Annotated in this window: 80 protein-coding genes, 2 tRNA genes and 4 pseudogenes; 45 read left to right on the top strand and 41 right to left on the bottom strand. The window is 40.0% G+C overall.

Annotated features, from left to right (window positions below):
- Positions 1 to 12: 12 nt before the first annotated feature.
- From G399_RS0115600 to G399_RS0115570, 4 genes are all read right to left on the bottom strand, one after another.
- Positions 13 to 228: a hypothetical protein gene (locus G399_RS0115600; protein ID WP_026843796.1), complete on the bottom strand. Its 216-nt coding sequence runs from the start codon at positions 226 to 228 to the stop codon at positions 13 to 15.
- Between the two features lie 886 nt (positions 229 to 1,114).
- The gene (locus G399_RS0115590) at positions 1,115 to 1,342 is read right to left on the bottom strand and encodes a hypothetical protein (RefSeq protein WP_148277472.1); all 228 of its coding nucleotides are present in this window, start codon (positions 1,340 to 1,342) and stop codon (positions 1,115 to 1,117) included.
- A gap of 978 nt (positions 1,343 to 2,320) precedes the next feature.
- Entirely contained in the window at positions 2,321 to 2,623 is a 303-nt protein-coding gene (locus G399_RS0115575; protein ID WP_006014438.1) for a hypothetical protein, read from the bottom strand.
- Positions 2,624 to 2,691: 68 nt separating this feature from the next.
- Positions 2,692 to 3,246 carry a hypothetical protein gene (locus G399_RS0115570; protein WP_006014435.1) on the bottom strand — a complete coding sequence of 185 codons (555 nt, stop codon included), beginning with the start codon at positions 3,244 to 3,246 and terminating at the stop codon, positions 2,692 to 2,694.
- 566 nt (positions 3,247 to 3,812) lie between these two features.
- Between G399_RS0115570 and G399_RS20850 the strand changes: the two genes are divergently transcribed.
- On the top strand, positions 3,813 to 4,103 hold the full coding sequence (locus tag G399_RS20850; RefSeq protein ID WP_342340264.1) for a GNAT family N-acetyltransferase: 291 nt from the start codon (positions 3,813 to 3,815) through the stop codon (positions 4,101 to 4,103).
- Positions 4,104 to 4,325: 222 nt separating this feature from the next.
- On the opposite strand, the gene G399_RS0115560 is transcribed toward G399_RS20850, so the two are convergent.
- From G399_RS0115560 to G399_RS0115525, 7 genes are all read right to left on the bottom strand, one after another.
- Positions 4,326 to 5,288 carry a hypothetical protein gene (locus G399_RS0115560; protein ID WP_006014426.1) on the bottom strand — a complete coding sequence of 321 codons (963 nt, stop codon included), beginning with the start codon at positions 5,286 to 5,288 and terminating at the stop codon, positions 4,326 to 4,328.
- A gap of 543 nt (positions 5,289 to 5,831) precedes the next feature.
- On the bottom strand, positions 5,832 to 6,692 hold the full coding sequence (locus tag G399_RS0115555; RefSeq protein WP_006014423.1) for a hypothetical protein: 861 nt from the start codon (positions 6,690 to 6,692) through the stop codon (positions 5,832 to 5,834).
- 64 nt (positions 6,693 to 6,756) lie between these two features.
- Positions 6,757 to 7,014 (bottom strand): hypothetical protein, encoded by a 258-nt coding sequence (locus tag G399_RS0115550; protein WP_026843795.1) that lies wholly within the window; start codon positions 7,012 to 7,014, stop codon positions 6,757 to 6,759.
- On the bottom strand, positions 7,011 to 7,373 hold the full coding sequence (locus tag G399_RS0115545) for a hypothetical protein (protein WP_006014420.1): 363 nt from the start codon (positions 7,371 to 7,373) through the stop codon (positions 7,011 to 7,013). Before G399_RS0115545 ends, G399_RS0115550 begins: the two co-directional genes overlap by 4 nt.
- Complete coding sequence (locus tag G399_RS0115540; protein ID WP_006014417.1) at positions 7,370 to 7,834, bottom strand: hypothetical protein; 465 nt, start codon at positions 7,832 to 7,834, stop codon at positions 7,370 to 7,372. Before G399_RS0115540 ends, G399_RS0115545 begins: the two co-directional genes overlap by 4 nt.
- Positions 7,831 to 8,097, bottom strand: a complete 267-nt coding sequence (locus G399_RS0115535; RefSeq protein ID WP_026843794.1) for a hypothetical protein — start codon at positions 8,095 to 8,097, stop codon at positions 7,831 to 7,833. The genes G399_RS0115540 and G399_RS0115535 overlap by 4 nt, the downstream gene beginning before the upstream one ends.
- A 1,548-nt stretch (positions 8,098 to 9,645) precedes the next feature.
- Entirely contained in the window at positions 9,646 to 9,876 is a 231-nt protein-coding gene (locus G399_RS0115525) for a DUF2188 domain-containing protein (RefSeq protein WP_006014395.1), read from the bottom strand.
- Between the two features lie 572 nt (positions 9,877 to 10,448).
- On the opposite strand from G399_RS0115525, the gene G399_RS0115520 reads away from it, so the two are divergent.
- Both G399_RS0115520 and G399_RS0115515 read left to right on the top strand, forming a co-directional pair.
- Positions 10,449 to 11,117 carry a hypothetical protein gene (locus tag G399_RS0115520; RefSeq protein WP_006014390.1) on the top strand — a complete coding sequence of 223 codons (669 nt, stop codon included), beginning with the start codon at positions 10,449 to 10,451 and terminating at the stop codon, positions 11,115 to 11,117.
- A 39-nt stretch (positions 11,118 to 11,156) separates the two neighbouring features.
- Entirely contained in the window at positions 11,157 to 12,440 is a 1,284-nt protein-coding gene (locus G399_RS0115515) for a metallophosphoesterase (RefSeq protein WP_006014388.1), read from the top strand.
- A gap of 21 nt (positions 12,441 to 12,461) precedes the next feature.
- On the opposite strand, the gene G399_RS20845 is transcribed toward G399_RS0115515, so the two are convergent.
- The 3 genes and pseudogenes from G399_RS20845 to G399_RS23075 form a co-directional block, all read right to left on the bottom strand.
- The gene (locus G399_RS20845; protein WP_226989013.1) at positions 12,462 to 12,803 is read right to left on the bottom strand and encodes a hypothetical protein; all 342 of its coding nucleotides are present in this window, start codon (positions 12,801 to 12,803) and stop codon (positions 12,462 to 12,464) included.
- A 147-nt stretch (positions 12,804 to 12,950) separates the two neighbouring features.
- Entirely contained in the window at positions 12,951 to 13,124 is a 174-nt protein-coding gene (locus G399_RS22385) for a hypothetical protein (protein ID WP_006014382.1), read from the bottom strand.
- A gap of 249 nt (positions 13,125 to 13,373) precedes the next feature.
- A pseudogene (locus G399_RS23075) lies at positions 13,374 to 13,455 on the bottom strand (transposase); the annotation flags it as partial.
- Positions 13,456 to 13,782: 327 nt separating this feature from the next.
- Between G399_RS23075 and G399_RS0115490 the strand changes: the two are divergent.
- On the top strand, positions 13,783 to 14,676 hold the full coding sequence (locus G399_RS0115490; protein ID WP_006014377.1) for a hypothetical protein: 894 nt from the start codon (positions 13,783 to 13,785) through the stop codon (positions 14,674 to 14,676).
- Positions 14,677 to 14,743: 67 nt separating this feature from the next.
- A protein-coding gene (locus G399_RS0115480; protein ID WP_085949260.1) for an IS3 family transposase occupies positions 14,744 to 15,891 on the top strand; the annotation gives its coding sequence in 2 pieces (ribosomal slippage) (positions 14,744 to 14,981 and positions 14,981 to 15,891; 1,149 coding nt in all).
- A 1,162-nt stretch (positions 15,892 to 17,053) separates the two neighbouring features.
- Here the strand turns inward: G399_RS0115480 and G399_RS0115470 are convergent.
- The 3 genes and pseudogenes from G399_RS0115470 to G399_RS20835 form a co-directional block, all read right to left on the bottom strand.
- Positions 17,054 to 17,266: a hypothetical protein gene (locus tag G399_RS0115470; protein WP_006014370.1), complete on the bottom strand. Its 213-nt coding sequence runs from the start codon at positions 17,264 to 17,266 to the stop codon at positions 17,054 to 17,056.
- A 650-nt stretch (positions 17,267 to 17,916) separates the two neighbouring features.
- Positions 17,917 to 18,471 carry a S16 family serine protease gene (locus tag G399_RS0115460; protein WP_006014365.1) on the bottom strand — a complete coding sequence of 185 codons (555 nt, stop codon included), beginning with the start codon at positions 18,469 to 18,471 and terminating at the stop codon, positions 17,917 to 17,919.
- 23 nt (positions 18,472 to 18,494) lie between these two features.
- Positions 18,495 to 19,142: pseudogene (locus G399_RS20835) on the bottom strand (WYL domain-containing protein); the annotation flags it as partial.
- A gap of 277 nt (positions 19,143 to 19,419) precedes the next feature.
- Here G399_RS20835 and G399_RS21770 point away from each other — a divergent pair.
- The 5 genes and pseudogenes from G399_RS21770 (at position 19,420) to parS (ending at position 23,160) form a co-directional block, all read left to right on the top strand.
- On the top strand, positions 19,420 to 19,593 hold the full coding sequence (locus G399_RS21770) for a helix-turn-helix transcriptional regulator (protein WP_006014359.1): 174 nt from the start codon (positions 19,420 to 19,422) through the stop codon (positions 19,591 to 19,593).
- 187 nt (positions 19,594 to 19,780) lie between these two features.
- On the top strand, positions 19,781 to 20,062 hold the full coding sequence (locus G399_RS0115445) for a hypothetical protein (RefSeq protein ID WP_006014356.1): 282 nt from the start codon (positions 19,781 to 19,783) through the stop codon (positions 20,060 to 20,062).
- Positions 20,063 to 20,107: 45 nt separating this feature from the next.
- Positions 20,108 to 20,923, top strand: a pseudogene (mobF, locus tag G399_RS0115440) (MobF family relaxase); the annotation flags it as partial.
- Positions 20,924 to 20,941: 18 nt separating this feature from the next.
- Positions 20,942 to 22,585 carry an AAA family ATPase gene (locus G399_RS0115435; RefSeq protein WP_342340263.1) on the top strand — a complete coding sequence of 548 codons (1,644 nt, stop codon included), beginning with the start codon at positions 20,942 to 20,944 and terminating at the stop codon, positions 22,583 to 22,585.
- Between the two features lie 179 nt (positions 22,586 to 22,764).
- Positions 22,765 to 23,160, top strand: a complete 396-nt coding sequence (gene parS / locus G399_RS0115430; RefSeq protein ID WP_006014352.1) for a type II RES/Xre toxin-antitoxin system antitoxin — start codon at positions 22,765 to 22,767, stop codon at positions 23,158 to 23,160.
- A 693-nt stretch (positions 23,161 to 23,853) separates the two neighbouring features.
- Here parS and nth read toward each other — a convergent pair.
- The 9 genes from nth to G399_RS0115385 all read right to left on the bottom strand — a co-directional run bounded on the left by nth (position 23,854) and on the right by G399_RS0115385 (position 30,403).
- Positions 23,854 to 24,519 (bottom strand): endonuclease III, encoded by a 666-nt coding sequence (nth, locus tag G399_RS0115425; protein WP_006014350.1) that lies wholly within the window; start codon positions 24,517 to 24,519, stop codon positions 23,854 to 23,856.
- A 9-nt stretch (positions 24,520 to 24,528) separates the two neighbouring features.
- Complete coding sequence (locus tag G399_RS0115420; protein ID WP_006014348.1) at positions 24,529 to 25,230, bottom strand: electron transport complex subunit E; 702 nt, start codon at positions 25,228 to 25,230, stop codon at positions 24,529 to 24,531.
- Positions 25,223 to 25,954: an electron transport complex subunit RsxG gene (rsxG, locus tag G399_RS20830; protein WP_006014346.1), complete on the bottom strand. Its 732-nt coding sequence runs from the start codon at positions 25,952 to 25,954 to the stop codon at positions 25,223 to 25,225. The genes G399_RS0115420 and rsxG overlap by 8 nt, the downstream gene beginning before the upstream one ends.
- A 2-nt stretch (positions 25,955 to 25,956) precedes the next feature.
- Positions 25,957 to 27,030 (bottom strand): electron transport complex subunit RsxD, encoded by a 1,074-nt coding sequence (rsxD, locus tag G399_RS0115410; RefSeq protein WP_026843788.1) that lies wholly within the window; start codon positions 27,028 to 27,030, stop codon positions 25,957 to 25,959.
- Positions 27,027 to 28,820 carry an electron transport complex subunit RsxC gene (gene rsxC, locus G399_RS20825; RefSeq protein ID WP_006014341.1) on the bottom strand — a complete coding sequence of 598 codons (1,794 nt, stop codon included), beginning with the start codon at positions 28,818 to 28,820 and terminating at the stop codon, positions 27,027 to 27,029. Before rsxC ends, rsxD begins: the two co-directional genes overlap by 4 nt.
- Before the next feature lie 4 nt (positions 28,821 to 28,824).
- On the bottom strand, positions 28,825 to 29,397 hold the full coding sequence (gene rsxB, locus G399_RS0115400) for an electron transport complex subunit RsxB (protein ID WP_006014339.1): 573 nt from the start codon (positions 29,395 to 29,397) through the stop codon (positions 28,825 to 28,827).
- On the bottom strand, positions 29,394 to 29,972 hold the full coding sequence (rsxA, locus tag G399_RS0115395; RefSeq protein WP_026843787.1) for an electron transport complex subunit RsxA: 579 nt from the start codon (positions 29,970 to 29,972) through the stop codon (positions 29,394 to 29,396). The genes rsxB and rsxA overlap by 4 nt, the downstream gene beginning before the upstream one ends.
- A gap of 254 nt (positions 29,973 to 30,226) precedes the next feature.
- Positions 30,227 to 30,302 (bottom strand) — tRNA-Asn (locus G399_RS0115390).
- Between the two features lie 25 nt (positions 30,303 to 30,327).
- Positions 30,328 to 30,403 (bottom strand) — tRNA-Asn (locus G399_RS0115385).
- 679 nt (positions 30,404 to 31,082) lie between these two features.
- On the opposite strand from G399_RS0115385, the gene G399_RS22085 reads away from it, so the two are divergent.
- From G399_RS22085 to G399_RS0115365, 4 genes are all read left to right on the top strand, one after another.
- Positions 31,083 to 31,244 carry a hypothetical protein gene (locus G399_RS22085; RefSeq protein ID WP_006014333.1) on the top strand — a complete coding sequence of 54 codons (162 nt, stop codon included), beginning with the start codon at positions 31,083 to 31,085 and terminating at the stop codon, positions 31,242 to 31,244.
- Positions 31,245 to 31,267: 23 nt separating this feature from the next.
- Positions 31,268 to 32,626, top strand: coding sequence for an MATE family efflux transporter (locus tag G399_RS0115375; RefSeq protein WP_051288618.1), 1,359 nt, complete (start codon positions 31,268 to 31,270; stop codon positions 32,624 to 32,626).
- Positions 32,623 to 34,638, top strand: coding sequence for an excinuclease ABC subunit UvrB (gene uvrB / locus G399_RS0115370; protein ID WP_006014329.1), 2,016 nt, complete (start codon positions 32,623 to 32,625; stop codon positions 34,636 to 34,638). The genes G399_RS0115375 and uvrB overlap by 4 nt, the downstream gene beginning before the upstream one ends.
- 529 nt (positions 34,639 to 35,167) lie before the next feature.
- A complete protein-coding gene (locus G399_RS0115365) occupies positions 35,168 to 36,097 on the top strand; it encodes a LysR family transcriptional regulator (protein ID WP_006014327.1) in 930 nt (309 codons plus the stop codon).
- Between the two features lie 74 nt (positions 36,098 to 36,171).
- Here G399_RS0115365 and queC read toward each other — a convergent pair whose 3' ends face one another.
- Positions 36,172 to 36,831 carry a 7-cyano-7-deazaguanine synthase QueC gene (gene queC, locus G399_RS0115360; RefSeq protein WP_006014325.1) on the bottom strand — a complete coding sequence of 220 codons (660 nt, stop codon included), beginning with the start codon at positions 36,829 to 36,831 and terminating at the stop codon, positions 36,172 to 36,174.
- A gap of 89 nt (positions 36,832 to 36,920) precedes the next feature.
- Between queC and queE the strand changes: the two genes are divergently transcribed.
- Both queE and G399_RS0115345 read left to right on the top strand, forming a co-directional pair.
- Complete coding sequence (gene queE / locus G399_RS0115355; RefSeq protein ID WP_006014323.1) at positions 36,921 to 37,595, top strand: 7-carboxy-7-deazaguanine synthase QueE; 675 nt, start codon at positions 36,921 to 36,923, stop codon at positions 37,593 to 37,595.
- Positions 37,596 to 37,743: 148 nt separating this feature from the next.
- Positions 37,744 to 38,679: a hypothetical protein gene (locus G399_RS0115345; RefSeq protein WP_006014320.1), complete on the top strand. Its 936-nt coding sequence runs from the start codon at positions 37,744 to 37,746 to the stop codon at positions 38,677 to 38,679.
- A 37-nt stretch (positions 38,680 to 38,716) separates the two neighbouring features.
- Here G399_RS0115345 and asnB read toward each other — a convergent pair whose 3' ends face one another.
- The gene (gene asnB / locus G399_RS0115340) at positions 38,717 to 40,393 is read right to left on the bottom strand and encodes an asparagine synthase B (protein ID WP_006014317.1); all 1,677 of its coding nucleotides are present in this window, start codon (positions 40,391 to 40,393) and stop codon (positions 38,717 to 38,719) included.
- Between the two features lie 443 nt (positions 40,394 to 40,836).
- Positions 40,837 to 42,519, bottom strand: coding sequence for a M28 family metallopeptidase (locus G399_RS0115335; RefSeq protein WP_006014312.1), 1,683 nt, complete (start codon positions 42,517 to 42,519; stop codon positions 40,837 to 40,839).
- Positions 42,520 to 42,651: 132 nt separating this feature from the next.
- Between G399_RS0115335 and G399_RS0115330 the strand changes: the two genes are divergently transcribed.
- Positions 42,652 to 43,533 (top strand): DUF3025 domain-containing protein, encoded by an 882-nt coding sequence (locus G399_RS0115330; protein ID WP_006014309.1) that lies wholly within the window; start codon positions 42,652 to 42,654, stop codon positions 43,531 to 43,533.
- An 81-nt stretch (positions 43,534 to 43,614) separates the two neighbouring features.
- Here G399_RS0115330 and G399_RS0115325 read toward each other — a convergent pair whose 3' ends face one another.
- Complete coding sequence (locus tag G399_RS0115325; RefSeq protein WP_006014306.1) at positions 43,615 to 44,346, bottom strand: Yip1 family protein; 732 nt, start codon at positions 44,344 to 44,346, stop codon at positions 43,615 to 43,617.
- A gap of 218 nt (positions 44,347 to 44,564) precedes the next feature.
- On the opposite strand from G399_RS0115325, the gene G399_RS0115320 reads away from it, so the two are divergent.
- The 13 genes from G399_RS0115320 (at position 44,565) to G399_RS0115255 (ending at position 57,521) form a co-directional block, all read left to right on the top strand.
- Positions 44,565 to 45,362, top strand: coding sequence for an ABC transporter ATP-binding protein (locus G399_RS0115320; protein WP_006014303.1), 798 nt, complete (start codon positions 44,565 to 44,567; stop codon positions 45,360 to 45,362).
- Between the two features lie 11 nt (positions 45,363 to 45,373).
- A complete protein-coding gene (locus tag G399_RS0115315; protein WP_006014302.1) occupies positions 45,374 to 46,579 on the top strand; it encodes an ABC transporter permease in 1,206 nt (401 codons plus the stop codon).
- 410 nt (positions 46,580 to 46,989) lie between these two features.
- Positions 46,990 to 48,903, top strand: coding sequence for a DNA repair helicase YoaA (gene yoaA / locus G399_RS0115310; protein ID WP_006014300.1), 1,914 nt, complete (start codon positions 46,990 to 46,992; stop codon positions 48,901 to 48,903).
- A complete protein-coding gene (gene tsaB, locus G399_RS0115305) occupies positions 48,903 to 49,601 on the top strand; it encodes a tRNA (adenosine(37)-N6)-threonylcarbamoyltransferase complex dimerization subunit type 1 TsaB (protein WP_006014298.1) in 699 nt (232 codons plus the stop codon). The genes yoaA and tsaB overlap by 1 nt, the downstream gene beginning before the upstream one ends.
- A 59-nt stretch (positions 49,602 to 49,660) precedes the next feature.
- Positions 49,661 to 49,990 carry a hypothetical protein gene (locus tag G399_RS0115300; RefSeq protein ID WP_006014296.1) on the top strand — a complete coding sequence of 110 codons (330 nt, stop codon included), beginning with the start codon at positions 49,661 to 49,663 and terminating at the stop codon, positions 49,988 to 49,990.
- A gap of 272 nt (positions 49,991 to 50,262) precedes the next feature.
- A complete protein-coding gene (locus tag G399_RS0115295) occupies positions 50,263 to 50,925 on the top strand; it encodes a Slp family lipoprotein (protein ID WP_006014294.1) in 663 nt (220 codons plus the stop codon).
- Positions 50,926 to 51,034: 109 nt separating this feature from the next.
- Complete coding sequence (locus G399_RS0115285) at positions 51,035 to 51,886, top strand: alpha/beta fold hydrolase (RefSeq protein ID WP_006014292.1); 852 nt, start codon at positions 51,035 to 51,037, stop codon at positions 51,884 to 51,886.
- Between the two features lie 235 nt (positions 51,887 to 52,121).
- Complete coding sequence (gene fadD, locus G399_RS0115280) at positions 52,122 to 53,774, top strand: long-chain-fatty-acid--CoA ligase FadD (protein ID WP_006014290.1); 1,653 nt, start codon at positions 52,122 to 52,124, stop codon at positions 53,772 to 53,774.
- On the top strand, positions 53,775 to 54,941 hold the full coding sequence (gene rnd / locus G399_RS0115275; protein WP_006014288.1) for a ribonuclease D: 1,167 nt from the start codon (positions 53,775 to 53,777) through the stop codon (positions 54,939 to 54,941). It abuts the gene before it with no gap.
- Entirely contained in the window at positions 54,922 to 55,218 is a 297-nt protein-coding gene (locus tag G399_RS0115270) for a YcgL domain-containing protein (protein ID WP_026843785.1), read from the top strand. The genes rnd and G399_RS0115270 overlap by 20 nt, the downstream gene beginning before the upstream one ends.
- Before the next feature lie 11 nt (positions 55,219 to 55,229).
- The gene (locus G399_RS0115265; protein WP_006014283.1) at positions 55,230 to 56,288 is read left to right on the top strand and encodes a lytic murein transglycosylase; all 1,059 of its coding nucleotides are present in this window, start codon (positions 55,230 to 55,232) and stop codon (positions 56,286 to 56,288) included.
- 1 nt (position 56,289) lies between these two features.
- Positions 56,290 to 56,985: a fumarylacetoacetate hydrolase family protein gene (locus G399_RS0115260; protein ID WP_006014280.1), complete on the top strand. Its 696-nt coding sequence runs from the start codon at positions 56,290 to 56,292 to the stop codon at positions 56,983 to 56,985.
- A complete protein-coding gene (locus G399_RS0115255; RefSeq protein WP_006014277.1) occupies positions 56,982 to 57,521 on the top strand; it encodes a YcgN family cysteine cluster protein in 540 nt (179 codons plus the stop codon). The genes G399_RS0115260 and G399_RS0115255 overlap by 4 nt, the downstream gene beginning before the upstream one ends.
- On the opposite strand, the gene dsbB is transcribed toward G399_RS0115255, so the two are convergent.
- The 6 genes and pseudogenes from dsbB to G399_RS0115225 form a co-directional block, all read right to left on the bottom strand.
- Positions 57,518 to 58,060: a disulfide bond formation protein DsbB gene (gene dsbB, locus G399_RS20820; protein ID WP_006014274.1), complete on the bottom strand. Its 543-nt coding sequence runs from the start codon at positions 58,058 to 58,060 to the stop codon at positions 57,518 to 57,520. The two genes, G399_RS0115255 and dsbB, sit on opposite strands and share 4 nt — an antisense overlap.
- A 59-nt stretch (positions 58,061 to 58,119) precedes the next feature.
- Positions 58,120 to 58,401, bottom strand: a pseudogene (locus G399_RS21765) (sodium/proton antiporter); the annotation flags it as partial.
- Complete coding sequence (locus G399_RS23010) at positions 58,389 to 58,508, bottom strand: hypothetical protein (RefSeq protein ID WP_158409441.1); 120 nt, start codon at positions 58,506 to 58,508, stop codon at positions 58,389 to 58,391. The gene G399_RS23010 and the pseudogene G399_RS21765, both read right to left, overlap by 13 nt.
- A 309-nt stretch (positions 58,509 to 58,817) precedes the next feature.
- On the bottom strand, positions 58,818 to 59,024 hold the full coding sequence (locus G399_RS0115235) for a cold-shock protein (RefSeq protein WP_006014265.1): 207 nt from the start codon (positions 59,022 to 59,024) through the stop codon (positions 58,818 to 58,820).
- A gap of 144 nt (positions 59,025 to 59,168) precedes the next feature.
- Positions 59,169 to 59,492, bottom strand: coding sequence for a hypothetical protein (locus tag G399_RS0115230; protein ID WP_006014262.1), 324 nt, complete (start codon positions 59,490 to 59,492; stop codon positions 59,169 to 59,171).
- Positions 59,493 to 59,733: 241 nt separating this feature from the next.
- Positions 59,734 to 60,195 carry a hypothetical protein gene (locus G399_RS0115225; protein WP_006014260.1) on the bottom strand — a complete coding sequence of 154 codons (462 nt, stop codon included), beginning with the start codon at positions 60,193 to 60,195 and terminating at the stop codon, positions 59,734 to 59,736.
- 380 nt (positions 60,196 to 60,575) lie between these two features.
- On the opposite strand from G399_RS0115225, the gene G399_RS22795 reads away from it, so the two are divergent.
- The 3 genes from G399_RS22795 (at position 60,576) to G399_RS0115210 (ending at position 64,225) form a co-directional block, all read left to right on the top strand.
- Positions 60,576 to 61,133, top strand: coding sequence for a prepilin-type N-terminal cleavage/methylation domain-containing protein (locus tag G399_RS22795; protein ID WP_006014257.1), 558 nt, complete (start codon positions 60,576 to 60,578; stop codon positions 61,131 to 61,133).
- 183 nt (positions 61,134 to 61,316) lie between these two features.
- Complete coding sequence (gene fadR / locus G399_RS0115215; RefSeq protein ID WP_006014254.1) at positions 61,317 to 62,027, top strand: fatty acid metabolism transcriptional regulator FadR; 711 nt, start codon at positions 61,317 to 61,319, stop codon at positions 62,025 to 62,027.
- 164 nt (positions 62,028 to 62,191) lie between these two features.
- Positions 62,192 to 64,225 carry an NADPH-dependent 2,4-dienoyl-CoA reductase gene (locus G399_RS0115210; protein WP_006014252.1) on the top strand — a complete coding sequence of 678 codons (2,034 nt, stop codon included), beginning with the start codon at positions 62,192 to 62,194 and terminating at the stop codon, positions 64,223 to 64,225.
- Positions 64,226 to 64,382: 157 nt separating this feature from the next.
- Here G399_RS0115210 and G399_RS0115205 read toward each other — a convergent pair whose 3' ends face one another.
- Together G399_RS0115205 and G399_RS0115200 are read right to left on the bottom strand one after the other, a co-directional pair.
- Positions 64,383 to 65,564, bottom strand: a complete 1,182-nt coding sequence (locus G399_RS0115205) for a retropepsin-like aspartic protease (protein ID WP_006014250.1) — start codon at positions 65,562 to 65,564, stop codon at positions 64,383 to 64,385.
- Between the two features lie 36 nt (positions 65,565 to 65,600).
- The gene (locus tag G399_RS0115200; protein ID WP_034897419.1) at positions 65,601 to 66,044 is read right to left on the bottom strand and encodes an acyl-CoA thioesterase; all 444 of its coding nucleotides are present in this window, start codon (positions 66,042 to 66,044) and stop codon (positions 65,601 to 65,603) included.
- A 168-nt stretch (positions 66,045 to 66,212) separates the two neighbouring features.
- Here G399_RS0115200 and G399_RS0115195 point away from each other — a divergent pair, with 168 nt between their 5' ends.
- The 6 genes from G399_RS0115195 (at position 66,213) to G399_RS21340 (ending at position 70,645) form a co-directional block, all read left to right on the top strand.
- On the top strand, positions 66,213 to 66,800 hold the full coding sequence (locus tag G399_RS0115195) for an elongation factor P hydroxylase (RefSeq protein WP_006014246.1): 588 nt from the start codon (positions 66,213 to 66,215) through the stop codon (positions 66,798 to 66,800).
- On the top strand, positions 66,794 to 67,930 hold the full coding sequence (locus G399_RS0115190) for an ATP-NAD kinase family protein (protein WP_006014244.1): 1,137 nt from the start codon (positions 66,794 to 66,796) through the stop codon (positions 67,928 to 67,930). Before G399_RS0115195 ends, G399_RS0115190 begins: the two co-directional genes overlap by 7 nt.
- Before the next feature lie 159 nt (positions 67,931 to 68,089).
- Entirely contained in the window at positions 68,090 to 68,383 is a 294-nt protein-coding gene (locus tag G399_RS0115185; protein WP_006014242.1) for a YfcL family protein, read from the top strand.
- 96 nt (positions 68,384 to 68,479) lie between these two features.
- The gene (locus tag G399_RS0115180) at positions 68,480 to 69,121 is read left to right on the top strand and encodes a FlgO family outer membrane protein (protein WP_006014239.1); all 642 of its coding nucleotides are present in this window, start codon (positions 68,480 to 68,482) and stop codon (positions 69,119 to 69,121) included.
- Positions 69,118 to 69,867 (top strand): FlgO family outer membrane protein, encoded by a 750-nt coding sequence (locus G399_RS0115175; protein ID WP_006014236.1) that lies wholly within the window; start codon positions 69,118 to 69,120, stop codon positions 69,865 to 69,867. Before G399_RS0115180 ends, G399_RS0115175 begins: the two co-directional genes overlap by 4 nt.
- Before the next feature lies 1 nt (position 69,868).
- Positions 69,869 to 70,645: a FlgO family outer membrane protein gene (locus G399_RS21340; RefSeq protein ID WP_006014233.1), complete on the top strand. Its 777-nt coding sequence runs from the start codon at positions 69,869 to 69,871 to the stop codon at positions 70,643 to 70,645.
- Here G399_RS21340 and mnmC read toward each other — a convergent pair.
- Positions 70,628 to 72,772, bottom strand: coding sequence for a bifunctional tRNA (5-methylaminomethyl-2-thiouridine)(34)-methyltransferase MnmC2/FAD-dependent 5-carboxymethylaminomethyl-2-thiouridine(34) oxidoreductase MnmC1 (gene mnmC, locus G399_RS0115165; RefSeq protein WP_006014231.1), 2,145 nt, complete (start codon positions 72,770 to 72,772; stop codon positions 70,628 to 70,630). The two genes, G399_RS21340 and mnmC, sit on opposite strands and share 18 nt — an antisense overlap.
- A gap of 524 nt (positions 72,773 to 73,296) precedes the next feature.
- On the opposite strand from mnmC, the gene fabB reads away from it, so the two are divergent.
- From fabB to G399_RS22610, 6 genes are all read left to right on the top strand, one after another.
- Positions 73,297 to 74,511 carry a beta-ketoacyl-ACP synthase I gene (gene fabB, locus G399_RS0115160; RefSeq protein WP_006014229.1) on the top strand — a complete coding sequence of 405 codons (1,215 nt, stop codon included), beginning with the start codon at positions 73,297 to 73,299 and terminating at the stop codon, positions 74,509 to 74,511.
- 155 nt (positions 74,512 to 74,666) lie between these two features.
- A complete protein-coding gene (locus G399_RS0115155; RefSeq protein WP_006010519.1) occupies positions 74,667 to 75,815 on the top strand; it encodes a 4-phosphoerythronate dehydrogenase in 1,149 nt (382 codons plus the stop codon).
- A gap of 48 nt (positions 75,816 to 75,863) precedes the next feature.
- Positions 75,864 to 76,880, top strand: coding sequence for an aspartate-semialdehyde dehydrogenase (locus G399_RS0115150; protein ID WP_006010517.1), 1,017 nt, complete (start codon positions 75,864 to 75,866; stop codon positions 76,878 to 76,880).
- Between the two features lie 155 nt (positions 76,881 to 77,035).
- A complete protein-coding gene (locus tag G399_RS0115145) occupies positions 77,036 to 80,341 on the top strand; it encodes a FimV/HubP family polar landmark protein (protein WP_006010515.1) in 3,306 nt (1,101 codons plus the stop codon).
- A gap of 415 nt (positions 80,342 to 80,756) precedes the next feature.
- The gene (locus tag G399_RS22615; RefSeq protein WP_226988942.1) at positions 80,757 to 81,290 is read left to right on the top strand and encodes a hypothetical protein; all 534 of its coding nucleotides are present in this window, start codon (positions 80,757 to 80,759) and stop codon (positions 81,288 to 81,290) included.
- Between the two features lie 102 nt (positions 81,291 to 81,392).
- On the top strand, positions 81,393 to 81,545 hold the full coding sequence (locus G399_RS22610; RefSeq protein ID WP_226988941.1) for a hypothetical protein: 153 nt from the start codon (positions 81,393 to 81,395) through the stop codon (positions 81,543 to 81,545).
- Positions 81,546 to 81,837: 292 nt separating this feature from the next.
- On the opposite strand, the gene G399_RS0115135 is transcribed toward G399_RS22610, so the two are convergent.
- Positions 81,838 to 82,194 (bottom strand): outer membrane protein assembly factor BamE, encoded by a 357-nt coding sequence (locus G399_RS0115135; RefSeq protein WP_006010512.1) that lies wholly within the window; start codon positions 82,192 to 82,194, stop codon positions 81,838 to 81,840.
- A 110-nt stretch (positions 82,195 to 82,304) separates the two neighbouring features.
- On the bottom strand, positions 82,305 to 83,978 hold the full coding sequence (recN, locus tag G399_RS0115130; protein WP_006010510.1) for a DNA repair protein RecN: 1,674 nt from the start codon (positions 83,976 to 83,978) through the stop codon (positions 82,305 to 82,307).
- Between the last annotated feature and the right edge of the window lie 45 nt (positions 83,979 to 84,023).

Below are 84,023 nucleotides of genomic sequence, written 5' to 3'. Positions count from 1 at the left end.
GCACCACGCGCTCTAAATAAATTCTCTGGTGCAACCCGCACCACGCGTCCTAATTTCATTCTGTGGTGCCACTTGCACCAAGCGTTCTAAAATCAGTCTCTGGTGCGACTCGCACCAAGCAATAATAAATTCACCGTCAGGTGCAACTTGCATCACGCGTTCTAAAATCAGTCTCTGGTGCCACTTGCACCAAGCAATAATAAATTCACCGTCAGGTGCAACTTGCACCAAGCGTCCTAAAATCAGTCTCTGGTGCGACTTGTACCACGCAATCTAAACGTTTTCTCTGTTGTGGCTTGATCAACCTAATCTTAATCCAGTCTTTGGTGCAACTTGCACCTATTTAGGCGTTAATCCGAATGACTGCTACCAAAACTAATTCATATTATTTTTCTGCAATGGCCAATATACGTGCCCGAATTAACTCTAGCATTATCACCACGTCGTCGCGACCCATGGCAAAGCCGTCCTCGTTAGATGTCTTTCTGTCGCTACTTAACACCATCATAAGCGTAGCTGTTGATTTGCATTCAAATTTGACGTACTCCAATTAATAATTTGCAGGTTTCATTGATCCGCATGAAAAAGCTAAAAATATAGATAGAACAGCAATTTGTGTACTATTCCTGTAGTTCAATATTCGATGCAAATAATGGGTCATTTCAAAGTACAAATTAACATACCTTTTAACAATGAAAGACATGAACCAAAGGTTTGACGTTAGTATATATAATTTTCATCAAGTATATCTTGTTACCTGTGCGGATTAAAAAATGTTTTACAAATTGATTTTATAGTTCCCGTTATATTGTTCTTCATCGTAATAATGTTGAAGCTTTTTAACTTCTTTAATACTGTTGGAAAGACGAAATAAATACTTATCTGTCGGATTTATCCCTAATTTTCTTTCGAAACGATGACTAAGAATTAAAAAACCATCAAACAAATCGATTCTACCATTGCGATTTATACTCGGCTCTAAATGTAATCTGTCGAGAAATTGATATGACGTGGTCAACGTAATTCGTACACACCAGTTAAGCAACTTTTTGTAATACAGTCATATTTTGTTAGAGGGCGTTAAAACGCCTTACGAGTAACTTTCTAGTTCTTTTCATTTTGGATATTTTATCAACATAATAACCTCACCTAAACGTTCTGCTATCTTCTCGTATCTCAATATTTCAGAATCTACAAAATCTATAACAGTTTCTCCATCAGTTAAAAAATTCACATTAATTCGAATGGACTTATCTACTAGTATTTTCCTTTGAATTTCTTGATCCAAATATTTATTAAACAAAGAGTAAAAAGCCAAACCGTGCTCAAATGAGTGCTTCATAATATGAACCTCTTCACCATAAACACTACAAATCATATCGTAAGCGCCAGATGAACCTACGTCTTTATTTTTTCATTCCCGCTGGTGTATAATTTTTCATCGTATTCAACGGTAAGCGTCGTTAGAACCACAACAACGCTGGTGTATGAACTTTCTGCACACGAAAAAACTTTTCAATCATATACTTACACTGCACACAATGAGGGATTAGCGATTACTGTAGGAGTGCTAGCTGGAATCGTTATTTTTGGTATGATCTTGAAATATTTCGGTAAAAAAAGAGCCTGAACTACACCAGATAAAATAATCATTCTCAGTCATCTAACGGCTATTTCTTATACAGGCTGGCATGTGCAGCTATCGCGCTTCGTTTTATCACTTTTGAAAGGTAGTCCTTTTTTAACTAACCACGCCTGTTTAACTGAAGATTCGGCTGCTTCGAGATTTTCATCAAAAACCCATCAGTTCGTCGTCAAAATCAGGTTCTTCTAACTCAATTTTGAACGCAACGCATTTACCCTCTGAAAGTGCTTTATCTAGTTCGACTTTGGTCTGGCAATAGTAAACGTTTTTGCTGCATTCGCCACAGTACCTTACACCACCTTCATTCGTTAACTCTAGCACTTGCCATTTGAGAGGGCATCGAAATTTAAGCGTACAGTTTTTTTACTGCATCTTTATTTTGCATATTTAGGTCTGCTTGTTGTTTGTAATTATCATTTAAAAGAAGTAGATTGACTCGTCGACTGGTCACAAGACGGTTTCTGCGTGTCAAAGAGGCAAATTTTTTACCTCCGCTTTCAGCCAAGAAAGTGCCAAAAGGGGTCAGTGCGGCTTACTTCAATTGAACTGATTTTTGTCGTCATTCTTGCTCGCAGCTGAAAGGGCAAGTATCGACCTATTGCGGTCATTAGCAAAGATCAAAATAATGGGAGTATTTTCCAAGAATTCAAATTATAAAAGTAGATGTGAGTTTAGCTAAATGTGATTTAGCTCTTTAAGCATCTGTTTATAAACTATTGTTGCTGAAGTTCTAACATGTTGATGATCGTTTCCCTGAATTGACGTGTCCACTGTAATTAAAATGGGAAACCCACTTTCACAATGCTCTATAGGATTAAAACCTGCATACATCAGCCCAACTAAGCCCTTATTTTCATTATTGCCACTAGTAGACGCAACCCAATGGTCAACACGCTCAAAATATCCAGCATCGATTAGTTTGTGAGCGATCTTTCTGGCTTGGTCTTCAGACTCAAAACAAGAAGGAGCAACGATCATTAGATTGTTACTTTGGCATGATAAAAGAAATATTGAGAATACTGAGATAATATAAAGCTTTTTGTATTTCATTTAGCTAAAACATCGAGTTGAGTATAAGTGGGAATTGGGTCAAACCAACCGCAAGCTTCTATTCGCTGGTTTCTTGTTGTTTCACTATCTCGCGCTACTATATTTCCTTCAACCAAATCAAAACCATACTTTTCAGCATCGCAACCGACGCCAACTGCGAAGTAATTGTATGTCCAAACCAAAAAATGTAAACCTTGCTCATGACCCAACTGATGAGCCCTTTTAGCTAACTGGAACGCTAGTAAATGATTTTCACTGCTGGTGCTAATTAACTTTTCATTAGAATCATAAGTCAGATTAGTATGTTGGAGAACAATCAAAGCTCGTATATAATCGGTTGCGGTCCTAAGCTCCCCATTGGCAATAATTTCAAATACGTTAAACCTTCTTTTTCGCTCTTCTGAAGCCGAAGGAAATATCTGTTTAGCACTTGCCAACTCTCTTGCGGCTTGGTCTTGAGCATATAATGATGCTAATTCTGAATTGTCTTTTGAAAATGAACTATTGCTAAGAATTAGCAACAGTAAAATAGTAAGGCCTTTCAAAAACATTTAGACTCCGAATCCAATTTTTCAACATTAAACCAGTGATGTTGTGAACTATTTATTATTAAATAGGCGTGGTGATTTTGCACACAATCTTATAGTGTTTGCAATACATATCCCTAAGAGCCGTCGACTAGGGCTCTTTGTGCTCGCAACGGTTATTGGCATATATAACCTAAGTATTGCGCAAGAAGTCATGATTCAGCGCTGTTTTAAAAAACTATAATGCCGAAATTTTTGTGGTTATCAAATTAGCACAAACGACCTATTGCTGACCTTTGAGAGTTCGCCTTTTCTGCACAAAATAGTGTAAATTATCATCAGAAAAAAATAAAACTACTATGGGCTGGTTATTAGGAGGGGTAAAAAATGAAAATGAGCCGTTACTGTAATAAAGTCTTTTTAAGAACTTATGCGGAGGTTTAATGAGTATTTCATTTAAGCGCTCTATTGATCTTCAGAAAGCCGCGCAATTTACTTTTGATAATATGTACCAGTATTATCAGCGTTTAGCTCCTGACCGGGATCTGGCAAAAGTGTTATAGCCTACCGAAGATCTAGAAAATTACGACATATTATATAATCATGAAGCCGTCGGTGTGCTTCGGCTTCAATTTGAAAGCAAGTATTGTTACTTAAGAGGCCTTCAAGTTGTGCCAACTTTGCAAAATAAAGGTATTGGAAAAGCTGCTTTAAATGAGGCGAAGCGCCGAACATTAAATGCTAATTTGACCACGCTAACGTTGAGGGTTTTAAAAATAAGTCCTGCACTAACATTATATGAACGCAATGGTTTTGTTATACAAGGTGAAGATGAACGTTTTTTTAATATGGCCGCAGAACTATCACAATCAGTACGTTAAGGGCGGTGAATCCTTAGATCTAACGGTACTTTGCACAAGTGCTACGGTACTGTGCCAAAAAGGGGCAATTTGTCTACATATGCTGCAAAAGGGTTCACGTCAATTTCGACCTAAGTGGGCATTAGAGATTTGGAATTACTAGGCTATATTCGGTGAAACCCCAATGCTTAATCTTGCATTGATACCTTAATTCATATCGTAAGATATTCTGTTTATGCACGTTTAAAAGACGCTTGATAGCCAGTGCATAACATTAAGTAAAAATTGCTCGTTTTGTTCTGCGCCAACAGACCTTAAGCCATGCTTCTCCCCCGTTTTTACATCCAGTTGTGAAGAAAACATCATTCCCTCAGAAAATACAGCAACACGGCCTTTTCCGAATTTCAAGACTGCTCCTTGGCTCCATCCTTCAATTGGTATTCTTGTAGTAGATGAATTAACTTGAAATGGAATTGCTGGTTCCGTAGAAAAAATCCCTTGTCTAATTGTCAGTAAAGACTCTGCTTCATCTGGAGCCTTGAATGCTGAACCACCAAACGTTTTGACTTGAGTTATTCGGCTAGACAATGAAGCGTTCTTCTGAGTGTTTGGAATAGACAAAGCGACAGGCACTTCATTAGACGAATTGTTTCCACGATTAGTAATAGGATGATCGGCAGAAAGAGTGGCATCTACAATGCGAAACGTATAGCGACCGACGTGCCCATTACTGAATTCGAAACCAAAAGCGAATGCCAGATTTTCAACAACTTTCGGAAACGGCGTGTGGTCAGCGATTAACAAAAGCGAACCTCCATCAGTAACCCACTGTTTTACGCTTGCAACCTCATCATCATTCAGTGCACTCCCAAAGGGTGGTTGCCAATCTCTTCTGCTGTGATCGAGAGCATTGGCAATAACTAAAATATCTATATTTTTCAGTATGTCTAGCGTGAAACGTTTTGTATTCGATTTTACCGTAAAACCATTGCTCGAAAGAACTTGTTCAAATGGCTTATATCTACCACTGATAGTTAAGAAATTATTATGCGCTTCATCAACCAAGACCACTGTGCTGTTATCCGAGGAGAAATGCTTAACGGTATTCTGAGGCTTAAAATCTGGATCAGCTTGTTGAGAACTATCAGTACATGAAACAATTATTAGACTGAAAAATACCAAGATAAGTTTAGTTAGTAGTTTCATCTACAATTCCTTTTATGTAAATGAGGCAATCCAATGTTGCCAGCGCAATGATGCCATTTAAGTTTCATAGTTTAACATGAAAGGAATTTTAGATATCTGAAACTAGCACAAGCAATTTTAGAAGAGAATAGGTCGAAATATGGCGTTAAGTTAAGTCACAAAATATAATAATCAAATTTTTGCTAATGTCCGCAAAGTCGGATCACCTGCCATTAGGATACCAACCGAGAAAATCAAAAGTTCAACCATTTACAGATTACTTGAACGGCCGGTTATCTTTCATACCCTCCTGATAAGTATTGTCCTAACCGCTCACCGTTTTACGTTTCATAATCACTCAGAACACTAGATACGTGTCAGTCGCCAATGTGCCAAAAATGGTCATTAGCGTAGATCTTGTTTTGCGCCCTTTTTGGCATAAAGCGGCCGTTACACTTTTATTTTTTCGATAGATATAAGCTATTTAATGGAGTGTTGAAGGCAGTACTTGAAAAATGGTTAATGTCGCTCAGCAAATAGCTCCTTAACACTCCTGCTTGATATTTATTGCGACTTTCCGTATTTAAGTTTCTGCATGATATCTGTTGGTGAAGGAACATAGTCTGTGGTGTCAGGGTTTAATGTACCGCTTTCCACTGAATGGCAAAGTTTGCCCAAATCCATGAGATTTAGTTCAATTCCATCAAAGTAGCTATTAATCAAATCTAACGATTCTTGCGCAGCATTATTTTGAAATTCCTTCGTCAGCCCCGTCGATTGCTGAAGAGATTTAAATATTAATTTTACGTGGTTTACCAAACCTGAATCTACTACGCCCTGAGCAAACATTCCTGCAACAGCAAAACGCCTCGCGTAACCGTATGCCATCATCACCTCTGGAGGTAACTCAGGCTTATCTTCAACAAATTTTCCTAAGTCATTATTTATTTGAACGAACTGTCCATATTCAGATTGGTCAACTTTTTGAACAGATGTTTTAAGTACAAATTGTGCGCCGGGTTTATCCGCTTTTGAGAATCGACCAAAGCCGAAGGACTGCATGATATGGTCAGCAATTTTTGTGCGCAATTTCACCATTGAGTCGGTATCATCTTGAAGATGCATACAGATCATCAACATCATTTGTTGCGGGCCATCCGCGCCATCAACTGCTTCAAAACTTCGAGACATAGCACCAATGTACTCACTTTCTTCAATGCCGCTTTGATTAACAAAAGCAATAGCTGATTCATTTCCTTGTCGGGCGGCATCAAGCTCCTCTAATACAAACTGGTATGCAACTTCTGTGTCAGATATCCTAGTAATGATTTGCTTTGCGAAGCCTAATGACGCAGCTTCCAGTCCATCTCTTTGTATTGCGAGTTTTACTAAATTTTTTTCTTTCTTTTTGAATATGCCAAACACTGTCTATCCTTGAGTAAATTAAAGTTTATAAAGCCAGAGGACTAAATTTTTTAGCAAATATGGATCATAAAAAGTCACGGTCAAGTAGTTCATAAGATGCTTCGCTAGCTAGCATCTCAACTTCACTTCGGCAGCTCCACCGTTGATATGTAATGCTAGTAACGATGCCATCGTCACATACTTCGCGCTGGTTTCTAAAGCGACAGATAACGTGGACCCTGTCATCGCTTAAAATGTCTAATCGGTCACATCTCATTGGATATGACGTGCCATTTTCGGTTAGCTTTACGAAAGCAATTCTGCGTATTGGAGCTTTTTTCATTTATTTACCTTTGGATTATCAGTAAGAAATAACAGTTCAAGTGTTGGAGTGTCACAAAGTGAGCAATCGTTAAGCAATTGCAGCGCGTCTGTTTTTGTTATTTCCCGATGATTTAATTTGTCAATTGCCTCATCTGTTAGCTGTTTTATTTCATCATTGGTTAGTGTTAACACATACTCAAAGAGGCGTTTAGACAGAGCCGCTTTAAAAGCGTGCTTCGGTTGGAAATCGCCAATTTTGAAAGCATTAAGAAGATGACCATATTTGGGTTGTAAACGAACGGATACTGTCGAAATCTTTGGCTTTCCTGCGTCGTCGAAACTGTCTAATGTTTTCTGAATGACATTGCTGATATTCATTTTTTGTTTACCTCCTCAAATGCTTTCTTCCACGGTGAACCCTCTCTAATCCAACTTGGTTCTACTAGATGTTCCCTGTAAAAACATAGGTGGGCTACTAGCCACGTCATTTCCTGATAGTCATGCTCAACACCTGACTCACTCAACTGTTCATCTACATGAAGTGAGATATCGCACTGGCTTTCTTTGTCAAGAGAATAGTATGTCTCTGTAAGTTCTAATTCGATGAATTTGCTTAAAACTGCATTTCTAGAGCACGATTGTTTAGCTGCAATAATATCCACAAGGATTAGGTCAGAATTTGAAAAATCCATATTGAAAGTAATCGGTTTTGGCTTTTTAACTTTGTTGTTCGGCTTTATGTTTGGTGCAAAAAAAGCATGCATTTCATCACAATCACCATTTTCCTTTATCCAGTTTTTCCTATTTTCAGGGTCACTCAGATTTTGACATTCACTCATTTCTGGCCTCTTTTATAAGAATCTAAATCAAAGCAGGTTATCTGTGTATTTCTATCTTCTACCAAAACAGCGCCTCCTTTCACATGAAGCGACTGAAGTGACTGGTTAAGAGCTTCAAGCTCTTTCAACGCCTTCTGTATAGCTTTTTTATTTAAAATTATTCGCTCTCCTTGTTTTATGCCAAACTGTTTTACTATCTTTAACATGTTTTCAGTAATGCCTCGCTGGGACATACGTTTTTGGATGTGTCGAGTTTTACTCATAAAGGCCTCTATTTGAATTTATAAAGTATTCAAATATACACTATAATATGAATAATGCAATATTCATATTAAATATATAAATATTAATTCTTGCCTGCAAAGTGCATGTCTGTGCTTCAGTCAAATCCGGGTTTGGAAATCCATAAATTTATAACATTAATATATGAATCTGAAGCACTGCAACATTGCTTATTGTGCTTATTGTGCTTAGTGTCGCCAGAAGAGTTTACAAGTGAAACTAAACGCTATTATTAGCAGCAGGGCAGGAGTTCTAGTATATGGCCGAAATAGATTGGAAAAAACAAACTAGATTTGGAAAAACGAATAATCACGAGTCTGAAAAATAATTCCACCAAAGAAAAGGTCTCTAACTGACTTTTACTTACGATTGAAGTAAGTAGAGGATATGACGAGTTAACACTATACACTTCCCGTCGTCACAGCTGTCTCTAAAGGTGGTTTTGAGAAAATTATGAGTGTTAATTCTTATGTTGTTAGTCCTTTAGTGCAGAAACCTTGGGGGTCGCTCGCAAACGCTAATACGGCGATATTGTCTATTTCTTAGTATTGTGTAGTGTTTGTCTATGCCCCAAAATCGAAGTCGCGTTAGACAATAAAGTCTTTATTATTCTTTTCGCAGAGGGATTCGTGGCAACGGTACTCGCGTTACTTATTCTGATCTTGGATATGTTTTGCCTAAGTGCGTTAGTATTTTTGAATAAACACGGTGTCTGTAATACAGGCTATTATTGTCAAATCATGCTTTTGGCATTTTTCACATTAGACAATATCGATATTGAAGACACGTTTCAGGCGCTGCCCTCATGACATGCTTTCATCGTAATTTAGAGTGCTAATGCCTACAATCCGGTTGATAGGGGCTGTAAGCAAAAAAAGCTAACGACGGCAATGTCCGTTGATCGCTCGCAAGACCCAGTCGCCTCCCTCATCAATATCTTTTGTTGATGAAGTGAAATTAAAGGTAGAGGTGATAGGCAGCCAATAGCTGTCATTCAAATCCAAAAAAATCTGTCTATTTATATGATAATAATTGAAAAATGCAACATAACAATGCTTTGAGCTTCATCTTAGATACGTTTATTTTCCATTTATTTTTTATTTTTTATTTTCTATTGTTTTTTAATTCAGTGGTTTAATAACATTTTACGTGAAAGCAATGGTCTCCGATAAGCAAGCTTACATTATCGCTATTATTGCGATGCTATTCACACCTTTAGTAATACTCTTACCAGATTCGTTATCACCTAAATATACAATGGTACAAATCCTATATTTGTTTGGGTTTAACTTAGGTAAGCTATTAGGACGCGCAAGAGATGAAATTAATCCGAACCAGCTTTTTGCTCAGGTGTGCATATTTTTTTTATTAACGGCTTGTTATATTTCTGTCCCATATGGTTATGTATCTCAATCTTTTTCTTTATGTAACGCTCAATAAAAGAAACGAGCACTGAATTGCACACTACCATCGAAATCCTAATCAATAAAATCCCCAATCTTTTTGACGAAGTTCAAGAAGGTTTGACTTTAGAGTTGATATGAATTCCCATCAGAGTTCACAATTAAAATTTTTAAAAAGGACTTTCTGTTTACTTCAATACTATTTTCCATCGCGTAAGCTTTAGCAGCATCTATCGCTTCCTGTTCAGTGTCAAATACATCACTAACCTTATCTGAAGTCGATTCGAAATCATAAGAATCTAAAAGTGCCACATGGTATTTAAAATTTTGATGCTGCGTCTTTTTCTTTTTCGACATTTATAACCCCCAGTCAAAATCCTTGTAAGCAATAATTAGAACGCAATTACAATACATCAGCAATTGCAATCTATGTAATAACGTGTCAGCACAGTCAGGTTTTAAGTGAGAGGATGTTTCACCGTTACCTGCGCACAACACGCAACCTAAAGATCCGATATAACGAGCATCACTTGGGTATTTATTTGATGTTGATGGTATTAATATGCTCGGATGGTGTTGAGGTCATTATGCATTGTCTTGTGAATTTTAGAATATCAGCTAACTCAATGAGCATACTTATTGAGGAGCAGCTAGCGTCTTAACTATGGATCTAAAGAAGGTCATTTCCCTTCATTATTTCAGGCCGTATGTGTAAGCCAATAAAAACATAATTGAGATTTAAGGTGTCACCAATATGATGACATCATTGACTAATAGTTACTTTATGGTATTATGCTTGGGTCATAAAGACATTCGCCGGATTAAGTAACAACTTGCAGGGCGAAACATAAGTATCTGCTAAAGCGTTGATGTCTGTTTTGCTCCACACAGCAATCTTCGTGTGTTTCCCTTGGGGCAGGAACATAATAATGAATGTATTACAAACACTGGTTTCTCAACAACTCATTACAAAAAAATTAAGTAAACATCAGTTAGCGTCGATAATTGGTTACACCAATATCAGTAAAGGATTGCGAGTGATTGATCACTTCATAACTACGTTAACTGAGTCAAATGACATCCGATCAAAGTTACAACAGGCATTGGATATACCAAGCAAGGACTACAAAGCTGCCATTGAACAAGTAGAGGTCGACATTGAAAAACTTGCCCAACAAGCCTTCACTCCTTCTATTCAAGTAATTTTAAGTGGAAGACCTAGTCCTGTATTTGCGGCTATTTTCTTTATAAAAGTTGATATTCCTGAAGGCATAGAATCATTGCAATTCACGAATGAAATTAATTGTGTGTTTGATTGTTATATACAAAACCAAAACGCCCATTTTTCAGGAACTAGTTACTATACAGATAGCGGCGATGACTATTTATCCTTTGTTGAAGCCTTAGAAAAAGCAGAATTATTCAATAAACCAATCCCTTGGAGTTTTGGTAATGGTTTTCGGTATTTTCGAAAATACAAAGATACGTTAACGTTTGACCGCAGAGGCAATCTAATCAATCGTGCGGGACAGTATCAAAAATCTGTCTCTACATTAAATGTTAACGGAAAATCAATACCCTCAAGTTTTTTCAAATAAATTCCCCAAATTAAATTATTAAGAAAAAAAGGTATGAATATGACAAATAAATTTTTCAATGTTAAGACGGAAAAAGGCACTCGTATCACTCTTTCAACCGATGCTAAATTCGGTGACTATGAAGTGCTATATCAGAAATGGGCGTGGGGAGGCATCGACGCCGAAAGTCTTATATTTGTAACAAAGGATATTGCTCACATTAGTGAAAATGAATTAACAGAGGACGTTAAAAATTCCCCATTAGTCAAAGACAAGAGTAAGTCACTGACATATAAACAAGGTGATGAGTTCACCTTTGTCAATTTCAATTTTGAAGTATGTAACCACGAAGTTTCTTTTAAGAAACAAGATTATGAGCCTCGAGAGAAAACGTTAGCACAAGAAATGGCTTTTCGGAACTTTGATATTTTCGGCGATATTCATGGACATTCATGCGCCTTAATCGAATTATTAGACAAGCTAGGCTATAAGGTAAACGACGAAGGTTTTTATAAGCATCCATTTCGCATGGCAATTTTTGTAGGAGACTTTATTGATAGAGGGCCCCGGCAAAAAGCGGTGATTGATATCGTAAAGCCAATGGTTGAAAATGGCGCTGCACTGGCAGTTATGGGCAATCATGAATTTAATGCTATCTCATATCATACATTGCATCCTGCTACTGGCGAGCCCTTAAGAAGTCATAGTGACAATCATAAAAAGCAACATCAGGCATTTCTCGATGAGTTTACGAATGACGTAGAACTAAAGGAGACAATTGATTGGTTCAAAACCCTCCCTTTATTTCTTGAATTATCTAGTATTCGGGTTATCCATGCTTGCTGGAATGACAAAGCAATAGCCTCGATTCAAAGTAAACTCGATAGTCGTAACCGCCTTGATGACGCCTTTCTAATAGCGGCAAATGAAAAAGGTTCAGTGGAGTTTGAAGCCGTTGAAACCTTACTTAAAGGACTCGAGTTAAGGTTACCTGCTGGCTATTCGTTTAAAGACAGTTATGGCCAACCACGCCATGATATTCGCATTAAATGGTGGCAAACTGAGGACCGTTCGTATCGTGAGTTGGCGATTGTCCCCAAATCTAACAAAAGTGACATGCCTATTGATGTTGCTCCTATTGATGATTTAGGTGACTTTCAATACAGTGATAATTCGAAACTTGTATTTTTTGGCCATTATTGGTTTCAAGGGCAGCCAAAAAGGCTGAAGCGTAACGTAGCATGTTTAGATTACAGTGTGGCAAAAAATGGGGCTTTAACAGCATATCGTTGGTCTGGGAGCGATTTGGAAATTCACGATAGATGTTTTATACAAGTGAACTAAGAAATCATAATTGATAGCGTGTTATATTTTTTGTGCTATGTAGCTAGTGATATCAAATTTTTCACCACCATTCGAGAAAAAAGAATCAAGTGCATATGCTATTTTTTCTAGTGGTGCGCTTTCATAACCAAAGGTTTGGATTTCACTTATGTAACGTTCAATAAACGCAACGGCTCCTAACTGAGCCCATTGAGCTACATGAACCAATTCATGAAAATGTAAACGCAACCCTGAGGCAATTTGAGGTAGTAAATAGTAAGTGTTCTTGTATGTAATACCGTCAACATCCATATCGATAAAATCCCCCAGACCCCTTTTACGCAGTTCAGGAAAGTTTGGCTGTGGGATTTTATTTACAACCACAAAATATGCATTACTTAAGAACTCTCGCGAATAAAAACCTTCAAACTCATTAACAAACTTAGAGCAACAGACTCTTTGTTATTAATATTCTGCGTTTGTTTGGTCAACCCATTGCTCAATTTGATTCAACATTTAGAGACTCCATATCTAGCTAGATGACCATATAACAGTATTAACGCCATCATGTGCGCTGTGGTGAGACGATTTTAGTATAGCTCGTTCAACAACTTTATCACTTGCAACTTTTTGAACAAAATCTATAAACTTAATCTCGTCTAACTGTCCATATTCACCCTCGGTGCTCGCAGGTAAGGTTTGCAAAGTAAACACCTTCTGCCCTTGTGATGGTCACAGTGCAATATGATAGCTCACAGGTGGCCCTTGCAACGCGAGCAAACTATCTTCATCATCTACAGGCAGGTTCAGATAACTGTTTTCCATGTCGCGCTGCACCAAACCAAATTTTTCTAAATATCGGGCAATTGGTGTGCGCTAGTTCGACCATATCGCCGTGAGATTGCGCTTTGATGCGAGTGAAAGTGGTACCACCCCATGAGTTTTCGTTAATAGCACCTTCTAAAAACAGCATTTGGAAGTGGATGTTTAGATTCAACGCGCTGCCAAAGCGTTGAATAAGAGTCACCGCCCCAGTATTTACTTGTTTATTTGAAACCCCTGCTCGATTTACAATGTGTGTGGATATGGCATGGTAAACAATGGCCATGCCCTTGTTCAATTCACTAGAATATCTAGCCAACAGTGATCTCAAGGGCGAGGGTTGAATAGGCGCTTACTGCGCAAGTAAGCAGAGCTATTATTAAGCGACAATTAACGTGGACGGTCAAGTTGATTGACGCGCTACAGTTATTAATGAATCATGATGGTTATATTGGTCGTGAACGTTTTTTAGCCATTGCGTTGAATATCGCTGACTAAAGAGCATTCGTTGCCAACTTAAACTGGCCAAGGAAGTTGAAGAATGAAACCACTAATTAATGTTTTACTCACTCTTATTTTGATCGGCGGCTGTGCTAAAGAGCCAACGATGTATGAGAAATGTATGGCTGTAGAAACTATTCAAACTGAGAATATGTCCATTGTGCAATTTACCTTATTTGCTCAAAATAATGGCTATCCATATTATACACCCGCCATTGCATCGGCACTTCAATCGTATATTGAAAGCTATGAAAAAAATGAAGTGGACTACATGGAAAAACAGGTTGAGCTTTATCAAAATCTGCCAGAAATCGCTGCTTATTTAACTGAAGCCGGTGAACTCAAAAATACCGAACCTTATGCTTCTCATGCTAAAGTTAGAGATGCCTTTTTAGCAAATAAAATTAATCACGATGCATATAAAATAAATGAACACTACGATTGCATGGATGCATGCGCAGAAATTAAAAATAAAATTACCTCACTGATTAATAAAGTCAATATTGGCTTCAAGGAAGCTGATGATAAATTACCTAGCGGAGGATATTTGGAACTTTATAATTCATTAACTGACTCAATAGAGACTTTTTTACTTGAGCACCCCTTCTATGTTTGGAAAGAAATAGGCTCAGATGAGCTCAAGGAACGCCTAGGTATCTTAACTATGCATAAGCATGAAGTTGATTCAGATACATCAGGCACTGAACTTGAGGGTTATTCCTATCTATACGCCATTATGCTAACTGAGAGACTACCTATGAAAAATCAGGCTGAGCCATTTCCATGGCAAGAGCTCCGTTCAGAAATGAAAACCGCACTGGATACGGGGTTATTCCGGTCTTACTTGCAGAACAAATTGTCAGCACTGGTGACTGCGCCCAATCCTCAAAAAATTGGGAAAGTCATATGTAATACTCATGGGCTTTACGAATAATAGTGAACTTCCCAGATTTCACTAGACACTTTTAACAGTTACAATGTAACTTACAGTTGAGGTGTTTATGAGCAAAGGCAAAAGATATACTGAAGAGTTTAAGATTGAAGCGATCAAGCAGGTTACTGATCGTGGATATTCGGTTAATGAAGTCGCTGAGCGACTCGGAATAGCGACCAAATCATTGTACAACTGGCGTAGCCAATTAAGCGGCAAGAAAGCCATTCGTACATCACCTGATAACTCGGTTCGGATAGCGAAGTTAGAGGCTGAATTAAAACGTGTTACGGAGGAAAGAGACATATTAAAAAAGGCCGCAAGGTACTTTGCAAGCAACCCAGAGTAAAGTACGCCTTTATTCGCGAAAACCAACAAACGTTTTCTGTGTCAGCAATGTGCCGAGTGCTTAAAATTAATCGCAGCGGGTTTTATGTATGGCAGAAAAACCCGTTGAGTAATCGCGCTATAGAAGACAATCGTTTACTTGAGCGCATTCATGAATTGTATGAAGCCAGTGGTGGAACTTACGGTAGCCTTTGGATACACCAAGATTTACGTGAAGCTGGCGAAGTGTGCAGTGTTAATCGTGCCGCCAAAATTATGCGGCGAAACAACTTGATAGCGCAAATAGGGTACAAACGAAAATATGTCAATGGCAGTAAGCTTTCAAGTGTTGCGGATAATTTTTTAGATCGTGACTTTGCCTCCGATGCACCCAATGTTGCGCGGGTAAGCGACATCACGTATATCCGCACTTATAAGGTTTTTTTGTATTTGGCAATCGTTATCGATTTATACTCTCGCCGAGTTGTCGGTTGGTCAATGAACAAAAATATGGATAAAAGATTGGTGATCAACGCATTAATGATGGCTGTTTATCAGCGTTGGCCCACCCAATCAGTGCTAGTTCACACTGATCAAGGTAGTCAATATGGCAGTGCCGACTACTTGGCATTTTTGAATGAGCATAATCTTGTTCCCTCAATGAGCAGACGTGTTAACTGTCATGATAATGCGGTAGCCGAGAGCTTTTTTGGGACACTTAAAAAGCGCGTGTTAAGAAACAAGATATTTTCAACGAGAGACGAAGCGAAGACTGAGATATTTAATTTTATCGAAATGTTTTACAATCCCAAAAAGCGTTATTCGCATACAGGTGGCGTATCACCTGCTAAATTTGAAGCGACGTACTTTTTGGAAACAGAGACTGTCTAGTAAATACTGGGAAGTTCATACCTCAAAATAAAGAAAAATCTGAATTCGGATTCCCTAACCATATTTTCGATAACGCTAACAATTTCTGGTCATTTTTTCGAGGTTTTTTTGAAGGCGATGGAACCATTACGAAAGAAACAATTGATATTTGTGTAAATCGGACGCAGGCCGCTGCATTAAACTCTTTTTTAAGTGGACATTTTGAATTTGCTGACTGTGTTGTTCCTGTCAAATCAATCTATAGACTTAGTTTCGGCAGTCTACCTCAAACAATGCTGTTAATTGCCGGCATGTACTCTGTCTCTGACATACGTATGGCTCGAAAGGAAAAACTATCGGCAGAGTGGTGGAATAAAATAGAAGGAAATACAATGTATCCATTCCTTTTTCAAAGTTAGCTTTGTTGTCTTCTGAACGTTTGCGTTCAGAAGTATTTAAGCCACTTTGGCTAAAAATGACAGCGCTAAAGTATACTATTAAAATAACAAACATTAACTCACTAGAAACCTATTATGGCTCAAAGGCCGATTTTGTTGAGAAACTTGGTACGAGAATCAGCTATGTAACAAAGGCAGAAAAAGGAGAGCGTAAAACAGTCTGTGGCTGGAGAATAACGTACTCCGAAAAATATAGTTAACACAGGTTACATCGTCATGTACTGTTAGCTTTCATCCAAAGTTGACCCATATATCCCGATTATTTGCTAATAAGCTTGACGATAGATTAGGTGTTAAATGCCATTGAGAATGTCGGCGAAGTTTTATTTAAGGGGTTTACTCATTCAATGCAAACGTAGGTCAAGCGCAAGTGTAAATTAACAGGTATTTAATTAAAGCATTAGTAAAGTAAATTATTCACAATAGATTACACTTTTGAGTAACCATATTTGTAATTTTGATATTGCTGAAACTTTATATAAACTAACGCTCCACCTCTATAGGAATTTAGGCAATGCAAAAGTATTTAAAAACACTCAATCTTGTTACGTTTGACGCTAATTTGTTACGGTCTACTGCTTCTCGGTACTCGCTACCTTTGATAGAATTAGCGCAGCTACTAAATATCTTTCGGGCGATTATCTATCGGAAACCATTACGTACTTCCCCTTCACAAGCCAACCATTTAGTAGCCACCCCTGAATATCAATCTCGTCTAGCATTCGCTATCTTGAAGCCATTTTTTGATGCCAATAGTCACTATACTTCTTAGCTTCATCAGCCTCAATATTTGCAATAATCATTGGGAAAGAATTCCATCGCATGTCCTTGATCGCAATATCAATCATCTCGTAAATAGTGCCATTAAATTTAAATGATTTACCAAGTTTGATTTCAGTATTATATTTTTTTTCTTTGTTTTTTTCGATGTTCTGCATTAACGTTACCTTCTTTTTTTCTATCAACTAGCCCTCACGCAAAAAACTGAAGCATCTGATTGAGGCTAATTTTTTGACCTAGACGTGACGGTAATAAACTTTTGAAAACAATATAAATTGAATACAAAATAAGTGTACTTCAATATTTTGAGTTAAAAAGCAGGAATAATGCAAATTGTGAAAAAGATCTCTTTAAAAGTACAAAATCATGGTTGGCGTTATCATTAGTATTTTACGGAACAACATCTGTGGACAACGGATATTGAAAATAAAAATCTAGTTATAGAAGTCATAGATTATTTTAACCGCCAAAATTAGTCTGTTTTTGTGATAACTAGCACATATCCTAACAGCACAGATGAGCGTTTCTATGTTATAAATTATTATAACCATTATAAATTATTATAAATTTATAAATAAACATAATGTGAAATTAGGAAATTCAGTTTTTTATTTATTGTATCCCGAAATGTATGGCATCAGTGGTGCCACAAGAGACACTAATGCTGTCACAAAAGCCATCATTGATGTCACAGATGACACTATCAATGGCACAATATGAGTAGTCAGAGTAGTGGGTTTTCGTTAACTTCGACTTCAGTGCAGACCTAAAATTAGCCTCTATCCTAAGATATCACTCTAGGACAATCTTATGAGACACCAAGTGCCTTATAAACTACATCAAAGAGATCACTATAAAAGCTCACCTGAAACTTGGTAAATGTCTCTCCCGGTACGCTAAGAATATTGCTTGCAGAAGCCATCGGTAATAGCACCTTTGTTGCACCGGCTTCTAACGCTACTTGCATGCTAGAAGTTAGTTCTTGAACTGAATTCACGACCCCATCTAAAGTCATACTGCCTAGAACAGCCATTACCTCTTGAAGAGGTTTATTCATTAATTTTGAACAGCAAGCGATCAATGAAGCTAAACTAGCACTATGGCTATTTTCGCTGTTTTGCAAGTTGACAAAATGCAGATGAAACTCATGTTCGGAAAACTTAGAGTTTGCAGCAATGCGGTTTAGACTACTTTTGAAATATTCAAAGCCAACACGCACTTGCTTTTTAGCAGAAGTGTTCGAGCCTAGTCCAGATGTTGAATGTTTGCCATTTCCAGCTGTCATTTCTGTTTCTAAATGGTATACACCTAGTTTTTCAATTGTGTCACCGCTAACAAAATGGACAACGCCCGGGTTTTGCAAACCGCGAGGTATTAGGTCGGCTCATCCTTGGGATGAGGGATTAATTCCAAGGGAACTAGTTGTTGCCAACCCTTCTCGGCCATTGCCATTTTGCTGGGCTCAGGTATTTCATTCAATGTTACTTTACTAATGCGCGTTAAAACAAAGTCTCGAAAACTTTTTGATTTACGATCATACCCACGCACAAGCCAGCGGAGACCATTTTCTACTATGCTGTGGGGAACAATTTCGCGGGCATTCGAACCATTCGACAGTGGCGTATAGATAATACTAACAGCTTTGTTGTTGAGCGTAGCTTGAAGCAAGCGAGTAACAATGTTGACGTCCAGAATGTTCAAATTTGATGGTGACTCAACTGGGAAGTAAACATCTCCTATCGTATCAAACCCGTCAGATATATCATCTGCCAGTTTAACTAAAGTACGAACAGCTTCATGATCGAACAAAGCTTCTAAATGCTCGGTTTGAAAATATCGTTTTTCTTTAGTGGCATACTTCAGGTTATCGGGGGCGAGCTGCTTATAATTCTTAAAGTCTCGTGATCCAGCAGACAAACCTACCTCAAAACGATTAATTAAATCTTGCCTATAAATTGAGCCTTTGCGCATCAATGAGAAATCGATGTACGCAAAACGGTTCTTTTGGGCAAAACCTAAATCTGAAAGCTGTATTTGAGAAATCTCACTTATGACTGAACTTTTGTGTGGTTTGTTTTAATGCGGTTGTAAAGTGTTCATACAAAACATGGAGTATATATTTAGCAAATTTTCATTTTTTTACCTTCAATTTTTCATCAACAAAAAATGATCGAGAGATAACTCTTACTTTTAAAGTGCTCTTCTATAAATACTTTTGAAACCATTTAATCTCTTTTTGGACTTGCCAAAATGGCATTTGTAAATTTCTGAATATTAAATTAGAGGTCTAAAGATGAAATTAAAGAAAACAATGATTCGTCCTAACGAATTAATAAAGCAATTAAATGTAAGCAAAAGCACCCTATATCGTTTGCGCAAATCTAGTGATTTCCCAAGACCGGTTGCAATTGGTCCACGTGCGATCTCCTTCGTTGTTGAAAAGATTGAAGTATGGCTCGAACAACGTGAACAGTTACCGTACTGAGCCGAAATGAAATGAATATTTGTTTTATAGCCTACACGTTACGCACGCTTAGTATTGTTGAGGGTCAACTATTTCTAGGTTTTTATTATTGTTATCAACGACTAACACTGAAACTCTTTGGTAAGACTTTTTCTATCAAATACTCACATAAAGGTCTGTTTTTAATAAGGAATGTGGGGTATTCGATATGAGTGCTAAATTTGATAAATCTGTGACTGTTAAATTTACACAAGATGATTTTCTGACAATTGCTGATGAAGCGGAGAGGTCAGGAACCACTATCGCGCATGTTGTTCGCGAATCTTGTTTGCATTACAGACAGTTGAAGCAAGTGGAGGAGCAGTTAGTGGCAATGGAACAGCGCCAACAAAAGGTTCTATTCGAAGTATTAAGTGCTGCGTTAAATTTGAGCTTGAAAAAAAAGCAATCGATTATAGCTATCCTCGATAGTAACGGAGTGCGAATATAATGCTCTCATCTGGCCCTGTTACTAGCTTTAAATACCTTATTGAAGATGAATTGCCCATCTAAATCAAACCAATGGCTTAGTAGTGTTTCTGACTTTGATTTTACCGAGCAAAAGTCATGGTGGGTAGGCAAACTCTGCCCTTTACTTAACCTAAAGCCCAATGTAATTGAAAAAGATTTTAATAATGTTTTTTCAGGTAAAAATTTGAAAGGAGTCCCATTACTGCCCAAATTTCATGGACGGCATAATCCGGGAAGAGATATTACTTTGTCTCCTCCAAAGTCCGTGTCTGTAGTTTATGCTTTATGCAGTGAGGCACTTCGTGAGCGGATTAGTTGGAAAAATAGACAGGCAGCTCTTAGAACACTCTGTTTTCTTGAAGAGAAAGCCGCCCAGACTTGCTGTGGTAAAGGAGGTAAAGTCTTGGTCAAGACAATGGGCTTTTTTGCAGCGATGTTTGAACATTGCACATCCCGTGCAAATGACATGCAATTGCATATTCATCTGGTAATAGCTAATTTAACCTTTGTTGAGGGTCAAAAGTAGCACGCAATAGATTTCGGAGAGCTTTTTACATGGTTTAAAGCAGCTGGTGAGATCTACCGATCTCAACTCTGTAAAGGATTAACAGAATTAGGGTTCGAAGTAATAAAAAGTGAAGACGGTCGCAATTTTGAAATCAAAAGTGTTTGTCTAATAATTTGTAGAAAATATTCTAAGCGTAACAATGAAATAACAAATAGCGTTGAGCATAGCGGAATAAAAAATATTAACGCTAAAACTAAATCAATGTTCGCGATTAGAACACGCGAACCGAAGACTGTTATGAATAGATTGGCTCTTCTTTCTAGGTGGCAAGAAGAGTTAAACGAGCTCGGAATGTTCGAGAGTGACATTATAAATATACGTAATGCGAGCCTTTTTAAACCATTGGAGCCAATACCGGTAATGTTTTTATTGATGAGGCTCACAGAGCATGAAGCTGTTCTAGATGTAATAGATATTTATAAAGCTGTAGCGATAGAGGCACAGTTTTATAACTCGAGTCTTGCTTGTATTCACAATACTGTAGAACAAATTTTAACTCACGACTGGCTTGTATCTTTGGGAAAAGATGCAAAAGGTAGAGCCCTCTATACAACACAAATGATGATTGATATCGAAAGATCAGTGGTCGAACTGGCTACCTATTTGCACTTGGATGAGTCATATAAGATGAATGATCAGGCCATTGAGCAGGCGATAGCTGCTCAAGAAAATAATCAAGGTTTCGAAATGTCGGAAGAACAGCAAGCTTCAGTTCAAGGTGTTTGTCAAACTGGTCTTGATATTTTGCAAGGTAGAGCGGGGGCAGGAAAATCAACATCGATGCAAGCAGTCCGCATCGCATATGAGTCTCAGGGCATCAAAGTGAAAGGTTCCACTATCGCTAAAAAAGCAGCAGTACAACTCGAAAATGATACTGGAATTGAGTCGAAAACACTCGCCAGTACCATACTGGAAATAGAGAAGCGACCCAGCAGATATAGTAATTCCGTAATACTGGTTGATGAGGCTGGTCTTATTCCGACTTCTGATTTGCTCATGTTAATGAGGGGCGCAGAAAAAGCCAAAGCAAAGATAATTTTGGTAGGCGAAACTGCCCAGCTAAAGTCGATCAAACAAACAGGGTGCCTTGCTTACCTTAGCAAGTTATTAGGACATAGTGAACTTACCTCGATATATAGACAGCGACAGCTTTGGGCTAGAACGATGGTGGTTGATCTCCGCAGCGGCGCGTCAATGTCGGCTATAAATACTATGAGAGCAAAAGGTCTTTTAAATCTGTTTGAAACGAAAGATAAGACCTTGGAGGCGCTTATCGATGCATGGCACGCTTATACTCTGGCCAATCCCAATAAAGATTGGATGATAATGGCGTTCAGTTGGAAGGATGTCGAGCCGCTGAATGAACTAGTTCGAAAAAGGTTAAAAGATCGTGAGGTAATTGGTGATGAAGATATCGAAATTAATTGTGTGGTATCTCAAAAAGTAATGAGTTTAAAATTTTCTGTAAACGATCGTGTTTGGTTTACAATTAACGACTACGAAAGAGCGTTTACGAACGGCGATTTAGGCACTGTTACTGCTATTAGTGAATTTGAAGATGAATACTATTTTTTCATATCAATGGATAATGGTCATCGAGTGCGGTTCAAGGTATCTGATTACTCTGATGAAAAAGGTAACTTACATCTTGTCCGTGCATATGCTTCGACGATATATAGTAGCCAAGGTAGCACCGTTGATGGCGATACCTTTGTACTTTATACAACAAGCATGGACAGAGCAGCGTCTTATGTTGCCGGTTCAAGACACAAGGACAACTGTGATTGGTTTGTAAATGGACGAGAGCTTGATGACTATAATGATGACGCCATTACCGAGGAGCGAAACTTGCAAGAATCGAGGATAGAAACGCTAGCTAAATGTATGCGTACTTCTCGTCACAAGGCTATTGCATTGGAGTATCTAAAAGCATAGCTCAAAAAACCCGTCTTAAAATTGACTGTGTAATCAATCGGTGAGTTATGATTTTCCACGTAAACTCATTATTAAAGGTTGCTGAGGATGGGGAGTAAATATAATTAGCTATCAAATGCTTGCAACAAGATAAGCTCTATCATAATGTAAGTTTACATAAACTAGATTGATGTTATTTCATGCTTAAACTTGGCATACCTTCCCGTGGCTTGGCGCTCCACTTTGCTATTAATAATGGACTTTCTTATGATATTTTTTTGCACTTTGCTGAATTGACTCGTCTCGATAAAAGAGAGCTTGCTGCGTCTTTATCAATCGCGCTAGCAACACTTCATCGCCGAGCTAAAAGCGGTCACTTTAAAAATAGTGAAAGTGATAATCTATATCGTTTCACTCATGTGCTTGTTGCGGCCATTGATCTATTTGAGGGGAACAACGATGACGCTATTACTTGGCTCCAGTCTGATATTGAGGCCATTGGGGGAAACAGGCCATTGGATATGCTATCTACTAGTGCCGGGTGCGATGCCGTTAAAGACATCATTGGTCGCCAAAAGCATGGCGTGTTTGCTTGAGCGAGACAATCAAAGGTTACCGTATTAGAAATTTATTGAAATCGACCACCCTTTGATTACCCAGCAGGTCAAATAGAATATTTATTTTTTGATTTGATACTCTAAGTTTTGATATGATATCAAGGCTAAAAGTGCAGAGATGTAGAAAACCGAAGTGGGGTATATTTCGGGGTGTAAATTTTAAAAAGAGCCTGTGAGCCTTTAAAAATAAGATGATGGGCGGCATGATGTAAGCTAGGCCAACAAACTTGTCAGCTATTGTCTGGAAGATACTATTGTCAAGCCTGAACTTTATGGTGAGGGTACACAGCCATTGGGCCTAAATAAAATGGAAAGATAGACAAAGAACTGAGTAAATAAACCCGACGATCTACAAACAAAGAAGTGAGCAATGCATCCTGATGATTTATAAACAAAGAGCGTGCTAAGACAAAGTTAAATTCCCATCGATTACCATCTAAAAAGGAAATTAAAAAACACGAGAGTACGTTTTTACAGCTTGACTTTTCTGCACCTAAATCAGTTTCTGCATTATGGGCATATCAGTATCATAGTGAGCTTAAATTGCATCTTTTTATGAGATTTTAGTGCTCTATTCGGCATTTATTTTTCACGGTTCTGATTTTCACTGACTTAATTTTAGCTTAACTTCTATTTAACTAGATTGAGTAATATATGACCTAAAAAAAGTGGTTAGTCATATTCCGTCTTTTCCTTAAAATCACATAAGTCTTCGATGATACAAGAGCCACATCTTGGTTTACGAGCTATACAAGTGTATCTTCCATGCAATATCAACCAGTGATGGAGGTCATACATAAATTCAGTTTTGTTCGGGGTATTTTTAATGATGTTTTGTTCGGTCTGTTCAACCGTCTTGCCTTTGGCGTATCCAGTGCGGTTCGCGACTCTTTGGATATGAGTGTCAACAGCAATGAAGTATCTACCTTCATTATCTTTTAGCCAACCAAACGCAGTATTCAATACTACGTTAGCCGTCTTTCTGCCAACGCCTGGCAATGCTTCTAACGCTTCTCTATCCTCTGGCACCACTGAACCATGGGCTTCTACTAAAATACGACAAGTTTCAATCACATTCTTTGCTTTTGAATTAAACAAACCGATAGTTTTTATGTATTTTGTTAAGCCGTCGATACCCAGTGCGCAGATTGCTTTAGGCGTGCTCGCGACAGGGTAAAGTTTATCTGTTGCTTTGTTGACACTGACGTCCGTTGCCTGTGCTGACAATATGACCGCGATAAGCAATTCAAAAGGGCTTGAAAAGTTCAGCTCAGTTGTCGGATGGGGGTTATTGGCACGCAAGCGAGAGAGCATCTCATAACGCTTTTCTTTATTCATATGTCTTATTCATATGTCGGTTCCTGTCACTCGCGCTCTCTGCACAATTTTAGCCTGCTTAGCTCTTTGTGAACGCTTTTCGATAAGCCTGTCTAGCATATTTTTAAATGCAATTAACAAGCCCATGCATAAAAATGCACCGGGCGGTAAAATGGCTAATAAAAAAGGACTCTCTGTGGTAAATACAACGATCGTGAGGTCCTTTGCCCAATCACCCAGCAGTAAATCGGCACCTACAAGTAAGGTTCCGTAACCTAGCAATTCGCGCATTGCACCGAGGACGACTAAAACAAACGTGAAGCCCAACCCCATCATCAGTCCGTCAAACGCGGCAAGTTGCACTCGATTCTTTGAAGCGTAAGCTTCTGCTCGTCCGATAATGGCGCAGTTAGTTACAATTAGCGGAATGAATATACCTAGCGCTTGGTACAGTTCGAACGTAAATGCGTTCATGAGCAATTGCACAATGGTAACAAATGCGGCAATAATCATGACGAATATTGGGATCCGAATTTCGTTGGGTACAAAATTACGCACCAGTGACACCGTTATGTTCGACCCTAATAGAACCAATGTCGTTGCAATACCCAAGCCTAATCCATTAATAACGGTGGCGGTTACTGCTAATAAAGGACAAAGACCAAGTAATTGAACCAACGCAGGGTTGTTTTTCCAGATCCCTTGAACGCTTAAATTTTGATATTCATTCATTAGCTAGGGCCTTATTAGCTAGAGCCTTATTAGCTAGGGCCTTATTATCTAACGCCGCGTTATCTAGCAATGCATTGTCAGCAGAATCACTGGCAATAGAACTAAGGCAATTGCTTGCTGCGTTGAAAATCATGTCACGATTTTCATTGTAATAAATTAATGTATTTTTGACCGCCTGCACCACGGCTCTCGGTGTAATAGTGGCTCCAGTGAACTGATCAAATTGACCACCATCTTTTTTGACTTGCCAACGGTTATCGCCTTTTCCACTAAAAGGCACATTCGCAAAAGACAGTATCCAATCACTGACTCGTAAATCAACTTTGTCACCTAAACCTGGCGTTTCTTTATGATCAACTACTCGGACGCCCAGTGAAGCACCATCTAAACTTACGGCAACAACCATTTTGATTTCCCCACTGTAGCCATTTGGCGCGCTAGTTTCGATTACGGCAGCTACATTTTCTTCACCCATTCGAGCCCGGAATATTCGTTTATCTTGCATAGAACCCAAGCGCTCAGGCGAATTGACCAATATACAATCCAAATGCAACTCGTTTGTATGTGCTTGTTCAGGTACCAATTCGTTTAAAACCGATAATAGCTGCTTTTCTTGTTCAAATTGAATTCGCTCTTTTGTTCCGGCAAAGGTAATTGCGATGAGGCTGGTTGTTACTAATGCAAAACCAGCTAAAATAGCTCCGTTTTTCCCCATGTAGTTCATTATCATGAGTCTTTACTCGCTTTGTTCTTGTGTCCATAGGTCCTAGGCTGCGTGTAATAGTCGATAAGTGGTACCGCCATATTCATTATTAAAACGGCAAAGGCAATGGCATCCGGATATCCGCCCCAGTTACGAATAATAATAACCCATAAGCCAATTGCGGCACCAAAAATGATACGACCTTTGCTTGTGGTGGATGCAGATACAGGATCTGTCGCAATAAAAAACGCACCGACTATTAAGCTTCCGTTAAAAAGATGAAAGAGCGGGGATGCATATTGATCGCCGTCAAGTAAAAACAAGAATAAGCTCAGTAGCGCTGCTGATGCCAGCATGCTACCGGGAATATGCCAATTGATAACCTTGGTTTTAATTAAAAATAAACCACCTAGTAAGTAAGCTATTGCTACCCACAACCAACCTTTTCCATAGTTACCATCGAACATAATATGGCTTTTCGCTTCAGTCACTGTGTAGCCCTGCAACAACGCTGTTTTTACTTCATCTAATGGCGTAGCCATAGTTGTTCCATCAATCCCTACTTTTAGTTGTTCGACACTAAAGCCAGTACTGGTGAAGCCCGTGAAAACAGTATGAATTGCGTCCCATAACGAATGAGATTGTTCTGCGATAGAGAAAGGCGGCAGCCATGATGTCATTTGCACGGGGAATGAAATTAAGAGCATGACATAACCTGCCATAGCAGGGTTGAACATATTATAGCCCAAACCGCCATACAGTTGTTTCACCACAGCGATAGAGAAAAATGTACCAATGACAATGACCCACCAAGGTGCCAAAGGAGGAATCGATATAGCTAAAAGCAGTGCAGCCAAAACGGCACTATAGTCTTTAAGAACACGTTCGGTTTTTTTCTTTCTTAGCTCCATAATAACGCCTTCTGTTACCAAGGCCGTTATTATTGCCAGTACAACTTGAATCAAGATCCCAAACCCAAAAAACCACACATTAGCCAGGATGCCAGGAATAGTCGCATAGCAAACAAGGCGCATTACTTGGCCTATATCACGTCGATTATGGTGGTGAGGTGAGCTAGATAAACTCAACATTGTCATAATTCTTTAGTCTCTTCATTGGCTGCGGCATCGTCTTCAGGGCTATCCTTTGCAGGAGAAGCGCCTTGAGCCGTTTGAGATGCAACAACTTCTGTTGAAACTTCACTTACCGAAACTGCTTTGGTTTTTTCAGACTCGGCTAAATCCGCTATGTGTGGCGCTTGTTTTGCTAAAGCTTCTTGTTTCGCTAAAGCTTCTTTTTCAGCTAAAGCTTCTTGTTTCGCTAAAGCTTCTTTTTTAGCTTTCGCTCTTGCCAATGCTGCTGCAATTTTGTCTTTAGTCCCGCCACCGTCTGTGCTTAAAGAAGCTTTACGTGCTTCGGCGGCTAGGCGATGCTTTTCTTCACGTTGTTCTTTTTCTTTGAGTAACCTGGCTTTGCGGGCTTCAAAGCGTATTTTTGCCTTATCAGACTTTTCTTTTTCTTCTTTTTGATTGCGGATATCGGCTTTTGCCTGCCGATAATAATGCACTAGCGGAATTTCACTCGGGCAAACATAGGCGCAAGCACCACATTCGATGCAATCAAAGAGGTTATATTCTTCGGCCTTTTCAAGTTCTTTGGCTTTGCTATACCAAAATAATTGCTGAGGTAACAATGAGGCAGGGCAAACGTCCGAGCACGCCGAACATCTGATGCAAGCTCTTTCATCTTCTGGGTGCGGCAATTCGTTATCTGCAGGCACCAGGATGCAGTTTGAAATTTTGACAATAGGGGTCAGCATTGACGTCACTGTGAATCCCATCATTGGGCCACCCATAATGAATCTTGGCGATGATTGCTGACTCTGGTCATAGTCGCCATAGGTAAGTAGCGACTGAATTGGTGTACCTAAACGAGCCCATACGTTCTTAGGAGATTTAAAACCTTCTCCAGTGAGTGTTACTACTCGTTCAATTAATGGCTTTCCTTCGACAATGGCGTCTGCAATGGCATAGCACGTTGCGACGTTATACATAATACAACCAACATCAATGGGTAACCCATTTGCCGGAACCTCTCGCGATGTGAGAACTTGAATAAGTTGTTTTTCGCCGCCCGCTGGATATTTTGTGGGGACACTCACTACCTGATAGTTTATTTTTTGTTGACAAGCTATCGACATGGTTTCTAAGGCTTCGGGCTTGTTGTCTTCGACGGCTACAATAACTTGTTTAGGTTGCAGAATGTGCACCAATATATCGATACCTTGCCGAATTTGCCAAGCGTGCTCGCGCATCAATCTGTCGTCAGAGGAGATATAAGGCTCACACTCAATACCGTTGATGATCAGGAATTCGAGCGGTTTACTGTTGTTGGTTTTAATATGGGTAGGAAAACCTGCACCACCCATTCCGCTGATACCTGCGTCGCATATACGTTCAATTAATTCTGATTTACTGGTTTTGGCATAATCAGGAACTGGATCCAATTCAATCCAAGTATCTTGACCATCAGCATCAATAATCACGCTAAGTTCAGGAATGCCTGATGGATGAGCGGAAACGTGGTTTGTAATTTTTGTTACTGCACCCGACGTGGGAGCGTGAACCGGAACAGAAAAAGGCGCTTCGCTCGTTGTGAGAGCTTGCCCTTTTAATACCTTGTCGCCTTCGCAGACCAATAACTTACCTTCAATACCAATATGTTGTTTTACCGGAACGTAGTATGTTTTTTCTACTTGAAGGTACTCAATACTAGACTGATTTGATAAGGTTTTCTGCTGTGGCGGATGAACCCCACCAGGAAAATCCCAGAGTTGGTTTAAGCTAATTCGCTCGATAATTTTGTCATAATTGGCAAACACAGTCATACCCCTAAGACATTTGCCTGATAGGTATATCACCTACAGGTACTTTATTAAATTTCCATTCCCAGTGACTTGAGTCAACTTCTACAGGGACCATGTCAATGCAATCCACCGGGCAAGGGTCGACGCATAAATCGCAGCCTGTACATTCGTCAATAAGGATGGTGTGCATTTGTTTAGCGGCCCCTAAAATTGCGTCCACAGGGCATGCTTGAATGCATTTCGTACAACCTATGCATTCGTCTTCACGAATAAACGCGACCTTTTTGACATCTTCGACGCCATGAGCTGCATCGAGTGGTTTAGCTTCAACTCCCATTAAGGCGGATAGTTCTCTTATAGTCGTTTCGCCGCCGGGAGGACATTTGTTTATATCATCACCGTTTGCAATGGCCTCTGCATAAGGCTTACAACCCGGATAACCACATTGGCCGCATTGAGTTTGAGGCAAAATCGCATCGATTTGATCAACCAGCGGATCGCCTTCCACCTTAAAGCGGATAGCAGCGAATCCAAGCAGAGCTCCAAAAATCAGTGCTAACAGCGCAATTGCCGCGAGCGCAAAAACGGTTAACGTCATTTAATTAATCCTGTAAAACCCATAAACGCCAGCGACATTAAGCCAGCAGTTATCATGGCAATCGATGCGCCTTTGAATGGGGCAGGGACATCAGCAGCGGCGAGTCTTTCTCGCATTGCAGAAAATAAAATTAGGGCCAAAGAAAAACCGACGGCAGCGCCAAAACCATAAATAATAGACTCAATAAAGTTGTGCTGTTCAGTGATGTTCAACAATGCCACGCCTAATACTGCGCAATTAGTTGTAATCAGTGGCAGAAATATTCCTAATAGTCTATACAGCGTGGGACTCGTTTTATGCACTACCATTTCAGTGAATTGCACGACAACCGCGATCACCAGAATAAAACTGAGTGTCCTGAGATACTCAATGCCAAGTGGTGTTAAAATATACGCTTCAACAAGATAGCTGGACATAGAAGCTATTGTTAGCACAAAAGTCGTGGCCATCGACATGCCAATTGCTGTTTCGAGCTTTCCCGAAACGCCCATGAACGGGCACAATCCCAAAAACTGGACAAGGACAAAGTTGTTTACCAGCACTGTTCCTATTAATAGTAGTATTATTTCGGTCATTTACCTATCGTTCTATCGGCGTATATCGTTGACAATAATGAAGTTCTTAAATTTTCTAATAGAGAGTTGTGAATTGATCTTTGAGCTCTAATTCGTTATCTGCATAGTTAAACGAAAACATCCATAATTTTGATCAAGATTATCGCTTTTTCCAGCGCATATAACAACTCGGATCGAGAATATGTACATATTAATTAGGATAGAATTGACGAGGCTAGCGTGGTTTTGACTGGTTTAGCAACACCCGAGGAAAGTGGCTCCCCCTCCCCGGCTCGAACGGGGGACCTGCGGATTAACAGTCCGTCGCTCTACCAACTGAGCTAAGGGGGAACAGGTGTTACTAATTAGTTAAAAGTGGCTCCCCCTCCCCGGCTCGAACGGGGGACCTGCGGATTAACAGTCCGTCGCTCTACCAACTGAGCTAAGGGGGACCTGCTTTTAACGGATGCGGATATTAATGAGGTAAGGCTGCTGTGTCAACAGTGTTCTACAGTTTTTTAATGTTTAATTTTTGTTTGCTTATAAAGTAGGCAGTCATGGTGTTGGGTTTGCATGAGGACAAAGAGCCTGAATATGAACCACGTTAATACTAAATTGATGATATTATTAAGAATAACCACCTGTTTTTTTAACCGTGAGCATCTTTATCCTTCCTCTTATTACGAATTCATCTCTTTTTTAATAAATACAAGTTTAAAGGTTATTAAAATTACGGTGACTACTGTTAATATAGACAGTGTGTAACACAACGGTAACGCAACTGAAATGCTCTTATGGTTAGTGGTAACTTACATAATATTTTTTAAAAAAGCTGTTAACGAGCGCCGTTATTAGGGCGCGACCACTTATCCACTAGATCTGTGGATAAGTCTGTGGGTTAAATAGTTAAACTAAAGGCCGAGCTTAATCAATTATTGTCAATAGAAATAACATAAAAACACTAAAAATAAATAAAATGATTAAAAACAACACGTTAAAAAAATAGTAATCAGTTTCACTTTTTAGTTGTTGACAGATATCAGTTTCTTAGATGCCTGTGTACTAATTCATTTATTTTAATTTGAGAATACAAATGTGACAGTTTTTTGACCGCTTTTTGGGATATAATCAATGAGTTGGCAGAATTTGTTGGTGGTGACAAAATCAGTGATTTTTATTGGTTTTAAAAGAGATAACATAAAAATCAAACTAAAAATTCTAATTCAGAGTAAAAAGGGCGAAGATATTTTATTATGTGGGATCAAAAGAGAACAAAATGACGGTACGCAGTGACTAACAATACAACTCATCGAGACATGCTCAACGGCGATATTGCGCAAACATTAAAAAGTATGACCATTCCAATGATCGTCGGAATGTTAATGTTGATGACCTTCAGTATTGTTGATACGTTCTTTGTTAGTATGTTGGGTACAGAACAATTAGCCGCTATTAGTTTCACTTTTCCAGTAACGTTCACCGTCATTAGTTTAAACATCGGTCTAGGAATCGGTACCTCAGCAATTATTGGCAAGTATATTGGCTCAGGCAATGCCCAGCACGCAAAAACATTGGCGACGGGCGCACTTATGTTGTCGGTGTTGCTAGTCGGCATATTTGCCGTGATTGGTATTTTAAGTATTGAATTTATTTTTACACTGATGGGGGCGGATGAGAGCCTAATGCCATTTATTAAGGCCTATATGGTTCCGTGGTATTTGGCCGGTATTTTTCTTGCCATGCCGATGGTGGGCAATTCGGTGTTAAGAGCTTTCGGTGATACCAAAACGCCCAGTATTATTATGGCAACTGGAGGTGCAATTAATGTCATATTGGACCCTATTTTAATATTTGGCTGGGGACCAATTCCAGCACTAGGAATTCAAGGTGCAGCCATCGCAACAGCAATAGCATGGGCAGTATGCGTGGTCTGGATACTTTATCTATTGGCAGTCAAAAGACAGTTGATTGAATCGCGAATACTCAGGTGGGCAGAATTTACCATCGCGGCAAAAGGCGTATTAAAAATCGGATTACCAGCAGCAGGCGCCAACATGCTGACCCCAATTGCTGGCGGAGTGCTGACCGCAGTCGTTGCTACTTATGGCACAGAAGCCGTAGCTGCTTGGGGCGTAGGAAACCGACTAGAATCCATCGCCAGCATTCTTGTGTTGGCTTTATCGATGTCGTTACCTCCCTTTATCAGCCAAAATTATGGCGCGAATAAATTATCTCGCATTAAAACTGCGTTTCATATTGCTGCCAAATTTGTGGTTGTCTGGCAGCTTGTTGTTTTCGCAGCGTTGGCGATATGCTCAAGTTACATTGCACGAATATTCGCAGAGGAAGCAAGTGTTGCCCGAGATATCAGTTTATTTCTCTGCATTGTGCCTCTTGGCTATGGTCTGCAAGGTATCATCATTTTAGTTAATTCATCGTTTAATGCGATGCACAAGCCCATGTCAGCATTAGTATTAAGTATCCTGAGGTTATTCGCGTTTTATGTACCAATAGCGTCGTTAGGCAGTTACTTAAATGGCTTAGAGGGTCTATTTTGGGGTTGTGTTATTGCCAACGTTCTGACGTCTGTTTTGGCATATGCATGGTTTAATCGAAATTTGAAAAATGAAATGGCGTTACAAGTAGCAATGCCAGTGTTTGGAAGTGAAAAATGAGTAAAGCGTTTACCCTAAAATCAAGTTATAAACCAGCTGGAGATCAACCCACTGCGATAGCCTCTCTTGTAGAAGGTTTGCAGTCTGGTTTGGCCAAACAAGTACTTTTGGGGGTTACGGGTTCTGGTAAAACCTTCACTATGGCCAATGTGATCTCGCAAGTACAAAGACCTACATTGATAATGGCGCATAATAAGACACTTGCCGCGCAGTTATACGGTGAAATGAAAGAGTTTTTTCCGAACAATGCGGTTGAGTATTTCGTGTCCTACTATGATTATTATCAACCCGAAGCATATGTGCCTAGTACCGACACGTTTATAGAAAAGGACGCGTCGATTAATGATCATATTGAACAAATGCGTTTGTCGGCGACAAAATCACTGATGGAGCGTCGCGACGTTATCATTATCGCATCTGTGTCAGCGATTTATGGTTTGGGCGATCCTAAAAGTTATATGAAAATGCTACTGCATTTTCGCCAAGGCGACATCATGGATCAACGCGATATCTTAAGACGACTCGCTGAGCTTCAATATAAACGTAATGATATCGCTTTTGAACGCGGTAGCTTTAGAGTTCGTGGAGATGTCATTGATATATTTCCAGCAGACTCTGAAAAACAAGCGATTAGGATCCAGCTATTTGACGATGAGATTGAAAAAATTAGTTTGTTCGATCCGCTCACCGGTGCTGTGGAGAAAAATGTTGTTCGCGTCACGGTTTATCCAAAAACACATTATGTTACACCACGCGAAAAAATCGTTGCGGCGATAGATAAAATCAAAGAAGAGCTGAAGGAGCGACGCGCAAACCTAAAAGCGAATCATAAATTGATTGAAGAGCAGCGACTTAGCCAGCGTACTCAATTCGATATAGAAATGATGCTGGAATTAGGTTACTGCTCAGGTATTGAGAATTACAGTCGTTATTTGTCCGGCAAAGCACCTGGAGAGCCACCACCGACATTGTTAGATTATTTCCCTACAGATGGCTTGATATTTATCGATGAGTCTCACGTTACGGTGTCGCAAATTGGAGCGATGTACAAAGGCGATCGCTCAAGAAAAGAAACACTGGTTGAATTTGGCTTTCGATTACCATCTGCGATGGATAATAGGCCGTTGAAATTTGAAGAGTTTGAGCATATTTCACCACAAACAATTTATGTATCAGCGACACCAGGTAACTATGAATTGGAAAAGTGTCATGGCGATATTGTAGAACAAGTCGTTCGACCAACAGGTTTAATTGATCCGCCTATAGAAATTCGCCCTGTAGGGACTCAAGTGGATGATGTTCTCTCTGAAATTGGTCTGAGGGTTGCCGTAAATGAACGCGTTCTTATCACCACCTTAACAAAGCGGATGGCTGAGGATTTAAGTGAATATCTGAGTGAACATGGGGTTAAGGTTCGTTATCTTCATTCTGACATTGACACTGTAGAACGTATCGAAATTATTCGCGACTTACGTCTGGGTAAGTTTGATGTTTTAGTCGGTATTAATCTATTGCGTGAGGGTTTAGATATGCCCGAAGTGTCTTTAGTTGCCATACTTGATGCAGATAAAGAAGGCTTTTTGAGAGCCGATAAATCACTTATTCAAACCATGGGACGAGCTGCTCGCCATATCAATGGAAAGGCAATTTTATATGCAGATCGGATCACTGGTTCGATGCAACGCGCTATGGATGAAACCGACCGCAGACGAGCAAAGCAGGTTGCCTATAATGAAAAACATGGCATTACGCCGCATTCATTGAATAAGCCTATTACCGATATTATGGACCTCGGTGATACCAATCATCCTGCATCCGGTAAAGTAAGAATGCGTAAAATTGCAGAGAAAGAAAAAACCTACAAAGCAATGAACGTAACCCAACTAATGGGCAAGGTGGTTGAGGTAGAAAAACAAATGTTCGAATCGGCGAGGGATTTAGAGTTTGAAAAAGCAGCATCGTTAAGAGATGAGGTTGAGATACTACGGTCTGAAATTCTAAAACTTTCATAAGTGGTGATTGTTCAGTTCAACGTGGTCGCCTGCGGCCTTTGTGACATAGTTGACGGTGTAACAAAGAGTAAAATATCGATAAAATAAATAACTCGAATCTAGCTTCGCACTAAGTAGCTTGAAAGGTAAACTGTTTAATGTATTATATTTATTGTAAAGAAAGTTAGCACAAACAAGAGATGTGCGAGCGATACAGTTGTATATATTCAGACCGATATATAAGCGCTATGCGAGAAACGACGTTGCGTGATTAACAGTTGCTTGTAAGAAACATTGTCGGTGCATCGGCGCTAGCAAGGACGGTAGGTGGTTTTGTGTATCAAAACTACTCATTTACGGATAAATATGAGCAAATTAACGTGTCGCTCATGAGCTGATTTATCTCATATTTATACGATATTTATATGGACAATTATTGTCAAAGGTCGAAAAGTTATACAAATCAATAACAAATTGATTGTAAAACGCAGAAACTTTGCATAAGATGTCGAAAAGTAGTATGAGCAAATATACCTAATGCGGTGGATATATGTTAAATCGTTTACAAGAATCTGATATCAAATTGTTGCGTGTGTTTTATGCTGTTGCTTCTTGCAATGGCTTTACTGCTGCGGAGCCTGTGCTTCGAATGCAGCGGCCTAACATCAGTGCTGCTATAAAGAAATTGGAAGAAAGACTCGACCTTGTTTTGTGCCACCGCGGTCGTGGTGGATTTCAAATGACAAAAGAAGGTGAAGTCGTTTTTCAAGAAACCAAGCGTATCTTCAACGCGTTTGATAACTTCGTATTTAACTTAAAAAGCCTACATGATGACTACAGTGGTCATATCACTTTGGTATTAATGGCTGGTTTAGCTACATCAATGCAACTAGCGGTGAGTAAAGCGGTTAAGAGTACAATGAAGAAATTTGACGACATTCATGTCAACATTCAAACCCGTTTATATAATGAAGTTGAACATGTTGCACTTTCGGGCGAATGTCATTTGGTGTTATCTACCTATGACATGGTTAAGCCCGAGTCGGTTACCTTCCATTCTACGGGCGTTCAGTGCAAGGGACGTTTATACTGCTCGCCGACCCATACACTAGCAAAATATCGCGAAGCGGATGCGCTACCCGACAATGTTAGAATTGAAGATTTCCCTGCTATTGGTATGTCCGGTTTGTCATCAGTTAATTATATTAGCGGTGAAAAAAGACTCGCTATTCAAACATTCTCAGATTCATATGACGTTTGCATGGCCGCTGTCATGACCGGAGAATATGTTGGTTTATTGCCGGATTACATTGCCAAAGAACAAGGTGCAGCGACTGGTCTCGTTCCAATTTGCAAGGGCTCATTGTTTGAATTTAGTCACGAGTTATTCGTGATGAACGGAAAAAATACAAGACTTAACCCCGTATTAAGGCATTGTATTAAAGAACTAGAATACTTTGTTTTTGAAAGCCAGAAGTAGCCAACTGTCGCAGCGCTTGATATTTAGACAATAAGAAAAACCTCTGTTAGTGAAAAACGCTAACAGAGGTTTTTTTAGTTTTGATAGTCAATAGGGTCGATAGTATTGTTTTCAGAAAATGCTTCTAGTCTCTCTTGGCAAGCACCGCATTTGCCGCATGCCTTGTCTTGACCGTTGTAGCAAGTCCAGGTGTCATTATAGTCCAAGTCCATTGCCAAGCCTTCCCTGAGAATATCAGTTTTACTAGCAGCCAAATAAGGAGCTCTTACTTCAACCGCTTGATAGTTTGCAATTTTACATACGTCATTCATTGCATCAACGAACTCAGTTCTGCAATCAGGGTAAATAGCATGGTCACCTGAGTGAGCGCCGAAATACACCGCTTCTGCTTCGATAGAAACCGCATAACCTACCGCCATTGACAACATGATCATGTTGCGATTCGGAACCACGGTGGTTTTCATACTCTCTTCTTGGTAATGGCCCTGGGGAACATCAATATCATCAGTAAGTGCGGAACCTCCGATCAGCTGATTTATTGAACTAATGTCTACCACTTTATGCTCAATATTGTGTTGTTCACAAACTTTTTTTGCGAAAAGTAATTCTTTACTATGTCTTTGTCCATAGTTGAAAGATACCGCATGCACATCGTATCCTTGCTGCATGGCTTTGTTTAGGACAGTATATGAATCCATACCGCCTGAATAGATGACGACGACTTTCGCTGACATTTGTCATTCTCCTTTAAAAAAACGGTGCTGATTCTAAGCGATCCCTGCTAAAATCCCAACTGTATTTGAATAAGAAATAGGTTGTTATTGTGAAAAACTTGAAAGTAAACGAAGTATTTGAGTCACTTCAAGGCGAAGGCTCGTTTACTGGGGTGCCGTCAATATTCGTGAGGCTCCAAGGTTGTCCCGTTGGTTGCTCTTGGTGCGACACAAAACACACGTGGGAAATCAGCTTAGAACGCGAAACGACGCCAGACACTATAATGCAACAAAATGAAGAGTCTTCACAGTGGTTTTCTGCAAATGAGGACTCGTTATTTGCGCTTTTTGATAAACAAGGTTATGTCGCTAAACACATCGTTTTGACCGGCGGTGAGCCTTGTATGTATGACTTAACCGAGTTCACTAAACAAGCACATAGTAAAGGATTTTCGACCCAAATAGAAACGAGTGGGACATTTGAAATCCACACCAGTAAAGACACGTGGGTTACTGTCTCGCCAAAAATAAATATGCAAGGTGGCTATAAGATGCGAGATGACGCATTGGCAAGAGCGAATGAAATAAAACACCCTGTCGCTATGCAAAAACACGTAGATGAGCTAGATTTATTATTAGCATCTATGGACCAAAATGCGTTGCCGCTAATTTATTTACAACCCATTAGTCAGCAAAAACGAGCCACAGATTTAGCAGTCAAAACGTGTATTCAACGCAATTGGCGACTTTCATTGCAAATGCATAAGTTTATCGGCTTAGAATAGCTATTTGATTTTTAAGTATGACTATGGCACTTAATCGGAGAAACAATGGATAAGTATATCGACGAGTATCAGTTTTCAAATGATACGGGTACAACACTTCTAGCCTGTGACGTTGACCAAACTCTCAAGATTATTGTGGTGGTCTTGAATGACAAATAAGTATTCAGCGTTAACCAGCATAAAATCTGTTTCTATGGAGCGTATTGCAAGCATAATATTGGCAATGGTACTCTTATGTTCTTGTGCAGCTACGAACGCCGCAACATGGGTCGTTACTTACCCAGGTTCTCTATACGATGGTGATGAACGGCATAAATATCCAGAAGCCCTTCTGAAATTAGCGCTTGAAAAAACCGGCGTGCGTTACACAATGGTCGCTTCTCAACGTATTAAATATCAATCAAAAGCGCTTCGAAAGTTACGTGAGAATATTGAGGTTAATGTTGTTTGGAGTACGACGGATCGTCAACGCGAAGATGATTTGCTACCAATTCGTATACCTATTGCCAAAGGATTAATTGGTTGGCGGGTGATGTTGACACATAAAAATAAGCCGTTTTACAGGAAAGAATTGACTAGTCTAGGCGATCTACTGGTTTATGCTCCGGTTCAGGGTATTGATTGGCCGGATACTAAAATCCTGCAAGCCAATGGTTTTAATGTATTAGGTGCCCAGAATCGGTCCGAGGCTGCGAGTTTATTATCGCGCCAGCAAGCTGATTTTTATCCTTTATCTGTTATAGAAGCGTTGACTGAACTGCGTCAGGAAGGAGCCGACCCAGACATTAGGTTGAAAGAGGGGATTGCTCTACAATACAGAGCTGCAATGTATTTTTTCGTCAATAAACGAAATGTTACTTTGGCTCGGTTGATAGAAGTTGGCTTGGAACGAGCAATTGAAGATGGCAGCTTTGATGAATTATTCTATGAATATCACGGTGATATGCTAGAACGGTTAGCATTAGATAAAATTACCTATTTTGAATTAGATAATCCACTTTTACCGATAAAGACGCCTGTCTCTGAGTCTAAGTATTGGTATACACCCGGACAGTTTGAAGGCAAAAAAAAAGCGACTAATTAAAGTCGCTTCACCTAATTTATCACAGTGACGTTTGCAGTTAACCTTTAAACTCACCACTATGAATAGACTTCATTGAGCGACCAGAGGGGTCTGCTGAGGCTTTAAAGCTTTCATCCCACTCGAGAGCTTCAACTGTGCTGCAGGCGATTGATTTACCGCTTGGAACGCATTTAGCGGCACTTTCTTGAGGGAAGTAATCTTCAAAGATAGTGCGGTAGTAATAACCCTCTTTCGTATCCGGTGTATTGATGGGGAAACGGAATTGGGCGGTTGCTAACTGTTGGTCAGATACTTCGAGCTCAACAAATTCACGAATTGAGTCAATCCACGAATAACCTACACCATCGCCAAATTGTTCTTTTTGACGCCATAATACTTCAGCTGGAAGATATGTTTCGTCATCAAAGGCTTTTCTCAATATCCATTTTTCCATACGGCCATTAATACACATTTTATCTTGTGGATTTAGACGCATAGCAACATCCATGAAGTTTTTGTCTAGGAAAGGTACGCGTGCTTCAACTCCCCAAGCGGAGGTAGATTTGTTTGCACGAGCGCAATCAAACAGGTGCAAGCGATCAAGTTTGCGTACCGTTTCTTCATGTAACTCTTTGGCATTAGGCGCTTTGTGGAAATATAAATAACCACCAAATATTTCATCAGCGCCTTCGCCAGACAACACCATTTTGATCCCCATAGCTTTGATTTTTCTAGTCATCAAATACATCGGCGTTGCAGCACGAATAGTCGTCGTATCGTATGTTTCTAAGTGATAAATAACATCACGAATAGCATCTAGGCCTTCCTGAATTGTAAAATGAATTTCGTGATGCACTGTACCGATCATATTCGCTACTTTCTTAGCTGCAATTAAATCAGGTGCGCCCTCAAGGCCGACAGCAAATGAGTGCAAACGAGGCCACCAAGCATCGCTCTTGTCTTCGTCTTCAACACGTTTGGCAACATATCTGGCTGCGACCGCAGAGACTAATGATGAATCTAAACCGCCCGAAAGCAACACCGCATAAGGTACATCTGACATGAGGTGAGACTTAACCGCCTTTTCAAATGCAACCTTTAAATCATCTAGGTTTGTTTCATTGTCTTTAACATTCTCATACGACATCCAATCTCGCTCATAATATTTAACCAGCTTGCCGTCAGTGCTGCTTAGATAATGCCCCGGTGGGAACTCTTGTACTGTCTTACAAACAGGAACAAGGGCTTTCATTTCTGAAGCAACATAGAAGTTACCGAACTCATCAAAACCGGTATATAACGGAATAATACCCATATGGTCACGAGCGATAAGGTAGGTGTTATTCTCTTGATCATAAAGAACAAAAGAAAACATACCTTCCAATTTGTCAATGAAACCCACCCCTTCTTGCTGATACAGCGGAATGATGATTTCGCAATCTGATTTGGTTTGAAAGTCATACGGAGTGGTTAGTTTAGACGCTAAGTCCTTATGATTATAAATTTCGCCATTAACGGCTAATACCTGATTACCATTGCTACTGATTAGAGGCTGAGCGCCCGTGTCGACGTCAACAATCGCGAGTCTTTCATGACATAAAATCGTATTGTCATTATGCCAAATACCTGACCAGTCTGGGCCACGATGGCGTAATAATTTTGATAATTCGAGTGCTTGCGTGCGCAACTCTGACACATCAGTTTTGATATCAAGGATACCGAAAATACCACACATAGGTTGTTTCGCCTTTTCTTGCTAGGTTATTGGATTGGGTTATCGTTTTCTGTCGATAATAAGGTAGGTATGTGGAACTTATGTTCGCGTTTATTATTATTCAATTTACCTTTGTGGTGAATGTGCCATTTTGAGTAGAAAATGCAAGTATTTTCTAGGAGAAAAGCATAATTAGTTGCTGTTATTAAGATTATTACGCAATTCGTAATTTAAATTGCAGTAGAAGCACAACAGAATAGTAAAGTAATGTTTTTGCCAAAATAAGCAAAATAAGCAAAATAAGCAAAATAAGTAAAATAACAATAGCTAAGCACTATTTTTAAGCAAGCCACTATCAATACCACTAAAGCCGAACCTACCAGCGCCGGATCCACCGCTAAGCATCACTGACAAAAAAATAGCCCCAAAAGAGGCTATTTAGTTCATGCGGTAAAACTTATTTGTTATTTGCGTTGGAACTCACTTGTTGCTGACCACTGCGGCCATGCATCAGAGTTGGCTATGTCATAACCCACTTCAAACAACATTTGAGTGTCTTCTTTAACACCACCAAAATCCCAATTTTCACGGAATTGGTCGCAGACTTGATGGTAACAGCCGCGAACTATCAAGTTCGTCCTCTTACGGTATTCGGCGGTTGCTTCATCAATTGGCTCACTGCCACCTTTTGCGTAAAGCGCCGGAATACCGACTTTAGCAAAACTAAAGTGATCAGAACGATAATAAATCCCAGCACCAGGATTATCTTCTTGAGTTAATACTCGACCCTGACGCTTAGCCGCTTTTTTAAGATCCGCTTCAAGATCTGATTTACCCATGCCAACGACAGCAACATCCTTAGTTCTTCCTAGTACATTCATAGCATCCATATTAATATTAGCGACGGTTTTATCAAGCGCGATAATTGGGTTTTCAGCATAGTACTTTGACCCTAAAAGGCCTTGTTCCTCAGCCGTTACTATCAACACACTAACCGAGCGTTTTGGTTTTTTGTCTAAGCTAGCAAAGGCTTCAGTCATGGCGAGAATTGCGGCGGTTCCAGTTGCATTGTCATGCGCGCCATTATATATCTGATCACCTTCTTTACTTTCATCTTTGCCTAAGTGGTCCCAGTGAGCAGTGTAAATAATATGCTCATCAGGTCTTTCACTGCCCGTTAAAGTGGCGAAGACATTATAACTTTTTGATTTTTTAAAATCATTTTTGACGGTAACAGATGCCTTCTTATTTAATGCAACAGAATATGAACCTTGCGCTGCAAAATCTTTTTGTTGGTCAAAATCCAAGCCTGCGTCAGCGAAAATTTTCACCGCAGCGTCACGTGAAATCCAACCTTCAACAGCAACTCGACTTGCGCCACCGTCTGCTGTGACTAAGCCATACTGTGGCCCACTCCAGCTATTTGCCACAACAGACCAATCATAAGAGGCTGGGGCGGTCTCATGTACTATGAATACTGCTGCAGCACCTTGACGGCTAGCTTCTTCATATTTATAGGTCCACCGGCCGTAATAAGTCATTGTTGAGCCCTGAAAAAGCTCACTTTCTGGACTGGCATAGCCTGGGTCGTTAACTAAAACAATCACTGTTTTACCTTTTACATCGACGTCTTCATAGTCATTCCATTGGTATTCTGGCGCATTTACACCGTAGCCAAGAAAAACAATATCCGAATCGGCTAAATCAACTTTGGACACTTCACGTTTTGAACCAGCGACCATATCTTCTTTATATGAAAATGTGTTTTCGCCCATATTGAGGGTCATGTCTGGCTCAGCAGTAATTTGCATTAAGCTGACTTCTTGAAAAAAGCTGCCCGCGTTACCTGCTTTAAAACCTACTTTGGTTAATTCTGCGGTGAGGTAATCTAAGGTTTTCTTTTCACCCGCGGTAGTTGGCGAGCGACCTTCAAATTCATCTGATGATAATATTTTTGTATGCTGTTTAAGCGTATCAGCGCTAATAGCCTTATAAACGGCCTCAAAGTTATCTTCAACGCTGAGCGTCTCGGCCTCTGCAACTGCGGCTTCTGCAGCAGTGGGTTCTGATCCTGAACAGCCTGTAAGGGCAAGGGCAAAGATAGCGGCAGACAATGCTAAAGTAAGGGGGCGTTTCTGAAGTTTCATTTGTGTTCCTTGTGATTAGTAATATTTTATTGTCTTTTACAATGTAATTGGAATAAACCATAATGTTGTGGAACATTATAATCAAGACTTGTTACGTAATAGAACAAACATTTGTGGCACTATATAAATTACGTGTTACCTGATAAATTTAACGATGAGGCTATTGCATTGAACGCTTCAACACCATCGCCATTTTTGCGTCCGCCACTATCAGCACTCTCGATAATGTTTCCAGCGCAAAATTTAGTTCAGCTCGATATTACTAGATTGGACGCTAACTTACTGGAAAAGATGCAAGTTTGCTTCGAAAATAATATAAATGTGCTTGCTTGGGGGAAACGCTTTATTTGCCAAGAGTCAATGCCAAAAGACGGCCGGTATTATGAACAGGTCATATTTGAAGACCATGCTATCCCAACCCGCAGAGAAAGTTGGCATGACTTTTTTAACGGCATTATTTGGTTGCAATTCCCGCAAACAAAAACCTATCTAAATCGTTTGCATATATCTGAAATAAACACACATGGCTTAGATCCAAGAACCAAGGCTCGAAATCACATTACACATTTTGATGAGTGCGGTATTGTCTTATTTATAACGGGAACGCGATTATTCGCGAAGCTAAACCTTTTGTTCGACACACAACAGTGGACAACAATTTTCTGCGAATTAAAAGAGAAGTGGCATACCAGCATTCTGCCTGTTGTATTTGGTCACGCGAATCTGGAAATGTTATTGACACCGTTTGTTGGCTTGACGGGTAAAGTCTTACTCATTCAAATCGATGAAAAACACGCAACACAGGGGCTTATGTCATTGCTTGGTTCGCGACTTTTAGATACTTTGCTGGTGCAGCATATTCAAACCAATCAGACCTTGTTTACTAACAAACCATTTTATCCCTTGCCCATTTTAGGTATCCCACATTGGCACTATGGTGAACAAGATCCAGCCTTTTATGCAAATGAAAGATATTTTATGCCCAAACGCCAACATAAAGTTGTCGTCGAGTAATCACTTTTAATCGTTTTCTTTCTGGTTTTGCAACCTTTGCAGCCGTTGCTAATTGTGTAAAGACAGTTCACAAAAATGCGACTAACTTAATTGACTCAAGGTCCAAATAAGCGAAATAGTTAATATAATCACACTGGGAATTGCAGCAAACACAATGGATTTTTTATTACTGAAGTTGGTCCACTGTCGTAAACAAATCGCACCCAAATATATGGTCCAAATTGTTTCAATTCGTAAATACGACATAAAGTTAAACCACTCATTGCTTGGCTCAACAGCAAATATATAGCTCAGCGAAGTGGGTGATAACACAGACTGAGAAACCTGTGCTCCCGGTTCGAGCAATAAAATAAGTCCTAATGATATAACAGAAGCAATTAGCGTAGGCATCATAAACCACCATTGTGCGCCATACCAATCAAAAAAACTGTGAATACTTTTTTCATCGTTTTTGGTCACTAAAGTGTAATACAGTCCTAAAACAGCGGACACCATGATAAGGTATACAGGAGCGCCAAAAAGAGCAAAACCTGCCGCACTCTCTCCCGTGCCAGAAAGTGAGCGCATGTTTTCTAATTCTGCAGGGCTTGCGTCAGGCATACTTAGCGCCAATTGCGTGTCAATATACCAGTCATAATCGACCACCCCGAAATAAAGATAAGCTGGCAGTGCAGAAATCACGGCTACAAGAATAAAAGGTATCCAAGACCAATTGTCTTTCAATGACAATGCTTTAAACACGTCAGAGGGACGAATAAATATATCATTACAAGCCTGTATTGGATTTGTTACTTCGGCATTATTTGCGATCATCTACATTCCCTGACTTTATCGTTTGATTGTATTTTGTTGCTGCTTTCAAAGTATTCAATTTATTGCCTAGTAAAACAAGTGTAAATAGGCGATAGAATCAATTTGAAACATTTAAATTGATAATCACTGCAGATTGCCTTAGTAATTCATTGCGAAATATCATAATCTAATGCCAATAGTAGCGATGATAATTATTACAAAAAAATAGGGACGTTAGTGTGATTGAAATAAACAAACTAGCTAAGAAATTCAAAGTAGAGAACCCTAAAAAGCTGAGTGACCAAGATAAAAAAGATCCAAGGTTACAAGGGCGTTTTTTTCATTCGGTAAGGGAGGTTAGCTTCAGTTGCCAAAATGGTGAAGTGTTAGGCTTGTTAGGTCCAAATGGAGCAGGTAAAACAACCACATTAAGAATGTTATCAACCGCATTACAGCCAGACAGTGGCAGTATTAATATAGGTGGTTTCGATATATTAAAAAGCCCGGTTGAAGCTAGAAAACAGATTGGGTTTTTATCTGGCGGTACGGGACTTTACGGACGGTTAAGTGGTCGTGAAAATATTGCGTATTTCGGAAAGTTAAATGGAATGACAAATGATGCAATTATCAAACGAACCGCTGAATTATCTCACCGTTTGGATATGGATTCATTTTTAGATAGACGCAGCGAGACCTATTCCACTGGAATGAAACAGAAGGCGTCAATTGCACGCTCGGTTATCCATTCGCCCAAAGTTGTTATCTTAGATGAACCGACTACTGGACTAGACATCATGGCGACACAAACGGTGCTGAATTTTATTCGCGATTTGAAAAATGATAATGTGCCGGTCATCTTTTCTACCCACCATTTAGATGAAGTATCTGAGCTTTGCGACAGAGTCACCGTAATCGATCAGGGACAAACTATGTTTAATGATACGTTTGACGCTTTTAGGGCACTGGATGAAGTTTCGTTGCATGAATCATTCTTGCGCTCCATCGGTAAGCCTAAACATCAAACGACAGAACGATAGGGAGTATTATTATGTGGTTGGTATTTCAAAAAGAGATTAAAGAATTATTGCGCGATAAAAAAACCCTGTTTTTCATGATTGCCCTACCTATTTTGTTATTTCCACTGTTAATCGGTGGCGCGCTATATGTCGGTACGAACGTAGTCAAAGGCGCAGTAGAAAAAACACGCACTTATGCCATCATTGGCGAGCAATTTAGTGATGAATTAGTTGGAAAGCTAAATGAAGTTGAGCAATTTTCACTGCAAAAATTACCTTCTGAAGTGCAAACAAAAGAACAAATAGTGGCTTATGTTAAAGAAGGTAATATTGATTTTGTTATCGAGATACCAAAAAATTACAGCAGTACGGTATTGGATTCAGGCAAAATAACACTTAAGTTATACCGCAACCAAGCGGGCTTAAAAGTAGTCGAAAACAAATTAAATAAAATTGTCGATGAGCTTTCAGATTTATATCAAACAACGGCATTTTCATCGTTAGGTTTATCCGAATCTCAGCAAATAAGTGTCGTCACGCCCATAGAGGTTGAAGAGATTAATGTTGCAGATGAACGCGAAACACTGGGTGAATCAATTGGTGGCTTTATTCCGTATTTAATTTTTATGCTTTGTTTACAAGGTGCAATGTTACCGGCTAGTGATCTTGGTGCAGGTGAAAAAGAGCGGGGTACGCTTGAAACTTTACTTATCACACCAATAGAGCGCACAAAAATCGTGCTTGGTAAGTTTTTTACCATTGCCTTTGCCGGCGTAACATCAGCACTCGTCACCGTCTTAAGTATTGCCTTGTGGACTGCCATTTTAAGCAGAGGTGAGGCAGGTGAAGTGTTAGTGAAATTCATGACATCTATTGATGCTATCGATTTCTTGTTGGTATTTTTCATGCTTATACCTGTTGTCGCTATTTTCGCTGCAGTATTGCTGGCATTGTCAATCTACGCCCGTTCATTTAAAGAAGCCCAGGGTTATATGACGCCGCTGGTTTTCGTGACTTTTATTCCAGTAATATTTGCTATGCTGCCAGGCGTTCAACTCAAAGGTATTTGGGCTTGGGTGCCGTTGACTAATGTGGCACTGGCTATCAAAGAGTTGATTAAAGGCACCATGGACTATGTTCAATTGTTTGCCATATTTGGTTCAACAGCAGTTATTGCCGGGAGCTTACTTGCATTTTGTATTTATTGGTTTAAACAAGAAAAAGTATTATTTAGATAAGTAAGGTCAGTTTTAACTTCTTTTTAAGAGTTTGTTAATATTCAAAAAGCTCTGCTGTTTGCCACCGGTCCGCGCTTTTTATGACAAACTCTTGTTCTGTTCAATGTTAGCGCGATACACTAATATGCTAAACACTTAAGAAGTGCCGTATTTATATAAAAATCAGCATCTATATAAATTCGCCTCTATATAAATTCGCCTCTATATAAATTCGCCTCTATAAAGAACTGTCATATTGTTCTATAGATCCACCTAATAATTTGTGCCATTGTGCTGTATCTGTTTGTCATTTTCGACTTAAACAATAAATTAACGTGATTGGCCTGAAATAATTAAAAACTTCATTGGCTTATTTGGCATAATGCGACACAAAATATGAATTACCTCCACACCGGAAAAAATAAAAATTAATGTCTGAAATTGAGTCCTTTTTCTCGAATCCTGGTCCGTTGGCTAACGTTATCGCCGGCTTTACTCCAAGAGAAGCCCAAACAACAATGGCTAAAGCTGTCGCTACTGCAATTCAAGAGCGAGGTTCCTTGGTCGTTGAAGCAGGCACAGGAACAGGTAAAACCTTTGCTTATTTAGCTCCAGCACTGCTGTCTAAAAAGAAGTTTATTGTGTCTACAGGGACAAAAAACTTACAAGAACAGCTATTTCATCGTGACTTACCGACTGTAAAAAAAGCCATAGATAAAACAAGAAAAACAGCATTGTTGAAGGGACGCTCGAATTATCTTTGTTTACATCGACTTTCACAGCATGGAGGAGGTAATGTATTACTTGAAAAAGAAGTCCTTAACGAATTTAGCTTAGTAAGAAAGTGGGCGAGCACCACATCAACTGGTGATATTGGCGAACTAAAAAGCATTAAAGAAGACGCAAAGGTATTACCTATAGTGACCTCTACGGTTGATAACTGTTTAGGTAAAGACTGTCCAAGTTATGAAGATTGTTATTTAGTAAAAGCGAGAAGAAATGCGATGGAAGCGGATGTGATTGTTGTTAATCATCATTTATTTTTTGCAGATTTGGCATTAAAAGATACCGGTTTTGGCGAGCTAATTCCTGATGTTGACGTGGTCATCTTTGACGAAGCACACCAAGTACCTGATATAGCCAGTGAATACTTCGGTGAAAACTTTTCTAGTCGACAAGTTCAAGATTTAACCAAAGACGTTATCGCGATAACAAGGTCGGTACTAAAAGATGCTGACCAGTTGGGTAAGATTGCGGAAAAGTGCCAAATGCATATGGCTGATTTACGTTTGCTATTTCCGCATAATCCTGGCCGTGGTAATTGGGCGCAAAAGCTCGAACAAAATGACATTGCTAACCAAATCACGATTATCGAGCAAAGCCTAAATCAGCTATTTGAAATTGCCAATATTCACCAAGGCCGCGACAAAGATCTCGATATGATGATCGAGCGTGTGTCTGAGTTCAGCCAGTGTTTGGGTCATGTAACAGATGTTAAGCGCACCGGTGTCAGTTTGTGGTACGAAACGACACCAAGACAAATTATTTTGCATCTTACTCCGCTGAGCATAGCGGATAAATTTTCAACTATTATGAAAGCACAAAATGCGGCTTGGATATTTACCTCTGCAACCCTAATGGTGGATGACAACTTTGATCATTATCGCAATCATATGGGTCTATATGATGCAAAGACATTGTCACTGGACAGTCCTTTTGACTATCAAAATCAGGCCATGTTATGTATTCCACGTTTTTTACCTGAGCCTAATGATAGAGCGATTAAATATAATCTAGTGGACATTGCATGTCGCTTAATTGATGCAAGCAAAGGCAGGGCTTTTATTTTGTTTACCAGTCACGCAATGATGCGTGAAGTGGCTGCACTTGTGGAAGAAAAAATTGACAATCCGATATTAGTTCAAGGAAGCACAACCAAACAAGCGTTATTAGACGAGTATCTTAAAAATCAAAATGCGGTATTATTTGGAACGGGGGCATTCTGGGAAGGTGTTGACGTTAAGGGCAATGATCTGCTCTGTGTTATGATTGACAAACTGCCGTTTGCGTCGCCCGATGATCCTTTACTGCAGGCACGCATAGAAGATTGTAAGAAACAGGGAGGGAATGCATTTGCGCAAATACAAATTCCTCAGGCTGTAATTACTTTGAAGCAAGGTGCGGGACGCCTTATTCGCGATGAAACCGATAAGGGAGTATTGGTTATTTGTGATAACCGATTAGTGACAAAACAATATGGTCAAATATTTATTGCGAGCTTGCCAAATATGAAGCGAACTCGAAGTTTAGACGCGGTTGCCGCTTTTTTAAATAAGATTGAATAATGAAAATATTAGCGATAGATACCGCGACCGAAGCATGCTCGGTCGCACTGTTAAATGGTAATGTAAAAGACGTGATATTTGAAATTTGTCCGCAACAACATAGCCAACGTATATTGCCAATGATAGATAAATTGCTATCAAAACATGCCATTAAAATTACTGATTTAGACGCCCTCGCGTATTGCAGAGGCCCGGGGAGTTTTACTGGAGTGCGAATTGCCACTGGGATTGTGCAAGGACTTGCGTTTGGTGCAGACTTGCCCGTCATCGAAGTTTCTACGCTCGCAGCAATGGCTCAAGAAAATTACGTGCAACACGGTTACCGGATCACCAAAGTATTGATAGATGCTAGAATGCATGAAGTGTATTTTGGGCATTTTGAGGTTCATAACGGTATTGTTACTGAGTTGCAAGGCGAAGCCGTTTTGACGCCAGCAGAGGCAGTTGCAAAATTTGCAGAAATTAGCGATGATGACAAGGCGTTCGGAAGAGCGGGCACTGGTTGGGCTGCTTATAGCGAAGCCCTGTTGACATTACAAAACACAGATGCCATTAATGTTTTATATCCTTGTGCAGAGTTTATTCTACCCATTGCTGAGCAAGCATTTAAAGATGGAAACACCATTACTGTTGATGATGTCACCCCTATTTATTTGCGTGATAAAGTGACGTGGAAAAAACTACCGGGTAAAGAGTAGCTGGGTGAAGAGTAACCTGTTGCTAAACATATTATTATTATTGCGTTAATGGAGCGTAAATGGATACAGCAAATATCAAGACTAGTAATGCAATTTTCATTGCCAAAGACTCGATTGACAATGCATCCCAAACCTCCATTATTAAACGTGCTTTGCTTGAGCAAGAGGCCAATACTGAACAACAAGGCGTTGGTAAGGCTGAGCAACAAAGATTAGTTGCAGGCAATGAAGAAGTATTTCAAAGAGCAGATTACTTTAAGCAGTCAACTAGCTATGATGACAATCCTAATTTGCGCATTCGCCAAGAGTTAGCAACTTATAAGTCAATAGAAACACAAGAAAAACGAGATGATATTACGCAACTTTTAGGTGTCGATATTTACGCCTAGAGGATAGAATGGCACTGGATACTCGCCAAGATAATGGTGTGATGACGTTTAACGACCGATAGTGACACTTAATCAGTGAATAAAAGTGCTACCATATGAGAATCTATTTACCCTTACATTCGTATATATCAATAAGACAACGTAAAAAGAGAAAGAAGTAAGGTGAATTAATGTAGATTGGTTGCAGAGTTTACTCTGTTATCAGTCGAATAAGCATCTTAGTAAATAGTACCCACTCAATCGTAAGTAAACGATAATTTCGGAGTAAAGCTATGCATTCATTTTTAAAAACATCTATTGTTGCACTCGCCATGTTAGTCGGTGGTTGTGTGATTGTTCCTGAGCAAATAAAAGTGTCAGACGAAGAAAGTTTGATTTCATTTGAGAGTATTATTAACGGTAGTAAAACGGGGCAGGGCGAAAAAGCGCGTTGGGGCGGCGAAATTGTTAGTGTTGAGAACAAAAAAGAATACTCGGAAATTGAAATTTTACAATATCCCAGTAACCAGTATGGAAAGCCTCGAGCCAATCTTGATAGTGCAGGTCGGTTTAAAGTTCGTGTGTCGGGTTTTATTGATCCACTTGTGTTTGAGAAGGGCCGTTTAATTACTTTTTTAGGTGAACTAGGCGATCCTGCTGAGGGCATTATTGGGGAGCAAGCCTATATTTACCCTGTGTTGTTAGCCAACGGCTATTACATGTGGAAAGAGACTGAGGAATACCAAGTGTCTGGTTTCTATTATTCTCAATTATCACCTTATTGGGGGATGGGATTAAGTCGAAATTATTGGAGACCCTATGGCTTTTATCAAAACAGAAGCGTCATCAGGGTTCAAAAAAATAGAAGTAAATCAGGTACCACCGGTTCCAAGAATAGAGTGAGTTCTGGTCGCTCCAACAGCTCAGAAAATAAGGTCATTGAACAGTCTAAATAATTAGATCTATCTGCTTAATGACTTCTTTCGTCATCCTCCTCATCACAAAAGCGGCATTTGCCGCTTTTGTTTTATTTGCTAACTTCAACTAACGGGAAAACGCCTTTACATGAGCAACACTGAAATGACGTTTACGATTCCAAACCGTAAAATTGCAGCACTGAGTAATGGTCACACTGAAAAACCACTATTATTAATGGTGCATGGTTGGTTAGATAATTCAGCAAGTTTTACCAAGCTCATTCCATTACTTAATGATTTTCATGTCATTGCGATTGATTTACCCGGTCATGGCAAGTCATCGCATCGAAGCGCAGATGCGCATTATCATTTATTGGACTATGTGCATGACCTACATTGCCTTGTACATGCGCAAGGATGGACTAATTTCTCTATTGTTGGGCATTCTTTGGGAGGCATCATATCTAGTATGTATTGCGCTATTTTTCCCGAATTTGTGCGAAACTTCGTGTGTATAGAATCGGCAGGTCCGTTAACCGAACCCGAATCAACAAGCGTTGCACAGTTGAAAAAGGCAATTGAAAGTAGAATAGAGACTAATCAAAAAGCAATTAAACATCCAAAAGATATAGGCTCAATTGTACAAGCCCGTCAGAGAGTCAGTGACCTAAGCGCTGAAAATGCTGCATTAATACTACAAAGAAATATCACACATGATGCTCACTCTGATGATATTCAATGGTCTACTGATAAAAGATTGCGAACTGTATCGTCACTTCGATTGACTCAAGCCCAAGTAGAAAATTTAATGCAAGGCATCCAGTGTCCTATTCATTTTGTCTTAGGAAGTAATGGCTTTAGTAAAGTTAGCGATCTAATGGTGCAGCGGAAAAAGCTATTTAAAGACGCGAAGCTAACAATAGTTGAAGGTGGGCATCACGTTCATATGGAAGCTGAAAATTTAGTTTCAACCATTATCTTACAGCATTGTAGCCAATAAGCACTATACGTGGTGATTAAATAAACAAATTGTTTGTATTCACCAGATGAATGACTGTTGAAGTGTATCTTTGTGCAATCATCCTTTAGTATTAGGGTTTTAAACGGTATTAATCATCCTGCAGCAATTAATCTAACCCGAGAGTTTAGGTATTATGGCTTGGTTGCGCAGAACTATAAAAAATTAGACTTCGCAAAAGCGTGGCAAATATAACAACTAATTGAAAGGACAAAACGTGGAAAAAGTCTGGTTAAAGCAGTACGACAAAACCATGCAACCGGAGATAAATGTTGATAGTTTGTCAACAATCTTGGAGATATTCGAATCTTCGGTCGCCGAATACGCAAATCAAACCGCCTTCATTAACATGGGGCACGAAATCACGTTTGAAGATTTAGATGTGCTATCTATGCAATTCGCTGCTTACTTGCAAAGTCAAGGGATGCAAAAAGGGGATGCCATTGCGATCATGATGCCCAACTTATTGCAATATCCTATCGCTTTGTTTGGTGTGTTAAGGGCAGGTATGACAGTGGTCAATGTTAATCCCTTATATACAGCACGGGAATTACAACATCAACTTATCGACGCTAACGTTAAAACTATTGTCATTGTTGAGAACTTTGCCCACACATTGGCAGAAGTAATTGATAAAACATCAGTTCAAGAGGTATTACTAACTAGTATTGCAGATATGCTGCCAGCGCCGAAACGATGGTTAGTCAATTTTGCGGTGAAATATATCAAGAAAATGGTACCTGAATTTGACCTTCCACTGGCTAAACGTTTTACGCAAGCGATGGCTATTGGCGAAAATCAAACCTATTCACGACCTAAAGTTTTACCCTCTGATATCGCATTTTTGCAATATACAGGCGGTACCACCGGTGTGTCAAAAGGCGCTATGCTGACGCATAAGAACATGGTGGCTAATTTGGAACAAGTGTCGGGTACGCTTGAAGCGTCTGTAACAGCGGGTAAGGATTTAGTGGTTACCGCGTTGCCTCTTTATCACATCTTCGCACTAACGAGTAATTGTCTGACGTTTTTAAAATACGGTTGTCCCAATTTATTAATTACAAATCCTCGAGATATGAAGGGCTTTGTCAGTGAGTTGAGTAAGTACCCATTCGCAGTTATCACAGGCGTTAACACTTTGTTTAACGGCCTCTTAAATACACCAGGATTTGCTGAACTGGATTACTCCAATTTTAAATTTGGATTGGGAGGCGGTATGGCAGTGCAACGTGGGGTTGCAGAAAAATGGGAAAAAGTAACAGGTACTGTTTTATTGGAAGGTTACGGCCTTACCGAATGTTCACCCGTAGTTACCGTAAATCCGACTAATATTAAATCCTACAAAGGCTCGATTGGCTTACCTGTGCCATCTACGGATATAAAACTAGTAGATGATGATGGTAATGAAGTCGTAAATGGCGAAGCCGGTGAAATGTTAGTCAAAGGCCCTCAGGTTATGTTGGGATACTTGAATCGTCCTGAAGCTACAGAAGAAATCATGAAAGATGGTTGGTTGGCAACAGGTGATATCGCGAAAATGGATGATGATGGATTTTTCTATATTGTTGATCGCAAAAAAGATATGATTTTGGTGTCAGGCTTTAATGTTTTTCCAAATGAAATTGAAGAAGTTGCTGCTATGCATGATGGTGTGCTTGAGGCTGCTGCTATTGGTATTCCTCATGAAGTATCCGGCGAAGTCGTGAAGTTGTTTGTTGTTAAAAAAGATCCGAATGTTACGGAGCAACAGATAATTTTGCATTGTAAGTCTTTATTGACGGGTTATAAGGTACCTAAAATTATTGAATTTAGAGACGATTTACCAAAATCTAATGTCGGTAAAATATTACGCCGAGAGTTGCGAGATTAAATGAATTTTGAATATATAGATACGCCTGAAGCATTATCTGATTACTGTGCCCGCATAGCAACAGCGGATGCCTTAGCAATCGATACAGAGTTTGTGCGCACCAGAACGTTGGTGCCACAACTTGGTCTTATTCAAGTTTATGATGGCGAACACCTCGGTCTAATTGATCCTGTTGCCTTAGATGATTTATCTGCTTTTAATGAGATATTGGTTAATCCATCAATTATCAAAGTGCTGCATTCATGCTCTGAAGATTTAGACGCATTGTGGTTTAATTTAAAGGTAATACCTGCGCCACTTTTTGATTCCCAATTTGCCGCTAACTTGTTAGATATGGGGCAAACACTGGGGTACGCTAATTTGGTTGAGCAGATGTTAAATGTGCATGTCGACAAAGGGGAATCCAGAACAGACTGGATAGCCCGTCCATTGTCAGTTGAACAACTAAAATACGCCGCGGCAGACGTGTTTTATTTATTACCTGTTTACCGTCAACTCGCTGCAAAAATACAAGAGATTGGACAAACAGAGTGGGTTTTTGCCGAGTCTGATTTTTTATCATTAAAAAAACGAGCGGAAGTACCCAGTGATTTAGCTTATTTGTCGATCAAAAATAACTGGAAAATTGGGGCGCAGTCGCGCCAAGCTTTGAAGGAAATAGCCAGTTGGCGCTTACAACAAGCACAAAAACGTGACATGGCAATTAACTTTGTATTGCGTGAGCAAGGCATGCTTGAAGTTGCTATGAAGCTTCCTGAAAATAAGGCTAAGCTGTTTCAACTGGAGTCAATTACACCCAAAGAAGCACGTATACATACCGATACTTTATTGGAATTAGTGCAAAACGCACTCAATACTGCTGCAGAAGATTGCCCACCAAAAGTGCAGCGTCTAACCGATTTTAATGATTATAAAAAAGCATTGTCTGCACTCAAAGACGTATGCCAAGGGTTGGCAGATAAACATCACACAAGAGTAGATGTCCTCGCCTCTAAAAAGCAATTGAATCAGTGGCTGAAGTGGTGTTGGTTTGAAATTGATGAATTGGATTCGGTTCAACTGCAACCTGATATTGTGAGTGGTTGGCGGCGCAATATTTTTGCACAAGAACTTGCCCGCTTATTTAAACCAGAAGGGGGAGAGTTTAATGCTTTGCGCCGTTTATAAGTCTCGTAAGAAAGCAGACACTTATCTGTACATTAACAAAAGAGATGACTTTTCAGGAGTACCTAAAATGCTTCTCGAGACTTTTGGTGCACCTAAATTCGTGATGCTAGTGCCTTTACACAAACCTCGCAATATCGCCAATATCAGTATTGAGAAGTTGACCAAACACCTAAAGGAAAAAGGCTTTTACTTACAATTACCGCCAACAGAAGAGAGCCTACTTTCTGAGCATCGTCGCTCTAAAGGCTTAGACGCGCAACCTGATAAAAAATTCTAAAGGAATTGATTGTGTCGCTATTTATTTGTCGTTTTCGCGATACTCGAAAACATAAGATTACTACCATGCTGATGTTCTCAATAATTACATTTTTCTTTACTCCCTTGTTTGCCCAAGAGGGTGCGTTAGTAGAAGAGGAAAGTATAGACACTCAATTTTCTAAATATGTGAAAGAATTGCGAGCTGAAGCTGAAATGAAAGGCTTTCCAGCTGAGTTGCTTGACCCTGCATTTGCATCCATAAAAATGCGTGAAAAAGTAGTTCAAGCGGATAAAAACCAACCTGAAACCAAGCTAACCTTAGATAAGTATCTAAGTACTAGAGTGCCTGATTGGAAAGTAAAACAAGCAGTAGAAAAAATGCAAGAACACGCTCAACTACTTGATCAAATAGAAAAAAAATATGCTGTTCAAAAACGTTTTATTGTTGCTTTATGGGGTAATGAAAGCAACTTCGGGCGCATTCAAGGTAATCATCCTGTACTCTCCTCATTAGTCTCCTTGGCTTTTGATGGTCGTCGCGAGGCGCTGTTCAAAAAACAGTTTTTTGCTGCCCTAGTAATACTGTCTGAAGGACATGTATCAATAGAGAATTTTAACGGGTCTTGGGCTGGTGCAATGGGGCAAAGTCAATTTATGCCTACTTCATTTCTGTCATTTGCAGTGGATGGAAACGGCGATGGTAAAAAAGATATATGGTCTACACCTGAAGACGTTTTCGCCTCTATTGCAAACTTTCTCTCCAAAGAGGGGTGGAATAGCCAACAGACATGGGGGCGGCAAGTTAAATTGAGTGAACGTTTCGATATAGAAACACTTGATAAATATGCTGGCCTAGCTAGAGACAAGATGCAAATAATGTCGGCATGGGATACGTTGGGTGTAACTAGGTTTGATGATTCTGCTCTACCCGCCGTCAACGTTAAGGCATCATTGATTTTACCGGATGATGCTACTGGCCGTATTTATCTTGCGTACAACAACTTCCACACATTAATGCGCTGGAATCGTTCTCTATATTTTGGCGTTTCTGTTGGTTATTTAGCCGATAGGATCAGCAAAGGAAGCTAGCATGGTTGCAAGTAAATCTGCACAGAGAATCTCTTATCGACATAATAATCAACATGGTCAAGCTATTGGTTTGCCTGTGGGAAAGGTGGTTTGCGTAGGTCGAAACTACCTGGATCATATTCAGGAAATGAGTAGTCAAGTAAGTGAGGTACCGCTTCTGTTCATGAAGCCATCTACTGCTTTGGTTGATATGCGAGAACCACTCATAATACCTACTACTCAAGGCGAGTGTCACAACGAGCTGGAAGTCGCTGTGTTGATTGGTGCTAAGCTAACTAAGGTTACTCAAGAACAAGCTTCTAAAGCGGTATGCGCAATAGGCTTAGGCTTAGATCTGACGCTGAGAGATGAACAACATCGTTTAAAAAAAACAGGGCAACCTTGGGAGCGGGCCAAGTCGTTTGATGGCAGTTGTCCATTATCACCTTTCGTTTTGATCAATTCACTTGCTAAGGATGACCACTTTTTATTTCAATTACATATTAATGATCAACTAGTTCAAAGCGGTGACACAAGATTAATGTTAACGCCGATGTTGCAGCTTATTGCTGAAATTTCAGACTATTTCACCTTACTCCCTGGAGATGTGATATTAACAGGCACACCTAAAGGGGTAGTACCTTTGCATGTAGATGACAAAGTCACTGCCGAACTGGAAGGGCATTTATCAATATCAACCAGAGTGAGCAGCCAATGAGAAAAACACCTTATACGAAAGCGCTAATGGACTCCGAGTTTTGGCTAACTACTCAGCTAGAAGAAATGAACAAAGCGCAATGGGAAGCTATTTGTGATGGTTGCGCGAAGTGCTGCCTGCACAAGTTCATAGATGATGAAGAAGCTGGCGATATTAGCGAACAAGAGGCTACGCCAACGGCTGTTGGTAATGAAGGAGAAGAAGTATTTTTTACCAATATCGCTTGTCAGTTATTGCATACAAAGAGCTGTGAATGCACTCAATATCAGAGACGTAGTGAGTTAGTGCCGCATTGCATAACATTAACTAAAGACAATTTAAAAGATATATTTTATATGCCTAAATCTTGTAGCTATAGAAGAATGCATGAAGGCCGCGGGTTAGCATCTTGGCATCCCTTACTAAATAAAGGTAAAAAGACCAAGATGCATGAACTAGATGTAACTATTCGCGGGCGAACTGTCAACGAGAACGAAATCGATATGCAGTCTTTTGAAGACTACATTGTGACTTGGCCATTAGCCGACGTAGATTAGATTTTCTTTTGTCTAATAGTTTTATTATTAGAAAAGGAAATAAATTGCAAAATAAACATGAATGCAAAGAGAGCAGCATAAATAGCAAATATGATCTGCATCCACTCAGCCATGCCTAAATCAAAAAACTGCCATGTATTTTCATAACAATCACCAGGGGCGCCAAATAAATCTGGGAACCACTGGTGTAAAGGCATAAAACTCGGGAAATTAGGCTCAATTGAGCAAGGCACTAAAAATGAGTTCTCACCAAACAAAATATCTTTGTGTTCAGTTGAAACTAAGAAACCTTGTACTGATGCTGTGCCCCAAATTGCGAAACCAATTAAACGTGAAAAAAAGGTGTTATTAATTAATGGAATGAAAGCAGCAATCAATATACCGATAACGGCAGTGCGCTGATAAATACACATGATGCAGGGCTGTAGGTCCTGAATATGCTGAAAATAGAGCGCAGCACCGACCAGCAAAGCAGCGGACAAAAATAGTATTTGCCATGCAGCTCTTGAATGTGACCATTGTTGAATATCATACAACATTAAAACCTTCCTTTATTTTATGTTAGCTTGCTTTTTGCAAACCATATAGATTAATTGCGCTAGTGATTTCCAGTGCTGCTTTTGTCTAAGTGTTCAGTTGCACTGTGATGTTCAATTAAGGATGGCTGATAAAGCCATTCAGTTCTTTCCAATAGTTCAAAATAGACGACTGCCAAGCCCGCAATAGTTAACACTATTGTATAGGGCAATGCCATGTAAATCATCCGAATATATAATAAACGTGATAGTGGGGCAATGGCGCAGGTTAGCAAAAATAGCAATGCAGCTTGATTATTCGGGGTCGCAACGCTTTGATCAATGGCAAGCTCTAGGGTTGAAAATGATTACATTTGAGTGCCATAACAAGCGTGAAAATAAACTGTATTACCAGAGTCCAGCTAGTAATATCAGAGTCGAGCGTGAAAATTATGAGACTTGCGATGAACAACGCGACTATTTTTTTATATTAATCTGGTGCTTGGCCAAAGAGGTTCTTATAAATAGCGTCGATGATGGTCGTTTTTATCTAAATACTCTGTTTTACGACGACAAAATTTTTAGCGCAGAGTACTAGTTTTGATCAATTCAAAGTCTTGTTACAAAATATTTTCTGTCTAAACTAAATATAACTTAAGGTTTATTTTTAAAGTGAACTGAATGGATTAGTGACTGTTTAGTGAAAATGGAGTGGTATTTATGGGGGGGATTTGGTAGCCGAAAGTTCAAAACCTCCAGCTACCTAATTGTAAACTATCGGTTAGACAGCAACAACTTTATTTGCACATGGGCCTTTTTGACCTTGTCCAACTTCAAACTCAACTGCTTGACCGTCGTTCAATGTAGCGTAATCACCGCCAGATTGAATTTCTGAATGATGAACGAACAAGTCTTTACTACCGTCTTCTGGAGTAATAAAACCGAAACCTTTATCTGCATTGAACCACTTAACTGTACCTTTACTCATATTGCTCTCTTTGTCTTAAGTGAAAAATATAATTCTAATTCGCTATCACCATCACAAAATCAGACTTTAAATCTAGTTTGCCCGCCGAAGCGACCATTTCCATAGTATATTATATTACTATCGATTTTTCTAGTTTTTTACTAATTAACGGTTTTTGCTGTTTTTCTTTTTGATATTTACCACTTTTCTCGCTATCGCGAGTAGGTCTGGTGAAATATCTTCAGCACCGTCCTTTATCAATTTACTCACATCACCTGATGAGAATAATGAACCACGCTCAGACTTTATATCTAAGGCTCTAACGTAATCTTTGGTTTTACCCGTACTGGCAGTATCAATATATTTGAAAATAACCTGCTCATTAAAGCTAGTAGGCTCCTGCTTAAGTGTGTTGATTGTATCTGTAATTGATTGTATTTCCAACTCTAATGTTTGAATTAGTTCGGCCATGTTTGCATATGCTTTCATTAAGTTGCTTGACTCTTTAAAGGTTCTTGTACGATGCCAAATCCTAATGACTTCATGTGCAAAATGTGGATGCTGCACAAATTGCTCGCAAAACACTATACAGAAAACTAAGGGATGTACCTAGTGCGTATTGAAAAAAACCAACGGCAATGCGTTTTTTGCTTTTAAAAGCTGTATTTAAAAGCTGTATTTAAAATATAAAGAAGGACCAGCAAAGTCCTTCTTTATCCAGTTAACGCTGCTAGTTCATTTTCGGTTCAAAGTTGCTACCGGACAGAAACATCCATTTTTTACCATCTCTAATCAACACTTCTGAAATCCGTGTAACTGAACGTTCGCGCTTGGCTTCAGAATCAGTCATTACCGTGGTCGAATAGTAGTTAACCACAGCGGTGTCGCCTACAACTGTGATTGATGCTGGTGAGTTTTCATAAATTAACGTACTACTGCTTTCATCACTATATCGAGACCATTTAATAGTCGAGGCTTTGTATGATGGGCCACCGCTATCAGCCCCCCAAGAAACGTAATTCTCATGTACATAGTCTTTAGGCCAATTTCCGTTTTCCGCGGCGTCATCGACCCAACTTTTCTGCACAATATCCCAAACCTCCATTTGGGCTTCATTCCAACTCGGCTGTTGTGCTTGTGCCGAAAAAACAAAAACTAAAAGAGTCACAAAACATAGTCTGATCAGTTGCATACTTTACATCCTTAAATTAGTGATTATAAGTTATACAAAAATTATTTTTTATATAACAAAACACACAATAGCACATAAAACATACAAAAATAGAGTAAAAATAATACAATACAACCGTGCGCAATTGAGGTGGCAGGACTAAAAGCCGACTAGTTTTAGCTGTGTTCGACGTGATTAATCAAAGAAAATGGTAATCCAACAATGCCTTGTAATTCCAACAGCATAATTATTCTTAGAAGCATGTAACCTTAGGTTGACAGAAACGTGAGATCTAGTCTGAGTTAAATGATATAGTTTTTAGGGCTTTGTGCAAAACACCTGACTCAGCAGTTATTCAGGGCATTTAGAATTAGTAAGCTGATATAAAAAGGACTTCGATTTTGCAAATACACACAATCCGTCATTCTCAAACAGGTTTCACCCTTATAGAATTAATCATTGTCATTGTTATCCTCGGTATTCTTGCGGTGACGGTAGCTCCTCGTTTTATTGATGTCTCTGATGACGCTCAAAGAGCAACAACCGCATTCGAAGCCGCGGCCTTTAGAGCGGGTATAAAGTTGGTTTACAGCGCCTATCAAGTTCGCCAAGAATCCCCAATCATTATGGGAGATAAAAGCGTCCAGATAGATAGCGTATCAGATTGGCCTACTGGCAGTGGCAGTGGCGTACAATTTTGCGTCAATCTTTGGGATTCGGTGGTTGATAGTTCGGTAAGTATTACCGGAAAAAGTGCTCCTGGCAGCTCACTCAGTGAGGGGTGGAACGCATTTGGAAATGCCGATTTATGTGCTTATTCAAAGAAAACGGGTGATTTGACATTGGCTGGTGGTAGCCTCCCACATTTTATTTACTACATCAGAGACTATGGTCCAGTGCCCTTTGGAGGGCAGGTTTACGAGGGTCGCGCAGGCGATATTAAAGCGTTTAACATATAACGTGGTGTCAGCAGATTGCACAAAATCAATCCACTAGCGTTAAGGTGGCTATCTATCGCTTGAGTTGAATAGGTTTGGACAGGATTTAGGCTGATAAAAATCTCATGCAGATTAATACTTCCCTTGTCAAAGGCATCTGGTACAATCAGTTTAATTGTTAATTAAATGTTGTATGTGATAAGCATGATTTATAAATCTCAAAGTCCAGCCGGTTTTGCTGAAGAATATATCGTTGAATCTATATGGAGTGGTCGTTTTTCTCCTGGCACAATCCTACCAGCGGAACGTGAACTATCTGAACTAATTGGCGTTACTCGCACAACGTTGCGCGAAGTCTTACAGCGCTTATCCAGAGATGGTTGGTTAACCATCCAGCATGGCAAGCCTACAAAAGTAAATAACTTTTGGGAAACGTGTGGGCTTAATATTTTGGAAACGCTTGCCCGTTTAGACGAAACAGGTCGTCCCCAATTAGTGGATAACTTATTGTCTGCGCGAACTAATTTGAGTGCTGTTTTTATGCGCGCCGCATTTAAGCAGAATGCGCAAAAATGTATAGAGATCATAGCGCGTTATTCAGAGGTTGAGCAGGATGGTAAGTCTTTTGCCCAATTTGACTATCAAATGCATCATGATCTAGCGTTCGCTTCGAATAATCCAGTGTATGTCCTTATGATGAATGGCTTTAGAAGCATGTATGCTCGCATAGGTGGCTATTTTTTCTCATATAAGCCTGCCCGCGATGTAGCAACCAAATACTACCAAGAACTGCTAGAAGTGTTAGCTCAAGATGAAGCTGATCGTGTCATTTCAGTGGTAAGACAGTACGGTATTGAAAGTGGAAAAGTTTGGCAACAGGTTAGAAAGGACATGCCAGAGAATATTGTCGACTAGTAGTTAAACTGCAGTTTGATAGTAATGCACACTAAATAGGACTCTAAGTGGACTAGGGACGGTTATCCGATTAACACAGCGCTAAGCTTTGTAAAAATAATATTTATAATAAGAAAACAGCTTATTTGCTTCAAAACAACAACAACCAGCGAAAAGGGCACCGCATGACAACAGCAGTTGATACTCCATTCCCTCACTTATTTCGACCACTAGATTTAGGTTTTACCACTCTGAAAAATCGTGTACTAATGGGCTCAATGCATACCGGCTTGGAAGAAGCACCGAATGGCCACAAGCGTATGGCTGCATTTTTCGCGGAACGCGCGAGGGGCGGCGTTGGCCTTATTGTAACTGGTGGAATAGGACCCAACGATGAAGGTGCCACACACGCAGTTACCAAGCGTTTAGATTCTGATGAAGCCATTGAACAGCATAAAGAAGTAACTGCTGCAGTGCATGCAGAAGGTGCAAAAATTTGTATGCAAATATTGCATACAGGTCGTTACGCTTATAATAAGAACTTAGTTGCTCCCTCAGCTGTGCAAGCGCCAATTAATCCGTTTATGCCTAAGGAACTAGACGAGGAGGGTATTCAAAAGCAAATTGATGACTTCGTACATACCGCTTTGCAAGCGCAGCGCGCCGGCTATGATGGTGTTGAAATAATGGGCTCTGAAGGTTACTTCTTAAATCAATTTATTGCAGCACGCACGAACTTTCGTTCAGACCAATGGGGTGGTGAATATCAAAACAGAATTAAGCTACCTATTGAAGTTGTGCGCAGAGTGCGTGACGCTGTCGGTGAGCGTTTTATTATCATTTATCGCCTGTCGATGCTGGACTTAGTCGAGGGTGGCTCTACTTATGATGAAGTCGTCGAGCTAGGACTGAAAATAGAAAAAGCCGGAGCCACATTAATCAATACTGGTATTGGTTGGCATGAAGCAAGAATTCCTACTATTGCAACCAAAGTACCAAGAGCCGCATGGACTTGGGTAACGGCAAAATTTAGAAACGCACTTAACATTCCGGTCATCACTTCCAATCGAATTAACACCCCTGAAATTGCCGAAGAAGTGCTAGCGCGCGGCGATGCTGATATGATCTCAATGGCGCGTCCATTCTTAGCCGATCCAGACTTTGTAATAAAGGCTCAACAAAATAAATCGAGCCAAATTAATACGTGTATTGGTTGTAACCAAGCTTGTTTGGACCATGCTTTTGAAGGCAAGATGACGAGTTGCTTAGTTAACCCAAGAGCATGCCACGAAACAGAGTACGTGATTGAACCTGCAACCGTAATTAAGAAAATTGCTGTTGTTGGTGCAGGACCAGCGGGTTTAGCTGCAGCAGCTACTGCAGCGCAACGCGGTCATAAAGTAACCTTGTTTGATGCTGATCTTGAAATTGGTGGTCAATTTAATATTGCTAAACAAATACCAGGAAAAGAAGAGTTTTACGAAACTATTCGCTATTTTGGTGTGATGCTAGCGTTGCATGGTGTTGACGTGAAATTAAATATTCGAGTAGATGCCACAGAGCTTAATAAAATGGGTTTTGACGACATAATATTGGCTACTGGTATCATGCCTAGAAAACTAAATATTGAGGGTATCGATCATCCTAAAGTACTCAGTTATATTGACGTATTGAAACATAAAAAACCGGTTGGTAAGTCTGTTGCTGTCATAGGCGCTGGTGGTATCGGCTTTGACACATCCGAGTTTCTCTCACATGGCAAGCAATCAACGAGTACTGACATACCTGCTTTTATGAAGGAGTGGGGCATTGATATGACGATGACAGCGAGAGGTGGCGTTGAAGGAATGCAACGACAACCTGAGCCGTCGCCTAGAGAGATCTTTTTATTGCAACGCAAATCGACTAAAGTAGGTGCTGGTTTAGGCAAAACAACAGGATGGGCGCATCGCGCGGGCCTAATGATGAAAGGAGTCAAGATGCTAGCGGGAGTCGAGTATTTGAAAATTGATGATGCTGGACTACATATTAAGGTTAACGATGAAGTACAAGTGTTGGCGGTTGATAATGTTGTGATATGCGCAGGACAAGAACCTTTAAAGGCACTAGCTGAAGGCTTAACAGCTCCTCATTACTTTATTGGTGGCGCTGATTTTGCTGCGGAGTTGGACGCAAAACGAGCGATAGATCAAGGCACGCGTCTAGCTGCAAGCTTGTAATCCTTTAATTAGGATACATAAGTACAATAATATTAGCGTTTAAAAATGCGAAAAAAACGGCAGAATTCTTACATAATCTGCCGTTTTTGTTTATCTATATAATGATAATGATAATGAGCATTTAGCCTGTTTTTTACTTAAACTGTAAGTATTTGCTTTAGCGCTCAAATAGTGTCATTTTCTGCTTTTCTGGATCAAATCTGAAATCGAAGTTTCTTAATACATTCATACCAAGCAATCCTTGAAACTTCCCGCTAAAGCTTTCGTCAGGCAACACAATCACACTGACATTATTTATAGTGATGTCACCCACCGTGATGGCTGTTAAAGTAAACAGCGGTGCCTCAATGTTTCCTCCTGCTGTTTGTACAGTAAAATTACCTACAAATTCTTTGTCACTTTCGGGTAGTTTAATAAATACACGCTGGCTTATAGCAGTGGTAGAGGCGCCAGTATCGAGCAATAGCAATTCGCTATAGCGATCTATCTTAGTCCTCACAAAAAACTGTTGTCCATTGCCTAAAACAGGCACCTTTCGTTTCGATAAACTGGCTGTTTCAGTCACCTTATTTTGTACTTCACCGGCAATGTCTGCCGCTGTTGGGGAGTAGATTGATTGACGTAATTGTTGCGCTCTAGCATCATCGTAAGGCAATGCAGCAAGTGCGTTTTCCATCAGTGTTACCTGTCCTTGTTTACCGTATGCTTTCGCTAATCCCATGATATATTCACGGTTTAGAGGATCAATTTGTAGCAAGGGCTCAATGAATGTGGCTAATAAATCCCAAGCAGTGTCGCGGCTAAGTTGCTGAATAGCTTTTGAGGTATTCGATTGAATAATACTGGTAACCTTATTTTCCTCTTCCTCGGGAAGCATCTTTTCCAGTAAATCATAATAAAATACGATTGCTGTGTTAAGTGGCTCGGTATGCAAAAAGAAGTCAGCTTCTATCAGCCAAGCCTTGTAGTCATTTGGATAAAGTTTTAAATATTCACGCAAGGGAAGCTTCAAATCGGCATATTTTTGTCTAGATTGTAAGGTTTGCAGTAGTGTAAATAATTCATCAACTGACATCGCCTGCGGCGCAATGACCGCATTTATAGCTTGCTGTTGAAGTACCGCATCTTCGGCGTTGCTGACTGCTTTATCACGGTGTTCATGATTGATTTTTATATACGTATCGGATCCCTCAAAATTGCTGATATTAGGCTCATTCAGTCTGTTGCTTGTGCTCGACAGCGCAGATTGGATCGCTGTTTTGTCGGCATTCATTTTAAATAAAAAATAAGCATTCAAACCTAAAGAAAGCAGCAGCGCGACCGTAAAGAATTTTTGCATGACTATGTATCCTATTCCTTTAGTAAGTTCATCACATTAGCCTAATTGATGAGCAGATGCAGCATCACCATATATTCCCACAAACTCGCGAGGCATCTTTTTGGGCGAGCCAGTTGTGAGTGATACACAGACAAAATGGGTCTGTGCCGTAAATACGGTCTTCTGAGTTCGTGTTGAAATAAACTGAAATTCGCGGCTCAATCTACATTTGTTATCACACGCCACTATCCAAGTAGCGCAGGCAATTTCATCGTGCAAATGCGAGGGCCGCTGATAATTCAATACATGTTGCTGAATAACCATGCCTCGGTCGAGATTTTTATATTCTTGCATACTCAACCCCAAATAATTGGAATGCTGCCAAGCGAGCGTTTCAAGTTGTGAAACATATGCCACGTTGTTTACATGCTGATAGTGATCGATGTGTTCTTGTTGTATATGCCACGTGTTTACAAACGGCAGGTTTCGTTGCCATGCCAGTGCGGATATGCGCTCGTCGTTGACATTCAATATTTGTTGTGCCGGTTTGTTCAATTTTACTTCCTGTTTTTGGACAAAAATTTGCAATCCAATGCCCAGATTAACTCGATTTACAGTACAATAGGTATTCATTTGTGAACATTCTGTCAATTCAATGAGTTTGTATTTTTGAAAGATTTACTTTTCCCAGTTAAGTGCAGCACGATTAAACAAGCTAACGATCTAGTTGAGCTATTTAATTATTGTTTTGCACAGACACAAAATACAATTTTGGTTGGTGATTCTGAGGAGCCAATTTATAAACCGAGTAATGACGCTTGTCAGTATGCTCAGGTCATTTTCACACGTGATTATTTTTCTAGTGCGCTGCATGAAATTGCACATTGGTGTTTAGCTGGAACACAGCGGCGTACCCAAATTGATTATGGTTATTGGTATCTTCCAGACGGTCGTGACCCCCATCAACAAACACAATTCGAAGCCGTTGAAGTAAAACCACAGGCGGTGGAATACGCCTTTTCATTGGCCTCGAATATTACATTTCGGGTAAGTATAGATAATCTGCAAGGCGGGCAAACGTCTAGTGAAAAATTTGAACGCGCGGTAGAGCAACAATTGGTAAGGTTCATTCAATCAGGCTTTAACACACGTACTCAACAATTTTTAGAGGCACTTCATTCCTTTTATGCGACGGCCTCTTTAACTACCCAACAAATTACTGAACATGAAAAAACCGACTATGGAGCACGATGTTGAAACGATTATTTAAACTAGGCTTAATAATTAATCCTTATTCAGGCATTGGCGGTGCACTTGCATTAAAAGGCAGTGATGGTGCTGACATCCGCCAACAGGCTTTGATTAGAGGTGCTGAAAAGTTGTCAGGCAAAAGAATGGCAATTGCTTTACAAGCTCTATTACCGCTCAAAAACGAACTTTCTATTTATACTGCATCCGGTGAAATGGGAGAAGATATACTGTCGTCAATGGGCTTTAATCATGTGGTTGTTTATCAGCATCAAGCGCAACAAACTGAATCGGCTGACACTAAAGCGGCAGCGCTTGAGTTAATCGCGCAAGCGGTTGATTTAATCTTATTTGCGGGAGGCGACGGAACAGCCAGAAATATTTGCGAAGTAGTTGAAAACCATTGTCCTGTTGTGGGCGTTCCTGCAGGGTGTAAGATACACAGCGGTGTTTATGCGATCACGCCAAAAGCGGCAGGTCAAGTTGTTGCACAAGTGATCAAAGGTGAACTAGTCAGTTTAATGTCAGGTGAAGTTAAAGACATTGATGAAACTGAATTCAGGGCCGGCAGAGTCATAGCAAAGCACTATGGTGAGATGCTGGTGCCTGAAGAATTACGTTATATTCAAGCGGTGAAAATGGGTGGCAAAGAGTCAGATGAACTTGTATTGTCAGATATTGCAGCGCATGTCATTGAATTAATGGACGATGAGCCTGATACATTATTTGTCATGGGGTCGGGCTCTACGGTGGATAGCATTATGCAGGAACTCGGCCTTTCAAATACCTTACTTGGTGTTGATTTAGTGCGGGGTCAGCAATTGCTTGCAAACGATCTGACCGCCGCATCTTTACTTGAACACTGTGCAAATAAGCCGGTTAAAATAGTGCTCACTCTGATTGGTGGGCAAGGTCATATTCTCGGGCGCGGCAATCAGCAACTATCACCTGAGCTAGTTAAAATGGTAAGTAAGCAAAATATCTTAGTCGTCGCTACAAAATCAAAATTACAAAGTTTACAGGGACGACCTTTAGTTTCTGACTCAGGAGATACGACATTGGATGAAATGCTAGTAGGTCCAATTCCTGTTATTACGGGCTTTCATGACTTAGTGTTATATTCAGTAGGCTCTATGTAAAACACGAATATGTGTTTTATGGTTATCTACTGCAGTTTGACACTGGATGCCAGCACCTGTTTGCATTGCACGCAGTGCGCATAAGTTCTAGCATCAACAATTATTTACAGGCAAGCTAAAGTCACGCACAACATTCGTTAATATAAAAAGGAGGAAGTTTTGAGTCAAGATTCGATTTTCATCGAAAAAGCCGATAAAATGCAGGCACATTTAGATTCATTCATCGTAGACGGCAGCGATCACGAATTGTTCATAGCAAGTTACTTACATGGCCATTTTGATGTCGCTGTTGCGAATGTTGAAAAGTTGATCGAACAGGGCGAAAATAATCCTATTTCGACTTTACAAGTCACGCTCGATAAGCAATTACAAAAAGCGTTTGGGAATAACGAACTTAGCACTTCAGACGCTGAACAAGTCAACACCTTGTTTAATTCGTTATTTCAATTATAAGTTTTTTTCAGCAATAAAATAAATTTCTGCAAAGTGGAACTCTTCTTGCAATCCTCCATGCAAATACAAGAGTTTGCCACTTTGTGAGAAATTGTTTTGAAAAATTCATTTACACCTTATGCCGTTTTGATCCTCAGCATGTTGAGTTTACTGTTGCTGCTAAGTTTGTCGGGTTGTTCAATGATCAACCCTGCGGTTACAGAGGCTAAAAACCCAAAACCAAGAGCGCTTGGAAATGTTGAATATCATACCAATCAATTGGCAAATGAGCTATTTGCTACCTTGAGACCTGACCGCAATTATCGCTTCGCGGTTGCTGGTTTTGTTCCTGTGGACTCATTTAAATCGAATCACAAACATCAAGAACCGCTTATGTTACTTGGTCAACAGCTGGAACAAGGCTTAATGACTGAAGCCGTGAAGCGTGGATTTGTTACTCAGGATTACAAAGCGGCAAATACTATCACCATTACGGAAAATTCTGACCGCGTTTTGTCACGCGATGTCGACAAATTAAACGCAGTACAGCGGGTGGACTTTTTTATCACCGGCACAATGACACAGCAACAACAAGGCGCTGTGGTCAATGCCAGAATTATTAATGCAAGAAGTAAAAATGTGGTTGCCGCTGCAACTAAATTCTTTCCAGGAGACATCTTTTGGGAAACAGAGCAAGTGACGACTCGCGGCGGAAAACTATACAGAATTGAAAACCAATCTAACGGAGCAGCCCTATGAAGCTTTTAATTACCACCCTTGCACTTGTGACTTTATCAGGTTGTTCAGTGTTGCCAGACATTAGCCCTTTTCGCAACAAAACTAACGAAGATGTGACTGCATCTGAGACGCAAAACGGAGTCGTTAATATTGAAGGTATAGAAAATACATTAGCAGCGCAAGAGACTCAAGAACAAGGTATTGATGAATTTGGCGCGATTGTAAAACCCACTGTCTATTCTAGCGTGAATGGCGCTTACAAAAGCCGTCCGCTGGCTAAAAATATTGGCGATTACGTGCGTAATATGGCGCAAGATCTAGTATCAAATATGGAATACGTGACAGAACGCACTCCTGTGGCTGTGACGCACTTTTCATTAATTGACAGTGACCTAAAAGAAACCAACCTGTTGGGTTATCAAATTGCGGAATCATTTGCTCATGAATTTCATAAATTCAGAATGCCTGTCGTGGAATTTAAAGCGACTCAGTTTATTCGAGTCACCGATAGCGGAGATTTTGTGTTATCACGTGATTTTCTTGACCTAACTAGCGCAACACCTATTCAGTACGTCTTAACAGGTACGATGACGAAGCATCAGGGCGGTTATATCGTGAATGCTAAAATGATTGGTATGGAGTCTAGCGTGATCGTTGCAAGTTCACAGATGCTGATCCCATTTTATGTTGTTGACGCCTTGATACCAAGTGAATCAAGCAAGGCGACTGACATTGTTGATGGCGTTAGATTAATAAAAGGCGAGTAACATGGCTATCAATAAAAAATTGATTTTAGCGGCAGCGAGTATTATTTTCTTAAATGGTTGTGCTGTAAGTAAAATGTTAATGGCGGGTTATACGCCGCCGCGAACTATCGCTGATCTTTTGCTTGAACAAGAGGGAGGTGAATTACAACTAGGCGACGATAAGCTGTCCAAAGGGCGTTCGGGTATCTCACTCGAAAATTACAAGGGGGATGCCGGATCATCAATGGACAATGGCGTAATTGACGATATGGGTAAAGCTGATTATATGCAGCCGTGGCAGGCGCCTTCTACCTTGTTCCGCCCTAGTTTTTCGCACAAGTCACTTGCAGATTATGCGGGCCAACTATCCATGCAGTTATTGCGCAATAGCGCCGGCATGAAAAAAGATGACTTAATTGGCGTTGCTTCATTTGTGCGATTGGACAAAAGCTTACAACAAACCAATATTTTAGGTAATCAACTTGCTGAATACTTTATATCAGAAATACAGCAATTTGGCTTGGCAGTAGTTGATTTTAAGATGACAAGTACGCTTAATATTACGCAACGTGGCGATTTTGTATTTTCGCGAGAGGCACTTAAACTTGCTGAAAATATGAAAATGGATCATATGTTGTCAGGCACTATGATTGATAAGTCAAAAGGAGTTCAGATAAATGCGCGAATTATCTCAATTGAGAATGGGCGTGTCGTTGCTAGTGCGTCGGTGTTAATTCCGCATTTTATTGCACAAAGCCTGCGCCCCGATTACATTTCAAGACTATCTGCGACGGATTAAATCTCGCACTACAAAGCGGTTAGGATTAAGCGCATTAAGCAATCGACTGTCCAGTGGCAATGGTGCTGAACACAGTTGACTTACCAATATTTCAGCCATCAATGGGGCGGTCGTTAAGCCCCTTGAACCTAAGCCTGTGAGCAAGTAAACGTTGGGCTGTACCGAAGGGATTGGATAATAATCATCGGCTTTCGCTTTATATAGCTCGCTTAGCTCTATCTTTTGTTTTTCAATTATCGGAAAAGCCCCGACTACGGGTAGATGATCGGGAAGGCTGCAGCGAATAGCGGCTCTGCCGCGTAAATCATTATTAGGTAAACCATTATTAGGTAAATCATGACGCAAACTATCGTCGCTGACCGCTTTATTTAATGCAAGCTTGTTTGACCAAGAAGTATTATTTAAGGCTTGTTGGTGCATGCGCAAATTTAACTCTCCTTCACTCTCTCTATACTCGGTATTCATATCATTTTTCACGTAAGTTGAGCCCATTGCATGATGATCATTGTGTGCGGGTGTCATATAACCTTTGTGACATAAGACGGCACTGAGGCCCGACAAACTTGTGTTGGTTGGAATACGCTCTACTTGTCCGCGAGTCATGCGAAATGGTAAATCCAGACCGCTTAATAGGTGTGATTCGGCACCGCAAGCGAGTACAACAATATCCGCCGTTTCATTTACAGTAGCTTCCACAGCAGCCTCTAAAGTCGCGTCGACATCAGCGTCAAAGTCATCTTCAATGTGCTTAAATATTAGTTGGTTTTGAAGTTGGCTTTCAGTTGGCACGATACTAACCAGTCGATGGTTTAGATAAAGGTTAAAATCGCCTTTACGGGCAGCGTCGATACACGCATGCACTAAACCGGGTGGTGACAACCATCCGCCCAATGGCAAATGCAGGCTAGGGCTAGTAATTGGTAAATTAGCAATGCTTGAGGCTTGCTTTGGTTCAACCCAATCGACTAGGGATTGAGGCCAGGTTTGTTTGCGCATCATATTTTGATAACGTGTAGTCACATTATCACTGAAACATAATTGTAAAACCCCGCACCATTGATGTTGAAACCAATAGCCTTGTGACAATAACTGGTCATAAAACTGACGAGCATATAAAAAGCTCTGCGCATGAATTTGGCTGGCAATACCTGCTTCCGCATTAAGTTGCGGGTAAAAACCGCCTTGTTCATTCCCTGAAGCGCCTTGGGCTAGGGTCTTGTCGGCACAAAATAAACTTACTTTTTTGCCGGCTCTAATGAGTTTCAAGGCACAAATAGCAGCAGCGATGCCACCGCCAATAATGGCAACATGTTGTTGCTTTAAAGACGGAGTGTCGGTTGTTGGTGGATGGCGATGAAATATGGGCGCTTGCCTTGGTGTAATTTGCTCATTCTTTTCAAACGTTATGCTACCCCGTAGCATTTCTGGTTTGGTGGCAAGCCATTTTTGTTTTTGTATAGCAAAACCGATACCTCTTAAGCCTTCTTCGACAATCTTGGTAGTGGTCAGTGTCGCAAAAGTTGCCTTGTCTCGGCTCAATCGCTTCATTTGTTTAAAAAGAGCCGGTTGCCACATCGATTCGTCATCACTAGGCGCGAAGCCATCTAAAAACCAAGCATCAATCCGACCTTCTTGGTGCGCATGGGCATATGTAAAACCTTCTATGGCATCGCCTAACCATAAATCTAAAACAACTTGATCAGCAAACAAGTGGATTCGATGCAAGCCAGATAATGGCATAGGATAAAGCGCAAGCAATGACTCACTTAATGTTGCTAGCTCGGGCCATAATGCCAACGTTTTGCTTAAATCTGACTTAGTTAAAGGGTATTTCTCAGTGCTAAAAAAATACAGTTGGCTTAACTGCGATGCGGGGTGATTTTTTCTAAATGTGATGAACTGCTGCGCGGCAACGAGAAAATTAAGCCCTGTACCAAACCCGGTTTCACCGATGTGAAAGCTAGGAAGAGAAGATGCAGCCCAACGTTCGTTTAGATTGTTACTTTTTATAAATACGTGATGAGCTTCTTGGATACCGTTTTCACTCGAAAAGTAGACGTCGTTGATTGTATTTGTGACCGGAGTTCCTTTTTCATTAAAAGCAATGTTGGCATTGGATATTTTCAAAAAACACTTCTCACTCATCGAATAAAACAGATAGTATGTTGTCAGCTAACGTTACATCGAACAAAATTCGTTCTTAATTTAGTCAGTCTACGTTTAACTGTTGATATGAATTACAGGTAAATCCGTGCTGAGTTAAGTGCCACCAGTATATCATGTGAAAACATCCTGACACAGTCACGCACAAGACTTAAACCAGCAAAGACGGCACGCCATAAACAGGTTACACTAGCAACAGAGGACAATGCTACCGGTTTGTTACTAGGGCTTTTGTATCAGATATGCCCCTTTGATTTAAGGCATGTTGATCTGAGGAGTGTCGGACGTTGTAAATATCGGACCACTTTAGCCACTAAAACCGTTACTATTGCCAGTAATGTAATAAATACGCTAAATCCAAGTTTACAGATTAACGTCTTCGCAAAACAACAAGGCGAGTGAATTGATCTAAGTTGTAGGCTTGCAAAAGTTTGCACCGCGCAGTATAAAAAATAATAATGAATTCGCAACAATATATTAGGTGAAAAATGAGAAGAGCAGTGATTACTGGCCTTGGCATCGTATCGAGCATAGGCAATAACAAACAAGAAGTGACCGATTCATTAAGAGCGGGTCGTTCGGGTATTACCTTTTCCCAACAGTTTGCCGATATGGGACTTCGTAGCCAAGTCTGGGGAGACCTAAAAATAGACTTGTCTGAGCACATTGACCGTAAAGCTCTGCGCTTCATGGGCGACGCTGCAAGCTATGCGTATATAGCGATGAAACAAGCGATAGAAGATGCCGGATTAACAGAAGAGCAATATTCGGATGAACGAGTGGGTATTATTGCCGGTTCCGGTGGCGCATCTTCTGAAAATCAAGTGATATCAGCAGATATCTTGCGTGAAAAAAGTGTGAAACGAATTGGTCCTTACATGGTAACTCGTTGCATGGGTAGTACTGTCTCAGCTTGTTTGGCAACTCCCTTTAAGATTAAAGGCGTGAACTATAGTATTTCTTCTGCCTGTGCAACGAGTGCACATTGTATTGGTAATGCGCTAGAAATGATCCAGTTAGGCAAGCAAGACATGGTTTTTGCGGGTGGTGGCGAAGAATTGCATTGGGCTTTATCAAGCCAGTTTGACGCAATGGGAGCGCTATCAACTAAATATAATGATGATCCAACAAAGGCATCGCGCACATACGATGTTGATCGCGATGGTTTTGTTAGTTCTGGTGGCGGCGGTATGGTCGTTGTGGAAGAGTTAGAGCATGCACTATCGCGCGGTGCGAAGATATATGCTGAAGTTGTAGGCTACGGTGCTACATCTGACGGCCATGATATGGTTGCACCATCCGGTGAGGGTGCTGTTAGATGCATGAAACAGGCATTACAAGGTATTGATCAACCAGTAGATTATTTGAATACTCACGGCACATCGACACCCGTTGGAGATGTAAAAGAGTTAGAGGCTATTCAGACCTTATTCGGCGAAAATAGTCCGCCGATGAGTGCAACAAAATCACTCACCGGTCATGCTTTAGGGGCTGCGGGTGTAAACGAAGCCATCTATAGTATGCTGATGATGGAAAACGACTTTATTGCACCGTCAATTAACATTGAAAATTTAGACGAAGCAGCAAAAGGTTTGGACATTGTGACCCAAACTAGAAAAGCAAAATTAGACCTTATCATGTCAAATAGTTTTGGTTTTGGTGGCACTAATGCCACCTTGGTATTTAAAAAATATCACGCTTAACTCCCCTTTAGCTTGCTCGCGCATTTCGGGGATGGCTAAACAATGAATAAAAAAACCATTCAATATTGAATGGTTTTTTTATATCAGTTTTAGTTGGCAATTTTTACCCATAGTAAACAGAATTTTACTAACGTATAAAGCATGGAGAACAGTAATTGAATATTTTGTACGATATAGCAATGCCTTATGCCGATGCTTTTTTTTCTAGCTTAGGTGAAGCAAAAGCTTTCGAATCAGGCAGCCTAACGTGTGAAGCGCTGGTTGATATTGATGCCTTATTTGTGCGTTCGACGACGAAAGTGGATGAGACATTATTACAAAAAGCCAATAAATTACAATTTGTGGCGACCGCAACAGCAGGTTTCAATCACCTGGACATTGATTACCTTGAGCAAAATAATGTGAAATGGTATGCGGCGGGTGGTTGTAACGCGACGGCCGTAGCTGAATATGTAACGAGCGCTATTTTTCAGCTTGCGTTTGAAGATGAATTCAATCCGTTTATTAAAAAAGTAGCCATTATTGGAGCTGGAAATGTAGGAACCGCACTGGCTGGTATCTTAAAAGGCTTGCAAATAAACTGTGTTTTATGTGACCCACCTTTACAAAAAATAGGTGACCAAAGGTCATTTGTAAATTTTGAAACTGCAATGCAGGCCGATATTATTTGCTTGCACACCCCACTTGCAACAAAAGGAGATTTTTCTACCTTGCACATGTTCGGTAGTGACGAATTATCAAAGTTATCTGAGCATCAATATCTTATCAATGCTTGTCGAGGTGAAGTTATTGATAACGACGCATTGTTAAGCTGTTTTGAAATGGGTAAAAAATTAAATGTTGTTCTTGATGTGTGGGAGAATGAACCCTTTATCAAACATGAATTAATCCCTCATGTTCGCATAGCAACAGCACATGTTGCTGGGCATACATTGGAAGGTAAAGCGAGAGGGACGTCGATGGTTTACGATGCCTTTTGTCGTCATTTTAATAAAAAAAATGTGCTTAAATTAGAACAATTCCTACCTGATTTTGAAAAGAACCTGTGCGTGGATCCATCATTTTCACCTTTAAATCAATTATTTCAGATGGTTAAGTTTATGTACGACATCAAAAAGGATGATGGTATTTTTCGCTCTCGCATGGCAAAATCAGAGGCGTTTGCTGATATTCGAACACATTATCCAGTGAGACGAGAATTTAGCGCAGTACAGACTGAGTTTGCCGCTGACACAGCACATAAAAAGAATAACAAGAACGTGGCACAAATAGCTGCGTCAATAGGGTTTAAAATAGCCAACTAACGATAATCGTTTAACCTAGTCATAATTTTATTTTGGAGATATTTACTCATGTCGCAAGCGTTCGACGTTGCTGTTTTAGGTGCCACAGGCTTAGTTGGCCAAATAATGATAGAGCTATTGGAAGAACGAAATTTTCCAATCAACAAACTATATCCACTTGCTAGCGAACGTTCAGCAGGTGGTAGTATTAAATTTAAAGGCGAAAAAATAACGGTTTTGAATGCCGATGAATTTGATTGGTCAAAAGTACAGTTCGGGTTCTTTTCTGCTGGCGGCAATGTTTCTGCAAAATACGCCCCTATTGCCGCTGAAGCAGGTTGTGTTGTTATCGACAATACGTCTCAGTTTCGTTACGAAGCCGACATTCCACTGGTAGTGCCAGAGGTGAACCCGCATGCTTTAGCTGACTTTAGAAATCGAAATATTATTGCGAACCCTAATTGTTCAACTATTCAAATGATGGTTGCGTTAAAACCGATCCATGATGCAGTTGGGATAGAGCGCATTAATGTGTGTACTTATCAATCTGTTTCCGGTGCAGGAAAAAGTGCAATGGAAGCGTTGGCGAAACAAACTGCAGAGTTGTTAAATGCAAAAGCCATTACGGGAGATGATTTTTCTCGTCAAATCGCGTTTAATGTTATCCCCCAAATTGATGTCTTTTTAGACAATGGCTACACCAAAGAAGAAATGAAAATGGTGTGGGAAACTCAAAAAATCATGGGTGATGACAGTATTTTAGTCAATGCTACGGCTGTGCGAGTCCCTGTATTTTATGGCCACGGTGAAGCTATTCATATTGAAACTCGTCAACAAATTGATGCTGAAGCAGTGAAAGACTTGCTGCGCAACGCGCCGGGTATCACTTTGTATGACAAGCCTGAAGATTTCCCTACCCAAGTTTCATCAGCAAGTGGCAACGATTCCGTGCATGTAGGTCGTGTTAGAAATGATATTTCCCATTCACATGGAATTAACCTTTGGGTTGTCTCTGACAATATTAGAAAAGGTGCTGCGACTAACAGTGTGCAGATAGCAGAGACATTAATAAGGGATTATCTGTAAATTTAAGTGATTAGATGCCGATAAGCTATTGTTGTTGCATCAATATTCAATCGTGTTATCGGCACAATAATTGTCTTTGTCAGTTACTGGGTAGTATTTATTAACTGGACGCATTTGGTATACCAGCCTTAATTTGGAGAGTTGAAACAATTACTATGAAGTGGTCTTTATTACTCATTCGTGCAATGCTTGTTGCTGTTCTATGTTTTACAGTAGCATCAAATGCAGTAGCACAAGGAACGCAAATTCAAGGTCCTCGTGACGCCGCTGATGTTTATTCAGGGGTTGTTTATGGTCCGATAGACCGCTCAGATACGTTATGGGCTATATCCAGTCAATATCGAAAGAATCAGCAGTTCACTGTTTATCAGGTGATGCTAGCCATCTATGAACTAAATCCTCGGGGATTCGTAAATCGTAACTTTAATACGATGGTCAATGGCACAACGTTGCAACTTCCAACCGACCGTTATATTGCTAGAATCGATCCACAACGAGCAAGAGTAAAAGCACAGCAAGATGACCTTGCATTTACGCAATCTACAGGTCGCCAAGGACAAAATTCAGATAACACGTCTGGCGCTCAGCCTGAACCAACCAACTTAAAGCCTGACGTACCTCTAGTTAATAAAAAAGAGTTAGATGCCGCAGAAAAACAGTTTCAACAGCAAATAAATTCACTTAAGCGTCAACAAGCAAGTATCGTTAGTGATTTTAAACAACAGCTTGATCAATCAATACAAACCACCCAAAGCATTATAGATGAAAACAAACTGGTGCTTGCAGAGTTAGCTAAAAAAGATGAAGAATTCATTGCGCTTAAAACTGAACTATCCGAAGATTTTCAAGCAAAACTAGATGACCAAGCGGCACAAATACAAGAATTACGTGAATTTGTAGCGTTAGCAAAAAGGCAAGATAAAGCGGAACAAGACGATTCATTTGGTGCGCTGATAAGAAAACCCATTTTTATTATTATTGCCACTACAGTGGCCTTTTTTCTTGTCTTTGTATTAGTTGCATTATTACTTCTGCGTAAGCCAAAAAATGAAAATGTCGACACTGCTGAAAATGACGCGGAGAAGATCTCATTAGATGATCCTGTATCAAAAGATGCCGATGATTTATTGGCGATATTAGATAGTGATGACATTTCTGATGATGACTTATTAGACGATATCTTATCTGATGAGTTAGAAGAATCTATTGATGAAGTTGCACTAGATTCGAATGATTTTGGTGAAATTGATGATGAAATGTTGGTGCCTAATCAAAAAGCTAAAAAGTCACAAGACGACCTTAGCGATGCACTTGCAGACCTCGACAGTGAGGACATAAGCCTAGATGATGAGATGCTCAACTCGGAGTTCGAAGGCATCGATTTAGATGATGATGACATTGACCTAGATGGCGACGATAGCAGCATTGATGAAGCAGCCGCTTTTGATGGCTTAGACGATGAGCCTAACGAAGTTGACATTGACAGCATACTTGCAGAACAGAGTGTTGATATTAGCCAAGTTGAGGCCGATGCGAGTAAACAGTTACGTGAAGGCGATGATTTATCTGACGACGGTACGTCATTTGCTGAGAATTTAGCAGAAGCCGATTTGCTGCCGATACAAGATGATGATGATGATGAGCAGTCGGAAATAGATATTGATGACTTATTAGAACAGTCTGCGCTAGAAGGCGAAGTGCCCAATGGTCTCTCATTAGGGCGTTCGGGTGAGATAGACGAAAAAGTTATCGAGCAAATTGAAGCGGAAATTGCAGAAAAAAATATTGAACTCAATACTTTAACCGAAAATTTTGATGAAGAGTTAGCGAACAATGATTTTGTGGATGACGGATCTGATATAGACGATGATGACCTCGAGTTGAATATCTCAGGCGCTGCGGTAAGCTCTGATACACAAAAAGCCATAAGGCCATTAGACGAGCTTACTAAAGGGCTTGAAGACGATATAGCGGACGCGATTGCTAATCAAGAAGACGAAGATTTGGTTGAGGTCTTGGGTAACCAAGATCTTGATGATCCTCTAAGTGACGAACTCCTTACAGACTTAGGGGCTGAGCTATCTGACGACGATATAGACGCAGAGATTGAACACTTATTAACTCAGCCTCTTGCAGATGAAATCGATGACGTAGATATAGATCCAGCTTCAGTGTTAGAAGATAGTCTAAATGAGTTGCAAACAGGCACGATTGATTTTGAGCAACATGAAGAATTAACGGATGACCTCGACGATGCCTTATTAGATGAAAATAGTCTGTTAAGTAGCGACTCGACAAATCTTAAATTGACCGACGATGAAAACGAAGACCCAGAAGATATCGATATTGATTCGGTGTTAGATGACAGTTTAAATGACTTGATTAATAACCAACTCGAAGACAGTGATCTTGATTTAGACGCGGACGACAGTTTCAAGCTTGATGAGCTAAAATCAGAGCAAGAAGCTCAATCCCATCACCATCTTGATTCTGAGAGTGCACTTGAAGACCTTATTACTAAGGTCGAAGGTACGGAGGATAAGCATCAAGAACTAGATGATTTTTCGCCTGATATGCTGACGGAACTAGACTCATATGATGTCCCAGATGAGATTGAATTAGATGAGATTGAATTAGACAATTTATCTGATATAGATATACCTAACTTAGATATACCTGATTTATCCTTAATCGAATCAGATGAATCAGATGAATCAGATGAATCAGAGTCTGAAAATGGCCTTGACCTTGACGATATACCTAGTTTTGCTAATGCAGAAACTTCATTTGAGTCTGAAAAGGGCATTGCGTCTGCTGGATCAGATGACGGTTTATTAGATTTGCCGGGACTAGATGATTGGCTTGAAGATGGTGATGGTGATGGCGATGGTGATGACGAGCTTGCGCAAGCATTAGATAAGTTCAATGAGGCGGATTCAGAAGATGACGTTTTGCGGGAGATTGAAGATTCTGATTTTGACTCATTACTCGCCGAGATGGGTAATCTTTCTGATGAACAAACTGCTGCAGAAATAGATAAGCTTGTTGATGAAGATCCCAATGAAGCTCCTATTGACCCCGGCACTGACAAGCTAAAGGCTGAAACACTAGATAATCCTGACCTAGATTTGACGGCCTTATTCGATAGTTCTGCTGTTGAGGATTCCAAGGACTTTATTGATGTAGACAGCCTGTTACAAGAAAGTGAACACTTAACGCCAGCAACAGATGACGAGTTAGCGCTTGATCTAGATATGTCACTGGACAAATTTTTAAATGATGAACCCGAAATTGATGTTGATTTAGATGCGGATCAATCGAGTAATCTAGACTTAGCTCGAGTTTATATCGATATGGAAGATAATGAAGCTGCTAAAGAAGCCTTAGAAGAAGTCTTGCAAAAAGGCAACGATGAGCAAAAGGAAGAGGCTCAAGCACTATTACAACATTTGAGGGATTAAAAGGGATTAACTAAGTGGCTATTTGAGTATCAACTAGCTCCATCACTCAATGTCCTGTTTTAAAATTAGATATCTTTTTTAGCAAAGTCGACTGTAGTATTTAAGAAAAATTTGTTTCTGATGAGTTTGATGTTTATTGCGGTTTTAGCGTAATGGCTCCCTCTTTTGATTTCCACCAGAAATGTTATGACAACCATTCCGGTTAGCTTGTCGTCAGTGATAACTGTGCTAACGATTGCCGTTTTTGTGTACTGGACTGTCGCCAATAAATTAGTAGAGTTTGGTGCACACGCCCGTGGCGTATGGAATTTGTTTTTGTCCGAAAGTATGCGTCGCTATGAGTACGATAAAACATTTTTTTTTACAATGACATGGCTTCTTTGCTGGTCGAATTAAAGCAATTCGAAGAGCCTGCTTGGTTAAGGCGTTTGATTCAGCAGCCGCACAGCAAGTTTTGCGAGATTTGGATACGGCGTTAAATAACGCTTGTAGTAAAGGTCGGTTACAGAAATTCCCTAAACATAAAGCCAGCTACAAAATAAAAAAACAGCACAATAACAGCTTTCGTTGTGTGAATAATTCTAATTGTATTCGCGTTGAGAAAGGCACTATAAGTTTATCTAAAATAGGCAAAGTAGATAGTGTACTGCACCATGAGTTAGTCAGTAAAATTAAAACGGCCACGGTTCAATTACGCCACGGCAAGTGGCAAGTATCACTGACTCAAGAAGTCGAATGCGAGTCTGAAAAGCAACAGCTTCAATCTATAACGGCTTATGACATTAACAGTCAAAATACTGTCGTGAGTTCAAAAGGACATTACGTAATTAACCCCAAGTTTTTTAAACAAAGTAAAAGTAAGATGGGTCAATTACAAGCGCAGTTAGCGCGAAGAATAAAAGGCTCAGGACGCTGGCACAAGACAAAGCAACGCATTAATGCTCTATAGGGAAAAATCTCTCGGCAACGCTTAGCGTTTGCTCACGAAGTCTCTAGTCAGATAACCAATGACAGCAATATCGGAGTATTCGAAGATTTAAACGTGAAAGGTATGCAGCAATTTAACGGCAATATGGTGAATGATAAAATCATAGGTACTATCTCTGGATTGGTGCGCTACAAAGCGCAACTTGCGGGTAAGCTTCACCATGAAATCAATCGTTTTGCTAAGTCGTCAGGAATTTGCTATGCGTGTAATCACTGACACAAGTCTGGATTGGCCACACGTACATTCAATCGTGAGTCTTGTGGAATAAAACAGTGTCGTGATGTATCTGCAGCCATATCCGTTGCCAGTGCAAGCGAGAAGGAATTAATTACGGCTGGAATAGACGCAAGGGTAATCCCCATAGCTCAGAAGAAAGCACTGATTAAAACGAAAGTCTTTGAATGAGTATCAAAGTTAAGTGCAGGAACTGAGAAAAAAAGAATCAGCGTAATACATTGTTGAAGCCCATTGATCAGCGATTAGCTGTCGGTGGGTAGTTCACAATTACTTAGGCATCGAGAGGTACGTCGAATTCTTCAGATAACTCAAAATCACCTTCAACCTTCACTAGTTTCCCGTCTATAAAATCAATGATAAGGTCTTTTTTGAAGTCTTCTCCACGCGAGCTCATGCCACGCTTCATTTCATATACATAATACCAAGTGTTTTTATCGAAGGAGTCTTCAACAACAGGGCGTCCCAATACATATATTACTTGTTCTTTTGTCATACTGATCCTGAGCTTTTTTACGTCTCTATCATCAAGATAATTACCCTGAGGGATATCGATCCGATATATCCAGTTTTTACAAGCAGAGGTAGTGAATATCATTGCAATGACAATCAGTAGTTGTGTTAACTTCATTTAATAATCCGAATTAGTAGTACTTTTATATTGTAAGGCAGCTGCCCAAATTCATAGGCACAGATGCTACCCATTAATATCAGACCATTCAACTTTTAATTAGTTCTTATTTACAATTTTAAAAGATCTTTAGCGTTTGCAATTGCTGTATCGGTTAATTTATCACCAGCGAGTAGTCGTGCGATCTCATTTACACGGTCATGCTCAGTTAACCTCAACATTTTTGTTTCGGTAGTATCACCGTCGGTTAACTTAGTAACAAATAATTGATTATGACCATGCGCAGCAACCTGAGGTAAATGTGTTACGCAAACAACCTGAGATGCTTCTCCGAGTTTTCGCAATAAACGCCCGACAATCGATGCGGTTGGTCCACTGATACCAGTATCAACCTCATCAAATATCATTGTAGGAACCTGATTGCCGCTTGATGTAATAACTTGGATTGCCAAACCAATTCGTGAAAGCTCACCACCAGATACCACTTTGTCTAATGCATCAGCCGGTTGGCCGGGGTTTGTGGTTACCTTAACTAGCACGTCATCCTTGCCGTTGGGACTAGGTGTTGCTGTTTCGTCATAATCAACATCAATAAATATTTTCGCATGCTGCATGTTCATGTCTTTCACATGCGATTCAATCTTACTTGCAAGGGCCTTTGCGCTCTCTGTTCTGGACTCATGTAACTTACGAGCTGCCGCTTCATATTCTTGACGCTGTGCCTCGCACTCTTTGCTTAATGCAGACAAGTTATTTTCGTCTTTCAGCAGTTCAGCATACTCTTTAGCGAGTTGCATGTGTGTATTGTATAAGTCTTCCGGTTTAACATGATGCTTCCTGGATAGGTCCATTGCTTCAGAATAGCGCTGTTCAACCTGTTGTAATTTCATTGGATCTATTTCTAACTGATCACAATATTGGCGAATTTCCTGCGATGCTTCTTCAATTTGAATCGCCGCTTCGCTGAGCATTTCTACAATGGGACCAAGTGTTGGATCATGCTCTTGCAACTCAGATAAATTATCAACGCTGCTTTGTATCGCTGAAAGCGCGTTGAAGTCCTCACTTTCATATAATTGATAGAAACTGATTTGGGCTTGCTCTAACAAGGTCTGACTGTTGCTGAGGCGCTTATGCTCCAGTTCTAGTTGCGAAAACTCTTCTTCGCCAATGCTATACTCGTCTAATTCTTGAACTTGATATTCAAGTAAATTTTTACGATCGGTTCGTTGCTTCTGCGCGGAGACCAATTGTTTTAACAATTGTTGTTTTTGTTTTAAGCTATCGTAAGCCACACTGACATCAGTTAAAAGCGGTTTGTGCCCTGCGAAGCTGTCTAGTAGCTTGCGTTGATTATCCGGTTTTAACAACTGGTAATGCGCATTTTGTCCATGAATACTGACTAAATACTGCCCAAGTGATTTGAGTTGATTTAAAGAAACGGCCACTCCGTTTATAAACGCTTTTGAACGACCTTCATTACTCACTAGTCGCCGAATAAAACATTCGTTAGGATTGTCTTCTTGAAGTAATTCATTTTCTTCTAGCCAAGCTTTCGCTAATGGCACTTTCTTAATATCAAAATGCACGACAACTTCTGCTTTTTCAGATCCTTTTCTTACAGATGCTGCATCCGCGCGGTCGCCAAGACAGAGGCTTAACGCATCTATTGCAATTGATTTACCCGCACCGGTTTCGCCAGTAATGACGGTCAAACCGTGCGCGACATCGATCCCAATTTGTTTCACAACAGCGAAGTTTTTAACTGAAATATGAGCAAGCATTTTAAATCTACCTAAAAGAATAAACACTGGTAATATATACAGTGT

The organism is Brumicola pallidula DSM 14239 = ACAM 615 (genome assembly GCF_000428905.1).
In the GTDB taxonomy this organism is placed as follows: domain Bacteria; phylum Pseudomonadota; class Gammaproteobacteria; order Enterobacterales; family Alteromonadaceae; genus Glaciecola; species Glaciecola pallidula.
Note: the sequence above shows the minus strand (reverse complement) of the source record. Positions and strands in the feature narration are given on the sequence as shown.

What these genes read in the sequence shown, in the direction of transcription:
- G399_RS0115590 (WP_148277472.1), bottom strand. Translation starts at nt 1,342, where the DNA reads ATGAAGCACTCATTTGAGCACGGTTTGGCTTTTTACTCTTTGTTTAAT.
- G399_RS0115575 (WP_006014438.1), bottom strand. Translation starts at nt 2,623, where the DNA reads ATGATCGTTGCTCCTTCTTGTTTTGAGTCTGAAGACCAAGCCAGAAAG.
- G399_RS0115570 (WP_006014435.1), bottom strand. Translation starts at nt 3,246, where the DNA reads ATGTTTTTGAAAGGCCTTACTATTTTACTGTTGCTAATTCTTAGCAAT.
- G399_RS0115560 (WP_006014426.1), bottom strand. Translation starts at nt 5,288, where the DNA reads ATGAAACTACTAACTAAACTTATCTTGGTATTTTTCAGTCTAATAATT.
- G399_RS0115550 (WP_026843795.1), bottom strand. Translation starts at nt 7,014, where the DNA reads ATGAAAAAAGCTCCAATACGCAGAATTGCTTTCGTAAAGCTAACCGAA.
- G399_RS0115545 (WP_006014420.1), bottom strand. Translation starts at nt 7,373, where the DNA reads ATGAATATCAGCAATGTCATTCAGAAAACATTAGACAGTTTCGACGAC.
- G399_RS0115540 (WP_006014417.1), bottom strand. Translation starts at nt 7,834, where the DNA reads ATGAGTGAATGTCAAAATCTGAGTGACCCTGAAAATAGGAAAAACTGG.
- G399_RS0115535 (WP_026843794.1), bottom strand. Translation starts at nt 8,097, where the DNA reads ATGAGTAAAACTCGACACATCCAAAAACGTATGTCCCAGCGAGGCATT.
- G399_RS0115525 (WP_006014395.1), bottom strand. Translation starts at nt 9,876, where the DNA reads ATGTCGAAAAAGAAAAAGACGCAGCATCAAAATTTTAAATACCATGTG.
- G399_RS0115520 (WP_006014390.1), top strand. Translation starts at nt 10,449, where the DNA reads ATGAATGTATTACAAACACTGGTTTCTCAACAACTCATTACAAAAAAA.
- G399_RS0115515 (WP_006014388.1), top strand. Translation starts at nt 11,157, where the DNA reads ATGACAAATAAATTTTTCAATGTTAAGACGGAAAAAGGCACTCGTATC.
- G399_RS0115490 (WP_006014377.1), top strand. Translation starts at nt 13,783, where the DNA reads ATGAAACCACTAATTAATGTTTTACTCACTCTTATTTTGATCGGCGGC.
- G399_RS0115470 (WP_006014370.1), bottom strand. Translation starts at nt 17,266, where the DNA reads ATGCAGAACATCGAAAAAAACAAAGAAAAAAAATATAATACTGAAATC.
- G399_RS21770 (WP_006014359.1), top strand. Translation starts at nt 19,420, where the DNA reads ATGATTCGTCCTAACGAATTAATAAAGCAATTAAATGTAAGCAAAAGC.
- G399_RS0115445 (WP_006014356.1), top strand. Translation starts at nt 19,781, where the DNA reads ATGAGTGCTAAATTTGATAAATCTGTGACTGTTAAATTTACACAAGAT.
- G399_RS0115435 (WP_342340263.1), top strand. Translation starts at nt 20,942, where the DNA reads ATGTTCGAGAGTGACATTATAAATATACGTAATGCGAGCCTTTTTAAA.
- parS (WP_006014352.1), top strand. Translation starts at nt 22,765, where the DNA reads ATGCTTAAACTTGGCATACCTTCCCGTGGCTTGGCGCTCCACTTTGCT.
- nth (WP_006014350.1), bottom strand. Translation starts at nt 24,519, where the DNA reads ATGAATAAAGAAAAGCGTTATGAGATGCTCTCTCGCTTGCGTGCCAAT.
- G399_RS0115420 (WP_006014348.1), bottom strand. Translation starts at nt 25,230, where the DNA reads ATGAATGAATATCAAAATTTAAGCGTTCAAGGGATCTGGAAAAACAAC.
- rsxG (WP_006014346.1), bottom strand. Translation starts at nt 25,954, where the DNA reads ATGAACTACATGGGGAAAAACGGAGCTATTTTAGCTGGTTTTGCATTA.
- rsxD (WP_026843788.1), bottom strand. Translation starts at nt 27,030, where the DNA reads ATGACAATGTTGAGTTTATCTAGCTCACCTCACCACCATAATCGACGT.
- rsxC (WP_006014341.1), bottom strand. Translation starts at nt 28,820, where the DNA reads ATGACTGTGTTTGCCAATTATGACAAAATTATCGAGCGAATTAGCTTA.
- rsxB (WP_006014339.1), bottom strand. Translation starts at nt 29,397, where the DNA reads ATGACGTTAACCGTTTTTGCGCTCGCGGCAATTGCGCTGTTAGCACTG.
- rsxA (WP_026843787.1), bottom strand. Translation starts at nt 29,972, where the DNA reads ATGACCGAAATAATACTACTATTAATAGGAACAGTGCTGGTAAACAAC.
- G399_RS22085 (WP_006014333.1), top strand. Translation starts at nt 31,083, where the DNA reads ATGAGTTGGCAGAATTTGTTGGTGGTGACAAAATCAGTGATTTTTATT.
- G399_RS0115375 (WP_051288618.1), top strand. Translation starts at nt 31,268, where the DNA reads ATGCTCAACGGCGATATTGCGCAAACATTAAAAAGTATGACCATTCCA.
- uvrB (WP_006014329.1), top strand. Translation starts at nt 32,623, where the DNA reads ATGAGTAAAGCGTTTACCCTAAAATCAAGTTATAAACCAGCTGGAGAT.
- G399_RS0115365 (WP_006014327.1), top strand. Translation starts at nt 35,168, where the DNA reads ATGTTAAATCGTTTACAAGAATCTGATATCAAATTGTTGCGTGTGTTT.
- queC (WP_006014325.1), bottom strand. Translation starts at nt 36,831, where the DNA reads ATGTCAGCGAAAGTCGTCGTCATCTATTCAGGCGGTATGGATTCATAT.
- G399_RS0115345 (WP_006014320.1), top strand. Translation starts at nt 37,744, where the DNA reads ATGACAAATAAGTATTCAGCGTTAACCAGCATAAAATCTGTTTCTATG.
- asnB (WP_006014317.1), bottom strand. Translation starts at nt 40,393, where the DNA reads ATGTGTGGTATTTTCGGTATCCTTGATATCAAAACTGATGTGTCAGAG.
- G399_RS0115335 (WP_006014312.1), bottom strand. Translation starts at nt 42,519, where the DNA reads ATGAAACTTCAGAAACGCCCCCTTACTTTAGCATTGTCTGCCGCTATC.
- G399_RS0115325 (WP_006014306.1), bottom strand. Translation starts at nt 44,346, where the DNA reads ATGATCGCAAATAATGCCGAAGTAACAAATCCAATACAGGCTTGTAAT.
- G399_RS0115315 (WP_006014302.1), top strand. Translation starts at nt 45,374, where the DNA reads ATGTGGTTGGTATTTCAAAAAGAGATTAAAGAATTATTGCGCGATAAA.
- yoaA (WP_006014300.1), top strand. Translation starts at nt 46,990, where the DNA reads ATGTCTGAAATTGAGTCCTTTTTCTCGAATCCTGGTCCGTTGGCTAAC.
- tsaB (WP_006014298.1), top strand. Translation starts at nt 48,903, where the DNA reads ATGAAAATATTAGCGATAGATACCGCGACCGAAGCATGCTCGGTCGCA.
- G399_RS0115300 (WP_006014296.1), top strand. Translation starts at nt 49,661, where the DNA reads ATGGATACAGCAAATATCAAGACTAGTAATGCAATTTTCATTGCCAAA.
- G399_RS0115295 (WP_006014294.1), top strand. Translation starts at nt 50,263, where the DNA reads ATGCATTCATTTTTAAAAACATCTATTGTTGCACTCGCCATGTTAGTC.
- G399_RS0115285 (WP_006014292.1), top strand. Translation starts at nt 51,035, where the DNA reads ATGAGCAACACTGAAATGACGTTTACGATTCCAAACCGTAAAATTGCA.
- rnd (WP_006014288.1), top strand. Translation starts at nt 53,775, where the DNA reads ATGAATTTTGAATATATAGATACGCCTGAAGCATTATCTGATTACTGT.
- G399_RS0115270 (WP_026843785.1), top strand. Translation starts at nt 54,922, where the DNA reads ATGCTTTGCGCCGTTTATAAGTCTCGTAAGAAAGCAGACACTTATCTG.
- G399_RS0115260 (WP_006014280.1), top strand. Translation starts at nt 56,290, where the DNA reads ATGGTTGCAAGTAAATCTGCACAGAGAATCTCTTATCGACATAATAAT.
- G399_RS0115255 (WP_006014277.1), top strand. Translation starts at nt 56,982, where the DNA reads ATGAGAAAAACACCTTATACGAAAGCGCTAATGGACTCCGAGTTTTGG.
- dsbB (WP_006014274.1), bottom strand. Translation starts at nt 58,060, where the DNA reads ATGTTGTATGATATTCAACAATGGTCACATTCAAGAGCTGCATGGCAA.
- G399_RS0115235 (WP_006014265.1), bottom strand. Translation starts at nt 59,024, where the DNA reads ATGAGTAAAGGTACAGTTAAGTGGTTCAATGCAGATAAAGGTTTCGGT.
- G399_RS0115230 (WP_006014262.1), bottom strand. Translation starts at nt 59,492, where the DNA reads ATGAAAGCATATGCAAACATGGCCGAACTAATTCAAACATTAGAGTTG.
- G399_RS0115225 (WP_006014260.1), bottom strand. Translation starts at nt 60,195, where the DNA reads ATGCAACTGATCAGACTATGTTTTGTGACTCTTTTAGTTTTTGTTTTT.
- fadR (WP_006014254.1), top strand. Translation starts at nt 61,317, where the DNA reads ATGATTTATAAATCTCAAAGTCCAGCCGGTTTTGCTGAAGAATATATC.
- G399_RS0115210 (WP_006014252.1), top strand. Translation starts at nt 62,192, where the DNA reads ATGACAACAGCAGTTGATACTCCATTCCCTCACTTATTTCGACCACTA.
- G399_RS0115205 (WP_006014250.1), bottom strand. Translation starts at nt 65,564, where the DNA reads ATGCAAAAATTCTTTACGGTCGCGCTGCTGCTTTCTTTAGGTTTGAAT.
- G399_RS0115190 (WP_006014244.1), top strand. Translation starts at nt 66,794, where the DNA reads ATGTTGAAACGATTATTTAAACTAGGCTTAATAATTAATCCTTATTCA.
- G399_RS0115175 (WP_006014236.1), top strand. Translation starts at nt 69,118, where the DNA reads ATGAAGCTTTTAATTACCACCCTTGCACTTGTGACTTTATCAGGTTGT.
- G399_RS21340 (WP_006014233.1), top strand. Translation starts at nt 69,869, where the DNA reads ATGGCTATCAATAAAAAATTGATTTTAGCGGCAGCGAGTATTATTTTC.
- fabB (WP_006014229.1), top strand. Translation starts at nt 73,297, where the DNA reads ATGAGAAGAGCAGTGATTACTGGCCTTGGCATCGTATCGAGCATAGGC.
- G399_RS0115150 (WP_006010517.1), top strand. Translation starts at nt 75,864, where the DNA reads ATGTCGCAAGCGTTCGACGTTGCTGTTTTAGGTGCCACAGGCTTAGTT.
- G399_RS0115145 (WP_006010515.1), top strand. Translation starts at nt 77,036, where the DNA reads ATGAAGTGGTCTTTATTACTCATTCGTGCAATGCTTGTTGCTGTTCTA.
- G399_RS22610 (WP_226988941.1), top strand. Translation starts at nt 81,393, where the DNA reads ATGCAGCAATTTAACGGCAATATGGTGAATGATAAAATCATAGGTACT.
- G399_RS0115135 (WP_006010512.1), bottom strand. Translation starts at nt 82,194, where the DNA reads ATGAAGTTAACACAACTACTGATTGTCATTGCAATGATATTCACTACC.
- recN (WP_006010510.1), bottom strand. Translation starts at nt 83,978, where the DNA reads ATGCTTGCTCATATTTCAGTTAAAAACTTCGCTGTTGTGAAACAAATT.